The organism is Arthrobacter sp. Soil762 (assembly GCF_001428335.1).
GTDB lineage: Bacteria > Actinomycetota > Actinomycetes > Actinomycetales > Micrococcaceae > Arthrobacter.
Genome location: NZ_LMSG01000003.1, coordinates 1 through 99,147, shown reverse-complemented (window position 1 = coordinate 99,147; position 99,147 = coordinate 1). Strand labels below are relative to the sequence as shown.

General features: G+C 65.2%; 88 protein-coding genes, 1 tRNA gene and 1 pseudogene. 65 read left to right on the top strand and 25 right to left on the bottom strand.

The annotated features are described in order from the left end of the window. Positions 1–1,269: 1,269 nt before the first annotated feature. The 10 genes from ASG77_RS05860 to ASG77_RS05815 form a co-directional block, all read left to right on the top strand. Positions 1,270–2,538 (top strand): tetratricopeptide repeat protein (locus ASG77_RS05860; protein WP_235564338.1); only part of this gene is annotated, 1,269 nt, incomplete at its 5' end. 6 nt (positions 2,539–2,544) lie between these two features. Then, complete coding sequence (locus tag ASG77_RS05855) at positions 2,545–3,534, top strand: HAD-IIA family hydrolase (RefSeq protein WP_056342404.1); 990 nt, start codon at positions 2,545–2,547, stop codon at positions 3,532–3,534. An 8-nt stretch (positions 3,535–3,542) separates the two neighbouring features. Next, positions 3,543–3,773, top strand: a complete 231-nt coding sequence (locus tag ASG77_RS05850; RefSeq protein WP_056342400.1) for a hypothetical protein — start codon at positions 3,543–3,545, stop codon at positions 3,771–3,773. 2 nt (positions 3,774–3,775) lie between these two features. Beyond that, positions 3,776–4,588 carry a TlyA family RNA methyltransferase gene (locus tag ASG77_RS05845; RefSeq protein WP_056342397.1) on the top strand — a complete coding sequence of 271 codons (813 nt, stop codon included), beginning with the start codon at positions 3,776–3,778 and terminating at the stop codon, positions 4,586–4,588. A 13-nt stretch (positions 4,589–4,601) separates the two neighbouring features. Then, positions 4,602–5,627, top strand: coding sequence for an NAD kinase (locus ASG77_RS05840; RefSeq protein ID WP_056342394.1), 1,026 nt, complete (start codon positions 4,602–4,604; stop codon positions 5,625–5,627). Between the two features lie 3 nt (positions 5,628–5,630). Further along, positions 5,631–7,370: a DNA repair protein RecN gene (recN, locus tag ASG77_RS05835; RefSeq protein WP_056342391.1), complete on the top strand. Its 1,740-nt coding sequence runs from the start codon at positions 5,631–5,633 to the stop codon at positions 7,368–7,370. 88 nt (positions 7,371–7,458) lie between these two features. Then, entirely contained in the window at positions 7,459–9,204 is a 1,746-nt protein-coding gene (locus ASG77_RS05830) for a CTP synthase (RefSeq protein WP_056342388.1), read from the top strand. A gap of 25 nt (positions 9,205–9,229) precedes the next feature. Further along, complete coding sequence (locus ASG77_RS05825) at positions 9,230–9,892, top strand: NUDIX domain-containing protein (RefSeq protein WP_056342385.1); 663 nt, start codon at positions 9,230–9,232, stop codon at positions 9,890–9,892. Further along, entirely contained in the window at positions 9,892–10,875 is a 984-nt protein-coding gene (gene xerD, locus ASG77_RS05820; RefSeq protein WP_082575863.1) for a site-specific tyrosine recombinase XerD, read from the top strand. Before ASG77_RS05825 ends, xerD begins: the two co-directional genes overlap by 1 nt. A 30-nt stretch (positions 10,876–10,905) precedes the next feature. Continuing rightward, a complete protein-coding gene (locus ASG77_RS05815; protein WP_056342377.1) occupies positions 10,906–11,391 on the top strand; it encodes an 8-oxo-dGTP diphosphatase in 486 nt (161 codons plus the stop codon). A gap of 151 nt (positions 11,392–11,542) precedes the next feature. On the opposite strand, the gene ASG77_RS05810 is transcribed toward ASG77_RS05815, so the two are convergent. The 4 genes from ASG77_RS05810 to ASG77_RS05795 form a co-directional block, all read right to left on the bottom strand. Then, the gene (locus ASG77_RS05810) at positions 11,543–12,682 is read right to left on the bottom strand and encodes a bifunctional 2-methylcitrate synthase/citrate synthase (RefSeq protein ID WP_056342374.1); all 1,140 of its coding nucleotides are present in this window, start codon (positions 12,680–12,682) and stop codon (positions 11,543–11,545) included. Between the two features lie 74 nt (positions 12,683–12,756). Beyond that, a complete protein-coding gene (gene prpB, locus ASG77_RS05805; RefSeq protein WP_056342371.1) occupies positions 12,757–13,662 on the bottom strand; it encodes a methylisocitrate lyase in 906 nt (301 codons plus the stop codon). 33 nt (positions 13,663–13,695) lie between these two features. Then, on the bottom strand, positions 13,696–15,216 hold the full coding sequence (locus ASG77_RS05800; protein ID WP_056342368.1) for an MmgE/PrpD family protein: 1,521 nt from the start codon (positions 15,214–15,216) through the stop codon (positions 13,696–13,698). An 11-nt stretch (positions 15,217–15,227) separates the two neighbouring features. Further along, positions 15,228–15,869 carry a GntR family transcriptional regulator gene (locus tag ASG77_RS05795; RefSeq protein WP_056342365.1) on the bottom strand — a complete coding sequence of 214 codons (642 nt, stop codon included), beginning with the start codon at positions 15,867–15,869 and terminating at the stop codon, positions 15,228–15,230. Positions 15,870–16,042: 173 nt separating this feature from the next. Between ASG77_RS05795 and ASG77_RS05790 the strand changes: the two genes are divergently transcribed. The 3 genes from ASG77_RS05790 (at position 16,043) to ASG77_RS05780 (ending at position 20,784) form a co-directional block, all read left to right on the top strand. After that, the gene (locus tag ASG77_RS05790; RefSeq protein WP_056342361.1) at positions 16,043–17,941 is read left to right on the top strand and encodes an AMP-binding protein; all 1,899 of its coding nucleotides are present in this window, start codon (positions 16,043–16,045) and stop codon (positions 17,939–17,941) included. 121 nt (positions 17,942–18,062) lie between these two features. After that, entirely contained in the window at positions 18,063–19,646 is a 1,584-nt protein-coding gene (locus ASG77_RS05785; protein ID WP_082575862.1) for an NCS1 family nucleobase:cation symporter-1, read from the top strand. A 40-nt stretch (positions 19,647–19,686) separates the two neighbouring features. Then, a complete protein-coding gene (locus ASG77_RS05780) occupies positions 19,687–20,784 on the top strand; it encodes a pyridoxal-phosphate-dependent aminotransferase family protein (RefSeq protein WP_056342358.1) in 1,098 nt (365 codons plus the stop codon). 17 nt (positions 20,785–20,801) lie between these two features. On the opposite strand, the gene ASG77_RS05775 is transcribed toward ASG77_RS05780, so the two are convergent. After that, positions 20,802–21,515 (bottom strand): response regulator, encoded by a 714-nt coding sequence (locus ASG77_RS05775; protein WP_056342355.1) that lies wholly within the window; start codon positions 21,513–21,515, stop codon positions 20,802–20,804. Next, a complete protein-coding gene (locus ASG77_RS05770) occupies positions 21,512–23,152 on the bottom strand; it encodes a sensor histidine kinase (RefSeq protein ID WP_056342354.1) in 1,641 nt (546 codons plus the stop codon). Before ASG77_RS05770 ends, ASG77_RS05775 begins: the two co-directional genes overlap by 4 nt. A 141-nt stretch (positions 23,153–23,293) precedes the next feature. On the opposite strand from ASG77_RS05770, the gene ASG77_RS05765 reads away from it, so the two are divergent. The 10 genes from ASG77_RS05765 to ASG77_RS05720 all read left to right on the top strand — a co-directional run bounded on the left by ASG77_RS05765 (position 23,294) and on the right by ASG77_RS05720 (position 33,000). Further along, positions 23,294–24,640 (top strand): cation:dicarboxylate symporter family transporter, encoded by a 1,347-nt coding sequence (locus tag ASG77_RS05765; RefSeq protein WP_056342351.1) that lies wholly within the window; start codon positions 23,294–23,296, stop codon positions 24,638–24,640. 258 nt (positions 24,641–24,898) lie between these two features. Further along, positions 24,899–25,798: a ParA family protein gene (locus ASG77_RS05760; RefSeq protein WP_056342349.1), complete on the top strand. Its 900-nt coding sequence runs from the start codon at positions 24,899–24,901 to the stop codon at positions 25,796–25,798. 7 nt (positions 25,799–25,805) lie between these two features. Next, entirely contained in the window at positions 25,806–26,618 is an 813-nt protein-coding gene (locus ASG77_RS05755; protein WP_056342346.1) for a segregation and condensation protein A, read from the top strand. A 35-nt stretch (positions 26,619–26,653) separates the two neighbouring features. Continuing rightward, positions 26,654–27,277: an SMC-Scp complex subunit ScpB gene (scpB, locus tag ASG77_RS05750; RefSeq protein WP_056342343.1), complete on the top strand. Its 624-nt coding sequence runs from the start codon at positions 26,654–26,656 to the stop codon at positions 27,275–27,277. Positions 27,278–27,387: 110 nt separating this feature from the next. Further along, the gene (locus tag ASG77_RS05745) at positions 27,388–28,677 is read left to right on the top strand and encodes a pseudouridine synthase (RefSeq protein WP_056342340.1); all 1,290 of its coding nucleotides are present in this window, start codon (positions 27,388–27,390) and stop codon (positions 28,675–28,677) included. Positions 28,678–28,680: 3 nt separating this feature from the next. Further along, complete coding sequence (locus ASG77_RS05740) at positions 28,681–29,790, top strand: prephenate dehydrogenase (protein WP_056342336.1); 1,110 nt, start codon at positions 28,681–28,683, stop codon at positions 29,788–29,790. After that, entirely contained in the window at positions 29,790–30,503 is a 714-nt protein-coding gene (cmk, locus tag ASG77_RS05735; RefSeq protein ID WP_056342334.1) for a (d)CMP kinase, read from the top strand. The genes ASG77_RS05740 and cmk overlap by 1 nt, the downstream gene beginning before the upstream one ends. Before the next feature lie 31 nt (positions 30,504–30,534). Continuing rightward, positions 30,535–31,215 carry a lysophospholipid acyltransferase family protein gene (locus ASG77_RS05730; RefSeq protein ID WP_056342435.1) on the top strand — a complete coding sequence of 227 codons (681 nt, stop codon included), beginning with the start codon at positions 30,535–30,537 and terminating at the stop codon, positions 31,213–31,215. Between the two features lie 10 nt (positions 31,216–31,225). Then, the gene (der, locus tag ASG77_RS05725; RefSeq protein ID WP_056342331.1) at positions 31,226–32,776 is read left to right on the top strand and encodes a ribosome biogenesis GTPase Der; all 1,551 of its coding nucleotides are present in this window, start codon (positions 31,226–31,228) and stop codon (positions 32,774–32,776) included. A 147-nt stretch (positions 32,777–32,923) separates the two neighbouring features. Beyond that, positions 32,924–33,000: transfer RNA gene (locus tag ASG77_RS05720), tRNA-Pro, on the top strand. A gap of 79 nt (positions 33,001–33,079) precedes the next feature. Here the strand turns inward: ASG77_RS05720 and ASG77_RS05715 are convergent. Both ASG77_RS05715 and ASG77_RS05710 read right to left on the bottom strand, forming a co-directional pair. Further along, positions 33,080–33,949: an Fpg/Nei family DNA glycosylase gene (locus ASG77_RS05715; RefSeq protein WP_056342328.1), complete on the bottom strand. Its 870-nt coding sequence runs from the start codon at positions 33,947–33,949 to the stop codon at positions 33,080–33,082. Positions 33,950–33,953: 4 nt separating this feature from the next. Then, positions 33,954–34,589: a hypothetical protein gene (locus ASG77_RS05710; protein ID WP_056342325.1), complete on the bottom strand. Its 636-nt coding sequence runs from the start codon at positions 34,587–34,589 to the stop codon at positions 33,954–33,956. A gap of 118 nt (positions 34,590–34,707) precedes the next feature. On the opposite strand from ASG77_RS05710, the gene gcvH reads away from it, so the two are divergent. The 5 genes from gcvH (at position 34,708) to ASG77_RS05685 (ending at position 37,795) form a co-directional block, all read left to right on the top strand. Then, positions 34,708–35,094, top strand: coding sequence for a glycine cleavage system protein GcvH (gcvH, locus tag ASG77_RS05705; RefSeq protein ID WP_056342321.1), 387 nt, complete (start codon positions 34,708–34,710; stop codon positions 35,092–35,094). Positions 35,095–35,239: 145 nt separating this feature from the next. Beyond that, positions 35,240–35,716 (top strand): FHA domain-containing protein, encoded by a 477-nt coding sequence (locus tag ASG77_RS05700; protein ID WP_056342318.1) that lies wholly within the window; start codon positions 35,240–35,242, stop codon positions 35,714–35,716. Positions 35,717–35,739: 23 nt separating this feature from the next. Next, positions 35,740–36,456, top strand: coding sequence for a transcriptional regulator FtsR (ftsR, locus tag ASG77_RS05695; RefSeq protein WP_056342316.1), 717 nt, complete (start codon positions 35,740–35,742; stop codon positions 36,454–36,456). Then, entirely contained in the window at positions 36,456–36,959 is a 504-nt protein-coding gene (locus ASG77_RS05690; RefSeq protein ID WP_056342311.1) for a bifunctional nuclease family protein, read from the top strand. The genes ftsR and ASG77_RS05690 overlap by 1 nt, the downstream gene beginning before the upstream one ends. A 239-nt stretch (positions 36,960–37,198) precedes the next feature. Further along, positions 37,199–37,795 carry a MerR family transcriptional regulator gene (locus ASG77_RS05685; RefSeq protein WP_056342309.1) on the top strand — a complete coding sequence of 199 codons (597 nt, stop codon included), beginning with the start codon at positions 37,199–37,201 and terminating at the stop codon, positions 37,793–37,795. Positions 37,796–37,900: 105 nt separating this feature from the next. Here the strand turns inward: ASG77_RS05685 and ASG77_RS05680 are convergent, their stop codons facing one another. Beyond that, entirely contained in the window at positions 37,901–38,722 is an 822-nt protein-coding gene (locus ASG77_RS05680) for a ParA family protein (protein ID WP_056342306.1), read from the bottom strand. A gap of 301 nt (positions 38,723–39,023) precedes the next feature. Here ASG77_RS05680 and ASG77_RS05675 point away from each other — a divergent pair, with 301 nt between their 5' ends. After that, entirely contained in the window at positions 39,024–42,419 is a 3,396-nt protein-coding gene (locus tag ASG77_RS05675; RefSeq protein ID WP_056342303.1) for a pyruvate carboxylase, read from the top strand. Between the two features lie 87 nt (positions 42,420–42,506). On the opposite strand, the gene ASG77_RS05670 is transcribed toward ASG77_RS05675, so the two are convergent. Next, positions 42,507–44,315 (bottom strand): AMP-dependent synthetase/ligase, encoded by a 1,809-nt coding sequence (locus ASG77_RS05670; RefSeq protein WP_056342299.1) that lies wholly within the window; start codon positions 44,313–44,315, stop codon positions 42,507–42,509. A gap of 178 nt (positions 44,316–44,493) precedes the next feature. On the opposite strand from ASG77_RS05670, the gene ASG77_RS05665 reads away from it, so the two are divergent. Beyond that, positions 44,494–45,582, top strand: coding sequence for an ROK family glucokinase (locus ASG77_RS05665; RefSeq protein ID WP_156380186.1), 1,089 nt, complete (start codon positions 44,494–44,496; stop codon positions 45,580–45,582). A 10-nt stretch (positions 45,583–45,592) separates the two neighbouring features. On the opposite strand, the gene ASG77_RS05660 is transcribed toward ASG77_RS05665, so the two are convergent. The 3 genes from ASG77_RS05660 to ASG77_RS05650 are packed head-to-tail and all read right to left on the bottom strand — an operon-like array spanning position 45,593 to position 47,839. Further along, the gene (locus tag ASG77_RS05660; protein ID WP_056342294.1) at positions 45,593–46,234 is read right to left on the bottom strand and encodes a hypothetical protein; all 642 of its coding nucleotides are present in this window, start codon (positions 46,232–46,234) and stop codon (positions 45,593–45,595) included. Next, on the bottom strand, positions 46,227–47,021 hold the full coding sequence (locus ASG77_RS05655) for an alpha/beta hydrolase (protein WP_056342291.1): 795 nt from the start codon (positions 47,019–47,021) through the stop codon (positions 46,227–46,229). Before ASG77_RS05655 ends, ASG77_RS05660 begins: the two co-directional genes overlap by 8 nt. Then, positions 47,018–47,839, bottom strand: a complete 822-nt coding sequence (locus tag ASG77_RS05650) for an alpha/beta hydrolase (protein ID WP_056342288.1) — start codon at positions 47,837–47,839, stop codon at positions 47,018–47,020. The genes ASG77_RS05655 and ASG77_RS05650 overlap by 4 nt, the downstream gene beginning before the upstream one ends. 111 nt (positions 47,840–47,950) lie before the next feature. Here ASG77_RS05650 and ASG77_RS05645 point away from each other — a divergent pair, with 111 nt between their 5' ends. Beyond that, a complete protein-coding gene (locus ASG77_RS05645; protein ID WP_056342285.1) occupies positions 47,951–48,730 on the top strand; it encodes a lysophospholipid acyltransferase family protein in 780 nt (259 codons plus the stop codon). Positions 48,731–48,801: 71 nt separating this feature from the next. After that, complete coding sequence (locus ASG77_RS05640; protein ID WP_200950669.1) at positions 48,802–50,193, top strand: class II 3-deoxy-7-phosphoheptulonate synthase; 1,392 nt, start codon at positions 48,802–48,804, stop codon at positions 50,191–50,193. 52 nt (positions 50,194–50,245) lie between these two features. On the opposite strand, the gene pknB is transcribed toward ASG77_RS05640, so the two are convergent. Together pknB and ASG77_RS05630 are read right to left on the bottom strand one after the other, a co-directional pair. Continuing rightward, complete coding sequence (gene pknB, locus ASG77_RS05635) at positions 50,246–52,318, bottom strand: Stk1 family PASTA domain-containing Ser/Thr kinase (protein WP_056342280.1); 2,073 nt, start codon at positions 52,316–52,318, stop codon at positions 50,246–50,248. A 113-nt stretch (positions 52,319–52,431) separates the two neighbouring features. Continuing rightward, entirely contained in the window at positions 52,432–53,829 is a 1,398-nt protein-coding gene (locus tag ASG77_RS05630) for a lytic transglycosylase domain-containing protein (RefSeq protein ID WP_056342277.1), read from the bottom strand. A 239-nt stretch (positions 53,830–54,068) separates the two neighbouring features. Between ASG77_RS05630 and ASG77_RS05625 the strand changes: the two genes are divergently transcribed. Further along, positions 54,069–54,422 carry an Rv2175c family DNA-binding protein gene (locus ASG77_RS05625; protein ID WP_056342274.1) on the top strand — a complete coding sequence of 118 codons (354 nt, stop codon included), beginning with the start codon at positions 54,069–54,071 and terminating at the stop codon, positions 54,420–54,422. Positions 54,423–54,482: 60 nt separating this feature from the next. Here the strand turns inward: ASG77_RS05625 and ASG77_RS05620 are convergent, their stop codons facing one another. Then, positions 54,483–55,577 (bottom strand): polyprenyl synthetase family protein, encoded by a 1,095-nt coding sequence (locus ASG77_RS05620; RefSeq protein ID WP_056342271.1) that lies wholly within the window; start codon positions 55,575–55,577, stop codon positions 54,483–54,485. Next, positions 55,574–56,101: a hypothetical protein gene (locus tag ASG77_RS05615; protein WP_056342267.1), complete on the bottom strand. Its 528-nt coding sequence runs from the start codon at positions 56,099–56,101 to the stop codon at positions 55,574–55,576. The genes ASG77_RS05620 and ASG77_RS05615 overlap by 4 nt, the downstream gene beginning before the upstream one ends. A gap of 140 nt (positions 56,102–56,241) precedes the next feature. Here ASG77_RS05615 and dinB point away from each other — a divergent pair, with 140 nt between their 5' ends. The 23 genes from dinB (at position 56,242) to dnaE (ending at position 83,284) form a co-directional block, all read left to right on the top strand. Beyond that, entirely contained in the window at positions 56,242–57,399 is a 1,158-nt protein-coding gene (gene dinB / locus ASG77_RS05610; RefSeq protein ID WP_082575860.1) for a DNA polymerase IV, read from the top strand. A 264-nt stretch (positions 57,400–57,663) separates the two neighbouring features. Further along, the gene (locus ASG77_RS05605; RefSeq protein ID WP_056342262.1) at positions 57,664–58,038 is read left to right on the top strand and encodes a DUF3040 domain-containing protein; all 375 of its coding nucleotides are present in this window, start codon (positions 57,664–57,666) and stop codon (positions 58,036–58,038) included. A gap of 463 nt (positions 58,039–58,501) precedes the next feature. Next, complete coding sequence (gene mraZ / locus ASG77_RS05600) at positions 58,502–58,930, top strand: division/cell wall cluster transcriptional repressor MraZ (protein ID WP_056342261.1); 429 nt, start codon at positions 58,502–58,504, stop codon at positions 58,928–58,930. 167 nt (positions 58,931–59,097) lie between these two features. Next, complete coding sequence (gene rsmH / locus ASG77_RS05595; protein WP_056342258.1) at positions 59,098–60,090, top strand: 16S rRNA (cytosine(1402)-N(4))-methyltransferase RsmH; 993 nt, start codon at positions 59,098–59,100, stop codon at positions 60,088–60,090. Beyond that, positions 60,087–60,770 (top strand): hypothetical protein, encoded by a 684-nt coding sequence (locus tag ASG77_RS05590; RefSeq protein WP_056342255.1) that lies wholly within the window; start codon positions 60,087–60,089, stop codon positions 60,768–60,770. The genes rsmH and ASG77_RS05590 overlap by 4 nt, the downstream gene beginning before the upstream one ends. Positions 60,771–60,831: 61 nt before the next feature. Continuing rightward, complete coding sequence (locus tag ASG77_RS05585) at positions 60,832–62,628, top strand: peptidoglycan D,D-transpeptidase FtsI family protein (RefSeq protein ID WP_056342252.1); 1,797 nt, start codon at positions 60,832–60,834, stop codon at positions 62,626–62,628. 89 nt (positions 62,629–62,717) lie between these two features. After that, positions 62,718–64,367 (top strand): UDP-N-acetylmuramoyl-L-alanyl-D-glutamate--2,6-diaminopimelate ligase, encoded by a 1,650-nt coding sequence (locus ASG77_RS05580; RefSeq protein ID WP_056342250.1) that lies wholly within the window; start codon positions 62,718–62,720, stop codon positions 64,365–64,367. A gap of 6 nt (positions 64,368–64,373) precedes the next feature. Continuing rightward, positions 64,374–65,840 (top strand): UDP-N-acetylmuramoyl-tripeptide--D-alanyl-D-alanine ligase, encoded by a 1,467-nt coding sequence (locus ASG77_RS05575; RefSeq protein WP_056342246.1) that lies wholly within the window; start codon positions 64,374–64,376, stop codon positions 65,838–65,840. Continuing rightward, positions 65,837–66,946, top strand: coding sequence for a phospho-N-acetylmuramoyl-pentapeptide-transferase (mraY, locus tag ASG77_RS05570; RefSeq protein ID WP_056342244.1), 1,110 nt, complete (start codon positions 65,837–65,839; stop codon positions 66,944–66,946). The genes ASG77_RS05575 and mraY overlap by 4 nt, the downstream gene beginning before the upstream one ends. After that, entirely contained in the window at positions 66,928–68,505 is a 1,578-nt protein-coding gene (gene murD / locus ASG77_RS05565) for a UDP-N-acetylmuramoyl-L-alanine--D-glutamate ligase (RefSeq protein WP_056342241.1), read from the top strand. The genes mraY and murD overlap by 19 nt, the downstream gene beginning before the upstream one ends. A gap of 2 nt (positions 68,506–68,507) precedes the next feature. Then, on the top strand, positions 68,508–69,896 hold the full coding sequence (ftsW, locus tag ASG77_RS05560; protein WP_082575859.1) for a putative lipid II flippase FtsW: 1,389 nt from the start codon (positions 68,508–68,510) through the stop codon (positions 69,894–69,896). A 6-nt stretch (positions 69,897–69,902) separates the two neighbouring features. Next, positions 69,903–71,003: an undecaprenyldiphospho-muramoylpentapeptide beta-N-acetylglucosaminyltransferase gene (murG, locus tag ASG77_RS05555; RefSeq protein ID WP_056342238.1), complete on the top strand. Its 1,101-nt coding sequence runs from the start codon at positions 69,903–69,905 to the stop codon at positions 71,001–71,003. Then, the gene (gene murC, locus ASG77_RS05550) at positions 71,000–72,376 is read left to right on the top strand and encodes a UDP-N-acetylmuramate--L-alanine ligase (protein ID WP_056342235.1); all 1,377 of its coding nucleotides are present in this window, start codon (positions 71,000–71,002) and stop codon (positions 72,374–72,376) included. The genes murG and murC overlap by 4 nt, the downstream gene beginning before the upstream one ends. Further along, on the top strand, positions 72,369–73,322 hold the full coding sequence (locus ASG77_RS05545) for a cell division protein FtsQ/DivIB (protein WP_056342231.1): 954 nt from the start codon (positions 72,369–72,371) through the stop codon (positions 73,320–73,322). Before murC ends, ASG77_RS05545 begins: the two co-directional genes overlap by 8 nt. A gap of 187 nt (positions 73,323–73,509) precedes the next feature. Further along, positions 73,510–74,742 carry a cell division protein FtsZ gene (gene ftsZ / locus ASG77_RS05540; RefSeq protein WP_056342228.1) on the top strand — a complete coding sequence of 411 codons (1,233 nt, stop codon included), beginning with the start codon at positions 73,510–73,512 and terminating at the stop codon, positions 74,740–74,742. 8 nt (positions 74,743–74,750) lie between these two features. After that, positions 74,751–75,440 (top strand): polyphenol oxidase family protein, encoded by a 690-nt coding sequence (locus ASG77_RS05535; RefSeq protein WP_056342225.1) that lies wholly within the window; start codon positions 74,751–74,753, stop codon positions 75,438–75,440. After that, entirely contained in the window at positions 75,433–76,173 is a 741-nt protein-coding gene (locus ASG77_RS05530; RefSeq protein ID WP_056342222.1) for a YggS family pyridoxal phosphate-dependent enzyme, read from the top strand. Before ASG77_RS05535 ends, ASG77_RS05530 begins: the two co-directional genes overlap by 8 nt. An 88-nt stretch (positions 76,174–76,261) precedes the next feature. Continuing rightward, positions 76,262–76,792: a cell division protein SepF gene (locus tag ASG77_RS05525; protein WP_056342219.1), complete on the top strand. Its 531-nt coding sequence runs from the start codon at positions 76,262–76,264 to the stop codon at positions 76,790–76,792. 120 nt (positions 76,793–76,912) lie between these two features. Next, positions 76,913–77,200 carry a YggT family protein gene (locus ASG77_RS05520; protein WP_056342216.1) on the top strand — a complete coding sequence of 96 codons (288 nt, stop codon included), beginning with the start codon at positions 76,913–76,915 and terminating at the stop codon, positions 77,198–77,200. A gap of 177 nt (positions 77,201–77,377) precedes the next feature. Next, entirely contained in the window at positions 77,378–78,073 is a 696-nt protein-coding gene (locus ASG77_RS05515) for a DivIVA domain-containing protein (protein WP_056342212.1), read from the top strand. A gap of 93 nt (positions 78,074–78,166) precedes the next feature. Further along, positions 78,167–78,757 carry a signal peptidase II gene (lspA, locus tag ASG77_RS05510; protein WP_056342209.1) on the top strand — a complete coding sequence of 197 codons (591 nt, stop codon included), beginning with the start codon at positions 78,167–78,169 and terminating at the stop codon, positions 78,755–78,757. After that, complete coding sequence (locus tag ASG77_RS05505; RefSeq protein ID WP_056342205.1) at positions 78,750–79,676, top strand: RluA family pseudouridine synthase; 927 nt, start codon at positions 78,750–78,752, stop codon at positions 79,674–79,676. The genes lspA and ASG77_RS05505 overlap by 8 nt, the downstream gene beginning before the upstream one ends. Before the next feature lie 50 nt (positions 79,677–79,726). After that, positions 79,727–83,284: a DNA polymerase III subunit alpha gene (gene dnaE, locus ASG77_RS05500; RefSeq protein WP_056342202.1), complete on the top strand. Its 3,558-nt coding sequence runs from the start codon at positions 79,727–79,729 to the stop codon at positions 83,282–83,284. Positions 83,285–83,294: 10 nt separating this feature from the next. On the opposite strand, the gene ASG77_RS05495 is transcribed toward dnaE, so the two are convergent. Continuing rightward, positions 83,295–83,792, bottom strand: a complete 498-nt coding sequence (locus ASG77_RS05495; RefSeq protein WP_056342199.1) for a flavin reductase family protein — start codon at positions 83,790–83,792, stop codon at positions 83,295–83,297. 158 nt (positions 83,793–83,950) lie between these two features. On the opposite strand from ASG77_RS05495, the gene ASG77_RS05490 reads away from it, so the two are divergent. From ASG77_RS05490 to nrdR, 3 genes are all read left to right on the top strand, one after another. Then, positions 83,951–84,484, top strand: a complete 534-nt coding sequence (locus ASG77_RS05490; RefSeq protein ID WP_056342198.1) for a hypothetical protein — start codon at positions 83,951–83,953, stop codon at positions 84,482–84,484. A 9-nt stretch (positions 84,485–84,493) separates the two neighbouring features. Continuing rightward, complete coding sequence (gene hisD, locus ASG77_RS05485; protein ID WP_056342195.1) at positions 84,494–85,870, top strand: histidinol dehydrogenase; 1,377 nt, start codon at positions 84,494–84,496, stop codon at positions 85,868–85,870. A 138-nt stretch (positions 85,871–86,008) separates the two neighbouring features. Continuing rightward, on the top strand, positions 86,009–86,515 hold the full coding sequence (gene nrdR / locus ASG77_RS05480) for a transcriptional regulator NrdR (protein ID WP_082575857.1): 507 nt from the start codon (positions 86,009–86,011) through the stop codon (positions 86,513–86,515). A 78-nt stretch (positions 86,516–86,593) separates the two neighbouring features. Here nrdR and ppgK read toward each other — a convergent pair whose 3' ends face one another. Both ppgK and map read right to left on the bottom strand, forming a co-directional pair. Next, entirely contained in the window at positions 86,594–87,397 is an 804-nt protein-coding gene (gene ppgK, locus ASG77_RS05475) for a polyphosphate--glucose phosphotransferase (RefSeq protein WP_056342190.1), read from the bottom strand. A 57-nt stretch (positions 87,398–87,454) separates the two neighbouring features. Beyond that, positions 87,455–88,333, bottom strand: a complete 879-nt coding sequence (map, locus tag ASG77_RS05470) for a type I methionyl aminopeptidase (protein ID WP_056342187.1) — start codon at positions 88,331–88,333, stop codon at positions 87,455–87,457. Positions 88,334–88,453: 120 nt separating this feature from the next. Between map and ASG77_RS21690 the strand changes: the two genes are divergently transcribed. Beyond that, entirely contained in the window at positions 88,454–88,618 is a 165-nt protein-coding gene (locus ASG77_RS21690) for an SPOR domain-containing protein (RefSeq protein WP_111906938.1), read from the top strand. 36 nt (positions 88,619–88,654) lie between these two features. Here the strand turns inward: ASG77_RS21690 and panB are convergent, their stop codons facing one another. Next, complete coding sequence (panB, locus tag ASG77_RS05465) at positions 88,655–89,560, bottom strand: 3-methyl-2-oxobutanoate hydroxymethyltransferase (protein WP_056342184.1); 906 nt, start codon at positions 89,558–89,560, stop codon at positions 88,655–88,657. Between the two features lie 264 nt (positions 89,561–89,824). On the opposite strand from panB, the gene glnA (ASG77_RS05460) reads away from it, so the two are divergent. From glnA (ASG77_RS05460) to ASG77_RS05445, 4 genes are all read left to right on the top strand, one after another. After that, positions 89,825–91,165, top strand: a complete 1,341-nt coding sequence (gene glnA / locus ASG77_RS05460) for a type I glutamate--ammonia ligase (RefSeq protein ID WP_056342417.1) — start codon at positions 89,825–89,827, stop codon at positions 91,163–91,165. 6 nt (positions 91,166–91,171) lie between these two features. Further along, positions 91,172–94,183: a bifunctional [glutamine synthetase] adenylyltransferase/[glutamine synthetase]-adenylyl-L-tyrosine phosphorylase gene (locus tag ASG77_RS05455; protein WP_056342181.1), complete on the top strand. Its 3,012-nt coding sequence runs from the start codon at positions 91,172–91,174 to the stop codon at positions 94,181–94,183. A gap of 66 nt (positions 94,184–94,249) precedes the next feature. After that, the gene (locus tag ASG77_RS05450) at positions 94,250–94,693 is read left to right on the top strand and encodes a VOC family protein (RefSeq protein ID WP_056342413.1); all 444 of its coding nucleotides are present in this window, start codon (positions 94,250–94,252) and stop codon (positions 94,691–94,693) included. Continuing rightward, positions 94,672–95,220, top strand: a complete 549-nt coding sequence (locus tag ASG77_RS05445) for a GNAT family N-acetyltransferase (RefSeq protein ID WP_056342410.1) — start codon at positions 94,672–94,674, stop codon at positions 95,218–95,220. The genes ASG77_RS05450 and ASG77_RS05445 overlap by 22 nt, the downstream gene beginning before the upstream one ends. A 267-nt stretch (positions 95,221–95,487) precedes the next feature. Here the strand turns inward: ASG77_RS05445 and glnA (ASG77_RS05440) are convergent, their stop codons facing one another. Continuing rightward, entirely contained in the window at positions 95,488–96,912 is a 1,425-nt protein-coding gene (gene glnA / locus ASG77_RS05440; protein ID WP_056342177.1) for a type I glutamate--ammonia ligase, read from the bottom strand. 284 nt (positions 96,913–97,196) lie between these two features. Here glnA (ASG77_RS05440) and ASG77_RS05435 point away from each other — a divergent pair, with 284 nt between their 5' ends. After that, on the top strand, positions 97,197–97,634 hold the full coding sequence (locus ASG77_RS05435; protein WP_056342173.1) for an RDD family protein: 438 nt from the start codon (positions 97,197–97,199) through the stop codon (positions 97,632–97,634). A 103-nt stretch (positions 97,635–97,737) separates the two neighbouring features. On the opposite strand, the gene ASG77_RS05430 is transcribed toward ASG77_RS05435, so the two are convergent. The 3 genes and pseudogenes from ASG77_RS05430 to ASG77_RS21685 all read right to left on the bottom strand — a co-directional run. After that, positions 97,738–98,094 (bottom strand): DUF3817 domain-containing protein, encoded by a 357-nt coding sequence (locus ASG77_RS05430; protein ID WP_056342170.1) that lies wholly within the window; start codon positions 98,092–98,094, stop codon positions 97,738–97,740. 99 nt (positions 98,095–98,193) lie between these two features. Further along, positions 98,194–98,946, bottom strand: a complete 753-nt coding sequence (locus tag ASG77_RS05425; protein ID WP_056342167.1) for a DUF4191 domain-containing protein — start codon at positions 98,944–98,946, stop codon at positions 98,194–98,196. Between the two features lie 86 nt (positions 98,947–99,032). Beyond that, positions 99,033–99,147: pseudogene (locus tag ASG77_RS21685) on the bottom strand (lipoyl synthase); the annotation flags it as partial.

Sequence of the window (99,147 nt, the reverse complement as noted above, 5' to 3'; positions counted from 1 at the left end):
GGGGGGCTCTCCCACTTTAACCACCACACCACAAACACCCCCGAACGGGACGCTCTCTCACTTAATCCAGCGAAAACCCGAACCCTCTCTCACTCCCGCAGCGAGCTGCACACTCCATGCACCCGCCGTCGTCGGAAACTGCACCCCCGGGTACCTGGACTGCGAAAGCGTCGCGTGGAAATGTGCAGAAACTGCGAGAGCGTCCGCCGGAAACCTGCAGAAACTGCGAGAGCGCCACCTGGGGAGTGTGAACATTCCCACGACGGCGGCCTGGAGGCGGATCCATGTCATCTGTTGGTGGGGTCTCGCCTAGAATTGACTGAGATGTACGGACTTCGAAGCGCTTGATTTCGGGTTGCGTAGGATAACGAAACACGGAACGAGCGGCTGCGATTGCGCCAGTGGTCGGCTCATAACAGGAGGAATCCCCATGGCTGAGCACAACGGCGGCAACCGCGGCGGCAACGACCGCGGTCCTTTCCGCGGCAACAACAATTCTGGCGGCGACCCGCGCGGATTCCGTTCCCGCGAAGACCATAACTCCGATGCCCCGAAGCGCGCGCCTGGTTCCGGTGAACGTAAGCCTTTTGGTGATCGTCCGCGTCGCGATGGTGACGGTGAGCGCAAGCCCTTTACCGGCGGTGGCGAGCGGAAGCCGTTCACGGGCGGTGGCGAGCGGAAGCCGTTCACGGGCGGTGGCGAGCGGAAGCCGTTCACGGGCGGCGGCGGCGACCGGAAGCCGTACGGTGACCGTGACAACAAGCCATATGGTGATCGTCCGCGCCGCGAAGGTGACGGTGAGCGTCGCAGCTTCGGGGGTGGCGAGCGGAAGCCTTATGGTGACCGTGACAACAAGTCCTTTGGTGATCGTCCGCGCCGCGAAGGTGACGGTGAGCGTCGTGGGTTCTCCGGCGGNGTCGCAGCTTCGGGGGTGGCGAGCGGAAGCCTTATGGTGACCGTGACAACAAGTCCTTTGGTGATCGTCCGCGCCGCGAAGGTGACGGTGAGCGTCGTACGTTCGGGGGTGGCGAGCGCAAGCCGTTCAGCGGCGGCGGGGACCGGAAGCCTTATGGTGACCGTGACAACAAGTCCTTTGGTGATCGTCCGCGCCGCGAAGGTGACGGCGAGCGTCGTACGTTCGGGGGTGGAGAGCGCAAGCCGTTCAGCGGCGGTGGCGAGCGGAAGCCTTATGGTGACCGTGACAACAAGTCCTTTGGTGATCGTCCGCGCCGCGAAGGTGACGGTGAGCGTCGTGGGTTCTCCGGCGGNGGTGGCGAGCGGAAGCCTTATGGTGACCGTGACAACAAGTCCTTTGGTGATCGTCCGCGCCGCGAAGGTGACGGTGAGCGTCGTGGGTTCTCCGGCGGCGACAACCGCAAGCCGTTCGGTGACCGCCAGGACCGTGCCCCCCGCAGCTTCGACCGTGGTGATTCCGGCCCCCGCCAGTTCGGCAGGGACCGTGCGGAAGACCGCCCGGTCCGTGTACCCAACGCGCGTGATCTTCGCAGCGCCAACCGCCCGGACCGCGAACGTTCCCCGGAAATCGATGAGGATGTCACGGGCAAGGAACTTGACCGCGCCACGCAGCACCAGATCAAGACACTGGAGGACAAGAGCGCAGAGTGGGTGGCCCGCCACCTGGTAATGGCCGGACGCCTGATCGACGAAGAGCCTGAGCTGGCTTTCCAGCATGCCCTCGCCGCGAGCCGGCGTGGTGGCCGGCTGGCTGCCGTCCGGGAAGCCGTCGGACTCACTGCTTACGCGGCAGGACACTACGGCGAAGCGCTGCGCGAATTCCGGACCTACCGCCGCATCAGCGGTTCAAACGTCCACCTTCCCGTGATGGCGGACTGCGAACGCGGACTGGGCCGGCCTGACCGTGCCCTTGACGTGGTGCGGTCCGAGGAAGCCAAAGACCTGGACGCCCCCGGCAAAGTTGAGCTGGCCATCGTTGCTGCCGGGGCCCGGACTGACCTCGGACAGCTGGACGCCGCCGTAGCAGAACTGGAAATTCCGCAGCTGGACATGAACCGGGCGTTCTCCTACAGCCCGCGGCTGTTCCGGGCGTACGCAAACGCCCTGTCGGCCGTTGGCCGCGAAGATGAGGCGGCAAAATGGCAGAAGCAGGCAGGTGTGGCTGAAAATGCCCTGGGCCTCGGCGTCGATGAGGAACCCGACATCGTGGACCTCGGCTGGGACGAGGAAGAGGAAGCCCGCGAGGAAGCTCAGCGCCGGCGTCTGCTGGAGCGCGCTGCCGCAGGCCCCGAAGCCGCTGCATCCACGCCTGCTGCCCGGACCGAAGCAGCCGCGGACAGGACTGCCGTTGAGGCCGCAGCCGTGGATGCAGACATCGACGACGTGGAATCGGATTTCTTCGAGTCCGATGACGCCGAGTCTGATGAGGATTCCGTAGAAGCAGACGAGCTGGAGGCCAGCGACGCCGAGCACAGTGAAGATGTGCGTGATGAAGAAAAGCACAGCGAAGCAGACGACAGCAACAACGCCACTGATGGCCACTCTGAAGGACGGGACAGCTAGCCCGCCATGACTGAAGTTCCACTGATTTCCCTGTTCGACGCCCTTTTGGCGGACCTGGACGGCGTGGTCTACGCCGGGCAGCACGCCATCCCCGGCGCCGTGGACTCGCTTCAGCAACTGGAGGGTTTGGGCATTGGCCTGGGGTATGTCACCAACAATGCCTCCCGCACCCCGGCGCAGGTAGCGGCGCATCTCCGTGAACTGGGTGCACCGGCGGACGACGACCAAGTGGTCAGTTCCTCGCAGGCCGCGGCCGGACTCCTGGCGTCACTCGTCGCCCCCGGAGCGCGGGTGCTGATCACCGGCAGCCCAGCTCTGGCGCAGGAAATCGAGCTGGTGGGACTGACTCCTGTTTACAGCCAGGATGAGGATCCGGTAGCCGTGGTCCAGGGATTCAATCCCGGGATCGGCTGGAAGGATCTTGCCGAGGCGTCATACGTGGTGTCGGCCGGAGCACTATGGATCGCTACCAACACGGATATGTCCATTCCGCAGGCACGCGGCATAGCCCCGGGCAACGGCACCCTGGTGGCAGCTGTAGCCGCCGCCACGGGACAGACGCCGCGGGTGGCCGGTAAACCGGAGGCCCCGCTCTTCCACGCTGCCGCCAAACGGCTCGCGGCGGACCGCCCGCTGGTGGTGGGCGACCGTCTGGACACCGACATCCTCGGCGGCAACAACGCCGGGTTTGCCACGGTGGCAGTGCTGACCGGCGTCGACACCACAGCTACCATCCTGGCCGCACGCACTGCGGAACGACCGGACTACATCATCAATTCCCTCACAGACCTCCACAGTCCCTACCCGGGGGTGGACCACACTGACGGAACGCACCGCTGCGGGGTTTCCACCGCGCGGGTCAGCGGTGACACTATCCACGTCAGCGGCAGCGAGAGCGATCTGGATTCCTGGCGGGCCGCCTGCGCCGCCTGGTGGACTGCGGTCCCTGACGCCGCACTGCCCACCGAACCCAAACTCGAGTGGCGCAATCATTAGACTGTCCAATGACTGAGCTGAACGAACCGCACCATCCGGAACCGGCCCAGTCAACGCCGGAATGGCCGGACACAGCGGCACCGGCAACCACCGATCCATCCATTGCGGCGATAACGGCCGTGCTGGACGGCGTCGAACGGTTGCCAGTGTCTGAGCATGAGGCTGTTTACAGCGACCTCCACGATGCCCTGCTGCACGCGTTGAACGAAGAGGCCCCAAACAGCGAAGGAGAAGCTTGAACATGGCACGACTTGACCAGGCGCTCGTCGCCCGCGGCCTGGCCAGGTCCCGGACCCACGCTGCTTCGTTGATTGCCGAGGGCAAGGTGAGCTCAGCCGGGCAGGTCCTGTCCAAGGCATCCCTCCAGATCGACGACGGCAAGGACCTGTCGGTCGAGCACACGGAAGAGGACAGCTACGTCAGCCGGGCCGGACACAAGCTGGCGGGCGCTCTGGACGTATTCCCGGAAGTCACTGTTGCCGGCAAGAGATGCCTGGACGCCGGAGCCTCCACCGGCGGCTTCACCGAGGTGCTCCTGCGGCGCGGTGCGGCACACGTGGTGGCGGTCGACGTCGGCCATGACCAGCTGGTCCCGCAGCTCCGCGCCGATGACCGCGTAGCCGTGCATGAAGGCATGAACGTGCGGTACATGGCGCCGGAGGACATCGGCGGCCAGGCCGAACTTACGGTGGCCGACCTCTCCTTCATCTCGCTGACCCTGGTGGTCCTGCCCCTGGCGCTGTGCACGCAGCCGGGCGGCGACCTGGTGCTGATGGTGAAGCCCCAGTTCGAGATCGGCAAGGACCGGCTGGGCCGCACCGGCGTGGTCACCTCCGAGCGCGAACGCCGGATGGCAGTGGAAAAAGTTGCCAATGCAGCGCTCGACGCCGGACTGGACTTATGCGGCTTAGCGGCCAGTCCGCTGCCGGGCCAGGACGGAAACGTCGAATACTTCCTGTGGATAACGCGCAGGATGACCCAAGAACTGCCTAAGATCGAAGAGCGCCTCGCAGCCATAGACGGATTGCTTGGCCGAATCTGGCCGAACCACTAGAAAGCGGAACCCGATGAGCAGGCGAGTACTTGTCCTTGCCCACACTGGCCGCGAGGAGTCACTGAAGGCCGCCTGGGAAGCCTGCGCCCAACTGCATGACTCCGGCATTGTTCCCGTCATGCAGGAGTCTGAGCTGCGTGACATGGAAAGATTCTTCGGGCAGCTCACCCAGCCGATGGAGATCCTGCATGACCACGTACAGCTGCCGGACGTCGAGCTGGTGATGGTCCTGGGCGGTGACGGCACCATCCTGCGGGCCGCGGAACTGGTGCGGGAGGTGGACGTACCCCTGCTGGGCGTCAACCTTGGCCACGTCGGCTTCCTGGCCGAGAGCGAGCGGGCGGACCTGGCCCAAACGGTGGAATGGATTGCTCGCCGCGACTACACGGTTGAAGAGCGCATGACCATCGACGTCCAGGTCTGGGTCCGCGGCCAGAAGATCTGGCACACCTGGGCCCTGAACGAGGCCGCGATCGAAAAAGGCAACCGCGAACGCATGATCGAGGTGGTGACGGAAGTCGACGAGCGCCCGCTGACCTCCTTCGGCTGCGACGGCGTGGTGGTGGCCACCCCCACAGGCTCCACCGCGTACGCGTTTTCCGCCGGCGGGCCCGTCGTCTGGCCGGAGGTCGAGGCCCTGGTAATAGTTCCCATCAGCGCCCACGCGCTCTTTGCCAAACCCCTGGTGGTATCGCCCCGGTCCCGGCTGGCCGTGGAAGTCCTCACCCGCACCGGTGCCCAGGGGGTGCTCTGGTGCGATGGCCGGCGCTCCGTGGACCTGCCGCCCGGCGCTCGGGTTGAAGTGACCAAGTCCGCCACACCGGTCCGGCTCGCCAGGACCCACCAGACGCCCTTTTCAGCGCGGCTGGTCCGCAAATTTGAACTCCCCATCCACGGCTGGCGCGGGCCCGTGCCGCAGTCGGAGACCATCCACACCGGACCCATCCCGATCGTCCGGACGCCGCGGCCCAGGCCGCCGCTCCAGCTTGCCTCCGGCGACCAGCCGGAGGACGATACCGATCCCGCGACCGCAAAGTGAACCATGCTTGAAGAACTGAGAATCCGCGATCTGGGCGTCATCACCGACGCCACGCTGCCGCTGGGCCCCGGGCTGAGCGTCGTTACCGGCGAAACCGGAGCCGGCAAAACGATGGTGGTCACCGCCGTCGGCCTCCTGCTGGGGGCGAGGTCTGACGCCGGCGCGGTCCGGAGCGGCGCGAAGAGCGCCACGGCGGAGGCCGTCCTCAAGCTCGACGCAGGGCATCCGGCGATTGCCCGGGCAGTTGAAGCGGGTGCCGACGTGGAGGAGTTCGACGGCGGCGCTGAGCTTATTCTTGCGCGTCGCCTCGGTGCGGACGGGCGCAGCCGGGCCTTCCTGGGCGGGCGGGCCGCCCCGGTGGGCGTTCTCGCGGAGATCGGTGAAACCCTCGTGGTGGTCCACGGCCAGTCGGACCAGATCAGGCTGAAGGGGGCGGCCGCCCAGCGCGGCGCCCTGGACAAATTTGCCGGCGATGCGCTGGCGGGCCCGATGGCCTCCTACCAGGCGCTCTACAGCCATTGGAAGGCCAGCCAGGCGGAGCTGGAAACCCTCCGCAGCGCCGCCCGCGACAGGCTCCGCGAGGCCGAGTCGCTGGAAGTCGCCCTGGCCGAAATCAGCAACGTGGATCCGCAGCCGGGGGAGGACGAATCCCTCAAGGCGGAGGCTGTGAAACTGGCCAACGTGGAAGAGCTCAGGATTGCGGCGAACACGGCGCACCAGGCGCTCATCGCGGAGGACTACGGTGACGCGGGCGACGCCACCACCCTCGTGGACGTCGCCAAAAGGACCCTGGAGCACGTGGCCGAGCACGACGCCGAGCTCGGGTCCGCCGCAGCACGGTTGGCCGAAGTGGGCTTCCTGCTTAACGACATCGCCACGGAGCTGGCCAGCTACCAGGCCGGCTTGGACTCGGAGGGCCCGGAACGGCTCGCCGAGATCGAGGACCGGCGGGCCGCCCTGGCCACCTTGGTCCGCAAGTACGCCCCCAGCATTGACGAAGTCCTGGTGTGGGCGGAAAACGCCCGGGTCCGCTTCGACGAGCTGCAGGACGACTCCACCCGTATCGAAGCCCTGGACGCGGACGTGGTCCGGACCGAGGCGGAACTGCAGTCGCAGGCAGCCGCCGTCAGCAAAATCCGGGCCAAGGCTGCCAAGGACCTGTCCGGCCGGGTGAGCGCGGAGCTGAAGGCACTCGCCATGGCGGACGCCACCCTGGTGATCACCCGTGAGGCGGCCGCCCAGTTGACACCGCATGGAGCGGACGAGATCACATTCCTGCTCCAGCCGCACTCCGGAGCCCCAGCCCGTCCGCTGGGCAAGGGCGCCTCCGGCGGCGAACTGTCACGCGTGATGCTGGCCATCGAGGTGGTACTGGCCGCGGTGGATCCGGTGCCCACGTTTGTGTTCGATGAGGTGGACGCCGGGGTCGGCGGGCGGGCCGCCGTCGAAATTGGCCGCCGGCTTGCCATGCTGGCACAGCATGTGCAGGTCCTGGTGGTCACGCACCTGCCGCAGGTGGCAGCCTTCGCGGACCAGCACATCACCGTCACCAAGACATCCGTCAGGGGGGCCGACGGCGGCACCGCCACCGGGTTCACGTCCAGTGATGTTCGCCTCCTCGACGGCCGGGAGCGTGTGCGGGAACTCGCCCGGATGCTGGCGGGCCAGGAGGACTCGGAATCGGCCCAGGCACACGCCCAGGAGTTGCTGGACGACGCAAAACTGCTGCCGCAGCGGGCCTGACGGCCCGCACCCCTTGCTCGCAGGGCGCCTCGCCCTGCACACTGGATCATTTGGGGAGACAGTTCCTGATCGGGGAAAGGCTCAATTGATGATAGGCTCGAATTCCGTGGTGCAGCGATCAAATTCCCGTGTAAATTCCCGGTTCCCGGGCTCGTCCAAGACGACCAAACACATCTTCGTAACCGGTGGTGTGGCGTCCTCGCTCGGTAAGGGACTGACGGCTTCGAGCCTCGGTCACCTCCTGCGGGCACGCGGCCTGTCTGTAACTATGCAGAAGCTCGATCCCTATCTGAACGTGGATCCGGGCACGATGAACCCCTTCCAGCACGGCGAAGTCTTCGTCACCGACGACGGCGCCGAGACGGACCTGGACATCGGACACTACGAGCGGTTCCTCGACGAAAACCTTGAGGGCTCAGCCAACGTGACCACCGGCCAGGTCTACTCCACCGTGATCGCCAAGGAACGCCGGGGCGAATACCTCGGTGACACCGTCCAGGTCATCCCGCACATCACCGATGAGATCAAGCGGCGCATGCGGCTTCCGTCCGAGGGCAAGAACGCGCCGGACGTCATCATCACCGAAATCGGCGGCACCGTGGGCGACATCGAGTCGCAGCCCTTCCTTGAGTCGGCCCGCCAGGTCCGCCAGGACATCGGCCGCGGCAACGTCTTCTTCGTCCATGTCTCCCTGGTGCCCTACATCGGACCCTCGCAGGAACTGAAGACCAAACCGACGCAGCACTCCGTGGCAGCCCTGCGCTCCATCGGCATCCAGCCCGAGGCAATCGTGATCCGCTCGGACCGCGAAGTCCCTGAACCCATGCGCGCCAAGATCGGCCGCATGTGCGACGTCGATATCGAAGCCGTCATCGGATGCCCGGATGCCCCCAGCATCTACGACATCCCCAAGACCCTGCACACCCAGGGACTGGATTCCTACATCGTCCGCGCCCTGGACCTGCCGTTCAAGGACGTTGACTGGACCAGCTGGGACAAGCTGCTCGAAGCGGTCCACAACCCCAAGCACCACGTGGAAATCGCACTGGTGGGCAAGTACATCGACCTGCCGGACGCCTACCTGTCCGTGACCGAGGCCCTGCGTGCCGGCGGCTTCGCCAACGACACCAAGGTCACGATCCGCTGGGTTCCCTCGGATGAATGCGAAACCCATGAAGGAGCCGTGGCGTCCCTGGACGGCGTGGACGCCATCTGCGTTCCCGGCGGCTTCGGCATCCGCGGCCTCGAAGGCAAGCTGGGCGCCCTGAAGTACGCCCGCGAAACCAAGCTGCCGGTCCTGGGCCTGTGCCTGGGCCTGCAGTGCATGGTGATCGAATATGCGCGCAACGTGGTGGGCCTCGAAGGCGCTTCCTCGTCCGAGTTCGAACCGGATTCGAAATACCCGGTGATTGCCACCATGGAAGAGCAGCTGGATATCGTGGACGGCAAGGGCGATCTTGGCGGCACCATGCGTCTTGGCCTGTACGAGGCAAAGCTCGACGAGGGCTCGGTCATTGCAGAGACCTACGGCAAGACCACTGTCAGCGAACGCCACCGGCACCGCTACGAGGTCAACAACAAGTACCGCGACCAGATCGCTGCCGAGGGCCTCGTGTTCTCCGGAACGTCGCCGGACGGCAAGCTCGTGGAATTCGTTGAGCTGCCCCGCGAGGTCCATCCGTTCTACGTGGCAACCCAGGCGCACCCCGAACTGAGCTCACGGCCCACACGGCCGCACCCGCTCTTCGCCGGGCTCATCAAGGCCGCACTGGACCACCAGAACGCACAGGACGCGCCGGCAGCCAAGCCGTTGCGTACGGTTGCCGCAAAATAAAACCGAATAAGTAGAGGACGGCGCGATGCCCGGCACACCTGAAACCCCCCAAGCTGCACGGCAGGTTTCGGATGCGCCGAGCCCGCGCCGTCTTCTGTCTACGGAGAAGGTCTACGAAGGCCGGATCTGGGATGTGGTCAGCGACAGCTTCCAGCTGAGCGAAACGGGGGAGTCCCTGACCCGGGACTACATCGACCACCCTGGCGCCGTGGCTGTCCTGCCCATGAACGATGCCGGCGAGGTTCTGCTGATCAGGCAGTACCGGCACCCCGTGGGCATGGACCTTTGGGAAATCCCAGCCGGCCTGCTGGATGTGGAAGGCGAGGATTTTGTGGCGGGTGCTGCCCGCGAACTCGCCGAAGAGGCGGACCTCGCGGCCGGCGAATGGAACGTCCTGGTGGACTTCTTCAACTCGCCGGGCTCCTCCAGCGAGGCCATCCGCATCTACCTCGCCCGGGACCTCACCGACGTGCCTCACCACGAACGCCATGAGCGGACCGATGAGGAGGCCGAGATTGAGTTCCACTGGATCGCTTTGGACGACGCCGTGGCCGCGGTCCTGGAAGGCAGGCTGCACAACCCGTCCGCCGTCGTCGGAATCCTGGCCGCCGCCGCGGCGAAAGCTGACGGCTTTGCGGGATTGCGTCCCGCGGATGCACCCTGGCCTGCGCACCCCAGCCAGCGTTGATGACGGCGAGTACTAAGGCGGAAGCCCCGACGCCGCCCGTCCGGCCACAGACGGCCATCGACCGTGCCATCACCGAGTATCTGCAACATATGGGCGTGGAACGCGGCCTGGCAGCCAACACACTCTCCGCCTACCGCCGTGACCTGGCGCGCTACTCCCGTTACGTGACGTCGGAGGGCTGCCAGGGCCCGGGCCAGATCACCCGCCACCACGTGACGGGGTTCCTGATGGCCCTCAACGACGGATCCGACGGCGGCACGGCCCTGGGCGTCCGGTCTGCTGCCAGGACTGTGGTGGCCGTCCGGGGACTGCACAAGTTCTGGGCTCTGGAGGGGATCACAACGACGGACCCCGCCAGCGACGTCCACCCGCCCATGCCGGGCAAACGGCTGCCCAAGGCCATCAGCGTGGACGAAGTCACCCGGATCCTTGAAGCCGCGGGCACAGACACTGCCACAGGGCTCAGGGACCGCGCCCTGCTCGAATTTCTCTATTCCACCGGGGCGAGGATCAGCGAGGCCGTGGGCCTGGACGTTGACGACATCGCCCTGCACGAGGCCGAAGCCGGGCCCGCCGTGGTCCGCCTGTTCGGCAAGGGGTCCAAGGAACGGCTGGTGCCGCTGGGATCCTATGGGGCGCGGGCTGTGGACGCGTACCTGGTGCGCGGCCGTCCACTGCTGGCGGCGAAGGGCAAGGGAACGCCCGCCCTGTTCCTGAACGCCCGCGGCGGCAGGATCAGCCGGCAAAGCGCCTGGACCATCCTGAAGGCGGCCGCGGACAAAGCCAACGTCACCAAGGATGTTTCCCCGCACACACTGCGGCACTCCTTCGCGACGCATCTGCTCGAAGGCGGCGCCGATGTCCGCGTGGTGCAGGAACTCCTGGGGCACGCCTCAGTTACCACAACGCAGGTCTACACCCTGGTTACGGCTGACACACTGAGGGAAATTTACGCAGCAGCCCACCCCCGGGCGCTGGGCTGACGCCGGCGGCCAGGCTATAGGGTTGGGGGCATGACGTTTACCCCTGTCACGCTGTGCTTTCTCACCCGTGAGTCCGCCGGTGTGCCACAGGTCCTGCTTGGCCTGAAGAAGACCGGCTTCGGCCGCGGCAAGGTGGTGGGCCTCGGCGGCCATGTTGAGCCGGGGGAGACAGACGCAGAGGCTGCCTGCCGCGAAGTCCACGAGGAAGCCGGGATTGTGGTCCGGCAGGAGGATCTGCGCGACGCCGGCGTGGTGACCTTCGATTTTCCTGCCCGCCCGGAGTGGAACATGAGTTCGCGGCTCTTTGTCGCAGCCAACTGGACCGGGCAGCCGGCCGAAAGTGCCGAGATCCGGCCGGAATGGTTCGACGTCGGCGCCTTGCCGGTGGACCGGATGTGGCAGGACGCACCGCACTGGCTGCCGCTCGCGCTTGCCGGGTCTTTCCTGCGCCTGACAGTGGTCCTGAACGATGACAACGAAACAGTCCGCGAAGTGCTGGACTACACCTCCCGTTGAGTTTTTGTCCACTTATCGCCCGTTTTTTGTCCACTTATCGCCCGTTTAAGGGCTGGCTGGCTGGATTATCTGGACAAAACTCCGAGAACCTACGACGGCGGGCCGGCCACCTTCAAAGGTGACCGGCCCGCCGTCGTGCGTCCGGTGGGGACTAGGGAACGTGCCGTTCGTCCGGTCCGTTGTACTCGCTCAGCGGGCGGATCAGTGAGTTACTGGCTGCCTGTTCCATGATGTGGGCGGTCCACCCGGTGATGCGGCTGGCCACAAACAGCGGAGTGAACGTGGCAGTGTCGAAGCCCATCAGGTGGTAGGTGGGGCCGGCAGGGTAGTCGAGGTTCGGTTTGATGGCCTTGGCCTCGTCCATGGCCTGCTCGAGGCCGTTGTACAGCCCCAGCAGTTCAGGGCGGCCGTAGTGGGCGATCATCTTGTCCAGCGCGGCCTTCATGGTGGGGACACGGGAGTCACCGTGCTTGTAGACGCGGTGGCCGAAGCCCATGACCTTTTTCTTCTGGGCCAGTGCATCCTCCATCCAGGCCTTGGCGCGGGTGGCGGCTTCGTCCAGGGATTCCTCGGGCCGGATGCCGATCTCGTCGAAGGTGTGCATCACGGCTTCGTTGGCGCCGCCGTGCAGCGGGCCCTTGAGCGCACCGATCGCACCTGTCACCGCCGAGTGCAGGTCGGACAGGCTGGACGTGATGACCCGGGCAGTGAAGGTGGAGGCGTTGAAGGAGTGCTCGGCGTACAGGATCATCGAGACGTTGAAGGCGTCCACGACCTCCGGGACCTGGTCTTCGCCGAACGCCATCCACAGGAAGTTTTCCGAGTAGCCCAGGTCATCCCGGGGCTCCACGACTTCCTGGCCGCGCCGGCGTCGCTGGTCGTAGGCAACAACGGCGGGCATGGCGGCGAAGAGGTCCACGGCCTTGGCCATGTTGGCCTCGGGCGAGGAGTCCTCGGCCAGAGGGTGGCGGGCGCCCATGACGGATGCTGCGGTCCGGCAGACATCCATCGGGTGGGCGCTGGTGGGAATTGTGTCGACGATCTTCTTCACCACAGGATCAAGGGCGCGGCCGGCGCGCTCGCGGGCAGAGAACGCGGACAGCTCTTCCGGGGTGGGCAGTTCGCCGTTCCACAAGAGGAAGGCCACTTCCTCGAAGCTGCATTTGGCGGCGAGCTCCTGGACGGGATAGCCGCGGTACAGCAGCGAATTGGTGTCCGGGTTGACCTTCGAAACCGCGGTGTAGTCCACCACGACGCCGGCCAGGCCCTTCTTGATATCAACAGCTTCCATGCTGTCCTCCTTCGTTCATTGGGCAAGCCCGGATGTGCCGGAATGCTTGCAGTCTCCTTGGTGGCTCTCGGGTCCTAGCGGACGCCGGGAATTTGGAAGTTGAAAACGCCGGTATCGAAGTGGTTGTAGGCCTCATAGTCCACAAGGTCATAAAGCCGCGCCCGGGTGAGCATGTTCTCCACCTGTGCTTCCTGCGACCCTGTTGCCTTGATCGATTCCAGAGTACGCTCTGCTGCGCCCATGGCAATGCGCAGCAGCGTGACCGGGTAAATGACCATGTTGACGCCCACACCCTGCAGCTGGTCCACGGTGAACAGTTCGCTCTTGCCGAACTCGGTCATGTTGGCAAGGATCGGCACGTCCACGGCGTCGCGGATGGCTTGGAACTCGGACAGGTCCTTCATCGCTTCCGGGAAGATGGCGTCCGCACCGGCTTCCACGAGGGCCCGTGCCCGGTCCTTGGCGGCTTCGATTCCCTCCACGGCGCGGATATCGGTCCTGGCCATGATGAGGAAGTTCGGATCGCGGCGGGCATCAGCCGCGGCGCGGATGCGTTTGGTGGCCGTGTCCAGGTCCACCACGTTCTTGCCGTCCAGGTGCCCGCAGCGCTTGGGGTTGAACTGATCTTCGATGTGGCAGCCGGCCAGTCCGGCGTTCTCCAGTTCCTGGATGCTGCGGGCCACGTTCATGGGCTCGCCGAAGCCGGTGTCCGCGTCCACCAGCGTGGGCAGGTCGGTCATGCGGGCGATCTGCCCGGCACGCGTGGCAACCTCGGTGAGGGTGGTCAGCCCGATGTCCGGCAGGCCAAGGTCATTGGCCAGCACGGCTCCGGAGACGTAAACACCGGCGAAGCCCTTTTCCTCGATCAGCCGCGCCGAGAGCGGGTTGAAGGCGCCCGGGAACTGTTGGATGGTGCCGGACGCGAGCATGTCGCGCAGCGCGATCCGCTTCTGTTCCGGGGTTGTCTTTGAATACAGCATCTGGTTCTCCTGTGCGGGGTGGGTAAGCAGAGCTTAGAAGAGGCCGGCGGGTGCGTTTCTGAGGTCGATGACACCCGGAGCGGCGGTGATGTTCAGCTGGTCCAGTTCGCCCGGGCCCAGGTCCGGGAGGCTTTCGGCGGCCGCGAGGAAACGCTCGATTTCCGCTTCGGCGACCAGGCCGGCTGCCAGGGTGCGGAACTTGTTGATGTACTGCTGGCGGGCGAACGGCCGGGCGCCGAGCGGGTGGGCGTCGGCTACGGCGATCTGGTCGGTGATGACCGTGCCGTCGTTCAGGGTGATCTCCACGGAACCGCCGAAGGCCTTCTCGGCAATGTCCAGTGAGTGGTACCGGCGGGTCCATTCGGGGTCTTCCACGGTGCTGACCTTGTTCCACAGCTCCACCGTGTCGGCGCGGCCGGCGCGCTCGGGGGAGTAGGAGTCAACGTGGTGCCAGGAGCCGTCCTGGAGTGCCACGGTGAAGATGTACGGGATGGAGTGGTCCAGGGTTTCCCGGCTGGCCGTGGGGCTGTACTTCTGGGGGTCGTTGGCGCCGGAACCGATCACGTAGTGCGTGTGGTGGCTGGTCTTGATCAGGACCGAGGCCACGTTGGCCGGGTCCGTTGCCTCGGGGTGCTCAGTGTGGAGCTTGCGGGCAAGGTCGATCCAGGCCTGGGCCTGGTATTCGGCGGAGTGTTCCTTGGTGTACGTGTCCATGATGGCCCGCTTGGCTTCGCCGGCCTCGGGGAGGGGGACCTCGTAGGAGGCGTCCGGGCCGTCCAACATCCAGGCGATCACGCCGTCTTCGCCTTCGTAGATCGGCACAGGGGAGGTCTGGCCGCGCATGGAGCGGTCCACGGCTTCCACCGCCATCTTGCCCGCGAACGCCGGTGCGTGCGCCTTCCAGGTGGAGATCTCACCCTTACGGGACTGCCGGGTGGCAGTGGTGGTGTGCAGCGCCTGGCCGACGGACTGGAAGATCGTCTCGACGTCCAGGCCCAGGAGTGTGCCGATACCGGCGGCAGCGGACGGGCCGAGGTGCGCCACGTGGTCGATCTTGTGCTTGTGCAGGCAGATGGCCTTGACCAGGTTGACCTGGATCTCATAGCCGGTGGCAATGCCGCGGATCAGGTCCTTGCCGCTCGCGCCGACGTGCTGGCCTACAGCGAGAATCGGCGGGATGTTGTCGCCCGGGTGCGAGTAGTCAGCCGCGAGGAACGTGTCGTGGTAATCGAGCTCGCGGACAGCCACGCCGTTGGCCCAGGCTGCCCACTCGGGGGAGACGCGGTCCGTGATGCCGAACACGCCGGCTCCCTTGCCGTTGGTGGTCGGTGCGTGGGTCAGCGCCTGGGCGCGGGCAGCCACGATCGGGCCGCGGTTAAGGGAGGCGATGGCAACGGAGGCGTTGTCGATGACACGGTTGATGACCATCTCGGTGACCTCGGGCGTGACCTCGACGGCGTCAGCGGCGACGACGGCGATCTTGTGCGCCAGCTGGTCTTCACGGGGGAGGTTCTCTTCGCTCTTGTAGACGCGGACGTGGTTGAGCTTAACCATGGTGCTCCTTCTTAGTGGTGTGGGTGCGTAGCTTTGACGTGGGAAAGGCTGCGGTGCAGGTGCATGGTGGTGGCTGCCTCGGCGAGCCTGGCGTTGCCTGCGGCGATGGCCTCCGCGATGGCCGCGTGTTCGACGGCGGCCGCGTGCAGTCGCGGGGCGTCATCGGCGGCGAGGCGGCGGACCCGGACCAGATGGACACGCAGGCTGCGCATCGCCTGGGCGAGGTAGGAGTTGGAGATGGCGGCGTCGATCGCCTCATCCAACCGGCCCACCAGGGCGTAGTACTCATGCCGGGCGGGATCGGCGTCGTTGATCAGCTCCTGCGCCCTCAGGAGATCCGCGTGGAGTTTCTCAAAGACCGCGCGCTCGCCGCGAACGGCCGCGAGGGCGGCTGCCTTGCCCTCCAGGGTTTCGCGGAGCTCGAACATCTCGTCGATGTCCTCCAGTGAGATGTCAGTGACGACGACGCCGCGGCCGCCCGCCGCCGTCGTCAGTCCTTCCGCGCTGAGCCGGCTCAGCGCCTCCCGGACGGGAGTGCGTGAGACGCCGAGGCGTTCCGACTGCTCCACTTCGGCAAGGACCGTTCCGGGTGCCAGGCGCCATTCGATAATGTCTTCGCGAAGCGTTGCGTAAGCTTTGTCGCTGGCACGCATGGTCCCTCCCGTCAATCTGCTCATGGGCACCAGTGTATACAGGAATTGCCGAAAGACCCAGCAAAAGCGAGTCTATCTGCGAAATAGCCGCAGTTATGTATACATAGACCTTGTCTGGTGCGGGTTGCCCGCATAGCATGGTGGCAACACAGCGACGTGAACGGGAGCCCATGATGGTCAGCGGAAATTACCGGGAAACATATTCGCGCAGCATCGAAAAGAAGGACGCCTTCTGGCTTGAGGCAGCAGGCGGCGTGACCTGGTCCAGGACGCCGGAAACCGCGCTTGAGGGATCGGCCGCCCCGCTGTTCCAATGGTTTCCCGACGGCATGCTCAACACCAGCTACAACGCCCTGGACCGCCACGTCGAGGCCGGCCGCGGGGACCAGGATGCCCTCATCTACGACTCCGCGATGCTGGGGATCAAGCGCACGTACAGTTACGCCGAACTGACGGACCTCGTGGCGCGGTTCGCGGGAGTGCTGCGCTCGCAGGGAGTCCGCAAAGGGGACAGGGTGGTCATCTACATGCCCATGATTCCCGAGGCCGCCATCGCGATGCTGGCGACGGCCCGGCTCGGGGCCGTGCATTCGGTGGTCTTCGGCGGGTTCGCGCCCAAGGAACTCGCCGCCCGCATCAAGGATGCCGGTCCGGCCGCGATTGTGACGGCGTCCGGAGGGATTGAGCCCTCACGCCGGGTGGAGTATCTTCCTGCGGTTGCCGAAGCGCTCGAACTCGCCGGTGCCGGGCAGACGCCCGTCATAGTCAAGGGCCGGGAAGGCTTTGTGCACTTGGCCTCCGAGTATCCGGACTGGCTGGACTGGGACCGGTGCATTGAGGCTGCCGCCCCGGCGGCAGCAGTGGACGTCGCAGCAACCGACCCCCTCTACATCCTCTACACCTCGGGCACCACCGGCACGCCGAAGGGTGTCGTGCGGGACAACGGCGGGCATGCCGTGGCGCTCAGTTGGACCATGGCAAACATCTATGACGTCGGTCCGGGTGACGTGATGTGGACAGCGTCCGACGTCGGCTGGGTGGTGGGGCATTCCTACATTGTCTATGGCCCGCTGCTGGCGGGTGCCACCACGGTCCTCTACGAGGGCAAGCCCGTGGGGACCCCTGATGCGGGAGCATTCTGGCGCGTCGTGCAGGACCACAAGGTCAACGTCCTGTTCACCGCGCCCACCGCCCTGCGCGCGATCCGCAAGGCCGACCCCCATGCTGCGGAACTGGCCAACTACGACACTTCCACGCTGCGCACGTTGTTTGCCGCTGGCGAGCGGCTGGACACGGACACCTACCGCTGGGCAGGTGAGGTCCTGGGTGTTCCGGTCGTGGACCATTGGTGGCAGACCGAAACCGGATGGGCCATCTGCGCCAACCCACGCGGGCTGGAGGACCTTCCCTTCAAGCCCGGGTCACCTACCGTGCCCATGCCCGGCTTCGAACTGAAGATTGTGGACGGCTCCGGGGCGGCGGTGCAGCCGGGGGAGGAGGGCAATATTGTCCTGCAGCTTCCCTTGCCTCCCGGTACCCTGACCACCCTCTGGCAGAACGACGACCGTTATGTGTCCTCGTACCTTGCGGCCTTTGAAGGCAGCTACGCCACAGGCGACAGCGGCTACCGGGATGCCGACGGCTACGTCTTTGTGATGGGCCGGACGGACGACATCATCAACGTGGCCGGCCACCGGCTGTCAACCGGTGCGATTGAGCAGGTCATCGCCAGCCACCCGGCCGTGGCCGAATGTGCCGTGATCGGCGTGGCGGATCCCCTCAAGGGGCAGCGCGCCAGCGGCTACGTGGTGCTCAAGGCAGGCGTGACCGCCAACGAGAACGAGGTGGTCCGCGAGCTGATCGCCCTTGTCAGGAAGGACATCGGACCGGTGGCCGACTTCAAGCACGCAACAGTGGTCGAAGCACTCCCCAAGACCAGGTCAGGGAAGATCCTGCGCAAGACCATGCGCCAGATTGCCGACGGCGACGAGTACGTTGTGCCCTCAACGATTGAGGATCCCGAGGTGATCGGGCAGTTGCTGGGTGTGCTCCGGCCAGAAGGCGCCGTTTAATTCCCGCGGACGCCAAGAAGCCTTGACTATGACCTGACCCACGGTTAACGTGTCCGCGGCACCAGTTCCCGTCCACACCGCTCCGCACCCGCAACGCCCTCTCCGCCACACGGAGGTCTATATGTCCCACCAAACCGATCCCGGCGCGCATGACGAGCACGGGCATCCGCATCTGATTGACCCTGAGCCGTGGGGCACCGGTGACCCCGCGGTCGAGGAAATCGTGAGGGGGGAGCCATCCACTCGGGTCCGGGTGCCCGCGGGCGTGAGCCCCCGGCTCTACAACGAGGACTTGGCGCCCACCACGCGCCAGGGGCGCACCTGGCACGCCTACAGCATCTTCACGCTCTGGGCGAACGACGTGCACTCGCTGGGCAATTACGTGTTTGCCATCGGATTGTTCGCCCTGGGATTGGGCGCCTGGCAGATCATGCTCGCCTTTCTGCTCGGCGCCGTCCTGCTGTTCCTTCTCCTGAACCTTTCGGGGTTCATGGGCGAGCGGACCGGCGTACCGTTCCCGGTCATGAGCAGGATCGCGTTCGGCATCCGGGGCTCCAATATCCCCGCCATCATCCGCGGCGCCGTGGCCGTCGCCTGGTTCGGCATCCAAACCTATCTGGCCTCGGTGGTGCTCCGGGTGCTGATCCTAGCCCTCGCACCTTCCCTGGCACCGCTCGATACAGACTCGTTCCTCGGGCTCTCGACCCTGGGCTGGATCTCGTTCGTTTCACTGTGGGCGCTGCAGACGGTGATCGTGAGCTTCGGCATGGAGATGATCCGCAAGTACGAGGCCTTCGCGGGCCCCATCATCCTGGTCACCATGCTCACGCTGGCCGTCTGGATGTTGGTGGAAGCCGGCGGGACCATCGCCTGGTCCACCGCTGACTCACTGACAGGCCCGGTGATGTGGGTGCGGATTTTCCAGTCGGCAGCGCTGTGGGTGGTCGTTTACGGGACGTTCGTACTGAACTTCTGCGACTTCACCCGGGGCGCGCCGTCCAGGCGGTCGGTGGTGCGGGGCAACTTCTTCGGCATCCCCATCAACATGCTCTTCTTCGCCGCCATCGTCGTTGTCCTCGCCGGCGCCCAGTACAAGATCGACGGCACGGTTATCGAGTCGCCCACCGACGTCGTCAACGCCATCCCGAACACGCTCCTGCTGGTGCTGGCCTGCCTGGCCCTGATCATCCTGACGGTGGCCGTGAACCTCATGGCCAACTTCGTGGCACCCATATACACGCTGGCCCACCTTTTCCCGCGGACGCTGAACTTCCGCCGCGCAGCCATTATCTCCGCGGTGATCGGCCTGGTGATCCTGCCCTGGAACCTGTACAACTCGCCCGTGGTCATCGTCTACTTCCTCGGCGGGCTGGGCGCCCTCCTGGGACCACTGTTCGGCGTCATCATGGCCGATTACTGGCTGGTCCGTAAGGGCAGGGTCAACATTCCGGATTTGTACTCGGACTCCCCCGACGGGGCGTATGCCTACACCCGTGGCGTCAACCGGAAGGCCGTCATCGCGGGCACACCGGCTGCCATCGTCGCGCTGGTACTGGCTCTCGTCCCGGCGTTCACCTATATCTCCGGCTTCTCCTGGTTCGTCGGCGCGATCCTGGCCGCCGTCACCTACCTGCTGATCATGGACCGCCACACGCCGTTCGGGGCCGTCGACGGCGAGCACATCGCCGTCGCACCGAAGCACTGACCGGCCCCACAAGGGCAAGAGCCCCAACGAAGGAGTTCCAATGCCACAGGCTTTGACCTCGCGGTTCCTGTTCGGTCCGGGACCGAGCAACTGCTACCCGGAAGTGACCGCCGCATTGGCGCATCCGGTGATTGGGCACCTGGATCCGGTCTTCATTGAACGGCTCGACAACACCTGCGAAGGCCTCCGCACGGTCTGGGGGACTCAGAATGCCCGTACGCTGCCCTTGAGCGTCACCGGTTCCGGCGGCATGGAAGCGGCTTTTGTGAACACCGTGGACGACGGCGATGTGGCAGTGATCGCCGTCAACGGCCTCTTCGGTGAGCGCATGTGTGAGGTGGCCCGCCGCTGCGGCGCCACCGTGGTTCGTGTAGACCACGAATGGGGCACGCCCGTCGACGTCGAACGCGTCCTGGCGGCCCACCCGCGGCCGAAGGTGATTGCGGCCGTCCACGCCGAAACGTCAACTGGGGTGCTGTCCGACGTCGCATCGCTCGGGCAGAACAAGGGCGAGGCGCTGCTCATTGTCGACGCTGTGACATCCATCGGCGGGCTGGAACTCCTTGCAGACGACTGGGGAATCGACGTCGGCTATGCCGGTACCCAGAAATGCCTCGGCGTGCCGCCAGGGCTGTCGCCCTTCACCATGTCGGGTAGGGCGTTCGAGCGAAGGATCAGGAATCCCCGCTCCTGGTACCTGGACGTCGGTCTGCTCGGCGGTTACGTCGGGGCCGCCAGCGGCAGCGGCCGAACCTACCACCACACGCCGCCGGTCACCATGATCGCCGGCCTCGAGGCGGGCTTGCAACGAATCCTGGCCGAGGGACTGGACGCGGTCCAGGCGCGCCACCGCGCGGCAGGTGCCGCGTTGCAGGCGGGGCTCCAGGAAATGGGACTTGAGCTGTTCGCGGCCGAGGGCCACCGGCTGCCCAGCCTTACCACTGTCAAGGTCCCGGACGGCGTCGACTCCGCGGCCGTACGCCGCCATCTGCTGGAGCACTTCAGCATCGAGATTGGCTCAGGGGCGGGCAAGTACACTTCCAGCATCTGGCGGATCGGAATGATGGGCCCGAACGCAAACGCCGCATCAGTGACTCTGGCGCTGGGGGCCCTCAAGGAAGCCATCTCCGCTGCCTAGCCACAGACTCTGTAGGATCAGGGCCGCTTCCAGCCGTATTCGTTCTCCGGCCGGCCGGGCGTGCCGTAGCGGGGCGCTCGCGAAACGCGGCCGGCGTCGGCGAGGTATTCGAGGTAGCGCCTGGCCGTCACGCGGGACATGCCCAGGGCGGCCATGACTTCCGTAGCTGAAACAGATTCCGAATGCTGTTTCAGGTAGGCCTGGACCGAGTCGAGAGTGGAGACTGAGAGGCCCTTGGGCAGGGGCAGTTCCGACGGCGCCCGGAGGCTTGCGAAGGCCTGGTCCACCTCACTCTGGGAGGCGCCGGTCCTGCCAGCACCGGCCTCCGGGGAGGCCAGCTGCTGCCGGAACAGCCGGTAGCTGGAGAGCTTGTCTTCGAACGTGGCAAACGTGAAGGGCTTGATCAGGTACTGCACCACGCCGATGGCGACGGCGCTGCGGACAATCGCCACTTCCCGGACTGCTGTGATGGCAATGATGTCCGCCAGGATTCCTGCCGCACGCATCCGCCGGGCGATGTCCAGGCCATGCAGGTCCGGAAGGTTCATGTCGAGGAGGACCAGTTCCACCGGCTGGCCGGCGGCCGCCAGATCCGTCAGGAGCCTGAGCGCGGACTGGCCGTCAGGGGCCGTCCCGGCAACAGTGAACCCAGCCATCCTGCCCACATAGGCCGCGTGCGCGGCCGAGGCCACCGGTTCGTCCTCCACCACGAGGACGCGGATATCGGTCACTGGAGCTGCTCCTCTTTGTCGGTCCCGGCGGCCATGGCCGGCAGGAAGACATGGAAGCGTGCGCCGTCCTTGCCTGTGATGGTCATGGTACCGTCCAGGCGCTGCACGGCCTGGCGGACGAGGGCCAGGCCAATGCCGCGTCCGAACGGACCGGAGGCCTTGGTGCTGAAGCCGTGCCGGAAAATGTCCTCCACGGCGGCGGGGTCCACGCCGGGGCCGGAATCCGCCACAGTGATGTCCAGGCCCTCGGCATCGGACTCCACGGTCAGCTCCACCGTCCTGGGAGCCGCGCCATCCGCGGCGGCGTCGATCGCGTTGTCCAGGAGGTTTCCCAGGATGGTGACAAGGTCCTGGACAGCCAGGCCGGCAACGGACGCGGACCCCTCGGTGGAGAGCGTCAGCTTCACTCCGCGCTCATTCGCTTCGGCGGCCTTCCCCATGATCAGGGCGCTGAGGACCGGCTCGTCCACGGAACTCACCATCTCGTCGGTCAGCTGCTGGCTCAGTTCGAGATCCTTGGTGGCGAATTCCAAGGCCTCCCGGGTCCGGCCCAGCTCCAGCAGCGAAACCATGGTGTGCAGCCGGTTGGCGTGTTCGTGGGTCTGGGCGCGGAGGGCGTCGGACAGCGTCCGCATCGTTTCGAGTTCACTGCCCAGCGATTCGATCTCCGTCCGGTCCCGGATGGTGGCCACGGTGCCGAACACCGCGGGGCGGCGGAGGCCCGGGGAGTCGGGTCCGACGGCCGGGCCCTGGTTCACCACCACGATCCGCGGGCCCGTCAGGTGGATTTCATCGTGGGCCGTGCGGCCGGATTGAAAGAGTTCCTTCAGGCTCGGGGCCAGCGGGAGGTCCGTCAGGGAGGGCGGCCGGGACGGATCGTCTTCCGAATCGCGCGGCTCCAGTCCCAGCAGCTCAGCGGCCTGGTCGTTGTACATCACTACCCGGCCCTTGGTGTCGATCAGGATCAGCCCCTCACGCACGGAATGCAGGACCGATTCGTAGTAGGCGAACAGCTGCGCCAGCTGCTCCGGCCCCCACCCCCTGGTCACGCGGCGCAGGTAGCGGCCCAACAGCCAGGACGCCAAGGATCCGCCCACGAGCAGGGCCAGGCCGAGGACCAGCAGTGCGGGCAGCCGGCCGGAAAGTGCCACGTCGACTGTCCGGACCGTGACGCCGGCGGAAACCAGCGCCTTGACGTTCCCCGCGGCATCCTGGACAGGAACAACAGTCCGCACCGACGGCCCCAGCGTTCCTGTTGTGACCTCGGTGAAAACTTCGCCACGCAGCGACGCCTCGATGGAGCCGATGTAAGGCCTGCCCAGCTCCTCGTCCCGGGGGTGCGTCCACCGCGTCCTGTCCGGCGCCATGATGGTGAGGAAGTCCGCTCCGGATCCGGCCATGACATCCAGGGCGTAGGGCTGGAGCAACGCCGACGGATCCGTTTGGTCCGCGGCCTGGAGGACCAGGGGATTGGCGGCGACGGCGGCGGCAACACCGGCCATCCGTCGGCCGGCTTCTTCATAGCTCCGGTCCCTGGCATCGACGAACGTTGCGGTGCCCGCCACCGCAATGAAGGCCAGCACAATCAGCAGATTCGCCACGAACAGCCTGCGGGCGATACTCCAGCGGTGGAACATCAAGCACCTCCCATGACCAATATGAACGCAACAGTGAGCTAAGTCACGGTGTGGCCAATGATGGATATCACACCGGACCGACGCGGTGAGCCCAGAGAATGCGCCGCAGCGTCTACCAGATTATCCATAAGGAGACACATCATGGCCTCTCAACGAGGAGAGTCGCTCGGCACCGTGAAGACGCGGCGCAAGGGCCTGGACAAATCCCACTACCTCTACATTGCCGTCATTGCCGCCGTGATCCTTGGCGCCCTCGTCGGCCTGCTGTTCCCCGAAGTCGGCAAATCCCTGAAGCCGCTCGGCGACGGCTTCATCAAGCTCATCAAGATGATGATCGCACCCATCATCTTCTGCACGATCGTCCTGGGCATCGGCTCCATCGCCAAGGCCGCCACCGTTGGCAAGGTGGGTGGCCTGGCCCTTGGCTACTTCATCCTGATGTCCACCTTCGCACTGGGTATCGGCCTCGTGGTCGGCAACCTGATCCACCCGGGTGAGGGTTTGAAGCTGGCAGCCTACGACCCCAACAAGAAGGCTGAAGTCGACAGCACCGTTGCCTTCCTCCTGGGCATCATTCCGGGCGACATTCCCGTCCTGCCCACACTCTTCGCCGCCATCCTCGTGGGCTTCGCCCTCCAGAAAATGGGCCCGCAGGGCGCTCCTGTCCTCAAAGCCATCGGCCACGGCCAGGTGGTTGTGTTCAGGATCCTCATCATGATCATGTGGCTTGCTCCGGTGGGCGCCTTCGGCGCCATCGCTGCTGTTGTTGGTGCCACCGGTTTCGCGGCAATCGTGAGCATGTTCACCCTCATGGCCGCCTTCTACATCACGTGCGCCCTTTTCATCGTGGTGATCCTCGGCGGCCTGCTGCAGGCGGTGACCGGTGTGAACATCTTCAAGCTGATGAAGTACCTGGGCCGTGAATACCTCCTGATCTTCTCCACCTCTTCCTCCGAGGCAGCGCTGCCGCGCCTGATCGCCAAGATGGAACACCTGGGTGTGTCCAAGCCGGTCGTTGGCGTCACCGTACCTACGGGTTACTCCTTCAACCTGGACGGCACCGCCATCTACCTGACCATGGCGTCCCTGTTCGTAGCCAACGCCATGGGAACCCCGCTGGATCTCGGCGCCCAGCTGTCGCTGCTGATCTTCATGATCATCGCCTCGAAGGGTGCAGCCGGTGTCACCGGTGCAGGCCTGGCCACGCTGGCCGCCGGCCTGCAGGCCCACAAGCCTGAGCTTCTCGGCGGCGTCGGCATGATCGTGGGAATCGACCGCTTCATGTCTGAAGCCCGCGCTCTGACCAACTTCACGGGCAACGCTGTGGCCACCCTCCTGATCGGAACCTGGGTCAAGGAGATCGACGGTGACCAGGTCACCCGCGTCCTGTCCGGGCAGGAGCCCTTTGACGAGCAGACCATGATCGCAGGCCATGGCGAGCCGGCCGGCCACTCTGCAGAGGCCAAGCCGCTCCCGGTCACCGTCTAGGCAGCGGGCCAGGCGAAAGCCTGGCCGGCAGGCCAAAACAAAACCCTCCAACCGCCCGCACAGCCCCGGCTGTGCGGGCGGTTCCTGCGTGCGGCAGGCTAACCTTCGACCTCTACCAGAAGGTAAAGGCTCAGAATCCACGCAAAGTCAAGTTCCCTCGAATACCGTGTCGGGGCCTGTAGCCTAGGTGGAAAGCAGGATCGGCGCTGGAGTTCCAGCGGCAGGAAAATCACCGTCATCGAAAGTGTGGATAGATACGTGAGCAGCGAACAGGGTTCGGCAACTCTGGAAGGCACGGAACTCGATCTGGAAGACGCCGTGATGGGTCCCACCGGGCGCCCCCACCGCGAATTTCCGGAACCCGCCCCGCTGTCGTCCCACGGTCCCGCGCGCGTGATCGCCATGGTCAACCAAAAGGGCGGTGTTGGCAAAACCACATCCACCATCAACCTGGCAGCGGCCCTTGCTGAATACGGCCGCAGGGTGCTGCTGGTTGACTTCGACCCGCAGGGCGCGCTGTCCGCTGGCCTGGGCATCAACCCGCACGAACTGGACCTGACGGTCTACAACGTCCTCATGGATCGCAAGGTGGACATCCGCGACGCCATCCACCAGACCGGCGTCGAAAACGTGGACCTGCTGCCGGCCAACATCGACCTCTCCGCCGCAGAAGTGCAGCTGGTCAATGAAGTCGCCCGTGAGCAGGTCCTGGACAGGGCGCTGAAAAAAGTCGAGGACGATTACGACGTCGTCCTGATTGACTGCCAGCCCTCCCTGGGCCTGCTGACGGTCAACGCCCTGACCGCCGCCCACGGCGTGATCATCCCGCTGATCTGCGAGTTTTTCGCGCTCCGTGCGGTAGCCCTGCTGGTGGAAACCATCGACAAGGTCCAGGACAGGCTGAACCCCGGCCTGCAGGTTGATGGTGTCCTGGCCACCATGTACGACGCCCGCACCCTGCACAGCCGCGAAGTCATCACCCGCCTGGTCGAAGCCTTCGGCGACAAAGTCTTCGAAACCGTCATCAAACGCTCCATCAAGTTCGCGGACGCCACCGTCGCGGCCGAGCCGATCACCAGCTACGCAGGCAGCCACATCGGCGCCGATGCCTACCGCCGCCTGGCCAAAGAGCTGATTTCGCGCGGCGGCGCACCCTAAACACGCCGTGGCCGAGTCCAAACCCGGCTTTGAGGTGCGGCTTGCCAACTTCACCGGCCCGTTCGACCTCCTGCTGGGCCTGATCGCCAAGCACCAGCTGGACATCACCGAGGTGGCCATTGCCACCGTCACTGATGAGTTCATCAAGTACATCAGGAAGCTCCAGAAGCTCGGCGAGGAATGGGCGCTGGATGAAGCCAGCGAATTCCTGGTCATCGCCGCCACCCTCCTGGATCTCAAGGCCGCAAGGCTCCTGCCCGCGGGTGAAGTCGAGGACGACGAGGACATCGCCCTACTGGAAGCGCGGGACCTCCTTTTTGCGAGGCTCCTCCAATACAAGGCGTTCAAACAGGTGGCAGCCCTGATGGCCGGAACCCTGGAACAGGAAGCCAGCCGGTTTCCGCGTCAGGTTGCCTTGGAGGAGCACTTTGCCGCCATGCTCCCGGAACTGGTGTGGAAGCACACCCCGGACCAGTTCGCCCGCCTGGCCGAGTCCGCCCTCAAGGCCAAGACGCCGCGGCCCACCGAGGTGGGCCTTGCCCACCTGCATGGCAGTGCCGTCAGCGTGAAGGAACAGGCCGAGATCCTGGGGCTCCGGCTCCAGTTGGGGAAGCCCCTGTCTTTCCGCACCTTGATCGCCGACGCCGATTCCACCCTCGTGGTGGTGGCCAGGTTCCTGGCGTTGCTGGAGATGTTCCGGGACAGGGCAGTCTCCTTCGACCAGGTGTCGCCCCTGGGGGATCTCACCGTGCACTGGATGGTGGACGGCCGGGACTGGTCAACAGAAAACCTAAGCGAAGAATACGAGGAACTGTCGTGAGCCAAGAACTTCCGGAGCCTGGGGCGGAGCCAGGAATGGACGTCCGGGATCTTCCGGGCGGTGCCAAGGCTGCACTTGAGGCGGTCCTGATGGTCCTGGACCAACCTGCCAGCGCTACTGAGCTGGCGGCCGGGCTTAACCTGACCGTCGCCGTCGTCGAGCAGTTACTGGCGGAACTGCAGCGGGAGTATAGCGGCTATACTGTTAAAGCCCCGGACATGGACAGTGCCAGCGATGCTGGTTTCAGCGCCAGCCCCCGGGGTTTTGAATTGCGGAACATCGCCGGTGGCTGGCGGATCTACTCCCGCGCAGACTTCGCCGAGATCGTCGGACGGTTTGTGCTTGAGGGTCAGACGGCCAGGCTCACGCAGGCAGCCTTGGAAACACTGGCTGTCATCGCATACCGCCAACCTGTCTCCAGGGCCCGGGTGTCTGCAATTCGAGGAGTCAATGTCGATTCTGTCGTACGGACATTGACCCAGCGCGGGCTGATCGAAGATTCGGGACACGATCCTGAGTCGGGAGCCATCCTCTACCGGACCACGTCGTATTTCCTTGAACGCATGGGAATCGGCTCCGCGGCGGAACTGCCTCAGCTCTCACCCCATCTTCCGGGGCTTGAGGGCATCGCGGAGTTCTACGACGCCGACAGAATGTAGGCGGGAAATCCCGCGTGCGCACACGAATATTCATAAGGGCAGATAATTTCTGCATGGCTGGCTAGGGTTGTTCTTGGACAACCAGCCGGCCAAATAACGAAGGACGGGTCATGACACAGGCGGGACGCCAGGGTTCACCACGTAACAGTTCGGGACGTAACAGTTCAGAACGCAATGCCGGACAGGGCGGCGCCAGCCGCAATCCAGCGGCCAGCCGTAATCCGGCGCAGGGCGGCGCAAGCCGGAACCCTGCACAGGGCGGCAGCGGCCGCCCCAGCGCGGCGGGCGGCGGATTCCGCGCCGGCGCAGGCAAGCGCAACGCCGGATTCGGCGGCGGCGACCGGCCGTACAAGGCCCCGAGGCCTCGCGAGGAGCCATTTGTGGATCCCGGCGACGCCCCGGCGTCGTCACCGGCCAGCCGCGGTGCCTCCGACTGGAAGCCAGCCGGCAGCACAGCGGCGCGCAAGCCTGCTGCCCGCAAGCCGGGCGCCAACAAAGCTCCCGGCACCCCGGGCGCACTCAAGCCCAAGCCGCGCACCGGCAGGCCCGGGGCGGCGGCGTCACGCGCCTTCGGCAGCGAACGGTTTGGCCAGAACCTTGGCCCTGTGCGGAAGCCTGCCCGCAAGCGTGGACCCCGCGGTGACGCTCAGCAGTCGGAAATGCACGACGCCGACGGCACCCGACTGCAGAAGGTCATGGCCCAGGCCGGAGTGGCTTCGCGCCGCGTCTGCGAAGAGATGATCGCCGAAGGCCGGGTAGAAGTCGACGGCCAGGTGGTCACTGAGCTTGGTGTCCGCGTGGACCCCAAGACAGCGGTCATCCACGTTGATGGCCTGCGCATCCAGCTGGATGAAAACCTCGTGTACATGGTCTTCAACAAGCCCAAGGGCGTGGTGTCCACCATGGAGGACCCCGATGGCCGTCCCTGCATCAGTGATTTTGTGCGGAAGACCCACCAGGGCGAACGCCTGTTCCACGTGGGCCGGCTGGACGTCGCCACCGAAGGCCTGCTGCTGCTGACGAACGACGGCGAACTGGCCAACCGGCTGACCCACCCTTCCTATGAGGTCCCCAAGACCTACCTGGTCCAGGTCCGTGGCCCGTTCCCGCAGGGAGTTGGCGCCCAGCTCCGGGAAGGTGTGGAACTCGAGGATGGCTTTGCCTCGGTTGACTCCTTCAAGCTGGTGGACTCCACTCCGGGCCACGTGCTGATCGAAGTGATCCTGCACTCGGGCAAGAACCGGATTGTCCGTCGCCTGTTCGACGCCGTCGGGTTCCCGGTCCTGCGCCTCGTGCGCGTCAAGGTGGGTCCCATTGGCCTGGGCGACCAGCGCCAGGGCAGCATCCGCAACCTTGGCAAGCAGGAAGTCGGCCACCTGCTGGCATCCGTAGGACTCTGAGGCATGTCCGCATTTCGCTCCCACGGGCGGGGGCACCTCAATGGGCCGGTCGTGGTGATTGGCACCGGCGTGCTCGGTGCCAGCATCGGGCTGGGCCTGCGTGGGCGCGGCGTGCCCGTGTTCCTGTCTGACCCGTCGCCGACCAACCAGGCAGTGGCCGTCGACATCGGTGCCGGCCAGCCCCTGGACCAACTCGGGGACGGGGCGCCGGAGCTTGTGGTGGTGGCAGCACCGCCGGACGTGACCGCCGACGTCGTGGCACGTGCGCTTGCCGACTACCCGGATTCCGTGGTGGTTGACATCGCCAGCGTCAAGGCCGCCATCCTGGCGGAGTTGGGCGACCGCCGCGCGGACCTCACCCGCTATGTGGGCACCCATCCGATGGCAGGGCGCGAAAAGTCCGGGCCGGTTGCGGCCCGCGGCGAGCTCTTCACGTCCATGCCGTGGGTGGTTTGTCCGGGCCCGGAGTCATCCGCGGCTGCCGTGCAGACTGCGCATTCCCTGGCCACGGACCTGGGAGCTGTGGTTTCCCAGTTCACAGCCGACGAACACGACGAAGCTGTGGCCCTGGTGTCACACCTGCCCCAGGTCATGTCTTCCCTGCTGGCCAGCCGGCTGCAGGGGACGCCGCTTCACGCGCTGTCCCTCGCCGGCAACGGCCTGCGGGACGTCACGCGGATCGCCGCCAGCGATCCCACGCTGTGGGTCCAGATCCTGGGCGGCAACGCGGGGAAGGTCGTGGAGATCCTTTACGGGGTTCGCGAGGACCTGAACCGGCTGATCGGCACGCTCGAGGAACCGCTGGCGCCGGGTGCCAGGCTTGACCTGGCCCAGCTGATCAGCGAAGGCAATGCCGGGCAGGCCCGAATTCCTGGCAAGCACGGTGGCCCGCCGCAGGCCTACTCCTGGCTGACGGTCCTCGTGGATGACCGGCCGGGACAGATCGCGCAGCTCCTCACAGAAATCGGTGAGATCGGCGTGAACGTGGAGGACCTTCGGCTGGACCATTCCTCGGGCCAGAACGTGGGCATGGTGGAACTGTCCGTGCTGCCGAACAAGCATGACCATCTGATCGAAGCACTCAACGACCGCGGATGGCGGGTATTGCAGTAATGACACAAGAACTTCTTGACACTCTTCCGGCCTTGCGCGTCGGCAGGCCCCTGGTGGTTGCCATCGACGGGCCGTCAGGCTCCGGCAAGTCCAGCGTGAGCAAGGAAGTGGCCCGCCGGCTGCACCTTGCCTACCTGGACACCGGCGCCATGTACCGGGCCCTGACCTGGTTCTGCGTCACCAGCGGAATTGACCTCAGCGACGCCGCCGCCGTGGAGCAGGCTTCCCGGGACCTGGTCCTGGAACTGAGCACCACACCGCGGGAGGAATACGTCCGCGTGAACGGGACCGACGTCACGGACGCCATCCGTGAACCGGCAATTTCGTCGGCGGTCAGTGCAGTGGCCACCACCCTTGGTGCCCGGACCGAACTGATCCGCCGGCAGCGTGAGCTTATTGAAAAGCACCACCGCCGCATCGTGGTGGAAGGCCGGGACATCACGACTGTCGTGGTGCCCGGCGCCGAAGTCCGCATGCTGCTGACGGCCAGTCAGGAGGCCCGGCTTCGCCGCCGCGGCATCCAGCTGGGCGGCACGCAGAATGCGGAGCAGCTCGCAGCCCAGGTCACCCAGCGCGACGCCAAGGATTCCACGGTGGTGAACTTCACCCAGGCTGCCGACGGTGTTGTCACCCTGGATTCTTCCGATCTGGACTTCGCCGAGACCGTGGACGCGGCGCTCGTGATCGTCACGAAGGTGCTTAACCGTGACTGACCGCGGCGTGCGGCTTCCCTCCGGCCTGACCATGACCTGGAGCCGGCCCGTCGGCTGGCTCCTGGACCATGTGGTGTACCGGACGTCCGTCACTGGCCGGGACAACGTGCCTACAGGCGGGCCGGTGATTTTTGCCGGCAACCACATCAGTTTCCTGGACGGGCCGGTGATGTTCGGCGCGTCGCCGCGTCCCATGCACATCCTGGTCAAGAAGGAGATGTTCAAGGGCTTGCTGGGTCGGGTCCTTCGGGCCTCCGGCCAGCTGCCGGTTGACCGCTCCGGGGACCGGGCTGCGCTGCTGCTGGGCAAGAACATGCTCGACGCCGGCCGCTGCATCGGGATTCTTCCGGAAGGAACCCGGGGGAGCGGCCAGGCAACAGACATCAACAACGGGGTGGCCTGGCTGGCGCTGAACTCGGGGGCCCCCGTGGTTCCCGTGGCGATCCTCGGCACCCGGACGGGCAACGAACACCTCGACACGGTACCCAGGCCAGGGCGGCGGTTCCACGTCAGCTTCGGCAACGCACTGACCCCCAGCCGCAACCCCGGCGAAACGGGCCGTGCTTCAATGGACAGGGCGGGAATGGAAATCCGCGCTGCGCTTGCGGGGCACGTCCAGGAGACCATCCAACACAGTGGGCAGCCTTTGCCCCACGCGGATTTCCGCACGAACTTCACAGCAGTAGCCGGGACGCCGGCAGATGACCACTAAGGAAAGTGCAATGAGCGATACGACTCAAACCTCCGGCCACTCCGGCGCCGGCGAAGACGAATACACGCCCACCGGCACGGACCAGGTGGCCGAGCGGCTGGCAGCCATGGACGACGACGAAGCGGAGCTGCGTGCCGCGTCGCTTCGCGCCGGTCTGGCCGACTACGAACTCGACGATGAGGACGCCGCCCTGCTGAGCGGGGAATTCGACGACCAGGACTTTGACGGACCGGTCAAGCTCGATCCCGTACTTGCCATCATCGGCCGTCCCAACGTGGGCAAATCCACCCTTGTGAACCGTATCCTGGGCCGCCGCGAAGCCGTGGTCGAGGATACCCCCGGCGTGACGCGGGACCGCGTGATGTACTCGGCGCACTGGAACGGGCGCAACTTCACGGTCGTGGACACCGGCGGCTGGGAGCACGATGCCCGCGGCATCCACGCCCGCGTGGCCGAGCAGGCCGAAATGGCCGTGGAACTTGCCGACGCCGTGCTCTTCGTCGTCGACTCCGCGGTGGGCGCCACCGCCACGGATGAGGGCGTCATGAAGATGCTCCGCCGTAGCAAGAAACCCGTCATCATGGTGGCGAACAAGGTGGATGACTTTGCCCAGGAGGCAGACTCCGCTACCTTGTGGGGCCTCGGCTTCGGTGAGCCTTACCCCGTCTCCGCCCTGCACGGACGCGGCGTTGCCGACCTCCTGGACCACGTGATGGACACCCTGCCGGAGTTCTCCACGATTGAGGGCATGGAACGCTCGGGCGGCCCGCGCCGCATCGCACTGATCGGCCGCCCGAACGTGGGCAAGTCATCACTGCTGAACAAGCTGGCAGGGTCTGAGCGTGTAGTAGTGGACAACACCGCCGGCACCACGCGTGATCCGGTGGATGAGTTCATTGACCTCGGCGACCGCACGTGGCGCTTTGTGGACACGGCAGGCATCCGCCGCCGCCAGCACATGGCGCAGGGCGCCGACTACTACGCCTCCCTCCGGACGCAGGCCGCGCTCGAAAAGGCGGAGGTCGCCGTCGTTCTTCTCGCGGTGGATGAGGTCCTCAGCGAGCAGGACGTCCGCATCCTGCAGTTGGCCATCGAGTCGGGCCGCGCCCTGGTGCTGGCCTTCAACAAGTGGGACCTGCTCGACGACGAACGCCGCACCTACCTGGAGCGCGAAATCGAGCAGGACCTGGCCCACGTGGCCTGGGCGCCACGTGTCAACATCTCCGCGCTGACGGGCTGGCACAAGGACCGCCTGGTTCCCGCCCTGGACCTGGCGCTGGAGAACTGGGACCGGCGCATCCCCACCGGCAAGCTCAATGCCTTCCTCGGCGAGCTTGTGGCGGCGCACCCGCACCCGGTCCGCGGCGGAAAGCAGCCGCGCATCCTGTACGGCACGCAGGCGTCCAGCCGGCCGCCGAAGTTTGTGCTGTTCACCACCGGATTCCTGGACCCGGGCTACCGCCGCTTCATCACCCGCAGGCTCCGCGAAACGTTCGGTTTCGAGGGCACGCCCATCGAGGTCAACATGCGCGTCCGCGAAAAGCGCGGCAAGAAGCGTTAATTAGGACACACCGGGGGCGTGCCGGCGGCAAAGTGTCACTTGCACCCTCCGGAATCGTGTAAGCTTTTCAAGGTGGTTCGGCCGGACTGCTGAGTTGAAATCCTGGCTAACATCAGGAGTAAACGCAGCGGAGAACGGCGGAACTAACGGGCTGTAGCGCAGCTTGGTAGCGCACTTGACTGGGGGTCAAGGGGTCGCAGGTTCAAATCCTGTCAGCCCGACCAAAACAGAAGCGTCCCGGAGAATTTTCTCCGGGACGCTTCTGTTTTGTGCCGTCACTTTTCGGATGTTTCGCGGCCTGGCCTATTTCAGGAACTTCGACGTCCTGCGGTCGGCCAGAATCTTTCCCTTGGTCTGGCACGTGGGGCAGTACTGCAGGGAAGTATCCGCGAAAGACACCTCCCGGACTGTGTCACCACACACCGGGCAAGCTTCGCCGGTGCGGGCATGGACCCGCATGTGGCTGCGTTTGACGTCCTTGAGCTCGCTGGGTGGCTTGCCCTCGGCTTCGGCCAGGGCTGTTCCGAGCACGCTGTGGATGGCGTCATAAAGCACTTGCACCGTGCCACGGTCCAAGGACTTGGCGGTGGCGAAGGGGGAGATCCTCGCAGCATGCAGGATCTCGTCGCTGTAGGCGTTCCCGATCCCCGCGATCACGCTCTGGCTCCGTAGGACGCCCTTGATCTGCTGGGAAGTGGAGCCGAGGATTTCCGCCAGCATGTCGGCGTCGAACGCTGCGCTGAACGGGTCCGGCCCGAGCGCCGCGACGCCCGGCACATCCTGGGGGTCGCGCACTACGTACACGGCTAGGCTCTTTTTGGTCCCCGCCTCTGTGAGATCCATGCCATGGGCGCCGTCCGGCCCGGTGAACGCCAGCCGCATGGCGATGTGGCCCTTTCCCATCCGGAGCTGGGTGTCTGTGGGCGAGTCCGTGAAGCGGACCCAGCCCGCCCGGGCGAGGTGGAAGACGAACGACGGCCCGTCGGTGTCAATGCTGACAAACTTTCCAAACCGCCGCACGCCGGCGACGGTGCAGTTCTCCAGCGCTGTGAACGGCGGATCCGCTGTCTTCAGGACGGCGAACGAAACGATCTGGACCTTCCGCACCACCGCTCCGCGCAGGTGCTCATCCAGGAAACCGGCCAGGCCTGCAACCTCGGGAAGCTCCGGCATGGCTTTACCTGCGGTCAGCCTGGCTGTCGGGTGCGGCCGGCGCCTCAGGAACAGGCGACGCATTGGGACCAGGTGAGCTGGCGGCGGAGTCATTGGCCGCCTTCGCAGCCAAGGAACGCTCGGCATCTGCCTTCTTGAGTACTTTCATCTTCTTGCCGCGCTGCCGCCAGACCCTCCACAGGATCAGGCCAACCACATAGACGAAGCCGGCTGCGATGGCTGAGATCTGTGTCCACAGCGGGAACCAGGTTGCCTCTGTGCCAAGGATCCGCTGTCCGTTATGGGCGGCCTGCGAGCTGCCGAACATGATCCCGGCGGTCAGCAGATTCGGGGATGCGAGAGCCACAGCGGCGACGAGGATAGTCAGCTTCCAGGGCCAGCTCACGGATTTGCGCGTGGCCTGCCAGGCCACCAGGAGGGGGACGAACGTGAAAACGAACCCGTAAAACATCCCCACCAGGATGCCCGCCCCAAGATTGCCCTGGACCTGGTTGCGGATAACATTCGCCCACCAGACCGGGAGGATGGCCGCAAAAGCAAAGTAAGCGATAGCGAGGACCACCAGCGCCACCGCAACGAGGATGATCCGAGCAGCCCAGTTCGCCTTTTTCGCGGGCGATTCCTGTGAGTGTGTTCTCATGCGACTCATCATGTCAGAATCCACCTCGAACGCCCGTGGAGTTGTGCCTATACTTTCAGCGGCGGCTTGTTTCCCAGGCCCCGTTGACATTGGTGATTGACCCGATGAAAGGCCCCTGATGAGCAACATTCCCGAAGACCTGTCCTACACCGCCGAGCACGAGTGGGTATCCGCACCGAGCGCCGACGGCGTGGTCCGGGTGGGCATCACCGACTTCGCGCAGGACGCACTCGGAGATGTTGTCTATGCCCAGATGCCGGAAGCCGGCACGAAAGTCACCGCAAACGAAGTCGTGGGCGAAGTCGAATCCACCAAGAGCGTCAGCGACATCTATGCTCCGGTCAGCGGCGAAGTCGTGGCACGCAACGAATCCCTCGATACCGATTCGGCGTTGATCAACTCCGATCCGTACGGCGACGGCTGGCTGATCGAGATCCGGCTGGCAGAAGCGGACGCTGTGGAATCCTTGCTCAGTGCATCCGAGTACGAACAGCAGGTAGGCTGAAGCTAACGGGTTCATCCGGTCCGGCCAAATGGCGTCTTCGCATGTCAGTGGCCGGATCGGGGCCCGGCATCGGATACGCGAGGCGGATCCGTCAGGGCAAAAGTTGATTGCAGGCGTGAGAGCTGCAGCGAAAGAGGAGGAATCCATGGTTGGCCACGAACAGGACCCTGCCGAAGGCGGGCACGGCACAGGTGCGGCCAGGGCTTCGGAGACCACCTCGATCCATCTCACCCCCGTCTCCGACGAACCCACCATCGCCCCCAAGCTCTCCACGGACGAGCGTTCATCCGTGGAGGCGCTGCCGGCCGGTTCCGCGCTCCTGGTGGCCCACAGCGGCCCGAACGCGGGTGCCCGCTTCCTGCTTGACACGGACACCACCACGGCCGGCCGTCATCCTGATGCCGACATCTTCCTGGATGACGTCACCGTCTCGCGGCGCCACGTCGAGTTCCGCCGCACTGCGCGGAGCTTTGAAGTGGTGGATACCGGCAGCCTCAACGGCACGTACGTCAACCACGACCGCGTGGACAGTGTTGAGCTAAAGTCCGGGAATGAAGTCCAGATCGGCAAGTTCCGACTCACCTTCTACCTGAGCCCTGCCCGCGCGGCAGGCCGCGCCTGATCCCGGGACACTTGCCTGTGGCAATGGCACAACCGGAACGCCGGGGGCCCCAAGTTTTGAACATCGGGGAAGTCCTCGCGCAACTCAGCGGCGACTTTCCGGGTATGACCGCGTCGAAAATCAGGTTCCTCGAGGAAAAGGGACTGATTAATCCGCGCCGTACTCCGGCCGGATACCGGCAGTACTCGGACAGTGACGTCGAACGTCTCCGTTTTGTGCTGGCACTGCAGCGGGACCAGTACCTTCCACTGAAAGTCATCAAGGACTACCTTGATGCGATCGACAGGGGAGAGCGGCCCGAGAACCTGCCGCCCGGCGTCGTGGTTTCGCCGCGGATCGTTTCGGATGAATTGGCCGTGGAGCTTCAGAACCGCGGCCGGAAATTCAGCGAGGAACAGCTGCGGACCGAATCCGGCGCCAGCATTCCGCTACTCCAATCGCTGCTGAGCTTCGGGCTGATCAGCCACAGCAACGGGAAGTTCGACGAGCACGCCCTCCAGGTGGCCCGTGCCTGCGTGCAACTGGAGAGCCACGGCCTTGAGCCGCGCCACCTGCGGCCGTTCCAGGCCGCCGCGGAACGTGAGTTCGGACTCGTGGAGCGCGCAGTTGCGCCGCTCGCGTCCCGGCGCGATTCCGCCTCACAGGCGCGGGCTGCTGAAGCGGCCCGCGAAATCAGCGACCTCTGCCTGGTCCTGCACCGGGCACTGGTCCAGGACCGTATCTCACGCATGGACATCTGATGATCGAAGTGGAGATCGTAGGCGTTCGTATCGAACTGCCGTCCAACCAGCCGCTCGTCCTGCTGCGCGAGATCCACGGCGAACGGCACGTGCCCATCTGGATCGGGACTCCAGAGGCAAGTGCCATCGCCCTGGCCCAACAAGGGGTGGTGCCTCCGCGCCCCATGACCCACGACCTCCTGGTGGACGTGGTGGAGTCCCTGGGCCATTCGGTTGTCAGCGTCAACATTGTGGCCGTTGAGGACAACATTTTTTATGGCCAGCTCCAGTTCGAGAACGGCACCACCGTCAGCTCGCGGGCATCGGACGCCCTCGCGATCGCGTTGCGGGCCAAATGCCGCATCTGGTGTGCCGACTCGGTAATGGATGAAGCCGGAGTCCGAATTACCGAGCATGACGAGGGGGAGGACACTGACCCGGGTCCCACCGTGGACGAGGAGCGCGAACTGCGGCGCTTCCGTGAGTTCCTGGACGATGTGGAGCCCGAAGACTTCGACGGCTGAGGTCACATTAGGGTTAAAGTTGAGCTTGAAAGTTCCGACACGCCTGCCCCAAGCGGCCTAGATCTTTGACCTTGGGGCACAGCGGGCCTAACGTCGAAGGTATCAAGCTCCCATTGCTTACAGCAGCCGCGCAAGTCACACTGTAAAAGTACGACCCCCGCGAAATTACATGCATGGACTTCATGCGTGCACCGGCTGGTGCAGTGGTCCCCCGGGAGCTTATGACAAGGAGGATCCAGGTGAGTCCCAAAGGCGAAGCAGGCGGGCTGAAGCAGCCCACAACGGCTGGTGTGGCTGTGCCCGCGAGCGGTGCCCAGGGCCTCCTGTTTACCGAAGACCTTCCCGTCCTGGACGAGGACGCCGGTTACCGCGGGCCCACGGCCTGCAAGGCTGCCGGCATCACGTACCGCCAGCTGGACTACTGGGCACGCACCGGGCTGGTTGAGCCCGCAGTCCGCGGCGCCGCAGGCTCCGGCTCGCAGCGACTCTACGGCTTCCGGGACATTCTGGTCCTCAAGGTCGTCAAGCGGCTCCTGGACACCGGTGTCTCCCTTCAGCAGATCCGCACGGCAGTCGAACACCTGCGCGAACGCGGCGTGGAGGATCTGGCACAGATCACGCTCATGAGCGACGGCGCGAGCGTCTACGAATGCACCTCCGCAGACGAGGTCATCGATCTTGTCCAGGGCGGCCAAGGCGTCTTCGGCATCGCCGTGGGCAGGGTCTGGCGCGAAGTCGAGGGCAGCCTGGCTTCCCTGCCGAGCGAACACGCCGCCGAACACTCCTTTCCCGACGACGAGCTGAGCAAGCGGCGCGCTGCCCGCAAGATCGGCTGACAACAGGCTGGCGCAACACCAGCAAGAAGAGGCCACCCCCGGCGGGGATGGCCTCTTCTTGTTGTCCGCGGAACCTTTGGCTGCAGCGGGGCTGCACCCAAAGGGTTAACGCTGGGTTCGGTTTCGCAGGCCGTTTCCGGTCGCCAGGAGGTTGGCCAGGAGAGTATCGAACAACGCAGCAGATGTCTTCGCGGATTCGCCGGGCCAGTGGTGCACCGGGTGGGCCGCGCCCTGGATCTGCTGCCAGTTCGCCTGTTCGGGGATGCGTGGGCTCAGCAGCAGGTCACCGAACATCGATTCCATTTCCGCGAGCCGGTAGGTGTGTTCGGAGGAGCCGGTGCGCACGCGGTTGGCCACAATGCCTGCGGGGGATAGGTTCGGCGCGAATTCCTGCTTGAACAGCTGGATGGCGCGCATGGTCCGTTCCGTTCCAGCCACCGAGAAGAGTCCCGGCTCGGCCACGAGCGCTACTTTGTCACTTGCGGACCAGGCCATCCGGGTCAGCCCGTTCAGCGACGGCGGGCAGTCAATGAGGACCAGCTCGTAGCGGTCGGCGCCAGCCAGGACCGCGGAAAGCCTGCGAAGATCCCTGCGGCCAAGGTCGGGGCGGTCGTAGATGCCGGTGTACGCCGAACCCACGGCGACGTCCAGGACGGCCGGTCCGGATCCGTTGGTATGCGCCCGCGCCGTCCAGGAGCTGCCCGCGACATTGTCCGCGAGCTTGGCACGGCGGGGGCTCTTAAGCATCCTGCCGATGTCCAGCTGGTCGCCGGCCTGGACGCCCAGGGCAGTGGTCGCGTCCGCATGGGGATCGAGGTCCACCACCAGTGTGGGGATGCCCGCGGCAAGCGCCGCAGACGCCAATCCTGTGGTGACGGACGTCTTGCCGACTCCGCCCTTGAGGCTGCTGATGCTGACTACTTGCACTTGTGAGACCAAAACCTAACGCCGGCTGCCGTGTTGGGGGTAATGTTTGCTCCGGCACTGCCGAAGCTGGCGGCTCGAGCCGCCTTACTCATCATATGTGGCTGCGCCGGTGAATCCCGTCTTATAGGGACGCGGCATGGCACGGCGATGGTATGGGTGGCCGGATCTGCCAGCCTCCGTCGATGCACGCGGGACATGACGGAAGTTTCTGTGACTGTGGCCACAAGGATTTGTATTTCTAAGCGCGGGTCTTAGACACTGTGACCACTTACCGATACACCCGCAATGATGCAGGAGAATTATGTTTTCCAAGATTCTGGTGGCCAACCGCGGCGAAATCGCGATCAGGGCCTTCCGTGCCAGCTACGAGCTGGGCGCCAAGACCGTTGCTGTTTTCCCCAATGAGGACCGAAATTCGATCCACCGCCAGAAGGCCGATGAGGCATATCTGATCGGCGAAGTGGGGCATCCCGTGCGGGCCTACCTGGATGTTGCCGAGGTGGTCCGCGTCGCCAAGGAATCCGGCGCCGACGCCATCTATCCCGGCTACGGCTTTCTTTCGGAAAACCCCGATCTGGCCCGCGCCGCCCAGGAAGCCGGCATCACCTTTGTTGGCCCCCCGGCTGAGGTGCTTGAGCTGGCCGGCAATAAGGTGGCAGCACTGAAGGCTGCCCGTGAGGCCGGTGTTCCCGTCCTGAAATCGAGTGAACCCTCGAAGGACATGGATGAGCTGATCGCCGCAGCCGACGAGATCGGTTTCCCCATTTTCGCCAAGGCCGTCGCCGGCGGCGGCGGACGTGGCATGCGCCGCGTCGACACGAGGGAAGCCCTTCCCGAGGCCCTGCAGGCCGCCATGCGCGAAGCCGATGCGGCATTCGGTGACCCCACCATGTTCCTGGAGCAGGCAGTGCTCCGCCCGCGCCACATCGAGGTGCAGATCCTGGCCGACGCCGAGGGTAATGTCATCCACCTCTTCGAACGTGACTGCTCCATCCAGCGCCGTCATCAGAAGGTCATCGAGATCGCCCCCGCGCCCAACCTGGACGAAGGCATCCGCCAGGCCCTTTACCGTGACGCGGTGAAGTTCGCCAAGGCCCTGAACTACGTCAACGCCGGAACCGTGGAGTTCCTGGTGGACACCGTCGGCGAACGCGCCGGACAGCACGTCTTCATCGAAATGAACCCCCGCATCCAGGTCGAACACACCGTCACTGAGGAAGTGACGGACGTTGACCTGGTGCAGGCACAGCTTCGGATCGCTTCCGGCGAGACCCTTGCGGACCTCGGCCTCTCCCAGGAAACGGTCCAGCTTAAGGGCGCAGCGCTGCAGTGCCGCATCACCACCGAGGACCCGGCCAACGGGTTCCGGCCCGACGTCGGGAAGATCACCGGCTACCGCTCCGCCGGCGGCGCCGGTGTAAGGCTCGACGGCGGCACCGTGTACTCGGGTGCCGAAATCAGCCCGCACTTCGACTCCATGCTCGTGAAGCTGAGCTGCCGCGGCCGCGACTACCCGGCCGCCGTGGCCCGTGCCCGCCGGGCACTCGCGGAGTTCCGCATCCGGGGTGTGTCCACCAACATTTCCTTTCTCCAGGCCGTGCTCGACGATGCCGACTTCATTGCCGGCAACGTCGCCACCAACTTCATCGACGAGCGTCCCCAGCTGCTGAAGGCCCGGGTCTCCGCCGACCGCGGCACCAAGCTCCTCACATGGCTGGCCGAAGTCACGGTCAACAAGCCCAACGGCGAGCTGAAAGTGCACTCGGATCCGGCCGCCAAACTTCCGGCCGTTGGGGATCGGCAGGCAGCACCGGGATCGCGCCAGCGCCTCGTGGAGCTTGGCCCCGAAGGCTTCGCCAAAGCCTTGCGTGAGCAGACCGCCGTGGCCGTCACCGACACCACCTTCCGCGACGCCCACCAGTCCCTGCTTGCCACCCGCGTCCGTACCCGCGACCTCGTGGCCGCCGGTCCCGCGGTCACAGCCCTCCTGCCGGAACTCCTGTCCGTTGAGGCCTGGGGCGGCGCCACCTACGATGTGGCCCTTCGCTTCCTCGGCGAGGACCCCTGGGACCGCCTGGCTGCCCTGCGGAAGGCGCTGCCCAACGTCTGCCTGCAGATGCTGCTGCGCGGCCGGAACACGGTGGGCTACACGCCGTACCCGGAAGAAGTGACCGTGGCTTTCGTCAACGAGGCCGCTGCCACCGGTATCGACATTTTCCGCATCTTCGATGCCCTGAACGACGTGAACCAGATGGCCCCGGCCATCCGCGCCGTCCGTGCCACCGGTACTGCGGTAGCCGAGGTAGCACTGTGTTACACCGGCGACATGCTGAACCCGGACGAGAAGCTGTACACGCTGGACTACTACCTGGAACTGGCCCAGCGGATTGTGGATGCCGGCGCGCACATCCTGGCTATCAAGGACATGGCCGGGCTGCTCCGGCCGGCAGCGGCCGCCAAACTCGTGGCCGCACTGCGGGAACGCTTCGACCTCCCGGTCCACCTCCACACGCATGACACGGCAGGCGGCCAGCTGGCCACCCTGCTGGCGGCAGTTGACGCCGGCGTGGACGCTGTTGACGTTGCCTCCGCTTCGCTGGCCGGGACCACCAGCCAGCCGTCCGCCTCCGCCCTGGTGGCGGCGCTGGCGCACACCCCGCGTGACACAGGCTTGAGCCTTGACGCAGTCAGCTCCCTTGAGCCGTACTGGGAAGCCGTGCGCCGCGTCTACGCGCCGTTCGAGTCAGGCCTGCCAGGCCCCACCGGCCGCGTCTACCAGCACGAAATCCCGGGCGGCCAGCTGTCAAACCTGCGCCAGCAGGCCATGGCGCTGGGTCTGGGGGAGCGCTTCGAGGCGATCGAGGACATGTACACCGCGGCGGACCGGATCCTGGGCCGCCTGGTGAAGGTCACGCCGTCGTCCAAGGTGGTGGGCGACCTCGCCCTGCACCTCGTGGGCCTCAACGCAGATCCGGCGGACTTCAACGAAAACCCGCAGAACTACGACATCCCGGACTCCGTCATCGGCTTCCTGTCCGGCGAACTTGGCGACCCGCCCGGAGGATGGCCGGAACCTTTCCGCACCAAGGCTCTCCAGGGCCGCAGCATTAAGGTCCGCGACGTTGACCTCAGCCCCGAGGACAGCGCCGCGCTCCACGGTGATTCCAAGACCCGCCAGAGCACGCTGAACCGCCTGCTCTTCGAAGGCCCCACCAAGGACTACCTCAAGAGCGTGGAAACCTACGGCAACATTTCCGTCCTCGACACCCGCGACTACCTTTATGGCCTTCAGCGCGGCGCCGAGCACGAGATCCAGCTGGAGAAGGGAGTCCGGCTGATCGCCTCGCTGGAAGCCGTTTCCGAGCCCGATGAAAAAGGCATGCGCACGGTCATGTGCACCTTGAACGGCCAGTCCCGCCCCGTTGTGGTCCGTGACCGCTCCGTGGTGAGCAACGTCAAGGCCGCCGAGAAGGCAGACCCGGCCCAGCCAGGCCACGTCGCCGCACCGTTCGCCGGCGCCGTCACCGTGACCGTCAAGGCCGGCGACACGGTCAACGCCGGTGACACGGTGGCCACCATCGAAGCGATGAAGATGGAAGCCTCCATCACGACGCCGGCGGCAGGCAAAGTCTCGCGGCTCGCCATTTCAGCGGTGGAGCAGGTCCAGGGTGGCGACCTCCTCCTGGTCGTGGAGTAGGGCTAAGCAGTCCAACCACAAAAGGAAGGGCCCTCCCGGCTTGGAAGATTGCTTCCGCCGGGAGGGCCCTTCGTTTTGCGTTGCCGCTTACCCGCGCGGCGCGCCGTACATTTCCTCGATGACTGTCTCGAAGTCCTTCATCACCTGGGCCCGCTTCACCTTCATGGACGGCGTCAGGTGGCCGGAAGCTTCCGTGAAGTCCGAAGCGACGATCCGGAATGACTTGATGGCTTCCGCCTGCGACACCGAGGCGTTGGCATGCGTGATCAGGTCCTGCACGGCGGCCTTGACCACCGGGTTCTCGACGGCTTCGTCGAGCGTGGTGGTGGCCGGCAGTCCGTGCCGCTGGAGCCAGCCCGGCAGGGCCTCCTGGTCCAGGGTCACCAGGGCGCCGATGAACGGCCGGTTGTCTCCCACCACCAGGACCTGGGAGACCAGCGCATCCGCCCGGATCTGGTCCTCCAGCAGGGCCGGAACCACGTTCTTACCGCCGGCCGTGACAATGATTTCCTTCTTGCGGCCGGTGATCCACAGGAAGCCGCTCTCGTCGAGCCGTCCGATGTCGCCGGTGCGGAACCAGTCATCGGTAAACGTATCCGCCATCAGGTCATCGCGCTTGTAGTAGCCGCGCATCACACAGACGCCCTTGGCCAGGATCTCGCCGTCGTCGGCGATCCTGACGGAGTTGCCCGGCAGGGGCTTCCCCACGGAACCGATCTTGATCAGGGCCGGCGTGTTGACGGAAATCGGGGCGGTGGTCTCGGTCAGGCCATACCCTTCAAGGATCTGCATGCCGATGCCCTGGAAGAAGTGGCCCAGCCGTTCGCCGAGCGGACCGCCGCCGGACACAGCATGGGCCACGTTCCCGCCCATCGCAGCGCGCAGCTTGCCGTAAACGAGTTTGTCGAACACTGTGTGCTTGAGTTTCAGCCCCAAGCCAACGTGCCCGGCCTGGCGGGCTTTGGAGAACGCGATGGCGGTCTCCGTGGCCTTGTGGAAGATGGCACCCTTGCCGCCGTCTTCTGCCTTTGTCAGGGCCGAGTTGTACACCTTTTCGAAGACGCGCGGCACGGCCAGGATGAACGTGGGCTGATAGCTCTGCAGGTCAGCCAGCAGGTTCTTGATGTCGGGGGTGTGCGCCACGGTGGCCCCGGCGGCCACGGCCAGCACCGAAATGAACCGGGCAAAGACGTGCGCCAAAGGCAGGAACATGATGGTTTTTGCCTGCTCGTTGACCACGTCGCCAAGCAGCGCCAGGGCGTTGTCGGACAGCTCAACGAAGTTGCCGTGGGTCAGCTCGCAGCCCTTCGGCCGGCCGGTGGTGCCGGAGGTGTAGATCAGGGTGGCAACGTCACTGAGCCGCGCCGATGAGCGGCGGGCCTCAAGGTCGGCGTCGCTGACGTCCCGGCCGGCCTCACGGACGGCGTCCAGTCCGCCGCCTTCGAGCTGCCAGACGTGCTGGAGGGCGGTGAGGCCTTCCGAGGTGGCCGCCTGCCGGATGATGTCCTCGTGGTGGGCAGCCTCGCCGAAGGCGGCCACGGCCCCTGAGTCACCGAGGTTCCAGGCAACCTGCGACGGCGACGAGGTCTCGTAGATGGGCACCGAGACGGCGCCGGCGAACCAGATGGCGAAGTCGATGAGCGCCCACTCGTAGCGTGTGCGGGACATGATGCCCACCCGGTCGCCGGCTCCCACGCCGCTGGCCATCAGGCCCTTTGCAAGGGCTGAGACGTCCGCCAGGAAGTCCGTGGCGGAGACGTCCCGCCAGGCGCCTGCGGAGTCCAGCCGCGAGAAGAGCGCCGGGTTGCTGGGCTTGGCTGCCTGCCGAAGCAAGAGATCGGTGATGTTGGTTTCCGGTGGGACAACAACCAGGGGCGGAACACTGAATTCGCGCACTATAGCTCCTTTGATATCCATAGACCCGCACAGGGTATGCCTAAAGACTAATACGCCTGCAACTTGGCCGTGCAGAAACAAACCTACTGGCCAGTAACATAGGAGTCAAAGAGGAGTGTGAAGGCCATGGGCCCGGCCTCCGGCGCTGCCCGCCCGGGGCACCCTAGAATGAAGCACTATGTATGTAACGCCCCCCGGCGAGCCAGCCGCTCCGCCCCGACGTCCGGCTCCCTGGCGCCGGCGGCCGCTGGCCTTGAGGGCCCGGCCCCGGCAGGTGGAAACGTTCCGCGAGCACCTGCGCCTCGGGCGCAAGGGGCTGGCAATCGGCATCGATATCGGCGGCACCAAGGTCGCCGCCGGCGTGGTGGACGCCGACGGAAGGATCCTGAGCGAGGCCCGGCGGTCCACCCCCGGCAGCGACCCGCGTGCGGTAGAGCAGGTCATCGTAGAGCTCGTGGACGAACTCGGAGCCGGTCACAGGGTCTGGTCAGTAGGCATCGGTGCCGCCGGGTGGATGGATCTGGACGGCGGAACCGTGCTTTTCAGTCCGCACCTCGCCTGGCGCAACGAGCCGTTGCGCGCAAACCTGCAGCGCCTGCTGCGCCGGCCTGTGCTGCTGACGAACGACGCCGACGCCGCGGCCTGGGCGGAATGGCGCTTTGGTGCGGGCCAGGGCGAGGACAGGCTCGTGTGCATAACCCTCGGTACCGGCATCGGCGGTGCCATGGTGATGGACGGCCGGGTTGAGCGCGGCCGGTTTGGCGTAGCCGGCGAATTCGGCCACCAGATCATCATGCCCGGCGGGCAGCGTTGCGAGTGCGGCAACCGGGGCTGCTGGGAGCAGTACGCGTCGGGCAACGCCCTGGGCCGGGAAGCGAGGATTCTGGCGCGCGCCAATTCGCCGGTGGCCCAGGAACTGCTGGCCACCGTCGGCGGTGACGCGGAGCAGATCACCGGGGCGATTGTTACCGAGCTGGCACTCGCCGGCGATGCGGCCTGCCGCGAACTCCTGGATGAAGTGGGCGAATGGCTGGGCCTGGGATTGGCGAACCTCGCGGCCTCATTGGATCCGGGGCTGTTTGTGATCGGCGGGGGACTCTGCTCGGCAGGGGACCTGCTGGTGGAGCCTGCCCGTAAAGCATTCGCGCGGAACCTTACCGGCCGCGGCTTCCGTCCGGCGGCCGGCATCGAGCTGGCAGCGCTCGGACCCAACGCGGGTCTTATCGGGGCAGCCGACCTGTCCCGGGTCAGCAGCCGCATCCGGTGACTGCCGCTCCTCAGACGCGGGCGCCGTCGTCGTTCTCGTCTTTTTCCTGGGGCAGCTTCATGATGAGGTAAACCACGGCAAGGATGAACACCGCCACCATGCCCACAATGGCCAGCAGCGGCGCGGACCGCCAGAACATGACGGCCAGCAGCAAGGCAATGGGCGCACCAATTGCGCCAAGCCAGGCAAGCATGGTCAGGGGATCCGTCCCGGCAAGGCTTGGCGGTTCTTCCGGAACGAAGTCCCCGGCGTCGTCCTCCACGGCATAGTCACGCGGGCCGAAGGCGGCGGTGCCGCCCTGGCCGTCACCGCCGGCCCCTTGGCCGGCGTCGGTCTTCCCGCCGTCACCGGCGCCCGGCGTCGCCGCCTGCCGTTCGGCTGCGGACAGTTCGGTGGGGGCTGTTCCCGCCAGACCCAGCGGATCAAAGTCGCGGAACGTCGCGGACCTGCCGGACCCGGCCTTCGGGCCGGCCGGACCAGGAGTTTCGGGGTCAATGCCCGTGGCGTCAGGGCCTGGGGCGGCGTCGATGCCCGGGTCCGCTGTGCCGGTAGGGGTGGCAGGTTTCTCTTCGAGCCGGGCCACAAGGTCCAGCCACACAGCATCGTCCTGGTTTGCGCTCTGGTCCGGCGAGCCGGAGTCGGGCCTATTCATGGGCGGTGCCCTCCTGCACCTGGGCTGCTCCCGTGCCGGCAACCACCGCCCGAATGAAGTCGGCGGACCCCTGGAAGATCTCCTCGGCGTCGTTGTCCAGCGTTGCCACGTGGTAGCTGTTCTCCAGGGTGGTCAGTGTCAGCGAAGCGTTGGTCAGTCCGCGGCGCAGCGCTGCCACACTCGTGTCTGAAACCACGTGGTCCACGGTGGACCGGAAGACGCGTACAGGCGCGGTGATGCGGGGGAGCAGCCGGATGGTGTCCTTGAACATCTTGTTCAGCTCATGGGCCGCAGCTACGGGCGTTCGCGGGTAGGCGCCCTCGTCCATCCCGGGCTTGAGGATGTCGTTGGCAATGGCCGGGGTGCTCTTCAGGACGAGTTTCAGGATGCCAGCCAGTGGAGCGCGGGGATCATCAATCACCAGTCCGGGGTTCACCACGATCACCCCCGCGACGGGCCGGGTGGCGGCAATTCTCAGGGACAGGGCACCGCCCATGCTCAGCCCGGCGACGAAGACGTGGTCGCAGCGGGAGGCCAGCTCCAGGTAGGCGTCGTCCAGGGCGCCGTGCCACTGCGGCCAGCGCGTGCGCGCAAGGTCCTGCCAACGGGTGCCGTGCCCGGGCAGCAGCGGCATTCGTACGGCGAAGCCGGCGTCGGCAAGGGACTGGGCCCACGCGCGCAGCCCGTGCGGACTGCCCGTGAATCCGTGTGAGAGGACCACCCCGATCCGGGCTCCGTCGCCGTTGACGGTGCTGCTGAAAGGGCTGTGGTCCGGTACGCCGGTCATGAAGTCTCCGAGGTGGTGTGAGGTGTGGCCGCGGTTCGGGCTGACGGTGCAGTGCTGGGTGCATGGGCAAGGAAGAAGGCGCTGGAACGGGCAAAAATCTCGGGCGCATCAACATCCAGGGTGGCCACGTGACCGCTGTTGTGCAGGTCCACCACCTCCACCAGCCGTGGGCCCAAACGCTGCCGCAACATCAGGAGTGAGGTGGCCGGCACCACGACGTCCGACTGGGACTTGAATACCTGCACCGGGGCGGTGACCTGGTGCAGCCCGCGGGTGGCTGTGCCGAAAAGCTTCTTGAGCTCGTGCACGGCTGCCAACGGAGTCCGTGAGTAGTCGCCGTTATTGGTGACGTCCGCCGTTGGCTGTTCCTCCTGAATGGGCAGCGTGGTGCGCTGGAAGTACTTGAGAACTCCGATGACGCGCACGCGGCGGTCGTAGAAGCTGAGGCCGGGATTCACCAAAGAGACGCCAGCCACGGGATGTTTGGCGGCAGTCAGTAGCGCAATGGCGCCACCCATCGAGAGGCCGGCCACAAAACACTGCTCTGTCCGGGCGCTCAGCTGCAGGTACGCCGATTCGAAAGTCCCGTACCAGTCACGCCAGTTCGAGCGGGCGAGCTGCCGCCAATCCGTACCGTGGCCGGGCAGGAGCGGCACGGACACGGCGAATCCTTGGGCGGCGAGGTCCTCTGCCCAGGGCAGGACGCTGAGCGGGCTGCCGGTAAAGCCATGGCAGATGGCAATCCCGGTAGTGGCATTGGGTCCGTGGCCGGGGTAGCTGAAAGCGGCAGGCCGGGGCGCGATGCTGCTTTCTGTCATAACACCATCGTGTCATTGTTCTCGACAAATCTCACTAGAGTAGGGTTGCACTGGAGTGCCCGCCCGGCCCGACGAAGGGCCGGCCGGCCGGCTTCCGGAGAGGTTCGTCACGTGTTCTATTGGGTCATGAAGAGGATCTTCCTGGGGCCGGTGCTGCGGCTCCTTTTCCGCCCCTGGGTCAAGGGTCTGGACAATGTTCCAGCGCAGGGCGCGGCAATTATCGCCTCAAACCACCTGTCTTTCTCCGACTCCATCTTTATGCCGCTGATGGTCCGCAGGCCGGTTGTTTTCCTGGCCAAGTCCGAGTACTTCACCGGCACCGGCATCAAAGGCAGGCTGACGGCCATGTTCTTCAGGCTCACCAACCAGCTGCCCATGGACAGGTCCGGGGGCGCGGCATCGGCTGTTTCGCTCAACGCCGGCATGGATGTCCTGACAAGCGGGGGACTGCTGGGCATCTACCCTGAAGGGACCCGCAGCCCCGACGCCCGCCTCTACCGGGGCAAAGTGGGCGTCGCCAGGCTGGCCCTGCAGGCTGGTGTGCCCGTGATTCCCGTGGCCATGATCGGCACGGACAAGGTTCAGCCCATCGGCAAGCGGATGCCGAACATCCGTCGCATCGGCATGATTTTCGGTGCGCCGTTGGATTTCAGCCAGTACGCAGACCAGGCGGAGGACCGGCTGGTCCAGCGCAAGGTCACCGATGAAATCATGTTCGAGCTGATGCGGCTCTCCGGCCAGGAGTACGTGGACGAGTACGCTGCCGTGGTGAAGCTCCGCCTTACGGGCGCAGCAGCCGCCGAGGCTGGGGGCGCCACCGCGAAACGCGCCGATCCTGACGGCGGTGCTGAGGGCACCGCTGCCGAGGGTAAGGACCCGGCAGCGGGCTGACTGTGACGCCGCTCTCGGTACGCGTGACGGTCAGGTGTCCCGAAGCCAGCCGCGCACATTAGTCTTAGATAGTGACTGAGCTATCTGCAAAACCTGCCTTTTCGCTGTCCAGCACCGCCCAGAGCGGAGCAGCCAATTATCCTGGCCTCGATGATTGGCGTGACCTTCCCGTTTCCCAGCAGCCCAGCTGGCAGGACAAGGACGTTTTCGACGCGTCTGTCGGGGAACTTTCCGTGCTCCCGCCGCTGGTTTTCGCCGGCGAAGTGGACGTTCTCCGGGAACGGCTGGCGGCAGCAGCGGAGGGCAAAGCCTTCCTGCTGCAAGGTGGCGACTGTGCTGAGACCTTTGAAGCGGCAACAGCGGACAAGATCAGCGCCCGGGTCAAGACCATCCTCCAGATGGCAGTGGTGCTCACCTACGGCGCAGCTATGCCAGTCATCAAGATGGGCCGAATGGCCGGCCAGTTCGCCAAGCCCCGCTCTTCCAACGACGAGACCCGCGACGGCGTGACCCTCCCGGCGTACCGCGGTGACATCGTCAACGGCTACGAGTTCACTCCCGAGTCCCGTGGCCATGACGCCGCCCGGATGCTCAAGGCCTACCACACGTCCGCCTCCACCCTGAACCTCATCAGGGCCTTCACGCAGGGCGGCTTCGCGGACCTCCGCTCCGTGCACCAGTGGAACAAGGGTTTCACCGAAAACCCGGCGCACGCCCGTTACGAATCCCTGGCCCGTGACATCGACCGCGCCATCAAGTTCATGGCGTCCTGCGGGGCCGATTTCGAAGCACTCAAGCGGGTGGAATTCTTCGCCAGCCACGAGGCCCTGTTGCTGGACTACGAGCGCGCACTGACCCGCATCGATTCGCGGACCGGTTTCCCGTATGACACTTCGGCGCATTTCCTGTGGATCGGGGAGCGTACGCGCGAGCTTGACCACGCGCACGTTGACTTCCTCTCACGCGTCCGGAACCCCATCGGTGTGAAGCTGGGCCCGTCGACAACCGGCGACGACGCCCTCCGCCTCATCGACAAGCTGGATCCCGAGCGGGAGCCGGGCAGGCTGACGTTCATCACGCGTATGGGCGCGGGCAATATCCGCGGGAAGCTTCCCGCGATTGTGGAGAAGGTGACCGCCTCCGGCGCCAAGGTTCTCTGGGTCACCGATCCGATGCACGGCAACACCGTCACCTCGCCCAACGGCTACAAGACCCGGAACTTCGACGACGTCATTGACGAAGTCCGCGGGTTCTTCGAAGTCCACCATGCTTTGGGCACGGTTCCCGGTGGCCTCCACGTGGAGATGACCGGTGACGACGTCGCCGAATGCCTGGGCGGTGCCGATCCGGTGGACCAGGAAGCGTTCCTCGACAAGTACGAGTCGGTCTGCGATCCGCGACTGAACCACATGCAGTCCCTGGAAATGGCGTTCCTGGTGGCCGGAGCACTGGCCAAGCACTGACCGCTCGACGCGGAGTCGGACGTCCGCGGTGGTGTGGCCGGCAGACCGCCGGCTACACCACCGTGAGGGTAACGACGGAACCTTCGGGCACCTTCTTCTTCACCGGGTCCTGATCCCGTACCGTGCCAAAGAAGCCGCCGAGGATATTGTTCACCCGTACCTCGAAGCCCAGCGCACGCAGCGCTTCTTCGGCTTCCTTGGCTTGTTTGCCGATGAAGCTGGGGACTTCAACGAGCTTGGGTCCGTCGGAAATGGACAGCGTCACCGTGCCGCCCTTGGTCAGCGTGCCGGTCGCAGGCGACTGCGCGGCAACCGACCCCTTGGGCACGTGCCTGTCGTTGACTTTGTCCTTCGCGACATCGGCCTTGAGGCCGGCCGCCTTAATGGCGTCGACGGCGGCGTCCTCCTCCAACCCGATGACTGACGGAACGGGGATCGGCTGCGGGCCCTTGGAGACGGACAGGGCTACCGGAGTGCCATGGCGCGCTGGGGTTCCGGCGGCGGGATCCTGGGCCAACACAACGCCGGCGGCAACGGCGTCATCAAATTGTTCAGTGACGGTACCTAGCGCCATTTCGGCCTGGTTCAGTGCATTTTTCGCATCGTCAAGTGTTCCGCCGGTCAGTTTCGGGAGTTCGAACAGTTGCGGCCCCTTGGAAACAAACAGGGACACGAGCTGGAACTTCCTGGTCTCCGTGCCGGCAGTCGGGTCGGAGCCCACTACGAGGCCGGACGGAACGTCGTCGTCAAAGACATCGTTGGTACGCGACTGGAACCCCGCCTCGCTCAGCAGTTGCTGGGCCTGGGCCACCGACTTGTTGGCGACCGCCGGAATGGTGCCCGGCGACCCGGGGCCCATGCCGAAGAACCAGCCGGCTCCTGTGGCAATCAACGCGATGATGACCAGGACCACCACCCAGAGGGCGCCGCGGCGCCGCGGGTTCCCCTCCCGCAGGCTCCGGACCGGGGTCGCCGCAGCCCGGGACCTTGCCTTCTCGTCCTCCCTGTCGAGCTTGCTGCGGGCGCGTTTGCTGAGGGGGATCGCTGCCGGGACGGCGTCCTGAGCATCTGGCCTGTAGTGCGCTTCCGGCCGGAACTGTTCGCCTGGCCGGTAGTCGGCGTCGGGCGGGTACAGGGCATGCGGAGCGTGCGGTGGGTGCTGTGGCTGCGGCCGGGAGAAGGACGACATCACGGCGGTGGGGTTGTTGGTGCGGGCGATGATCTCGGTCTGGTTCTGCTGGCCGTCCGGGGTCGCGGCAGGCGGCCTGAGGTCCAGTTCGGCATCCGTAAGGTTGGTCCGGATGTGGCGGAGTTCCTGCAGCAGGGCGTTGCCGTCCACCGGGCGGTTCTCGGGATCGTTTGCGGTGCACCACTGAACGAGTTCATCCACCTCGGCGGCGAGGCCAGGCACCAAGGCCGACGGCGGACCGACCGTTTCATTCACGTGCTTGTAGGCAACCTGGATGGGGACCTCGCCGTCGTACGGCTGCTGGCCGGTCAGCATCTCATAGAGCATGATGCCCACGGAGTAGATATCACTCCGCGTGTCAGCCTGTTGTCCGAGCACAAGCTCGGGGGAGAGATATCCAACGGTGCCGATGAGTGTCCCGGTGCTTGTGGACGTTGTTACCGCACGGGCCAGCCCGAAGTCGCCGATCTTGATCCGGCCGTCGTCCGCGATAAGGACGTTCTCCGGTTTCACATCCCGGTGGATCAGCCCGGCGGCATGGGCCGCGCCGAGGCCCTGCACTACCGGATCAATCAGGGCAAGGGCAAGGCGGGGAGGCAGCGCACCCTTGGATCTGATGACGTCCCGGAGGGTGTGACCCTTGATGTGTTCCATTACCAGATAAGCCGTCTGGCCGTCGTTACCCTGGTCCAGGACGCCCACCACATGGGCGTGGGACAGCTTCGCGGCGGCTTTCGCCTCGCGGCCCAGCCGGTCCAGGAACGTTTCGTCGGTGGCGAGGTGGGGATGGAGGACCTTCAGGGCAACATCGCGTTCCAGCCGGAGATCCGTTGCCAGATAGACGGTGGACATGCCGCCGCGCGCGAGTTTGGAGCGGACGGCGTAGCGGTTGTCCACCAGCGTTCCAACGAGACGGTCTGACACTTGTTCCTGCACCCTACGATCCTAATCCCGCATGGAAAAGGGTCCGAACCGACGTGCGGTCCGGACCCTTATCGTTATCCCTGGGGCCGGGGTTCAGCAAGCCCCGGGCACTTTGACGCGGTGGTTTAGCCGAAGTTCTTCTGGTGCGCCTTGATGGCAGCTACGTAGGCCTTGGTGTCGTCGTACATGCCGTATTTGCTGACAGAGTACTGGCCCTGGTAGTACCCCGCAATTGCTGTGTCGAGGTCCTTGCTGGTGGCGATAAGCCGTTTGATGATCGCCACGCCGGCCGTCGCGTTGTCGTAGGGGTCCAGCAGGTTCAGCTTCCGCCCTACGAGGTCTGAGGCCCACTGCCCGGAGGACGGGATGACCTGCATGGTGCCGATCGCGTTGGCAGGTGAAACCGCACGCTGGTTAAAGCCGGACTCCTGGTGCGCGAAGGCCAGGGCCAGGGTGGGGTCCACTCCCATCTGGCGTGCCGTGTCGGCCACAATGGCGCGCATCTCGGCCCGGGACGGGACGGGAGAGGCGTTCAGCAAGGCCTTGTTCTCGTTGGCAGAGCTCACAACGGCAGCGGGGTAGGTGAAACCCAGGAAGGAGCTCGGCACCAGCGGGGCGGCGGGGGCCGCCGGGGCGGCCGGGGTGGACGAAGCGGGCTGAATGGAGGCGCCGGGAATGACCAGCTTGTTGCCGGGGTAGATGACAGTAGTCAGGCTCAGCTGGTTGGCCGCCAGAATGTCCGAGAGCTTGACGCCGTGCCGGGAGGCGATCGCGGACAGGGTGTCGCCGGCCTTGATCGTGTATGAACCGCCGGGAGCAGGCGCAGCAGGAGCAGGAGCCGGCGCTGCGGGAGCGGAAGAAGGCTGCACGGCCGAAGCCGGTGCAGCCGGGGCTGCGGGAGCACCTGCGCCGACTTTGATCTTCTGGCCGGGGTAGATGATGGAGCGCATGTTCAGGCCGTTCCAGCTGAAAACGTCCGACAGGCTGACATTGTGCCGGGCCGCGATGGCGCCGAGCGTATCGCCGGCCTTTACCGTGTAGCTGCCTCCGGCATTGGCCGGAGCGGCCGCGGCAGGGGCCGCAGGAGCCGGGGCGGGGGCGGGCGCGGAACCCGTGCCCGACAGCTTGATCTTCTGGCCGGGGTAGATGATGGTGTTCGGCTGGAGGTTGTTGAGCTTAAGGACCTGGTACGTGTCCAGCCCGAATTTGCCGGCGATTCCGCTGATGGTGTCGCCCCGGGCAATGGTGTATTCCGCGGGAGCCGCCGGCTGCATGGGCTGGAATGCAGCCGGAATGGTAGTGGAAACGGAGGCCGCCGGGATCAGGGCAGCCTTAGGTTCGGCTGCCTGGGCCTTCATCGCGGCGGCAAGGGTTGCCGGGATAGCGCGGGCAGGGGCCTCTGCGGCAGCAGGCTGGGCGAGGGCCAACGACGACAGGACAACCGCAGGAAGCGCTGCTGTGGTGACAGCAATCATGGGCAGGCTCTGCCTGGAGGGCTGCTTTGGCGAGCGGGACGTCGTCATGGAAAGAATCCTCTTCTTCAACTGCCGGGGCGGGAGATGCGATGTGACTATTGATACTAGTGTTACTTAAGTTATTGATGTTTCAAATGTGATCTATGTGAATCTCTCACGAAAGTTCGCATAGCACAAGAATTCGGCCCCACCCAGAATCAAGAGTTTTATGGAGTGTCGCTTGATTCGCGGCAGTGGCGGCCAATCCCGACTAGGCGGCAGGGCTCCGGCCGTGGCAACCTTGATCCGTGAGTAACGTAGAAAGCCTTGTGGGCGAGTGGCTGCCCCTGCCGGATATCGCGCAGTTGTTGGACGTTTCGATTACGAGAGTCCATGGCCTTATTGATGAACGCGCTTTGGCGGCCCTGCGGGTCGGGGAGCGCCGGATACGTTCAGTTCCGGCCGCGTTTATCCTGGACGGCCAGGTTGTCGACAGCCTCAAAGGGACCATTGTGGTCCTGGCGGACGCCGGCTATTCCGACGAGGATCTCATCGTCTGGCTGTTTACGCCCGACGAGTCGCTCCGTGGCCGGCCGATTGATGCATTGCGGGAAGGCCGCAAGACGGAAATCAGGCGCCGGGCCCAGACCCTGGCCTGGTAAGCAGCACAAAGGGCCCGGACGACGCCGGTCCCGCGGGCGCGGCCAAGACGGGCGCCAACGTCAGGATGCGCGGCTGACCGTCGCTTCCGCAAGCTTCCGCAGGGCAGTCTTGGGCAGTTCTTCCAGCGGCAGCTGTTCCAGTGCGTCATACGCCGCGGCGCCAAATTCGTTGATCAGCACTTCAGTGGCCTGAAGCGCCCCCGACTCTTCGATGATCCGGCGGATCTCGGCCACATCGGTGTCGCCCAGGTCAGGGCTGCCCAGCTTCGCATCGATAAACGCCGATTCTGCGGTTGATGCCTGGCCCAGCGCGAGGGCAATGAGTACGGTCCGCTTGCCTTCGCGGAGATCGTCACCTGCCGGCTTGCCCGTGGTGACAGGGTCCCCAAAGACGCCCAGGACGTCGTCGCGCAGTTGGAACGCCTCGCCCAGCGGCAACGCGAAGGCCGAGTAGCCCCGGAGCAACTCGTCCGGAGCGTCAGCCAGGGCGCCGCCAAGCGCCAGCGGGTGCTCAGTGGAATATTTGGCGGACTTGAACCTGATGATGGACTGTGCCCGTGTCACTGCTCCGGCCCGGTCACGGACAGGACCGGCCACTTCCTCCAGGATGTCAAGATACTGCCCCGCCATCACCTCGGCACGCATGAGGTTGAAGATCAGCCGTGCCCTGCTGCCTGCAGCCGCCTGTGCGCCGATGTCCGTGAAGGCCTCCTCGCTGAACGAGAGGCACAGATCCCCGGTGAGGATCGCGGCTGCCTGCCCAAACCGCTCGCTGTCCAGAGCCCAGCCCTGCGCGTGGTGCAGCTGGCTGAAGCGGCGATGCACGCTGGGGCCGCCCCGCCGCGTGTCCGAGCGGTCAATGATGTCGTCATGGATCAGGGCAGCTGCCTGGAAAAGTTCCAGGGCCGATCCCGCCGTCACGACTTCCTGGGCCGCCGGCTCGCCGCCCGCGCCGCGCCATCCCCAGTAGCACATCAGCGCACGGAGCCTTTTGCCGCCGGTCACCAGGTTGGAAATGGAACCCATGATGGGATCGATATCGGGTGAAATGGCAGCCATGAGGGATTGCCGCGTGGTGAGGAAGTCTGTCAGCTCACCGGCAACGGCGGCGACGAATGCAGTCTGCTCAACCCTTAGCTGCTCCGAAACGCTCACTTGGCTGACTCAGCAGCCACGTTGGCGCCGACGGTGAACGTGGAGACACCGGCCGCTTCGACGGCGGCGATGTTGACCGTCTCGGAGTCGTTCCGAACGAAGTCCTTGGAGGCAACGGCGCCCACTGCGTCGCCGGGGACGGCTTTGAATCCCTGCGCCTCCAGGTGCTTTGTGTAGAAATCCACGACGGCGGCAGTCGGGGCATTGATGCTTGCCACGAGTGCCGCGGTGGCGGGCGTTGAGGTCTTGTCAAAGCTGCTCGAAATCACCGTGGCGCCCGGCATCAGGGGGAGCAGTGTTTCCGGGAACCCTGCGACGATTGTCCCAACAGTGGCGGAAGTTCCCGGCGACGCCGTCGGACTGGCGGACGCGGTGATGCTGGCGCCGCCCGACGCTGGTGGGGAGCTATCTGGGGAGGATGATGTCACTCCGGGCTCCGCGGGGCTGCAGGCAGCGAGGGCCAGCAGAGCGCCCGCGGTCAGTGCCGCTAATCCTGTTCGCTTAAGACTTCTCATGACGGTCACAGGGACTGTCCTCCTGGTGTTGATGCCGGATTCAGCCTCCAGTTTAGTCAGTACCAACCGATACAATTGCCGGTGTGGGGCCTGAGCGGAACAACCAGTACACCGAAGCGGGACTTCGTGAGCTCCGGCGTAACTGCATCATGCACGTGGACATGGACGCCTACTTCGTCTCCGTGGAGCTTCGCACGCGGCCGGAACTCCGCGGCAAACCGGTGATCGTTGGATTTCCCGCGGACCGCTCAGTGGTCCTCTCGGCGTCGTATGAAGCACGCGCGTTCGGGGTGAAGTCCGCCATGCCCATGGTGGTCGCGGCCAGGATGTGCCCCAAAGCGGTCATCATTGAACCGCGCCACAAGCTGTACTACGAGGTTTCCGCCCAGCTGATGGAAATCTTCGAGTCCATCACCGATCTCGTGGAACCGCTGAGTGTGGACGAAGCCTTCCTGGACGTCGGCGGCGCCATCCGCCGGTTGGGACCCCCGCGCGTCATCGGTGAATTGATCCGGCGCCGGGTGGCTGCCGAACTGGGCATTACGGCCTCCGTGGGCATTGCGGCCAGTAAGTTCGTGGCCAAGATTGCTTCCACGCGTTGCAAGCCGGACGGGCTGTTGCTGATTGGACCCGACGAGACAGTGCCCTACCTCCACAGCCTGCCCGTCGGGGCCTTGTGGGGAATTGGCGCGAAGACCGCGGACGTCCTTGCCCGGATGGGCATCCGGACGGTGGCGGACGTGGCGGCCACGCCGGTGTCCTCCCTTAAGAAAATGCTGGGTGCCACCGGTGAGCACGTGTACCGGTTGTCGTGGGGGATCGATCCGCGGCCCGTAACACCCGTGAGGCTCGAGAAGAGCATCGGGGCTGAGGAGACGTTCGCCGTGGACACGGGCGATGACGCGCTGATCGCCCGGGAATTGCTGCGGCTTTCCCACCGGACGGCAGGACGGCTGCGGAGTTCGGGGATGGTGGCACGGACGGTGGCGTTGAAACTCCGCTACGCCGACTTTTCCACCATCACAAGGAGCCGCACGGTGCACACACCCGTGGACAGCGCCCAGCTGATTTATGCCGTGGCCATCCAGCTCCTGGAATCATTGGGGAGCCGTCCCATGACCGTGCGGCTTGTTGGCATCCGGGCCGAGCAGCTCGAAGACACCGCCCACACGTCCCTTCAGCTGAGCCTTGACCGCCGCGATGACAACTGGCGGGCAGCAGAACAGGCCCTGGACGAGGTCAGCCGAAAATTCGGAAGCAAATCCGTCCTCCCCGCCAGTCTGCTGGATTCCGGAAACGGGTCTTAGCAGGGCGCCGTCACCTTGCCTGCGAGTTTCAGGGAGGTGATGGCCGTCTTTCAGAACGGCCCCCGACAAACTATCCTTATATGTACATAGTTTTCAGTTATTGCCGGACTTCTTGGACATGCTGCAGTTCCAATGGCCCGCATGCCGGTGTTCGCCTTCCGCCATCGTCGGCGGGGCGGGAACCTCCCGGGCATGTCGGTCGTTATCGGAGCAGTAGTACGGGATGGGACCAGCCCGGACGTTGGCCTACTTAAGGAGGTCGTGATGCCGCTCTCGGAGCACGAACAGAAGCTGCTGGAGCAGCTGGAGAAGCAGCTGCACGAGGACGATCCGAAGTTCGCGAATTCCATGGGTTCGGACCCTGGACGAACGTGGTCCACCCGTCACATCGTGATTGGGGTGCTCTGCGCCCTCGCGGGGATCGCCCTGCTCTTGGTCGGCGTTACAGTCCAGAACATCTTCGTCGGTGTCCTGGGCTTCGTGGTTATGGGGGCGGGTGTGTACTTCGCCACAATGCGTAACGCGTCCGGCGGCAAGCAGCGCTCCGCACCTGGCACTGGTAAGTCCGGGAAGCCCCGGAGTTCCTTTATGTCCAGCTTGGAAGAACGCTGGGACGAGCGCCGCCGCGACGAATCATAAGGCAGCGCCTGCAGGAACGGTTCCACGGCGATAGGCCGTGCCGTCCTCCATTTCCCTCCCTCGGTCAGGATGACCGCAGCAGAAGACCCGCTCCGGCGGGTCTTCTGCTTTTAACCCGGAGGCAGGTAGCGCCAGGGGTCTGTTTGAGCGCTCAAACCGGCGCCTACTCCTACGTGGTTGGGGAGCCCGGGGACCGCGGATCCGCCGCCGGCGTCAGATGAGAGCCCGACGGCGGCCTGGCACCGCCGTCGGGCAGTTATGGTTCGCGCCGAAACGGCGCCGGGCCCTCCACTTCCATCCACTGCCTGCTCCCGCGCCATTTGGGGGACGAAGGCCTGAAATGGGGGAATATTGGCCTGATTTGCGTTGACTGTGGTGGAAAGTGGAGTAATGTGGAGGACATAAGAGGGTAGTTGCACCACAGGGGATGTGCAGTTCCTGACGGCAGACAGGCGGTGGGCCAGTGTTTCTGGGCACACACTCGCCACGTCTGGACGAAAAGGGCCGACTTATCCTCCCTGCGAAGTTCCGTGAGGAGCTTGCCAGCGGGCTTGTTCTCACCAGGGGACAGGAACGGTGCATCTACGTCTTCAGTGAGCAGGAATTTGCACGTGTCCACGAGCAAATGCGGGAGGCGCCCATTTCCTCCAAGCAGGCCCGGGACTACATCCGCGTCTTTCTCTCTGGAGCCTCGGACGAGGTACCTGACAAGCAGGGGCGCATAACCATTCCGGCTGCGCTCCGGGAGTACGCAGGCCTCGGCAGGGAACTGGCCGTTATCGGTGCAGGAACCCGGGCCGAGATCTGGGATGCCCAGGCCTGGAACGAGTACCTCGCGGAGAAGGAAACCGCCTTCTCCGAAACCGACGATGCCATTCCGGGGATCCTGTGATCACCTGAACGGCCCGGCGGACGCTTCTTGAACGAGATCTCCAGCCGCCCATCGAACGGTCAACCTGGCTCACTTCCCCGGAGCCAGGCCGGCAAGACGATAGGCGCGGATGGGGATCTGGCTCAAGAAGCAGCACACCAACACCCACGGCAGGAAAGGACGAAGGCATGAACGATGACCCGAAGCCAACGTCCGAACGCCATGTGCCGGTCCTCAAGGACCGGTGCATTAATTTGTTGGCCCCCGGCTTCGAAGCTGCCCGCCTCCGAGGTGAAACCCCCATCGCGATTGATGCGACCCTCGGCATGGGCGGCCACTCCGAAGCCATGCTGGAGCGTTTCCCGGATCTGCACCTGATCGGCATCGACCGTGATGAGGAAGCCCTGGCACTGGCAGGGGAGCGGCTGGCGCCTTTCGCTTCACGGACTGACCTGGTCCACGCCGTCTACGACGAAATCTCCGACGTCCTCGAAGACCTGGGCGTGGCACACGTTCATGGCATCCTGATGGACCTGGGCGTTTCATCCCTGCAGCTGGACGAGCGTGAGCGAGGCTTCGCCTATTCCTTTGACGCTCCGCTGGACATGCGGATGGACACCAGCCGCGGGCAGACCGCAGCAGATGTGGTCAACAACTACAGCGAAGAGGATCTCGTCAGGATCATCCGGAAGTGGGGCGAAGAGAAGTTCGCCGGCCGGATCGCCAACAGGATTGTCGCGGCGAGGACAGTTAAGCCTTTCGCCACCACCGGGGAACTCGTGGAACAGATCCGCTCCGTGGTGCCGGCGGCAGCCGCCAAATCGGGCGGCCACCCGGCCAAACGTACGTTCCAGGCACTGCGCATTGAAGTGAACGAGGAACTCGACGTGCTGGAGCGCGCTGTTCCTGCCGCCGTCGCAGCAACAGCCCTGGGCGGACGCATCGTGGTGATGTCTTACCACTCCCTCGAGGACAAAATCGTCAAATCAGTCTTCCAGGCTGGCTCCAAATCCTCCGCGCCGCTCGGATTTCCGGTGGAGCTTGAGGAACACAAGGCCTTCCTCAAAACCCTGACCAAGGGCACCGAGGTACCCACCGCCGTCGAGATTGCAGAAAATCCGCGCGCGGCCTCCGCCAGGCTGCGGGCCGTGGAACGTATCAGAGCCAGGAGAGAAGCATGAGCACTGCCGCCGTCAAGAACTTTCCGGTCGTCTCCGGCAGCAGCGCCCCGACGATCAGGTCGCTTCCCTCTGGCACCGGCCGCAGGGAACGCACACCCCTGTCTGTGGTGCGTTCCGCCCCCAAGAAGCGCCGTGCGCCGTTTGTGGTGATGTGTTTCGCCCTGCTCGCTGTTGCGCTCGTAGCCGTGCTGGTCCTGAACATCTCAGTCTCTACCTCCCAGTACCAGCTCGTGGAACTGAGGGGTAAGCAAAGCACGCTGACCAAGCAGAACCAGGACCTGACACAGCAGGTCCAGAACTTCGAGGCGCCCCAGAACCTGGCGGCAAAGGCCTCAGACCTAGGCATGGTGGCTTCGACCGTCAAAGGCCAGATCGACCTCTCCACCCTTGCCGTCACGGGCAAGGCAACCCCGGCGGTGAAGGGCGGCGCGGCTGGATCGGTTATCCCTGCTCCAGCCGTAGAGGGAGTGCTCACCGTGGTTCCCCCGGCAACGAAGTGGGAGCCGCTGACGAGCCGTAAACCGGCTGCCGCGGAACCGGCCCCTGCTGCGGCCCATGCTGCGGCACCTGCCGCTGCAGCACCGCCGGCTGAAGCGCACGCACCAGCGGCACGTGCCGTGGAGCTCCACGGCGGTTCGGTTCCAGCACCCGAACAGAAGGTGCCCAGGTCTAACCGGTAGCCGCTGAAGGATAGCCAGTCAGGTAATAAACAGGCAACAGGCGAGCAGCAAGGGAATCACGGTGGCGCAGAGGACCGGCAATGCAAAAAGCGGCAAGGCCCCTAACGCCACCAAGCGGCTGCGTCTCGGCCTGGGCATTATGCTGACGCTGCTATTAGTGGTGGGCGGCAAGCTCTTTTTCGTCCAAGGGCTCGACGTCGGCGGGATGGCCGCAGCGGCGCTCGATTACCGGATGCGCGAGACTTCCCTCCCCGCCGAACGCGGCAGCATCCTTGGCGCCAACGGGACGGTCCTGGCCAACAGTGTGATCCGCTACAACGTTGTGGTGGACCAAACCACCAACACCAAGACAGAGAAGTTCTGGCGCCTGGAGGAGGGCGTGGACAAACTTGTCGAAGTCAGCCGGGACCAGGGCATCAGCGAACTCGCGGCTGTACTGGGCATGGACGCTGACGAACTCAGGAACGCCGTGACGGGCGAATCGAAGTACCACATCGTCGCTAAGGACCTGAAGCCGGACGTTGAGCTCAGGGTCTCGGATCTCAGTATTCCCGGCATCGTCACTGAGGGCGTCAGCAAACGCGTGTACCCCAACGGTTCCGTGGCCGGCGGTATTATCGGCTTCCTCCAGGACGGCAACACGGGCCAGGCGGGGATCGAGCAGACGCAGGATGGGCTGCTGCGCGGGAAGGACGGCAAGCGGCTCTTCGAGATCGGTGCCGACGGTCTCCGGATTCCGGTCGGCGTGGATGAGCTGACACCGCCGGAGGACGGCAAAGACGTCAAGCTCACGCTCAATTCCGATCTCCAGTATTTCGCCCAGCAGGCCATTCAGAGCCAGTCAGACAAACAGGGCGCCGAGTGGGGTGTCATCACCGTGATGGATGCCAAGACCGGTGACATTGTCGCGATGGCGGACACTAATGCCCCGGATCCGAACGATCCCGGACGGGTAGCCGCCAAGGACCGCGGCGTGCGCTCCGTGACCGCAGCGTATGAGCCCGGCTCGGTACAGAAGATGATCACGGCCGCGGCCCTCATTGAAGAAGGAAAATCCAGCCCCCTGGATACCTTCACACTCGGACCGTCGTACACCGTGGACGGCCAGACCTTCACAGACGCCTTTACCCATGGCACCGAAGAGCGCACGCTCGCCGGCATCCTGGGTTGGTCAATGAACACCGGCACCGTGGCGGCCGGGTCGCGGCTGACCAAGGAACAACGGTACGACTGGCTTAAGAAATTCGGCATCGGCGAAGCCCCGGACATTGGATTGCCGGCTACGGCCTCCGGCATTCTCACACCGGCGGACCAGTGGGACGGCCGCCAGGAATACACGGTGCTGTTCGGCCAGGGTGTATCGCAGTCCACCCTGCAGACAGTCCGAGCCTTCCAGACGATCGCCAACAACGGTGTGATGCTCCAGCCACGCCTGATTGACGCGTACGTTTCACCGGACGGAACAGAGGAGAAAGTCGCCCCGCAGCCTTCCCGCCAGGTGGTGTCGGACGGCACCGCGCAGCAGGTCCAGGACATCCTGGAAAGCGCGGTGACCGAAGGCCAGATCAAGGACGCCGCGATCGACGGATACCGGGTGGGGGCAAAAACCGGAACCTCTGAATCGCCGTGCGACGACGGGAAGTCAGGGTTCTGCGGCTACACCGCTTCAATTGTGGGGATGGCGCCCATGGATGATCCCCGGTTTATTGTTGAGGTGGTGCTGCAACGGCCCAGGGGCAATATCTACGGCATTACGCAGGGGCCCGTGTTCCGTTCGGTCATGAGCCAGGCGCTGCGCACCTACAACGTCCAGCCGTCCACGGGCGAACCGGCCAGGCTGCCGCAGTACGCCAAGTAGCATCAAGCCAGGCAGCAGTTCCCCCAACGCCCGCAGCGGAAGCAGTCTCCCGCGGGCATGATCCACTAGCACCACCATCGGAGATTCCCTTGTCAGAGCAGAACGCATCAGCCAGCAACGCGGGGCCGGCAGGGGAACCGGCCCCCACGCGGTTCAGGCCTACGGCAGTTGCTGCCGTCAGCCTGGACACGATCGGCGACGCGATCGGTGTGCAGGTCCCGGGCGCCTCCGCTGCCGTCAGCGTCACGGGAATTTCACTGAACTCGAGAACCGTGGAGCAGGGCGACCTGTATGTGGCGCTGCCTGGTGCTTCCCGCCATGGCGCAGACTTCGTGTCGCAGGCGGTCGGCAGGGGAGCGGTGGCAGTCCTGACCGACGACGCCGGCGCACGCCTTCTCGCGCTGTCTGCGGATACCGCCGAAGCATCGGTCCCGGTACTTGTGGTTGACGGGCCCCGCAACGTGGTGGGGCCGCTGTCCGCCATGATCTACCAGAGCCAGCCAGCAGGCGGACGGACGCCGCACTTGTATGGTGTGACGGGAACCAACGGCAAGACCACCACCACGTACTTCATCAACGCCTTGCTCCGTGCGCTCGGGCAGCAGACCGGCCTGATCGGAACCATCGAAATCCTGGCCGGCGGAGAACCGGTTCCCAGCCTCCTGACCACGCCTGAGTCACCGGATCTCCACGGCTTGCTCGCCCTCATGCGGGAACGGGGACTGGACGCCGCGTCCATGGAAGTCTCCTCCCACGCCGTATCCTTCCAGCGGGTGGACGGTGTGCTCTTCGACGTTGCCGGTTTCACGAACCTGACGCAGGACCATCTGGATCTGCACGGCACCATGGAGGACTACTTCGCCACAAAGGCGGAACTGTTCACGCCCAGCCGTGCCCGCAGTGCTGTGGTGACGGTCGACGACGAATGGGGCCGCAGGCTTGCTGCCACGGCACGGATCCCGGTCACCACCCTCTCGATGACACCCGGCGGAGCTCCCACAGACTGGACCGTAACGTCCACCTCCGCGCGTGGGCTGGGTACCGACTTCAGCCTGCAGGGACCCGACGGAGTTACCCTGAATGTCCACACCGGCCTGCCTGGCGCATTCAACGTCGCCAACGCCGCACTGGCCACCGTAATGGTCCTGGCCAGCGGAATGGACGCCACCACCGTGCAGGCCGCCCTGGACCACCGCGACCCCTTCACCGTGGCGGTACCGGGACGCATGCAGCTCGTCTCCGAAGAACCGGCGGCCGTCGTGGACTTCGCCCACAACACTGATGCACTGGCACGCGCACTTGAAGCGGTCAGGTCACCGCTGCCCGGCTCCCGGGTGATCGTGGTTTTCGGAGCCACCGGACAGCGCGACCAGGGCAAACGTCCCGCCATGGGCGCCGTCGCCGCAAAGATGGCCGACATCGTCATCGTCACGGATGACGACCCCCACGACGAGGACCCTGCGGCCATCAGGGCAGATGTGCTGGCGGGCGCACGGTCGGAGCGCGAACAGGAATCTCCGGAGTGTGTCATCGAAGAGGTTTATCCCCGCGACGCCGCCATCCGGCGCGCCGTGGAACTGGCCGGTCCGGCCGACACCATTCTTGTGGCCGGCCGCGGCCATGAGGTCTGGCAGGAAGTCAAGGGCGTCAATCTTGCACTGGACGACCGTGTGGAACTGCGGAACGCCTTGACAGCCAGGGGATTCACCGTTCTCCGAGACGACCGGATAGAGTCCTAGACCGAGATGATTGCACTTACTGCGGCGGAAATCGCCGATATCACACACGGACGCCTGGACGCCGATCCGGGGATCACGCCCCTTTCGGTGGTCACCGATTCGCGCGAGGCTGCCGCCGGGTCGCTGTACGTGGCGAAACCTGGCGAGCACGCTGATGGCCACGACTTCGTTGCCGCCGCCTTCAGCCGCGGTGCGGTGCTGGTCCTCGCCGAGCGCCCCGTAGCGGGCCCGGACGGCATCAACTATCCGGCCGTCCTGGTAGAGGATGCCGTGCTGGCCATGGGGGCGCTGGCCGCCGAAGCGGTCCGTCGGATCCGTCTGGCCCGGTCTGCCGCAGGCGACGCCCTGACCGTCATCGGGATCACCGGTTCTGCCGGGAAGACCACCACGAAGGACCTCCTCGCCGGCATCCTCACCCAGCAGGGTGCCACCGTTGCCCCGCAGGGGTCCTACAACGGCGAGGTGGGCGTACCGCTCACCGTCTTCCGCGCCGACACCCAAACGCGGTACCTGGTGATCGAGATGGGCGCCACGGGCATCGGGCACATCCGCTACCTGGCCGACATGGTGAGGCCTGACATCGGCGTCGTCCTCGGCATCGGCACTGCCCACGCCGGGGAGTTCGGTGGCGTGGAAAACATTGCCCAGGCCAAGGGTGAACTGGTGGAGGCCCTCGCCGCCGGCGGCACCGCGGTCATCAACCTCGACGACGACCGCGTCGCTGCCATGCGCAGCCGCACCGGCGCCACAGTGCTGGGCTTCTCGGCCGAAGGACGCCCGGACGCGACCGTTCGGGCCGAGAATCCGGACACAAACGCTGAGGGCAACCCGGAATTCGAGCTCGTCCTGCCCGGCGCCGAAACAGGCCTGCACGTCAGCAGTCGCCTCATCGGCGCCCACCACACCGGCAACCTCCTCGCCGCAGCAGCGGCCGCGCACGCGGCCGGAGTGTCCGGCAAGGACATCGCCGTATCGCTGAGCACACAGTCAGCAGCCAGCCGTTGGCGGATGGAACGCACTGAACGTGCTGACGGCGTGACCATCATCAACGACGCCTACAACGCGAACCCGGAGTCCATGCGGGCGGCCCTGCGCACGCTGGCCGACCTTGGCCGCGGACGGCGCACCTGGGCCGTCCTGGGCGCCATGCTGGAACTGGGACCTGATTCGATCCGTGAACACACCATTGTGGGCACCCAGGTGGTCCGCCTGAACATTTCCCGGCTGGTCGTCGTCGGCCTCGAAGCCCGCGCACTATACGTTTCCGCCGTCCAGGAGGGTTCCTGGGGCGACGAATGCGTCTTTGCCGAAACCGCCGAGGACGCCTATGCGCTCCTGAACGCCGAGCTTGAGCCCGGCGACCTGGTGCTTTTCAAGTCGTCCAACAGCGTTGGACTGCGGCACCTGGGCGATCGGATAGCATTACCCCCACAATCCACGGAACCCACCGATGAAGGGAGCGAGCTGCTGTGATTGCACTACTGATCGGCGCAGGACTTGCCCTGCTGTTTGCCTTGGTGGGAACGCCGCTGTTTATCCGCTTGCTTGTCCGCAAGAGCTACGGCCAATTCATCCGTGATGACGGACCCACATCCCACCACACCAAACGCGGTACGCCCACCATGGGCGGCACCGTGGTGGTGGGCGCGGTCCTGCTCAGCTACGGGCTGACCCACCTGATTATGTGGATGATGAACCCGGACTCGGCAGGCCCCTCCGCCTCGGCCCTGATCCTGCTCTTCCTGATGGTCGGCATGGGGTTGGTGGGCTTCCTGGACGATTTCATCAAGATCTCCCGCCAGCGGAGCCTTGGCCTTGACGCGAAGGCGAAGCTCATCCTCCAGGCCGCGGTAGGCATAGCCTTCGCCATCCTGGCACTGAACTTTCCCGACCCGGACGGCCTGACGCCGGCCTCGACCAAAATCTCCCTGGTCCGCGACATTCCCTGGCTGGACCTGGCCTTCGCCGGCACGGTGGTCGGCGCAATCCTCTTTGTCCTCTGGTCCAACCTGATCGTCACGGCGGCGACCAACGGCGTGAACCTGACGGACGGCCTGGACGGTCTCGCTGCCGGTGCCTCGGTCATGGTCTTCGGTGCCTACACGCTGATGGGCATCTGGCAGAACAACCAGGCCTGCGGGTCGCCGCGGGAAGCCGGCAGCGGCTGCTACTCCGTCCGCGACCCCCTGGACCTGGCGCTCCTGGCAGCCATCCTGAGCGCCGCCCTCGTGGGATTCCTCTGGTGGAACACCTCCCCGGCCAAGATTTTCATGGGTGACACCGGGTCATTGGCCATCGGCGGCGCGATCGCCGGCTTCGCCATCCTGTCGCGGACGGAACTGCTGCTGGGAATCATCGGCGGCCTGTTCGTCCTGATTACCCTGTCCGTGATCATCCAGGTGGGCTACTTCAAAGCCACCGGCGGTAAACGCGTTTTCAAGATGGCACCGCTGCAGCACCACTTCGAACTCAAGGGCTGGGCAGAAGTCACGGTGGTGGTCCGGTTCTGGATCCTGGGCGGTCTCTTCGTGGCCGTGGGCCTGGGTGTCTTCTACGCTGAATGGGTTGTGCTCCTGTGACTGTTTCTCCCCGCCTGCAAGACCTGGTCAGTTGGGATTCTGACTGGGCAGGGCTGCGCGTTGCAGTCACCGGCATCGGTGTGTCCGGGTTCGCCGCGGCAGATACCCTCATCGAACTCGGTGCCCGGGTGGTGGTGGTTGATGCCGCCACGTCCGAGACAGCTAAGGCACATGCCGACACCCTGAAGATCGTCGGCGCCGTGGACGTGCTCCTGGGCGAGGAAGCCGTCAACAGGATCCCCAAGATCGATGGCAGCTTCCCCGACCTCATCGTGACCTCCCCGGGTTGGCGGCCTGACCAGGCGCTCCTGGCGGCCGCTGCGCGCGCCCACATTCCGGTCTGGGGCGACGTCGAGCTTGCCTGGCGCCTGCGGGTCCGGGCCGGGCACAAGACCGCTGACTGGCTGACCATCACCGGCACCAACGGCAAGACCACCACGGTGGGCCTGACGGCGTCGATGCTGCAGGCCGCCGGCCTGAAGGCCATCGCGGTCGGCAATGTGGGCACCCCCATCCTGGACGCCCTCCGCGACCCCGTGGAGTACGACGTCTTCGCGGTTGAACTTTCCAGCTTCCAGCTGCATTGGGCTGAAACGCTGTCGCCGGTGGCCAGCGTCTGCCTGAACGTGGCTGAGGATCACGTTGACTGGCACGGTTCCTACAATTCCTACCTCGCGGACAAAGCCAAGGTCTATGCGCGGACCCAGAAGGCCTGCATCTTCAATGCGGAACAGATCGAGACCGAACGGATGGTTGAGGACGCGGACGTTGTGGAGGGCTGCCGGGCCGTCGGCTTCACCACACTAACGCCGTCCATCAGCATGCTCGGCGTGGTGGAGGGCCTGCTCGTGGACCGCGCGTTTATCGAGGAACGCAGGGACAGCGCCGCCGAGCTGGCTTCGATGACCGACCTGGGGCAGTTTGCGCCCCGGCACATGGTGGCGAACGCCCTTGCGGCTGCAGCCCTGGTCCGGGCTTACGGTGTGGATGCGAAGGCCGTGCGCCAGGGCATCCAGGACTGCGTGCCGGGGAACCACCGCATCCAGCCGGTCGCCAAGCAGAACGGCGTGCTCTGGGTCAACGATTCCAAGGCCACCAACCCGCACGCAGCAGCCGCGTCACTGGCCACCTTTGAAAACGTCATCTGGATCGCCGGCGGCCTGTCCAAGGGCGTCAGCTACGACCACCTGGTCCGGGACCACGCCGCCCGGCTCAAGGCTGTGGTACTCATCGGTACGGACACCGCCGCGCTTGCGGAGGCCTTGCAGCGACACGCGCCGGATGTCCCCGTGATCACGACGCCGCCGGGCGACACTGAAAATATGCAGACTGCCGCAACGGGCGGAGCCACCACGGACAGCTCGCCGGATTCCGGTGCGGCCGTGATGTTCCGGGCCGTTGCGTCAGCGGCGCAGCTGGCGGCATCCGGCGACACCGTGCTGATGGCCCCGGCAGCTGCTTCCATGGATCAGTTCTCTTCCTATGCTCACCGCGGCGACGCCTTTATTGAAGCTGTCCGCGAGCTGGTGGAAGGGCAGGCCCAGACCGGCGAGGAGTAACAATGGTCAGCACGCCCACCCGGTCGCCGGCCTCCCGGCCGCGCGCCGGGAAACCCGCTTCTCCCGTAAAGTCCACTATCACCCTGCCGGACCGGATCCGGGACTGGTACCAGGCCTTCTGGTCCACGCTGGAAGGAACCGGCACCTCCAAGAACGGCTCAACGTATTACCTGATCCTTGGTTCCACGCTGGCCCTGACCGCCATCGGCATCATGATGGTGTTGTCGGCCTCCAGCGTCGAATCCATCGCTGCCGGAAAATCGCCCTACGGCGACGCCCTCAAGCAGGGAATGTTCGCCGCCATCGGCATTTTCACCATGTTTGTCCTCTCGCGCATCAACGTGGTCTGGCTGAAGCGCCTGGCCTGGCCGGGGCTGGGCGGGGCCCTTGTCCTCCTGGTCCTGGTGCAGCTGATCGGTGACGAAGTTAACGGCAACAAGAACTGGATCGACCTTGGCGGCATCACCTTCCAGCCGTCCGAGGCGTCCAAGCTGACTCTGGCGCTGTGGATGGCCACGGTCCTGGCCAGGAAAGGGAAGCTGCTGCGCCGCTGGCCCCACGTGCTGATCCCGGCCGTGCCGCTGGCGGGTGGGGTCATCGGCCTGGTCCTGCTGGGCAATGACCTGGGCACGGCCATGATCATCATGATGATCACTGCTGCCGCCCTCTTCTTCGCCGGCGTGCCGCTGTACCTGTTCGGTTTCGCCGCCCTGGCCGCGGCGGCCGGCACGGCCGTCATGGCCATCACCAGCTCAAACCGCATGTGCCGCATCACATCGTGGTGGACAGGCCAGTCCTGTGCCGACGGCATTGACGCCAACTACCAGGCCACCAACGGGCTCTACGGGCTCGCGTCCGGGGGCTGGTTCGGCGTTGGCCTCGGCCAAAGCCGGCAGAAGTACAGCTGGATCCCGGAAGCCCATAACGACTTCATCTTCGCCATCATCGGCGAGGAACTCGGCCTGGTGGGCACCGTCGTCGTGCTTGTCCTTTTCGCCATCCTCGGCGCCGCCATCTACCGCGTAGTGGTGGCGCAGGAGGACATGTTCCACCGGGTGCTGGCCGGCACCATCATGGTGTGGCTGCTGGGGCAGGCCACGGTCAACATGGCCGTGGTGACAGGGCTGATGCCTGTGATCGGCGTGCCGCTGCCGTTCATTTCCTACGGCGGTTCGGCATTGCTGATGTCGCTCTGCGCCGTGGGGGTGGTGCTCTCGCTCGCCCGCGAACAGATGGCGCCTGCCCTCCGGCCGAAGAAACTGCTCAAATTCGGCGCCAAGAAGGCCGGGGGAGCCGCTGGCCGCAAACCTGCTGGCCGGAAAACCGCCGGCACGACAACCGTTGCCCGCAAAACCGCCAGCCCCACAACAACCGCAAGAAAGCGTACGTAGCACCAGATGACTTCCCAGAACCTGTCCATTGTCCTGGCGGGCGGCGGAACCGCCGGCCACATCAGCCCCCTGCTGGCCATCGCGGCCGCCCTGCGTGCCGCCGCGCCCGGCGCCAGGCTGCTCGCCGTTGGCACCCCCGCCGGCATGGAAACCCGGCTGGTGCCCGCCGCCGGCCTGGACCTGGCAACCATCGACCGCGTGCCGTTTCCGCGGAAACCTTCCATTGACCTGCTCAGGCTGCCCGCACGGCTGGCCGGGGCGGTCAGGCAGTCCGGACGCATCCTCGACGACGCCTCGGCCGACGTCCTGGTGGGCGTCGGCGGCTACGTCTGCACACCCCTGTACCTCGCCGCCCGGCGCCGGGGAATCCCCATCGTGATCCATGAGGCCAATACCAGGCCCGGCCTGGCCAACCGGGTGGGATCGTTCCTGACCCGTCACGTGGCCACCGCCTTCGACACCACGCGCCTGCGTCACGCCCGCCATGTCGGCATGCCCATGCGGACCGAAATCTCCAGCCTGGACCGGAACGCTGCCCGCGCCGCCGCGCGCGAAGAACTCGGCCTGGATCCCACCACTCCCACGCTGATTGTGACCGGCGGTTCCTCCGGCGCCCAGAGCATCAACCGCGCAGTCGCAACCGCCGTCCAGGACCTTGGCGCGGCGGGAATCCAGACGCTCCACATCACCGGCCGCGGCAAGATGGTTTTGGGACCCGACGGCGGCCCGCTCGCCGCACCGGGCTACCGGCAGGTGGAGTACGTGGACGGCATGGAACGGGTGTACGCCGCCGCGGACGTGCTGCTGGCGCGGTCCGGCGCAGCCACGGTCTGCGAAGTGGCCGCCGTGGGAGTGCCGGCAGTGTTTGTCCCGCTGCCCATCGGCAACGGCGAGCAGGCGCTCAACGCGGCGGGGCTCGTGAACGCCGGTGGCGCACTCCTGGTCCAGGACAAGGACTTCACCGCGCAGTGGGTGGCGGGCCAGCTCATCCCCCTGGTCACCGACCCCGGCCGCCTGGCCACCATGGCCGCCAGCTCGCGCCGCCTTGGCATCAGAAACGCCGATCAGCGCATGGCTGATCTTGTCCTGGAAGCGGTATCCGCATGATCCCCGCAAGCATCCGCAGCCAGGAGTCCCTGGGCCGCGTCCATTTCATCGGCATCGGCGGCGTGGGAATGTCCGCCGTGGCCCGCATCATGGTGGCCCGCGGCGTCGCCGTCAGCGGATCGGATGCCAAGGACCTTCCGGTGATGGCGGAGCTGGCCGCCGCCGGCGCGAGGATCGCCGTCGGATACGCCGCCGCCAACCTGGGCAATGCCCAGACCGTGGTGGCCGGCTCGGCGATCCGTGCGGACAACCCCGAACTGGTGGCCGCGCGTGCGGCCGGCCTGCCCGTGCTGCACCGCTCGGAGGCCCTCGCGGCCACCATGGGGGACGACCTCGTGGTGACCGTGGCAGGCACCCACGGCAAGTCCACCACCACCTCCATGATCACCGTCCTGCTCCAGGGCGCCGGGATGGATCCGTCGTTTGCCATCGGCGCCAACGTCCCTGCGCTCGGCGTCAATGCCGCCCACGGCACGTCAGGGGTCTTTGTGGCCGAAGCGGACGAGTCCGACGGCTCCTTCCTGAACTACCGGCCAAAGATAGCCGTGGTCACCAACGTCGAACCCGATCACCTGGACCACTACGGCACCGCCGAGGCCGTCTACGAGTCCTTCGACCGCTTCACGGCGCTGCTTCCGGCCGACGGCGTCCTGATTGCCTGCGCTGACGATGCCGGCGCCGCAGCCCTGGCAGAGCGCACGCTCGCCCGCGGCAACACCCGGGTGGTGCTGTACGGCACCTCGGACGGGTCGGACCTGGTGCTGCACGACGGCGGCCCCGGGGACGTGGCGGTCTCCTCACCCGCCGGACGGTTCGCCCTGGACCTGCAGGTCCCGGGCAGGCACAACGCGCTGAACGCTGCCGCCGCCGTCGCCGTCGCGCTGGAGCTGGGCGTCGACGCCGAAGCTGCCGCGCGTGCCCTGGCGCACTTCTCGGGCGCTTCCCGGCGCTTTGAACTGAAAGGGGAGTCGCGCGGCGTGCGCGTCTATGACGACTATGCCCACCACCCCACCGAGGTCCGAGCCGCACTGACGGCTGCACGGTCCGTCGCCGGCGGGCACCGCGTCCATGTTTTGTTCCAGCCGCACCTGTTCTCCCGCACCAGGGAGTTTGCCAGGGAGTTCGCAGACGCGCTGAACCTGGCAGACACCGCCCTGGTCCTGGACATATACCCCGCGCGCGAAGATCCCATCCCAGGAGTCAGCAGCCAGCTCATCGCCGAGCACCTGTCACCCAACGGACGCCTGGTGGAGCCGGGCGGGGCGGTTGCAGCCCTTATGGACGCCGCCGGGCCCGGCGACATCATCCTGACCGTCGGGGCAGGGGATGTCACGGCCTTCGGACCGCAGATCGTGCAGGCCCTCGGTGGGTAGTCCGCGCCGGCCCACCTACGCTTCACCGGGCAGGCGGCAGCCTTCCGCGCCGGCGGAACCGGAGGTCATCTCGGCCTCCAAACGCGCTCCCGAAGCGGACACCCCGTCTTTGTCCGGTCGCAAAAATGCGAAGGACGCCGGCCGCAAGCGGCCAGCGGACAAGGCATCAGCGGGCAAGGCGCCGGCAGACAAGGCACCAGCGGGCAAGGCGCCGGCGGGCACCGATAATGTGCTGGCCTTCCCGGAGCCGCCCGGAAAACGCCTCAAGCGGAACATCACGGTGACCCTGGGCACTGTCCTGGCGTTGGTCTGCGCGCTGCTGGCCGCCGCAATCTTTTCGCCGGTACTCGCCGTAGGCACAGTATCGGTGTCCGGGACCCGGCTCGTCACGACAGAACAGGTCCAGGCCGCACTGGAACCCCTGAAGGGCAAACCCCTGCCCCAGATCAGCGATGAGGAGGTCAGCCGCCTCCTGGCGCCCCTCGTCCAGATCAAGTCCGCCTCAACCCAAGCGCGGCCGCCGTCCGGGTTAGTGGTCCAGGTGCTGGAGCGGGTGCCGGTGGCCCTGGTCAAGCAGGGGGAGCAGTACCAGTTGGTGGATGTGGAAGGTGTGGTGTTGGCCAGCCCCGCGGACCCGGCCGCGGTTTCCCTGCCCGTGATCGACGGCGGCGCCGGAGCAATCGGCAAGGACCTCTTCCAGGCCACCGCAGCGGTCCTCGGTGCACTCCCGCTGGACGTGCTGTCGAGGCTGTCCAACGCGTCCGCGAAGTCCGTGGACGCCGTGGAGCTCAAATTGGTGGACGGCCAGACCATCATTTGGGGGAATGCGGGGGAGAAGGAGCTCAAGGCCAAGGTGCTTGAAGCCTTGCTCAAGGTTCCCGCGGACCCGAAGAACCCCGTCCATGTGTACGATGTGAGCGCCCCCCGGCATCCGGTGACGCGCTGAACGCTTTATTTACCCGGTATTCCCGCGACACGCGGCTCCGGTTATTGAATGTCTGAACCATAGGAAATAGCGTTCCAGACATGAGTTACTTGACATAACTATAACCTTCAACTCGAAGGTTAAGGTTCGAAGCTTCAAGCCCGACTCCACAGTTTTCGCAATAGGACACGAACAAGGGACACGTAACGTGGCAGCTCCGCAGAATTACTTGGCCGTCATCAAGGTCGTCGGCATCGGCGGCGGTGGCGTGAACGCAGTCAACCGCATGATCGAGGTCGGTCTTCGCGGCGTCGAGTTCATCGCGGTCAACACCGATGCGCAGGCATTGTTGATGAGCGATGCAGACGTCAAGCTCGACATCGGGCGTGAGCTGACTCGCGGCCTGGGAGCCGGTGCGAACCCTGAGGTCGGCAGGCAGGCGGCCGAGGACCACGCCGAGGAAATCGAAGAGGTCATCCGCGGCGCGGACATGGTCTTTGTCACCGCCGGCGAAGGCGGCGGCACCGGTACCGGCGGCGCGCCCGTCGTGGCCCGAATCGCCCGGTCCCTCGGAGCCCTGACAATCGGTGTGGTGACCCGCCCGTTCACGTTCGAGGGCCGCCGTCGTGCTGGTTCTGCGGAGGCGGGCATCGACGCCCTCCGCGACGAAGTGGACACCCTGATCGTGATCCCGAACGACAGGCTTTTGTCCATCAGCGACCGCAACGTCTCCGTCCTGGACGCTTTCCGTTCCGCCGACCAGGTCCTGCTGTCCGGTGTCCAGGGCATCACGGACCTCATCACCACCCCCGGCCTCATCAACCTCGACTTCGCGGACGTCAAGTCCGTGATGCAGGGCGCGGGCTCGGCGCTGATGGGTATCGGCTCCGCCCGCGGTGAAGACCGTGCGGTGAAGGCTGCTGAGCTCGCCATTGCGTCACCGCTGCTGGAAGCCTCCATTGACGGCGCCCATGGTGTCCTGCTCTCCATCCAGGGCGGTTCAGATCTCGGCCTCTTCGAAATCAATGAAGCTGCCCGCCTGGTCCAGGAAGTGGCCCACCCCGAAGCCAACATCATCTTCGGTGCCGTGATTGACGATGCCCTCGGTGACGAGGCCCGTGTCACAGTCATCGCCGCCGGTTTCGACGACGTCAAGGCCACCTCGCCCTCCATGGACCAGTCGCAGCCGCAGGTTGCCCCGCAGCGGCCCGCCGCGGCACCCGCGCCGGCCCAGGCACCCACTTCCGGTGGCAGCCACCAGCACAGCCTCCAGCCCGTTCACGCAGGCGTCGGTGCGTCTGGCCTCAGCAACTGGGGCCAGCAGCGCCCGTCGGCGGTCCCCGCCGACTCAGGTTTCGACGTCGACCTGCCCTCAGTTGTGGAGCCGGACCTCTCGGGGAACCGTGCCGATGACCTGGATGTCCCCGACTTCCTGAAGTAGGGCCAGGGTTGTTCTATTGGCGGGCCGAAGTGTTTGCTGGCGTGAGTGTGGCGTTTACAGACACCCAGGCCGGCAATCTCGCCCTGCACGTCGGGGACAACGCCGTTGACGTTCTCCAGCGCCGCGAGGCGTTGGAGGACGCGGCCGGCATGGCCCGTGGTTCCCTCCGGTTCATGGAGCAGGTCCACGGCACTGCCGTTGAAATGATGGAGCCGGCCACTCCTGCGCCGACCGCCGATGCCATGGTGTCGCGAGGACTGCCGCTGGCGGTCATGGTGGCCGACTGCATCCCGGCGGTGCTCGTAGGGCAGGGACCGGACGGTCGGGTCCTCGCCGCCGTGCACGCAGGCCGCCCGGGGATAGAAAACGGAATTCTCCCGGCGGCGGTGGAGCGGATGCGCTCAGCCGGGGCCACCGGCATCCGCGCCTGGCTCGGGCCGTCAATCTGCGGACGTTGCTATGAAGTGCCCGCCGACCTGCGCGCCCAGGTGGCAGCGCAGGTCCCGGCGACGTGGGCTGCCACGTCCTGGGGCACGCCCGCACTGGATCTCCCGGCAGGGGCGAAGAGCCAACTTGAAGCTGCCGGCGTCGTCATCGAATATGCGGGTCCGTGCACGCTTGAAAACGAAGTGCTTTTCTCTTACCGCAGGTCCAACACCACCGGGCGCTTCGCGGGACTGGTGTGGTCGCATGAATGAGGGCACTGTGGAGGACAACGCCGAACGGACGGCTGATCTGGCGGAGCGCCTCGCCGCCGTGCAGCGTCGTATTGATGCGGCCGTCCACGATGCAGGCCGGGCGGGGGAAGTGCCCACGCTGATTGTGGTCACCAAGTTCCATCCGGCAGCCGACATCAGGCGCCTGGCTGCCCTCGGCGTCCGCGACGTCGGAGAGAACCGGGATCAGGAGGCCTCCTCGAAGGCGGCCGAACTGGCAGGCCTCGGACTCAACTGGCACTTCGTCGGGCAGCTGCAGAGCAAAAAAGCGAAATCCGTGGTGAAGTATGCCCATGCGCTCCATTCCGTGGACCGGCTGGCCCTGGTTGATGGCCTCGAGCGTGCCATCGCCGCGGAACAGGAGCGGACGGGCCGGGGAGCCCTGGACTGCTTCATCCAGGTCAGCCTCGACGACGACGCCGGCGCGCATCGCGGCGGCGTGGCCGCGGCGGAGGTACCACTCCTGGCCGAGCGGCTGGCGGCTGCGGCAGGACTGGAACTGGCGGGCGTTATGGCTGTCGCCCCGTTGGGCACCAGTCCTGAGGCGGCGTTTGAAAAGCTGGCAGCCATCTCGGCGGCCTTGGTAGCCGAGCATCCCGGCGCAACCGCCATCTCGGCGGGCATGAGCCAGGACCTGGAAGCGGCCATCCGTTTCGGTGCGACACACCTGCGAATCGGTTCCGATATTCTCGGATCGCGTCCTGACGTGGGGTAGCGTCGAACCCATAGGAAGTGAATGGCGGGGGATTCAAGGCTGTCAAGTCATTGGGCGGCCCGCCTACGGACACGATTAGGAGTCGACCATGGCCGGCGCTCTGCGCAAGACAATGATCTATCTTGGGCTCGCCGATGGCGATGAACACTACGAGTCCGAGCACACCACCACACGTAAGGACGAGGACGATTCGATGGAAGTTGACCGCGAGGAACGCCGTGCACCGGCACCCGTCCGCGACGTCAGCCGCGAGTCATCACACGCCCCCGAAGAGGAATACCGCGCACCAGTGACCCCCATCAAGCGTGCGGCCTCAAGCCGCGAAGAACCGTCCGGGCTTCGGCAGATCACCACGATCCACCCGCGGTCCTACAACGACGCCAAGCTCATCGGTGAGAGTTTCCGGGACGGCATCCCCGTCATCATGAACGTCACCGACATGGGTGAAGCGGACGCCAAGCGTCTCGTTGACTTCTCGGCCGGCCTGGTTTTTGGTCTCAGGGGCAGCATCGAACGCGTCACCAACAAGGTTTTCCTGCTGTCACCGTCGTACATTGAGGTCATTGGCGATGACAAGAAGGTCAGCGAGACCCAGGCCAGCTTCTTCAATCAAAGTTAGCCCTGAGCTTATTCCGGATGCCAGACAGGTACACCTGTCTGGCATCTGTGCTGAAATAGACAAGAAACATTGGCAGGGCACCGCGGTATCCGGAATGGACATGGAGATATGAGTTAAGTCATGGGAATTGTTTTCGGACTTGTCTATATCGCCCTTTTGCTGTTTTTCGTGGCGCTGATCATCCGGCTGGTCTTTGACTGGGTTCAGATGTTTGCCAGGGAATGGCGTCCGCGTGGTGTTGCCCTCGTGGTGGCCCACACGGTGTACTCGATCACCGATCCGCCCCTCAAGGGGCTCCGGAGGCTGATCCCGCCGTTGAGGCTCGGCGGGGTGACTTTGGACCTCGGGTTTCTGGTCCTGTTCATCGCCGTCAGCATCGCGATGGCGGTCACCAGGGGTTTCGCGTAATCTTCGACAAGACCTAGCGGCGCAGGCGAAGTTCCTGGAATTGGAACTCGCTCTGAACCGCGAAGAAATCTCCGGTTTGACACCCAGTGTTGAATTAGAGGAACCAGACAATATTTAGGTACCGTAGTTTTGACGGCCGGAAGGCCTACTGACTAACTAGACCAATGAGGTGACCAGATGGCTTTGACGCCAGAAGACGTTGTCAACAAGCGCTTTCAGCCGACCAAGTTCCGCGAAGGCTACGACCAGGATGAAGTTGATGACTTCCTGGACGAGATCGTTGTGGAACTCAGGCGCCTGAACCAGGAGAACGACGAGCTCCGCAAGAAGCTTGCAGAATCAGGTTCCGGTGTGCCGGCCAGCTCCGCTGCGTCCGCCCCGGTGGTCGAGAAGGTTCCCGCACCCGTCAAGGCTGACAAGGTTGAGACCCCGGCTAAGGCCGAGGTCGAGGCGAAAGCTCCCGACGCCGCCAAGAAGAAGGAAGCCGAGCCGGCAGCATCTGTTGCAGCCGTCCCGGCTGCTGCGCCCACCGCAGCCAACGGAAGCACGGTTTCAGCCGAGTCCGCTGCCGGCCTGCTCGCCATGGCACAGCAGATGCACGACCGTCACGTCGCCGACGGTCAGTCCCAGAAGGACAAGATCATCGCAGAGGCCCAGATCGAGGCCAGCAGCCTGGTCAACGATGCCCAGGAGAAGTCCCGGAAGATCCTCGGTGCCCTCGAGCAGCAGCGCTCCGTCCTGGAACGCAAGGTAGAGCAACTCCGCGGCTTCGAACGCGACTACCGCTCACGCCTGAAGGCCTACATTGAAGGCCAGCTGCGCGACCTTGACGCCCGCGGTTCCGTGGCGGCACCTGAGGTTGAAGCGAACTAGTTCGTCAAGCACGTATTCTGAGAACCGGTGGCTGAGGATTCCTCGGCCGCCGGTTTTTGGGATTTAACATCGGTTTTACAAAATGAAAGCACCATGACTGACCACCTCGCCGCTGACGCCGCAAACCCTTCTCCTTCATCGGCCCGCCCCCGGCGGGCACTCCTGCTCTCGCTCTTCGCCGGTTTTGCGGTCTTCGCGTACGTCCTGGACCAGCTGACAAAACTCTGGGTGACATCCTCGATGGTGGAGGGTGAACGCATCCCGGTGCTTCCGCCGCTCCTGCACTGGTACTTCATCCGCAATTCCGGCGCCGCATTTTCGATCGGGGAAAATGTCACGTGGGTGTTCTCCATCATCATGGCCGGCGTCTCCATCGCCATCCTGTTCCAGGTGCGCAAGCTGGGCTCGGCCTGGTGGTCGCTGGCACTGGGTCTGCTCCTGGGCGGGGCCCTGGGCAACCTGACTGACAGGCTCTTCCGGGAGCCCTCGTTCGGCATGGGGCACGTGGTGGACTTCATCCAGCTGCCCAATTTTGCGATCTTCAACATCGCCGACTCCGCGGTGGTCTCAGCGGTGGCCATCATTTGTATCCTCACGCTTAAGGGGATCGCCCTTGACGGTTCACGCCACGTCGCGGCGCCACGGAAAGAGGCGGCACAGCCGAAGGACACGGACGGTGTCTGAGCGTGTGGTGGTCGCCGACGAATTCGGCGGAACGCGGGCGGACGCAGGGCTCGCCAAGCTGATGGGGATTTCCCGGTCAATGGCCGCGACCCTCATTGCTGAAGGCAACGTGGTCAGCCGCGGCAAGAAACTCGGAAAGTCCGCGCGGTTGGTTGCCGGCGATGTCCTGGAAGTGACGGTGCCTGAACGACGGGACCCGCTCGAAGTGGTGGAGGAAGTTGTGGAAGGCCTGAAAATCCTGCTGGACGACGACGAATTTGTCGTTGTGGACAAGCCGGTGGGCGTTGCCGCGCATCCGTCGCCCGGCTGGGTAGGGCCCACCGTGGTCGGCGGTCTCGCCGGAGCCGGCTTCCGGATCTCGACGTCGGGTTCCCCCGAGCGGGTGGGGATCGTGCACCGGCTCGACGTCGGCACGTCCGGGGTGATGGTGGTGGCCAAAACGGAGCGCGCCTATACGGCCCTGAAGCGGGCCTTCAAGGAGCGCACCGTGGAGAAGGTGTACCACGCGGTGGTGCAGGGGCTCCCGGATCCGCTGGAGGGCACTATCGACGCACCAATCGGTCGCCACCCCGGACACGACTGGCGCTTTGCCGTGATCGAAGACGGCCGGCCGTCGATCACGCACTATGAGGTGCTGGAGGCTTTTGGCAAGGCCACGCTGGTGGAGGTGCACCTTGAGACCGGGCGTACACACCAGATCCGTGTCCACTTCTCAGCGCTGCGGCACCCATGCGCCGGAGATCTTACCTACGGGGCGGATCCTCGGCTCGCCGCCACCCTGGGCCTGACCCGGCAATGGCTCCATGCCCGGCAGCTCGGCTTCGACCACCCGGTAACGGGGGAGCGCGTGACCGTTACCAGCGAATACCCGCAGGACCTGGCCTTTGCCCTCGAAGTCCTGGAGTCCGGCGAGGCCTAGCGGCTGGGTCGCTGGGCCGTTGGCGGTCCGCCAGCGCTTAGAATGGTGCGGTGACTTCCAGCAATGCCTCGTTCGTCCATCTCCACAACCACACCGAATACTCCATGTTGGATGGCGCAGCCCGCCTGGGTGAGCTCTTCAACGAGACTGAACGCCTCGGGATGCCGGCCCTGGCCACCACCGACCACGGGTACCTGTTCGGGGCTTTCGATTTCTGGAAGCGCGCCACGGACCAGGGAATCAAGCCGATTATCGGCGTCGAAGCCTACGTCACCCCCGGCACCGCACGGACGGACAAAAGCCGTGTCCGCTGGGGCGAGGAACACCAGCGCAAGGACGACATCTCCGGCGGTGGCTCCTACACCCACATGACGCTGCTGAGCTATAACAACGTGGGCATGCGCAACCTCTTCCGGGCCTCGTCCATTGGCTCGCTGGACGCAGTCTTCGGCAAGTGGCCACGTTTGGACCGTGAGCTCCTGAACACATACTCCGAAGGCCTGATCGCCACTACTGGCTGCCCTTCGGGGGAGGTCCAGACCCGGCTGCGGCTGGGCCAGTACCGCGAGGCCATGGAAGCCGCCTCGGAATTTCGTGACATTTTCGGTGCGGAGAACTATTTCTGCGAACTGATGGACCACGGCCTGGACATTGAACGCCGGGTAACGGGGGACCTGCTGCGGCTGGCCAAGGACCTGAACCTGCCGCTGGTGGCGACCAACGACCTGCATTACACGCACGAACACGACGCCAAGGCGCATGAGGCCCTGCTTGCCATCCAGTCGGGTTCCACGCTGCTGGAGCCATCGTATGACAACGGCGGCTCCCGCTTCGCGTTCTCCGGCAGCGGCTACTACCTCAAATCCCCGCAGGAGATGCGGGAGCTGTTCAGGGACCACCCGGATGCTTGCGACAACACCCTGCTGATCGCCGAGCGCTGCGATGTCTCGTTCAACACCGGTGCTAACTACATGCCGCGGTTCCCGTGCCCGCCTGGCGAGGACGAGACATCCTGGCTGGTCAAGGAAGTTGCCACCGGCCTGGAATACCGGTACCCGGGCGGTGTTCCGGACAAGGTCCGCACCCAGGCTGACTACGAGCTGGAAGTCATCACCTCCATGGGGTTCCCGGGTTACTTCCTGGTGGTGGCCGACTTCATCAACTGGGCGAAGAAGAACGGCATCCGCGTCGGTCCGGGCCGTGGCTCCGGAGCCGGCTCCATGGTGGCGTACGCCATGCGCATCACGGACCTTGATCCGCTCCTGCACGGCCTGATCTTTGAACGGTTCCTCAACCCGGACCGTGTGTCGATGCCTGACTTCGACGTTGACTTCGATGCCCGTCGCCGGTCTGAAGTCATTGACTATGTGACCCGGAAATACGGCGACGAGCGCGTGGCCATGATTGTCACGTACGGCACCATCAAAACCAAGCAGGCGCTGAAGGACTCCTCGCGTGTGCTGGGCTACCCGTTCAGCATGGGGGAGCAGCTGACCAAGGCACTCCCGCCGGCCGTGATGGCCAAGGACATTCCGCTCGCGGACATCCAGAACAAGGACTCAAAGCGTTACAGCGAGGCCGGTGACTTCCGCCAGCTGATCGCGACTGATCCGGAGGCCGCGAAGGTCTTCGAGACGGCTCTCGGCATTGAGGGGCTGAAGCGCCAGTGGGGCGTGCACGCCGCAGGCGTCATTATGTCCTCGGACCCCATCATCGACGTCATCCCGGTCATGCGTCGTATCCAGGACGGCCAGGTGATCACGCAGTTCGACTACCCCACCTGTGAGGGCCTGGGCCTGATCAAGATGGACTTCCTCGGCCTGCGGAACCTGACGATCATTTCCGACGCCCTGGAGAACATCAAGCTCAACCGCGGCCTGGACCTGGACCTGGACAGTCTGGCCCTTGACGACGTCGCGTCCTATGAACTGCTGGCCCGGGGCGACACCCTGGGCGTGTTCCAGCTTGATGGCGGACCCATGCGCTCCCTGCTGAAGCTGATGAAGCCTGACAACTTCGAAGACATCTCCGCCGTGCTGGCGCTCTATCGTCCCGGTCCGATGGGCGCCAACGCGCACACCGACTACGCGTTGCGCAAAAACGGGATCCAGGAAGTCATTCCGATCCATCCCGAACTCAAGGAACCCCTTGCTGAAATCCTCGGCGGAACCTACGGCCTGATCGTCTATCAGGAGCAGGTGATGGCCGTGGCCCAGAAGCTCGCCGGCTATTCCCTCGGGCAGGCAGACATCCTGCGGCGCGCCATGGGTAAAAAGAAGAAATCCGAGCTGGACAAGCAGTTCGCAGGTTTCTCCCAGGGCATGCAGGACAACGGCTATTCCATGGCCGCCGTCAAGACCCTGTGGGACATCCTGCTGCCGTTCTCCGACTACGCCTTCAACAAGGCCCACTCGGCTGCGTATGGCGTGATCTCCTATTGGACCGCCTACCTGAAGGCGCACTTTGCGCCGGAGTACATGGCTGCCCTGCTGACGTCGGTCGGTGACGACAAGGACAAATCGGCAATCTACCTCAACGAATGCCGGCGCATGGGAATCACCGTGCTGCCACCGGATGTGAACGAATCTGCGCTCAACTTCACCCCTGTGGGCACCGACATCCGCTTCGGCATGGGCGCCATCCGCAACGTAGGGGTCAACGCCGTCGAAGCGATGGTGGCCGCGCGCGAAAAGGAAGGCGCGTACACGTCCTTCAAGGACTATCTCATGAAGGTTCCCGCGGTGGTCTGCAACAAGCGGACCATTGAATCCCTGATCAAGGCCGGAGCCTTTGATTCCCTCAACCACCACCGGCGCGCGCTGGCGATGATCCATGAAGAGGCCATCGACTCCGTCATCACCCTCAAGCGAAACGAAGCGATCGGCCAGTTCGACCTCTTCGCCGGTTTCGACGAGGCCGAATCCGAAGCGTCGCTAAGCATCGAGATTCCCGACCTGCCGGAGTGGGAGAAGAAGGACAAGCTCTCGTTTGAGCGGGACATGCTCGGCCTGTATGTTTCAGACCACCCGCTGCAGGGCCTGGAAGGACTCCTCAGCCAGCACGCGGACCAGTCCATCACCTCGATCATCGGCGAAGACGGGCCGCATGACGGCGCCATCATCACCATCTCCGGCATGATCACCTCGCTCAGCCGCAGGATCGCCAAGGCGAGTGGCAACGCCTATGCCCGTGCCGAAATCGAAGACCTCGGCGGTTCGATGGAGGTGATGTTCTTCGGCCAGGTGTACGGCCCCATCGCATCGGTCCTTGCCGAGGACCTGATCGTGGTGGTCAAGGGCCGCCTGCAGCGGCGGGACGACGGTGCCATCGCTTTGAACTGCATGGAACTGTCCGTTCCGGACCTCAGTGAAGGAACCAACGGCCCCGTGCTCATTTCGATGCCCACCCACAAGGCCACCGAGGCTGTTGTCACCGAACTGGGCGATGTCCTGCGGAACCACCGGGGAAACTCGGAAGTCCGGCTGCACCTGCAGGGGGACACCCGGACGGAAGTCATGGGGCTGCCTGTCCATCTCAGGGTCAACCCCAGTCCTTCACTGTTCGGCGACCTGAAGGTGCTGCTGGGCCCAACCTGCCTGGATAACTAGGTCCCGAAAGTTAGATCTCGTAGTCCAGCGGGACCGGCTGGCCATAGCCGCCGGCGTGGTAGAGGAGCGGCGAACCGTCGTCGCCCACTTCGCCGTCCACAACTTCAACCACCACCACGGCATTGTTCTCGAAGGAGAGCCGCATCTGGATCTTGCCGATCAGCCAGCCCGCGACGTCTTTGAGGATCGGGACCTCGTGCGGGCCAACTTCCCAGTGGTCCCCGCCGAACCTGTCCTTGGTACGCGCGAAACGGTCCGCCAGGGCCTGGTTCTCCAGGCCCAGCATGTGGACGCCGAGGTGGGTGGCATTGGCCACGGCCGGCCAGGAACTTGAACTGCGGGCCATGTTGAAAGTGAACCGCGGCGGCTGTGCGGAAAGTGACGCCACGGACGTGGCGGTAAAGCCGTAGGGCTCGCCCTGGTAGTTCACGGTGATGATGGCGACCCCGGCAGCATGCCGCCGGAACATTTCCTTGAACGTGCCCTCGAACGGCGTTTTGTCTGTCATCTTGAGATTTGCTCCCCGAAAAGCAGCTGAAGTGGACTCTTCCTTAAGGGTATTCGTCCCCGCCGGACAGGGAGCAATCGCTTGACCCGGCACGTCATCTGTCCAGACTGCCCACGTCATCGGGCCGGCCACACCCTATATTTGTTAAGGTTTGTTGCATGAGAGAACACATCAGCCGCCGGTCCGCCCGGCTGCCGTGGAAATGGTTTGCCGCTGCTGCCGCCGGTGGCGTTCCCGTCGGCCTCCTGTGGTGGCTGCTCGCCCCAGGGGGGATGAACCTGATCACGCGCAACCCCGCCCTGGCCGACGGGACCAATCCGGAGGTATGGCTGCTCAGGGACCTCACCCTTGCTGGGCTTTGTGTGTTCGCAGGGTGCCTGGTGGCCGTCTTCCTGACCGATAAAGGCGGCCGTGATGCGCAGGCGGCCTTGCTCCTGGGCCTGGCCGGCGGACTGGGCGGCGCCCTGATCGCGTGGCTGACAGGCGTGCTTGCGGGCCAGCTGTGGGGCGGCGCCGCAGATACGTCTGTCAATGCCAGCGTCGCGTTCTCGCTCCGGTCCCTGCCCGTGCTGATCCTGTGGCCGGCCGCGACTGCCACGTCCGTGTTTGTCCTGAGCCTGATAAACCTGCTCAGGAGCGGGCCCGGGAGTGCGGGCACGCCGGTAGCCGAAGGCAACGCGCCCGGCGCGTAAAATGGACCGGTGACCACATCTCCTGAACTTCCTGCCACCCCGCCTGCCGCCGCTGTCAGCTTCCGGACGGTCGACCTTCGGGGCAGGGGTCTGACACTTGCCGGTTTGCGCGCCGCTGTTCCCCGCGCCCGGCAGCACACCATGGCGGATGCGGAACAAAAAGTGCTGGATATCATCAAAGCCGTCCGCGAGGACGGCTTCGCAGCGCTCAGCGACCTGGCACTCCGTTTCGACGGAGTCCAGCAGGTCCACCCCCGCGTCCCGGCGGCCTCGCTGGCCCGGGCGCTGGCGGAACTGGATCCGGCGGTACGCAGCGCATTGGAAGAATCCATCAGCCGGGCCCGGCGCTTTGCGGACGGGCAGCGGCCGCGGGATCTCGACGTCGAACTCGGCGACGGTGCGCTGGTGAGCCAGAACTGGGTGCCGGTATCGCGGGTCGGCTTGTACGTCCCCGGCGGTCTCGCCGTCTATCCGTCGTCGGTCATCATGAATGTTGTCCCGGCGCTGGCTGCGGGAGTGCAGTCCATCGCCCTGGCATCGCCGCCGCAGAAGGACTTCGGCGGCCTCCCGCACCCCACCATCCTCGCGGCAGCGGCCCTGCTCGGCATCGACGAGGTCTACGCCATCGGCGGGGCCCAGGCCATCGCTGCGTTCGCCTACGGCGTGGAGGCAAATGACGCCGGGCCGGCGCTGGAGCCCGTCGATGTAGTCACGGGTCCGGGAAACATTTTTGTGGCGACGGCGAAGCGCCTGGTCAAGGGTGTGGTGGGAATCGATTCCGAAGCGGGGACCACCGAAATCGCCATCCTGGCTGATTCAACGGCGCAAGCTGACCTCGTGGCAGCAGACCTGATCAGCCAAGCGGAGCACGACCCCCAGGCGGCTTCAGTGCTCATCACGGACTCGGAGGACCTTGCCGCGGCAGTCCGCATCGAACTGGACCGGCAGGCGGCGGGCACCAAGCACTCCGCGCGTGTTTGTGAGGCGCTCTCCGGACCGCAGTCGGGAGTGGTCCTGGTGGAGGATCTGGAACAGGGCATCGCCGCCTGCGATGCCTACGCCGCTGAACACCTTGAAATCATGACCGCTGACGCGGCGGCGGTAGCTGCCCGGATCCGGAACGCGGGGGCGATCTTTGTGGGGGACTACAGTCCTGTCAGCCTGGGCGACTACTGCGCCGGCTCCAACCACGTCCTGCCCACCAGCGGGACCGCGGCGTTTTCCTCCGGACTGAATGTCACCACTTTCCTGCGTGCCATCCAGGTCATCAACTACAGCCGGGCTGCGCTGCAGGAAGTCAGCGGCCACATTGTGAGCCTGTCCGGTGCCGAGGACCTGCCGGCGCATGGTGAAGCGGTAACGGCGCGCTTCCGCGAGGCCTGCTGACGCAGCAGGCTGCGGGCACCACTACATGTGGTAATTACAGGATTGTTATTCCGCTACATGTAGTCGTAAACTGAGAGACGGAGAGGTCCGCCGGGGCCGGAAACGTCGGCGCCGGAAGACATCGAGGGAGGGGACACCATGTACTGTCCATTTTGCCGCAATCCGGACTCCCGCGTTGTGGACAGCCGCATGGCAGATGACGGCTCGGCCATCCGCCGCCGCCGGCAGTGCCCGGAATGCGGACGCAGGTTCACCACCGTGGAAACCACCAGCCTTTCAGTGATCAAACGCTCCGGAGTGGGCGAACCCTTCAGTCGCAGCAAGGTCATCAACGGCGTGCGCAAGGCATGCCAGGGACGGCCGGTCAGCGAAGACGACCTGGCGCTCCTTGCCCAGGAGGTGGAGGAGCAAATCCGTGCCTCGGGCGCGGCCGAGATCGACGCCCATGAAGTCGGCCTGATCATCCTTGGTCCGCTGCAGAAGCTTGACCAGGTGGCCTACCTGCGTTTTGCCAGTGTGTACCAGGCCTTCGAATCACTTGAGGACTTCGAGACCGCCATTGCCCTGCTCCGCCACGAGTCCGGGGAAGAAGGCACGCAACCCGCGGCGGCGCCCGCGAAGAGCTCCGAAAAGAGCCCCCTGTAAGCTCCGGTTGTGGCCGCGGAGGGGAAGCCGCCGCCACCACCGGCACCGGCTGCCCCCCCGGCGCCGGGCAGCTACCGGCTATTTTGTGAGCTTGTGCTTAATGGCAATTTCGACGGCGGCACCGACAATCCCGGCCTCATTCTTGAGTTCGGCAGGCACGATCCGGGTGCGCAGTTTGAGGTGCGGCAGGTATTCGTCTGCGCGCTTGGAGATGCCACCGCCCACGATGAACAGCTCGGGCGAGAACAGGAATTCCACGTGCGAGAAGTAGCGCTGCAGCAGCACGCTGTATTCCTCCCAGCTCAGTCCGTCCCTTTCGCGGGCCACGGCTGAGGCTTTGCTCTCGGCGTCAAAGCCGTCGATCTCCAGGTGCCCCAGTTCTGCGTTGGGGACGAGGCGGCCATCGAAGATGAATGCTGAGCCGATTCCGGTGCCCAGGGTGATCACCAGGACAGTGCCATCCACCCCCTGACCCGCACCAAATCGGGCCTCCGCCAGCCCGGCGGCGTCGGCGTCGTTAATGACCTCCACCGGGCGGCCAAGGCGTGCGGTCAGCAATGCATCAATGTCGGTGTGGAGCCAGGTCTTGTCCACATTGGCCGCCGAATGGACCACGCCATGCTGGATGATGCCGGGGAAGGTGACGCCCACGGGCGAATCCGCGGCCGGAGCCTCCGGGCGGCCTGAAAGCTCGGCAACCACCTGCGCCACGACGTTGGCTACGGCCTCAGGGGTGGCGGGCTGGGGCGTAGGCACGCGGAACCGCTCACCCAGCAGCTTGCCTTTTTTCAGGTCGACAATGCCGCCCTTGATTCCCGTACCGCCGATGTCAATGCCGATCAGCGGGGCGTTCTTGTGCGACTTCTCGTCCTTCTTGGCCAATGTTGTTCCGTTCGTGGCAGGGCGGCAGGTCGGCCGGGCGGCTGACCGGAAAAAATTTCAGGGGAGCGTGAGGATTTCGGCGCCGGATTCTGTCACCAGCAGTGTGTGCTCAAACTGGGCGGTCCGCTTGTGGTCGCGGGTGACAACTGTCCAGTCGTCCTCCCACATGTCCCACTCGATGGTGCCGAGGGTCAGCATGGGTTCGATGGTGAACACCATGCCGGCCTCGATGACTGTGTTGTAGGCCGGCGCTGCATCGTAGTGGGGGATGATGAGGCCCGTATGGAACGCTTCGCCCACGCCGTGGCCGGTGAAGTCCCGCACCACGCCGTAGCCGAAACGCTTGGCGTAGGACTGGATGGCCCGGCCGATCACGTTGATCTCCCGGCCGGGTGCCACGGCTTTGATGGCCCGGTTGAGGGATTCCCGGGTGCGCTCCACCAGCAGGCGGGACTCGTCGTCGACGTCGCCCACCAGGAAGGTGTGGTTCGTGTCGCCGTGGACTCCGTTGATAAAAGCGGTGATGTCGATGTTGAGGATGTCGCCGTCCTGAACTACGGTGCTGTCCGGGATGCCGTGGCAGATCACTTCATTCAGCGACGAGCACAGGGACTTCGGGAACCCGCGGTAGCCAAGCGTGGACGGGTAGGCCTTGTGGTCCAGCAGGAATTCGTGACCCACCTTGTCCAACTGGTCGGTGGTAACGCCGGGCCTGATGTGGTTGCCCACCTCAACGATGGCCTGTGCGGCGATCCGGCTGGCGATCCGGATTTTCTCAACGGTCTCGGCCGATTTGATCTCGGAGCCGGTGAACTTGGCCGGGCCGGGCTTGCCTACGTATTCCGGGCGCGGGATGGACGCGGGAACGGGGAGCTGCGGGCTGACGGTTCCGCGGGTAAGGGTGCCGGTGGGTGCAGTCGAGGCTAGGGAAGGCATAGATTGATCATATAAGGCACCGCATTAGGCCAAGTAACTGGAAGCCCCAAGCCGTCCGCATCCACGGTTAAGTTACGTGGATCACGGCAGGGCCCCCGCCAGCTGGAACGAGGAGGACCGATGACTGAGTACTGGTACAACGTGAACACCCACGAGGTGGAAGAGGACGCACTCTCAGACTGGAGCCAGCTGATCGGCCCCTACAAAACGCGGGAAGAGGCCGAACACGCCCTCGAAAAAGTCCGGGCCCGCAACGAGGCGTGGGAAAAGGGCGACGAGGACTGAGTCGCTGCCTGGCCCGGCCCCGTGGCCTGCCAACGCCTAGAAGGAGTGTTCCGGGCCGGGGAACTGGCCTGAACGGACCTCGTCGCCGTACGCCTTCGCCGCGTCACTGAGGGTAGTGCGCAGGTCGGCATATTGTTTGACGAACTTCGCCATCTTGCCGCCGCGGAACCCGGCCATGTCCTGCCACACCAGCACCTGCCCCGTGGTGGCGTTGCCGGCGCCGATCCCCACCGTCGGCACGCTGACCGCAGCGTCAACGGCGGCCGCAGTGTCCGCCGGAACCATTTCCATCAGGACGGCGAACGCCCCCGCCTCCACCAGCGCCACGGCGTCGTCAATCAATCGCTGGGCGTCATCCCCGCGGCCCTGGACCCGGTATCCGCCCAGCGCGTGTTCACTCTGGGGGGTGAAGCCGATATGGGCCATCACCGGGACGCCGGCCTGGACCATGGCCCGGACGGTTTCCGCGTAGTATTTTCCGCCCTCGATCTTGACGGCATGGGCCAGCCCCTCCTTGAGGAACCGGACACCTGTTTCCACACCCTGCTGCGCCGAGACTTCATAACTGCCGAACGGCAGGTCTGCCACCACCAGGGCCCGCTTGGCGGATCGCGCCACGGCGCGGCAGAGGGGCAGGAGTTCATCCACCGTGACCGGGAGGCTGGTCTCGTTGCCGAATACGTTGTTGGACGCCGAGTCGCCTACCAGGAGGACCTCGATGCCAGCCTGGTCGAAGATCTCCGCGCTGTACTGCTCGTAGGCGGTCAGCATGGCGAAGCGTTTGCCGTCCCGCTTGGCCTGCTGCAGGTGGTGGATACGCACCCTGGGTGCGGGCTTCGCGTTCACTTCCGACGACGGCGGCTGCACCGGTGCAGGTCCGTTTCCGTACGGTGCGTGTACTTCAGCGGACGCGCTTGACTCAGAGCTATTGGTTGAGGCCATGGCAAGAGCGTAATGCGGCAGCAGCAGTCCTAGCCACCGCAGACGGGCCGGCGGACCGTGATTCGCGTCATATTAACGTGCCCGCCAACGGCATTTTTGCCACCTGTGGGCTCGGCCGTCAATGGTTGCTGTGTAAACGCTGTGTTACGTGCGGCGCCGTCGCCCGCATTGGAGCCGATTGCTTAGTAAAGTGATGGTGAACTGCTGCCGGCTGCCGCTTCCGCGGACCCGGGGCATGAACGATTGACCGGAGAAGAGGCCATCATGGACCGCCAGCAAGAGTTTGTCCTGCGCACAATCGAGGAGCGCGACGTACGGTTCGTACGTTTGTGGTTCACCGACGTTGTAGGTTCACTCAAATCGGTGGCACTTGCCCCGGCCGAGGTTGAAGGTGCGTTTGAGGAAGGGCTCGGTTTCGACGGTTCAGCCATCGAAGGCCTGGCACGCGTGTTCGAATCGGACATGCTGGCACAGCCGGATCCGTCCACGTTCCAGATCCTGCCGTGGCGTGGCGAGACCGAACAGACCTCGCGGATGTTCTGCGACATCCTGACTCCGGACGGCGAACCGTCGGCCGCGGATCCCCGCAATGTCCTCAAGCGCACGCTGGCCAAGGCCGCGGACATGGGCTTTACGTGCTACACGCACCCGGAGATCGAGTTCTACCTCCTCAAGTCCCAGCAGCCCGGGCCCGACGGTGCTCCGGTACCCGTTGACGAGGGCGGCTACTTCGACCACGTTCCCGGCGGCGTGGCGCAGGATTTCCGCCGCACGGCCGTGACCATGCTGGAATCCGTTGGCATTTCGGTTGAGTTCAGCCACCATGAAGCCGGTCCCGGCCAGAACGAGATCGACCTGCGCTACGCGGACGCCCTGCAGACCGCGGACAACATCATGACGTTCCGCACGGTGATCAAGGAAGTGGCCCTCCAGCAGGGAACCTACGCCACGTTTATGCCCAAGCCTTTCACCGACCACCCAGGCTCCGGGATGCACACGCACTTCTCGCTGTTCGAGGGCGACACCAACGCTTTTTACGAGGCGGGCGCCGAATTCCAGCTTTCCAAGACGGCCCGCCAGTTCATCGCAGGCATCCTGAAGCACGCTCCCGAGTTCACGGCTGTGACCAACCAGTTCGTAAACTCCTACAAGAGGCTCTGGGGTGGCGGCGAAGCGCCCAGCTACCTCAGCTGGGGCCACAACAACCGTTCGGCCCTGGTCCGGGTCCCGCTGTACAAGCCCGGCAAGGGCCAGTCGGCCCGCATCGAATACCGCGGCATTGATTCGGCAGCGAACCCCTACCTTGCCTATGCCGTCCTGCTGGGGGCCGGGCTGAAGGGGATCGAAGAAGGCTACGACCTGCCCGCCGCAGCAGAGGACGACGTCTGGTCACTGAGCTCCGCCGAGCGCCGTGCCATGGGCCACGACCCCCTGCCCGCCAGCCTTCACGATGCCATCCGGTCCATGGAGGACTCCGAACTGATGCCGCAGATCCTCGGCGAGCAGGTCTTCGAGCACTTCCTGCGCAACAAGCGTGCCGAATGGCAGGACTACCGGCTCCAGGTGACGCCCTACGAACTGCAGCGCAACCTCGGCATTCTCTAGGCGGCGGTGAGCCTCGCACGCCGCCTCATCTCAGCCGGCTTCAGTGACCTGGAGAAGGGTGAGCGCTTCCTTGCTGCCCCGGAACTGGACGGCCTGGACCCGGACAGGATTTTCGCCGGCCTGCACATGGCCGCCAACCCCGACACCGCACTGCAGTCACTGGTGCGGCTGATCGAAAAGCACCCCGGTCTCCGGGAGCTGGCCGCGGCCGATCCGGAGGTCAGCGAGCCGCTCTACCGGGTGCTCGGGGCCTCCGAAGCGCTGGGGGAATTCCTCATCCGGCACCCTGAACACCTGGACGCCTTCGACCTAACGGCCAGCCCCGAGCCACTTCAGGCAGACCCGGAACACCTCCGCTCTGTCCTCCTGAAATCCGTCCGCGCGGAACCCGGGTCAGCACGGCCCGTGGCGGGAATGACCGGAGCCGACGCTTATGCCGCGCTGCGGTCGGCCTACCGCCGCGGGGTGGTGGACCTGGCGGTCAAGGACATGTGCGCTGCTGACCCGCTGGACTTTATGCCCGCCGTCGGAGCTGAACTCGCTGACCTGGCAGGGGCCGCGATCGAGGCTGCGCTGGCAGTTTCCCGTGCCGAGGCTGCTGAGCAGTTCAGCGCCGGGGAAGTGGCCGCCGTTGGCCTGGCCGTCATCGGGATGGGCAAATGCGGAGCGCGGGAACTGAACTATATTTCCGACGTCGACGTCATCTACGTGATCGACGCCGGCGACCTGGACGACGCCCGTGCCAGCACCATCGGCACAGCCTTGGCCACCGGTATTTCCCGGGCGATCTCCTCCGTGGCTCGTGAACCCGGCCTCTGGGAAGTGGACGCCAACCTGCGGCCGGAGGGCAAGTCCGGCCCACTGGTCCGAACTTTGGCCTCACACGAAAGCTACTACGCCCGCTGGGCGGAGAGTTGGGAATTCCAGGCGCTCCTGAAGGCGCGGACCATCGCCGGTGACAAGGACCTGGGGGAACGCTACGAAAAAGCCGTGGCCCCATTGATCTGGAGCTCCGCCGGCCGCGAAGGATTCGTGGAGTCCATGCAGGCGATGCGCCGAAGGGTTACCGAGCATATCCCGGCGGCGGAGGAACAGCGGCAGATCAAACTCGGCCGCGGCGGCCTCCGGGACGTCGAGTTCACCGTGCAGCTGCTCCAGTTGGTGCACGGAAAATCCGACGAAACCATTCGGCGCAGGGATACCACCGCAGCAATAGCGGCACTCTCGGCCGGAGGCTACATCGGCAGGTCCGACGCCGCCGCTTTCGATCACGCGTACCGGTACCTTCGCCTCCTGGAACATCGCATCCAGCTGTTCCAGCTCCGGCGGACACACCTGATGCCCGTCAGCGAAGCGGCACAGCGCGCCCTCGCAAAGGCAGTGCTTAGCCCCTTCTCCAATGACAGGCCGCCGCCGGCTTCGATGCTGGCCACCTGGCAGAAGACCAAACGCTCTGTCCGCGAACTGCACGAACGTATTTTCTACCGTCCGCTGCTTAACACCGCTGCCAAACTCAGCAGCGAGGACGCCAGGCTGACGCCGGAGGCCGCCCAGGGCCGCCTCGCCGCGCTGGGCTATCGTGACCCGCGGGGCGCCATGCGGCATATCGAGGCACTCACCGCCGGTGTCAGCCGGCGGGCAGCCCTGCAACGCCAGCTGCTGCCTATCCTGCTGGACTGGCTCGCCGAAGGTGTTGATCCCGACGCCGGGCTGCTCGCGTTCCGGCGCGTCAGTGAGGCCCTTGGCACCACCCACTGGTATCTGGGCATGCTCCGGGATTCCACAGCGGCGGCTGAACGGCTATGCAACGTGCTCTCGAACTCACGCCTGATTGCGGATCTTTTGGAGGTTTCGCCGGAGTCGGTGGCGTGGCTGGGCACCAACAAAGACCTCGTGCCGCTGGGCTTCGAAGCCCAGTGGCAGGAGATCACGTCCAAAATGTCGCGCCACTCGGACCCGGAAAACGCCATCAGGCTGATCAGGCTCATTAGGCGCCGGGAGATCCTCCGGATCGCGATCGCCGATTCTGCCGGGCTTCTCAACCAGGACCAGGTGGGCGCGGCGCTGGCTGACACCGACCGGGCCGCGGTGCTGGGCGCGCTGCGCGTGGCCGAAGGCATCGTCTCTGCTGCGGGACCGCTCAAGACCGCCATATTGGTGGTGGCCATGGGCCGCCAGGGCGGCCGCGAGATCGGCTACGGCTCCGACGCCGACGTCATGTACGTGCACCGCGCGTTGCCGGGCTATACGGACGAGGAAGCGCAGGATCAGGCGGCCCGGATTGTCGCCAAGGTCTCCAGCCTGCTCACGCAGCCGCTCAAGCCGGCCATCATGGCCGAGCGGGTGCTGCAGATGGACGCGGATCTTCGGCCCGAAGGCAAGAACGGGGCCATGGTCCGCTCGCTCGATTCGTTCGCCGAATATTACCGCCGGTGGTCATTGATCTGGGAAGCGCAGGCGCTGCTGCGGGCCCGGCCCATGGCGGGCGACGATGCCCTGGCCAAGGACTTTCTGGCCCTCATCGACCCCATCAGGTACCCGGAGTCGATTTCGGAGCAGGACGTCCGGGAGGTTCGCAGGGTCAAAGCGCGGGTGGAAGCGGAGCGGTTGCCGCGCGGGGCGGATCCGGCACGCCACGTGAAGCTTGGCCGCGGAGGACTGAGCGACGTCGAGTGGCTGGTGCAGCTCCTTCAGCTCCAGCACGCGGCCAAGCACCCGGAACTGCAGACCACGTCCACGGTGGAGGCCCTGGAAGCGGCGGCTTCACTGGACCTGCTCACCGGGCCTGACGCGAAGCTGCTGGCCGACGCGTGGCGGCTCGCCAGCCGGATCCGGTCCGCCAACGTCATCTGGAGCGGCAGGGCCTCGGACACGCTGCCGTCCGCCCGCGGGGACCTTGAGGCGGTGGCCCGCTGGTGCGGCTACGAACCTGGCAACGCGGCCGCCATGGAAGAGGACTACCTCCGCCTGAGCCGGCGGGCCCGGGCGGTGTTCGAGAAAGCCTTCTACGGTCATTAGCGGCTGCCTGGGGTTCTCCCGGAAGGCAGCAGACAGCTGCCGCGGTGCGGTGCTAGGTTGGGGGCCATGGCTACGCAAATCTACCTGAACCTGCCCGTGAAGGATCTGAAGCGGTCCGTCGATTTCTTCACCGCCCTTGGCTTCTCCTTTAACCCGGACTACACCGATGAAAACGCGACCTGCATGATCATCAACGACAACGCGTTTGTGATGCTCCTCGTGGAGGGATTCTTCAAGACGTTCACCTCCCGGGCCGTGGCCGATGCCACCAGTTCCACCGAGGCCATCACGGCGTTTTCGGTGGACAGCAAGGAAGCCGTGGACGCAACGGTACGCAAGGCGCTGGCCGCCGGCGGCACCCCGTCCCAGGAGGTCCAGGACTACGGCTTTATGTACAACCACAGTTTCCAGGACCCGGACGGCCACCTGTGGGAAGTCATGTGGATGGACCCTGCCGGCCCATCGGCCGAGGGCGGGGCTCCCGCCGGATCCGACGGACAGCCGACCTGAAAACCCGGGTTGATTCCGTCTGGCTCATTGCCCTGGATGACCTCAGTGCGGATGCGCTTGCCATCCAGCTGGGAGAGGTAGCAAACATTGAGCTGGGCCCAGGGCAAAGCGGCTTCGTTGGTGACCCGCTCCGCATGGTCCTGGCGGGACTGGAGGAGGATTCGCGGTTCCCTTATGTCGTGGAGGCCGCGGGCTACGCTGTGGGAGTGCTGACCCTCCAGGCCGGTGCCGCGCGCCTGGCCGGCTGGCCGGACGAGGATTCGGCCTGGCTGTTGCGCGGTTTCCTGATCGACAGGCGCCACCAGGGGCAAGGCCTCGGGCCGCTGGCGGCAACGTCCGCGGTGGAGGCGGCTGCGAAACTGACCGCCAGGCGCGGAACCCACGAGGCCGGCGTCGTGCTTTCCGTCAACGAAGCCAATCCGGCCGGGTTGTCCGCGTACAGGACCGCCGGCTTTGTGGACCAGGGGCAGTACCTGGGCGGCAGTTCCGGACCGCAACGGATCATGTACCGGAGCTTCACAGGATAATTCGTCCAGACACGGCGGCCGGGCATTGCCTCCGGCTCCACATTGATCGATCATGTGGATTGGCGGTGTTCTTCAAACCTTGTTGGGGGGAAGGCTTGAAAAGTCTTCGTCTCGGGGAGCACATGTCAGGGGGCTGGCTTCTGGTCTCAGCACGTCTGGAGTCAGCCCCCACCTTAGGGACAAAAAAGTCCGCCCGGCCTCCAGCATTGACGCTGGCAGCCCGGGCGGACTTTTTGGCGGACTGAACGGGTTCAGCCGCGGATCTGGCTAGACGCCGTAGTAGAGCTCGAACTCGTACGGGTTCGGGCGCAGGGACAGCGGGCGGATCTCGTACTCGTACTTGTACTCGATCCAGGTGTCGATCAGGTCCTGGGTGAACACGCCACCGGCCTGCAGGAACTCGTTGTCCTCGCGCAGGGCCTCCAGTGCCTCTTCCAGCGAGCCCGGAGCCTTCGGGATGTCCTTGGCTTCCTCGGCGGGCAGCTCGTAGAGGTCCTTGTCGATCGGAGCCGGCGGTTCGATGCGGTTGCGGATGCCGTCAATGCCGGCCATCAGCTGGGCAGCGAAGGCCAGGTACGGGTTGGACGAGGGGTCCGGAGCGCGGAACTCGATGCGCTTGGCCTTGGGGTTGGAACCCGTGATGGGGATACGGATACCGGCGGAGCGGTTGCCCTGCGAGTACACCATGTTGACCGGAGCTTCGAAGCCCTTGACCAGGCGGCGGTAGGAGTTCACCGTCGGGTTGGTGAAGGCGAGGACGGACGAGGAGTGCTTCAGCAGGCCGCCGATGTACCAGCGGGCCATGTCGGACAGGCCGGCGTAGCCCTTTTCGTCGTAGAACAGCGGCTCGCCGTTGGTCCACAGCGACTGGTGGCAGTGCATGCCCGAACCGTTGTCGCCAAAGACCGGCTTCGGCATGAAGGTCACGGACTTGCCCCAGGCGTCGGCCGTGTTCTTGACGACGTACTTGAACTTCTGCAGGTCATCTGCGGCATGGGTCAGGGTAGTGAACTTGTAGTTGATTTCAGCCTGGCCGGCGGAGCCTACCTCGTGGTGGCTGCGCTCGACCTCGAGGCCGGCCTCATCCAGGGCGATGCACATGGCGTCGCGGAGGTCAGCCTGCTTGTCGGTGGGGGAAACCGGGAAGTAGCCGCCCTTGATGGGGGTCTTGTAGCCGAGGTTTCCGCCGTCTTCTTCGCGGCCGGTGTTCCAGTGTGCTTCTTCGGAGTCGATCTTGTAGAAGCTGCCCTCGGGGGAGGACTGGTACTGGACGTTGTCGAAGACGAAGAATTCGGCTTCCGGAGCGAAGAACGCGGTGTCGGCGATGCCCGTGGAGGCGAGGTAGGCCTCAGCCTTTTCGGCCACGCCGCGGGGGTCGCGGTGGTAAGGGTCTCCGGTGCGGGGGTTCACGATGGAGAAGTTCAGCGCAAGGGTCTTCTCCATGCGGAAGGTGTCCAGGAATGCGGTGGTGACGTCCGGGATCAGCTGCATGTCGGATTCGGCGATGCCCTGGAATCCGCGGATGGAGGAGCCATCGAAGAGCTGGCCGTTGACGAAGAAGTCCGCGTCGACGCTCTTTGCCGGCACGTTAAAGTGCTGCTGCACACCCGGGAGATCGGTGAAGCGGATATCGACGAATTTAATATCTTCGTCCTTGATGAACTTGAGGACTTCGTCCGCAGTCTTGAACATCTATGCTCCTTACGCATATGTAATATCTGGCTGGCAAGCCAACTGATCCAGCGCAATCCGAAGGGCAGGGAAACCAAGTTTCCCTGCTTGGGAGGTATTGCTTGAAACTGCTATCAGCCTATGGACACGTCATTTCCCGTCAGTGTCCACATTGTTTCGGGCAGGTTACGGAATGCCCTGTTCAGGTTACAGAATTGTCCTGACCAGGTAACGCTATCCGGTGTCCGTAGTGTGGTCCAACGGTTTCCACTCTGTGGTCGGCGGTGAGTCGGTAAGCTTGGACGGTGGTAGATCGCAATGACATTGGCTCCTGGCTCAGCGGACCGGACACGTCCGGCATCTCAAAGTACCCGGGGGAGCGCCTGGGATTGCCCGAATCCGGTTCCGGCTCCATTGCCAGGGCGGGCAGGCGCATCCTCGCCATCGTCCTTGACTGGGGGATTGCCCTGCTGATCAGCAATTTTGCCTTCGGCGGTGACTCCTGGGCCACGTTGGCGATTTTCGCCGCGGAACAGATGCTGCTTGTGGGCACCCTCGGTTACAGCGTCGGCCACCGCGTGGCCGGGATCCAGGTGCTGCGACTGGGAGGCGGGCCCGCGGGTCCGCTGGCTGCCGTGGTGAGGTCAGTGCTGCTGTGCCTGGTGATTCCCGCCGTAATTTTCGATCCGGACCAGCGGGGACTGCACGACAAGGCGATGAATACCATCCTCGTGCGGCGCTAGCAGTAATCAGGAACCCGGCCGTGCCGGTTCGCCGGCACCTGACGCCCCCGAACACCTGACAGCTCCGAACACCTGACAGCTCCGAATACAGGGCAGTGCGCCGTCAGACTCCCGCTGTTTCCTTTGTCCCGGCAGGAACGGCCGTGCGCGGCGTCAGGTAGCCGCGCTTTCCGGCCCAGCGTTCGAACGCGATGGTGGCGAACGGGAACACCGCCGACAGTCCCGCGAACAGGGCCACCACGAAGGGCCACCGCTGGAGCCGCCACAGGGCGAGGGCGGCGATGCCGTAGCCCACAAACAGCGCGCCATGGATAGGGCCGGCGATCTCGACACCCAGTTCGGTGGTCTTGGCGATCCACTTGAAGTACATGCCAGCCAGCAGGGCAGCCCAGCTGAAGGCTTCGGCAACCGCCAGGACGCGGAAGGCCCGGATAACAGGGGTTCTAACGGGAATGGTCATGTTGCTGCTTCCAATCAATGTGCCCGCCTGTTCGGCGGCGTTCCTGCAGACAAAACCGCCCTGGTTCCGGCAAGCCGGAACCAGGGCGGTTCAAGGGTCTTAGCGTCCGCGGTTGGGGCGCGCTTTGTAGGGGTCGATTCCCTTGGGAATCGGGAGGCGGTTGCCCAGCGAGGAAATGCGCTTGGATACCGCATTCACCTCAAGCTTGGTCAGTTCATTCTTCAGCTTGCCCATTTTCTTGGCTACCTGGCTGATGGGAACCTGGCCCTCGCCGCGACCGCTTTCGATCATGTGGACCGTGACGTTCGGGAGGATGCGCGCAAGGCGCTTACGCTCGGCGTCGAGCATTGGCTTGACGCGGATGGTGGGGCCTTCGCTGACGAGGACGACGCCGGGACGGCCGACGGCGCGGAACACGGCGTCCTGCGTGCGCGGGTTTACGGCGACCGGCTGGTCCTCGGTGATCCAGCCGCGCTTAAGCGTGCCAAGTGCCGCGCCTGAGGCTCCGGGCTGGTTCTCGATCTGGGCGAACGCGGCACGTTCGGCACGACGCGAAAGGATCAGCGTAGCGCCAAGGAGGCCCAAGGGAATACCGACGAGTAGGCCGGTGATCCAGTTCTCCAGCCAAAAACCCACCAGGAAGCTGACAGCCACAACACCCAGGAACACCAGCAGCATCAGCCACGGGACCATGGGATCATGGCGGCGGGTCATGTTAAAGACTTCGCCGATCTGCTTGAGCCGGCTGGGCTTCTTGACCTTTGCTTCTTTTGGCTTGCGCGAGAAGAGGCCACGCTTCGGGGCGTCAGAGGCCGCCGGAGTGCTGTTACTGGAATCAGGGGAGTTCGCCATAGTTCCTCAATTCTACGTGATTTATGCCTGAGGGCCGGACGCCGGAGAATGTCCGGTGCCGGCCCTCAGTGATACCAAACTACGGCTTAGGAATGTGCGGCGAGCAGTGAGCTGGCTTCCTGGCGGGTGCTGCCGGAGGACTCGATGTGGGCGAGCTGGGCGGGGATTTCCCAGCCCTTCTTGCGCATCGCGGTGGCCCAG

What these genes read in the sequence shown, in the direction of transcription:
- ASG77_RS05855 (WP_056342404.1), top strand. Translation starts at nt 2,545, where the DNA reads ATGACTGAAGTTCCACTGATTTCCCTGTTCGACGCCCTTTTGGCGGAC.
- ASG77_RS05850 (WP_056342400.1), top strand. Translation starts at nt 3,543, where the DNA reads ATGACTGAGCTGAACGAACCGCACCATCCGGAACCGGCCCAGTCAACG.
- ASG77_RS05845 (WP_056342397.1), top strand. Translation starts at nt 3,776, where the DNA reads ATGGCACGACTTGACCAGGCGCTCGTCGCCCGCGGCCTGGCCAGGTCC.
- ASG77_RS05840 (WP_056342394.1), top strand. Translation starts at nt 4,602, where the DNA reads ATGAGCAGGCGAGTACTTGTCCTTGCCCACACTGGCCGCGAGGAGTCA.
- recN (WP_056342391.1), top strand. Translation starts at nt 5,631, where the DNA reads ATGCTTGAAGAACTGAGAATCCGCGATCTGGGCGTCATCACCGACGCC.
- ASG77_RS05830 (WP_056342388.1), top strand. Translation starts at nt 7,459, where the DNA reads ATGATAGGCTCGAATTCCGTGGTGCAGCGATCAAATTCCCGTGTAAAT.
- ASG77_RS05825 (WP_056342385.1), top strand. Translation starts at nt 9,230, where the DNA reads ATGCCCGGCACACCTGAAACCCCCCAAGCTGCACGGCAGGTTTCGGAT.
- xerD (WP_082575863.1), top strand. Translation starts at nt 9,892, where the DNA reads ATGACGGCGAGTACTAAGGCGGAAGCCCCGACGCCGCCCGTCCGGCCA.
- ASG77_RS05815 (WP_056342377.1), top strand. Translation starts at nt 10,906, where the DNA reads ATGACGTTTACCCCTGTCACGCTGTGCTTTCTCACCCGTGAGTCCGCC.
- ASG77_RS05810 (WP_056342374.1), bottom strand. Translation starts at nt 12,682, where the DNA reads ATGGAAGCTGTTGATATCAAGAAGGGCCTGGCCGGCGTCGTGGTGGAC.
- prpB (WP_056342371.1), bottom strand. Translation starts at nt 13,662, where the DNA reads ATGCTGTATTCAAAGACAACCCCGGAACAGAAGCGGATCGCGCTGCGC.
- ASG77_RS05800 (WP_056342368.1), bottom strand. Translation starts at nt 15,216, where the DNA reads ATGGTTAAGCTCAACCACGTCCGCGTCTACAAGAGCGAAGAGAACCTC.
- ASG77_RS05795 (WP_056342365.1), bottom strand. Translation starts at nt 15,869, where the DNA reads ATGCGTGCCAGCGACAAAGCTTACGCAACGCTTCGCGAAGACATTATC.
- ASG77_RS05790 (WP_056342361.1), top strand. Translation starts at nt 16,043, where the DNA reads ATGGTCAGCGGAAATTACCGGGAAACATATTCGCGCAGCATCGAAAAG.
- ASG77_RS05785 (WP_082575862.1), top strand. Translation starts at nt 18,063, where the DNA reads ATGTCCCACCAAACCGATCCCGGCGCGCATGACGAGCACGGGCATCCG.
- ASG77_RS05780 (WP_056342358.1), top strand. Translation starts at nt 19,687, where the DNA reads ATGCCACAGGCTTTGACCTCGCGGTTCCTGTTCGGTCCGGGACCGAGC.
- ASG77_RS05770 (WP_056342354.1), bottom strand. Translation starts at nt 23,152, where the DNA reads ATGTTCCACCGCTGGAGTATCGCCCGCAGGCTGTTCGTGGCGAATCTG.
- ASG77_RS05765 (WP_056342351.1), top strand. Translation starts at nt 23,294, where the DNA reads ATGGCCTCTCAACGAGGAGAGTCGCTCGGCACCGTGAAGACGCGGCGC.
- scpB (WP_056342343.1), top strand. Translation starts at nt 26,654, where the DNA reads ATGGACGTCCGGGATCTTCCGGGCGGTGCCAAGGCTGCACTTGAGGCG.
- ASG77_RS05745 (WP_056342340.1), top strand. Translation starts at nt 27,388, where the DNA reads ATGACACAGGCGGGACGCCAGGGTTCACCACGTAACAGTTCGGGACGT.
- ASG77_RS05740 (WP_056342336.1), top strand. Translation starts at nt 28,681, where the DNA reads ATGTCCGCATTTCGCTCCCACGGGCGGGGGCACCTCAATGGGCCGGTC.
- cmk (WP_056342334.1), top strand. Translation starts at nt 29,790, where the DNA reads ATGACACAAGAACTTCTTGACACTCTTCCGGCCTTGCGCGTCGGCAGG.
- ASG77_RS05730 (WP_056342435.1), top strand. Translation starts at nt 30,535, where the DNA reads ATGACCTGGAGCCGGCCCGTCGGCTGGCTCCTGGACCATGTGGTGTAC.
- der (WP_056342331.1), top strand. Translation starts at nt 31,226, where the DNA reads ATGAGCGATACGACTCAAACCTCCGGCCACTCCGGCGCCGGCGAAGAC.
- ASG77_RS05715 (WP_056342328.1), bottom strand. Translation starts at nt 33,949, where the DNA reads ATGCCGGAGCTTCCCGAGGTTGCAGGCCTGGCCGGTTTCCTGGATGAG.
- ASG77_RS05710 (WP_056342325.1), bottom strand. Translation starts at nt 34,589, where the DNA reads ATGAGAACACACTCACAGGAATCGCCCGCGAAAAAGGCGAACTGGGCT.
- gcvH (WP_056342321.1), top strand. Translation starts at nt 34,708, where the DNA reads ATGAGCAACATTCCCGAAGACCTGTCCTACACCGCCGAGCACGAGTGG.
- ASG77_RS05700 (WP_056342318.1), top strand. Translation starts at nt 35,240, where the DNA reads ATGGTTGGCCACGAACAGGACCCTGCCGAAGGCGGGCACGGCACAGGT.
- ftsR (WP_056342316.1), top strand. Translation starts at nt 35,740, where the DNA reads ATGGCACAACCGGAACGCCGGGGGCCCCAAGTTTTGAACATCGGGGAA.
- ASG77_RS05690 (WP_056342311.1), top strand. Translation starts at nt 36,456, where the DNA reads ATGATCGAAGTGGAGATCGTAGGCGTTCGTATCGAACTGCCGTCCAAC.
- ASG77_RS05675 (WP_056342303.1), top strand. Translation starts at nt 39,024, where the DNA reads ATGTTTTCCAAGATTCTGGTGGCCAACCGCGGCGAAATCGCGATCAGG.
- ASG77_RS05665 (WP_156380186.1), top strand. Translation starts at nt 44,494, where the DNA reads ATGTATGTAACGCCCCCCGGCGAGCCAGCCGCTCCGCCCCGACGTCCG.
- ASG77_RS05660 (WP_056342294.1), bottom strand. Translation starts at nt 46,234, where the DNA reads ATGAATAGGCCCGACTCCGGCTCGCCGGACCAGAGCGCAAACCAGGAC.
- ASG77_RS05655 (WP_056342291.1), bottom strand. Translation starts at nt 47,021, where the DNA reads ATGACCGGCGTACCGGACCACAGCCCTTTCAGCAGCACCGTCAACGGC.
- ASG77_RS05650 (WP_056342288.1), bottom strand. Translation starts at nt 47,839, where the DNA reads ATGACAGAAAGCAGCATCGCGCCCCGGCCTGCCGCTTTCAGCTACCCC.
- ASG77_RS05630 (WP_056342277.1), bottom strand. Translation starts at nt 53,829, where the DNA reads ATGACGACGTCCCGCTCGCCAAAGCAGCCCTCCAGGCAGAGCCTGCCC.
- dinB (WP_082575860.1), top strand. Translation starts at nt 56,242, where the DNA reads ATGCACGTGGACATGGACGCCTACTTCGTCTCCGTGGAGCTTCGCACG.
- ASG77_RS05605 (WP_056342262.1), top strand. Translation starts at nt 57,664, where the DNA reads ATGCCGCTCTCGGAGCACGAACAGAAGCTGCTGGAGCAGCTGGAGAAG.
- rsmH (WP_056342258.1), top strand. Translation starts at nt 59,098, where the DNA reads ATGAACGATGACCCGAAGCCAACGTCCGAACGCCATGTGCCGGTCCTC.
- ASG77_RS05590 (WP_056342255.1), top strand. Translation starts at nt 60,087, where the DNA reads ATGAGCACTGCCGCCGTCAAGAACTTTCCGGTCGTCTCCGGCAGCAGC.
- ASG77_RS05575 (WP_056342246.1), top strand. Translation starts at nt 64,374, where the DNA reads ATGATTGCACTTACTGCGGCGGAAATCGCCGATATCACACACGGACGC.
- murD (WP_056342241.1), top strand. Translation starts at nt 66,928, where the DNA reads ATGGGTTGTGCTCCTGTGACTGTTTCTCCCCGCCTGCAAGACCTGGTC.
- ftsW (WP_082575859.1), top strand. Translation starts at nt 68,508, where the DNA reads ATGGTCAGCACGCCCACCCGGTCGCCGGCCTCCCGGCCGCGCGCCGGG.
- murG (WP_056342238.1), top strand. Translation starts at nt 69,903, where the DNA reads ATGACTTCCCAGAACCTGTCCATTGTCCTGGCGGGCGGCGGAACCGCC.
- murC (WP_056342235.1), top strand. Translation starts at nt 71,000, where the DNA reads ATGATCCCCGCAAGCATCCGCAGCCAGGAGTCCCTGGGCCGCGTCCAT.
- ASG77_RS05530 (WP_056342222.1), top strand. Translation starts at nt 75,433, where the DNA reads ATGAATGAGGGCACTGTGGAGGACAACGCCGAACGGACGGCTGATCTG.
- ASG77_RS05525 (WP_056342219.1), top strand. Translation starts at nt 76,262, where the DNA reads ATGGCCGGCGCTCTGCGCAAGACAATGATCTATCTTGGGCTCGCCGAT.
- ASG77_RS05520 (WP_056342216.1), top strand. Translation starts at nt 76,913, where the DNA reads ATGGGAATTGTTTTCGGACTTGTCTATATCGCCCTTTTGCTGTTTTTC.
- ASG77_RS05515 (WP_056342212.1), top strand. Translation starts at nt 77,378, where the DNA reads ATGGCTTTGACGCCAGAAGACGTTGTCAACAAGCGCTTTCAGCCGACC.
- lspA (WP_056342209.1), top strand. Translation starts at nt 78,167, where the DNA reads ATGACTGACCACCTCGCCGCTGACGCCGCAAACCCTTCTCCTTCATCG.
- ASG77_RS05495 (WP_056342199.1), bottom strand. Translation starts at nt 83,792, where the DNA reads ATGACAGACAAAACGCCGTTCGAGGGCACGTTCAAGGAAATGTTCCGG.
- ASG77_RS05490 (WP_056342198.1), top strand. Translation starts at nt 83,951, where the DNA reads ATGAGAGAACACATCAGCCGCCGGTCCGCCCGGCTGCCGTGGAAATGG.
- nrdR (WP_082575857.1), top strand. Translation starts at nt 86,009, where the DNA reads ATGTACTGTCCATTTTGCCGCAATCCGGACTCCCGCGTTGTGGACAGC.
- map (WP_056342187.1), bottom strand. Translation starts at nt 88,333, where the DNA reads ATGCCTTCCCTAGCCTCGACTGCACCCACCGGCACCCTTACCCGCGGA.
- ASG77_RS21690 (WP_111906938.1), top strand. Translation starts at nt 88,454, where the DNA reads ATGACTGAGTACTGGTACAACGTGAACACCCACGAGGTGGAAGAGGAC.
- panB (WP_056342184.1), bottom strand. Translation starts at nt 89,560, where the DNA reads ATGGCCTCAACCAATAGCTCTGAGTCAAGCGCGTCCGCTGAAGTACAC.
- glnA (WP_056342417.1), top strand. Translation starts at nt 89,825, where the DNA reads ATGGACCGCCAGCAAGAGTTTGTCCTGCGCACAATCGAGGAGCGCGAC.
- ASG77_RS05450 (WP_056342413.1), top strand. Translation starts at nt 94,250, where the DNA reads ATGGCTACGCAAATCTACCTGAACCTGCCCGTGAAGGATCTGAAGCGG.
- glnA (WP_056342177.1), bottom strand. Translation starts at nt 96,912, where the DNA reads ATGTTCAAGACTGCGGACGAAGTCCTCAAGTTCATCAAGGACGAAGAT.
- ASG77_RS05430 (WP_056342170.1), bottom strand. Translation starts at nt 98,094, where the DNA reads ATGACCATTCCCGTTAGAACCCCTGTTATCCGGGCCTTCCGCGTCCTG.
- ASG77_RS05425 (WP_056342167.1), bottom strand. Translation starts at nt 98,946, where the DNA reads ATGGCGAACTCCCCTGATTCCAGTAACAGCACTCCGGCGGCCTCTGAC.